At 70.3% G+C, this 87,129-nt stretch carries 77 protein-coding genes and 3 pseudogenes; 61 read left to right on the top strand and 19 right to left on the bottom strand.

Going from position 1 to position 87,129, the window contains the following annotated elements; translation table 11 throughout:
• From AB0M47_RS12180 to AB0M47_RS12155, 6 genes and pseudogenes are all read left to right on the top strand, one after another.
• Window positions 1-145: pseudogene (locus AB0M47_RS12180) on the top strand (dihydropteroate synthase); the annotation flags it as partial.
• Window positions 142-501 carry a dihydroneopterin aldolase gene (folB, locus tag AB0M47_RS12175; RefSeq protein ID WP_363412062.1) on the top strand — a complete coding sequence of 120 codons (360 nt, stop codon included), beginning with the start codon at window positions 142-144 and terminating at the stop codon, window positions 499-501. The pseudogene AB0M47_RS12180 and the gene folB, both read left to right, overlap by 4 nt.
• Entirely contained in the window at window positions 498-1,019 is a 522-nt protein-coding gene (folK, locus tag AB0M47_RS12170) for a 2-amino-4-hydroxy-6-hydroxymethyldihydropteridine diphosphokinase (protein ID WP_253759573.1), read from the top strand. The genes folB and folK overlap by 4 nt, the downstream gene beginning before the upstream one ends.
• A gap of 19 nt (window positions 1,020-1,038) precedes the next feature.
• The gene (locus AB0M47_RS12165; RefSeq protein WP_253759576.1) at window positions 1,039-1,566 is read left to right on the top strand and encodes a DUF3180 domain-containing protein; all 528 of its coding nucleotides are present in this window, start codon (window positions 1,039-1,041) and stop codon (window positions 1,564-1,566) included.
• A gap of 218 nt (window positions 1,567-1,784) precedes the next feature.
• A complete protein-coding gene (locus tag AB0M47_RS12160; protein WP_363412059.1) occupies window positions 1,785-3,029 on the top strand; it encodes an ABC transporter permease in 1,245 nt (414 codons plus the stop codon).
• A 183-nt stretch (window positions 3,030-3,212) separates the two neighbouring features.
• The gene (locus AB0M47_RS12155) at window positions 3,213-4,361 is read left to right on the top strand and encodes an NADH-quinone oxidoreductase subunit D (RefSeq protein WP_363412057.1); all 1,149 of its coding nucleotides are present in this window, start codon (window positions 3,213-3,215) and stop codon (window positions 4,359-4,361) included.
• Between the two features lie 27 nt (window positions 4,362-4,388).
• On the opposite strand, the gene AB0M47_RS12150 is transcribed toward AB0M47_RS12155, so the two are convergent.
• From AB0M47_RS12150 to AB0M47_RS12135, 4 genes are all read right to left on the bottom strand, one after another.
• The gene (locus AB0M47_RS12150) at window positions 4,389-5,687 is read right to left on the bottom strand and encodes a hypothetical protein (RefSeq protein ID WP_363412055.1); all 1,299 of its coding nucleotides are present in this window, start codon (window positions 5,685-5,687) and stop codon (window positions 4,389-4,391) included.
• Window positions 5,688-5,763: 76 nt separating this feature from the next.
• Window positions 5,764-6,048: a hypothetical protein gene (locus tag AB0M47_RS12145; protein WP_363412053.1), complete on the bottom strand. Its 285-nt coding sequence runs from the start codon at window positions 6,046-6,048 to the stop codon at window positions 5,764-5,766.
• A complete protein-coding gene (locus AB0M47_RS12140) occupies window positions 6,018-6,971 on the bottom strand; it encodes an SAM-dependent methyltransferase (protein ID WP_363412051.1) in 954 nt (317 codons plus the stop codon). The genes AB0M47_RS12145 and AB0M47_RS12140 overlap by 31 nt, the downstream gene beginning before the upstream one ends.
• Before the next feature lie 5 nt (window positions 6,972-6,976).
• On the bottom strand, window positions 6,977-7,951 hold the full coding sequence (locus AB0M47_RS12135; RefSeq protein ID WP_363412074.1) for an aldo/keto reductase: 975 nt from the start codon (window positions 7,949-7,951) through the stop codon (window positions 6,977-6,979).
• A gap of 39 nt (window positions 7,952-7,990) precedes the next feature.
• Here AB0M47_RS12135 and mqnC point away from each other — a divergent pair, with 39 nt between their 5' ends.
• The 21 genes and pseudogenes from mqnC (at window position 7,991) to AB0M47_RS12030 (ending at window position 29,970) form a co-directional block, all read left to right on the top strand.
• Complete coding sequence (mqnC, locus tag AB0M47_RS12130) at window positions 7,991-9,181, top strand: cyclic dehypoxanthinyl futalosine synthase (RefSeq protein WP_363412049.1); 1,191 nt, start codon at window positions 7,991-7,993, stop codon at window positions 9,179-9,181.
• 68 nt (window positions 9,182-9,249) lie between these two features.
• Window positions 9,250-9,867 (top strand): hypothetical protein, encoded by a 618-nt coding sequence (locus tag AB0M47_RS12125; protein ID WP_363412047.1) that lies wholly within the window; start codon window positions 9,250-9,252, stop codon window positions 9,865-9,867.
• A 28-nt stretch (window positions 9,868-9,895) separates the two neighbouring features.
• Window positions 9,896-10,060, top strand: coding sequence for a hypothetical protein (locus tag AB0M47_RS12120; protein ID WP_363412045.1), 165 nt, complete (start codon window positions 9,896-9,898; stop codon window positions 10,058-10,060).
• A 44-nt stretch (window positions 10,061-10,104) separates the two neighbouring features.
• Window positions 10,105-10,872, top strand: a complete 768-nt coding sequence (locus AB0M47_RS12115; protein ID WP_363412043.1) for a hypothetical protein — start codon at window positions 10,105-10,107, stop codon at window positions 10,870-10,872.
• Window positions 10,873-10,940: 68 nt separating this feature from the next.
• Window positions 10,941-11,633: a demethylmenaquinone methyltransferase gene (locus tag AB0M47_RS12110; protein ID WP_308197753.1), complete on the top strand. Its 693-nt coding sequence runs from the start codon at window positions 10,941-10,943 to the stop codon at window positions 11,631-11,633.
• A 380-nt stretch (window positions 11,634-12,013) separates the two neighbouring features.
• Window positions 12,014-13,270, top strand: coding sequence for a geranylgeranyl reductase family protein (locus AB0M47_RS12105; RefSeq protein WP_363412072.1), 1,257 nt, complete (start codon window positions 12,014-12,016; stop codon window positions 13,268-13,270).
• Window positions 13,271-13,287: 17 nt separating this feature from the next.
• A complete protein-coding gene (locus AB0M47_RS12100; protein WP_253759592.1) occupies window positions 13,288-13,653 on the top strand; it encodes an NADH-quinone oxidoreductase subunit A in 366 nt (121 codons plus the stop codon).
• A 15-nt stretch (window positions 13,654-13,668) separates the two neighbouring features.
• Window positions 13,669-14,328 (top strand): NADH-quinone oxidoreductase subunit B, encoded by a 660-nt coding sequence (locus AB0M47_RS12095; RefSeq protein WP_253759594.1) that lies wholly within the window; start codon window positions 13,669-13,671, stop codon window positions 14,326-14,328.
• Window positions 14,325-15,017 (top strand): NADH-quinone oxidoreductase subunit C, encoded by a 693-nt coding sequence (locus tag AB0M47_RS12090; RefSeq protein WP_253759596.1) that lies wholly within the window; start codon window positions 14,325-14,327, stop codon window positions 15,015-15,017. The genes AB0M47_RS12095 and AB0M47_RS12090 overlap by 4 nt, the downstream gene beginning before the upstream one ends.
• Complete coding sequence (locus AB0M47_RS12085; protein ID WP_363412040.1) at window positions 15,014-16,345, top strand: NADH-quinone oxidoreductase subunit D; 1,332 nt, start codon at window positions 15,014-15,016, stop codon at window positions 16,343-16,345. Before AB0M47_RS12090 ends, AB0M47_RS12085 begins: the two co-directional genes overlap by 4 nt.
• A pseudogene (nuoE, locus tag AB0M47_RS12080) lies at window positions 16,342-17,013 on the top strand (NADH-quinone oxidoreductase subunit NuoE); the annotation flags it as partial. The gene AB0M47_RS12085 and the pseudogene nuoE, both read left to right, overlap by 4 nt.
• Window positions 17,014-17,039: 26 nt before the next feature.
• Window positions 17,040-18,356, top strand: a complete 1,317-nt coding sequence (gene nuoF, locus AB0M47_RS12075) for an NADH-quinone oxidoreductase subunit NuoF (protein ID WP_363412039.1) — start codon at window positions 17,040-17,042, stop codon at window positions 18,354-18,356.
• Window positions 18,356-20,900: pseudogene (locus tag AB0M47_RS12070) on the top strand (NADH-quinone oxidoreductase subunit G); the annotation flags it as partial. The gene nuoF and the pseudogene AB0M47_RS12070, both read left to right, overlap by 1 nt.
• Window positions 20,833-22,182 (top strand): NADH-quinone oxidoreductase subunit NuoH, encoded by a 1,350-nt coding sequence (gene nuoH, locus AB0M47_RS12065; protein ID WP_363412037.1) that lies wholly within the window; start codon window positions 20,833-20,835, stop codon window positions 22,180-22,182. The pseudogene AB0M47_RS12070 and the gene nuoH, both read left to right, overlap by 68 nt.
• Before the next feature lies 1 nt (window position 22,183).
• Window positions 22,184-22,720, top strand: coding sequence for an NADH-quinone oxidoreductase subunit NuoI (nuoI, locus tag AB0M47_RS12060; protein ID WP_253759607.1), 537 nt, complete (start codon window positions 22,184-22,186; stop codon window positions 22,718-22,720).
• Entirely contained in the window at window positions 22,717-23,493 is a 777-nt protein-coding gene (locus tag AB0M47_RS12055) for an NADH-quinone oxidoreductase subunit J (protein ID WP_363412035.1), read from the top strand. Before nuoI ends, AB0M47_RS12055 begins: the two co-directional genes overlap by 4 nt.
• Window positions 23,494-23,507: 14 nt before the next feature.
• Window positions 23,508-23,798, top strand: coding sequence for an NADH-quinone oxidoreductase subunit NuoK (gene nuoK / locus AB0M47_RS12050; protein WP_253763772.1), 291 nt, complete (start codon window positions 23,508-23,510; stop codon window positions 23,796-23,798).
• 7 nt (window positions 23,799-23,805) lie between these two features.
• A complete protein-coding gene (nuoL, locus tag AB0M47_RS12045; protein ID WP_363412033.1) occupies window positions 23,806-25,686 on the top strand; it encodes an NADH-quinone oxidoreductase subunit L in 1,881 nt (626 codons plus the stop codon).
• A gap of 13 nt (window positions 25,687-25,699) precedes the next feature.
• Window positions 25,700-27,235: an NADH-quinone oxidoreductase subunit M gene (locus tag AB0M47_RS12040; RefSeq protein WP_363412031.1), complete on the top strand. Its 1,536-nt coding sequence runs from the start codon at window positions 25,700-25,702 to the stop codon at window positions 27,233-27,235.
• Entirely contained in the window at window positions 27,235-28,779 is a 1,545-nt protein-coding gene (gene nuoN / locus AB0M47_RS12035; protein WP_363412029.1) for an NADH-quinone oxidoreductase subunit NuoN, read from the top strand. Before AB0M47_RS12040 ends, nuoN begins: the two co-directional genes overlap by 1 nt.
• Window positions 28,780-29,010: 231 nt before the next feature.
• Entirely contained in the window at window positions 29,011-29,970 is a 960-nt protein-coding gene (locus AB0M47_RS12030) for a polyprenyl synthetase family protein (protein ID WP_363412070.1), read from the top strand.
• A gap of 8 nt (window positions 29,971-29,978) precedes the next feature.
• Here the strand turns inward: AB0M47_RS12030 and AB0M47_RS12025 are convergent, their stop codons facing one another.
• The 5 genes from AB0M47_RS12025 to eccE form a co-directional block, all read right to left on the bottom strand.
• Window positions 29,979-30,782, bottom strand: coding sequence for a helix-turn-helix domain-containing protein (locus AB0M47_RS12025; protein WP_363412027.1), 804 nt, complete (start codon window positions 30,780-30,782; stop codon window positions 29,979-29,981).
• Between the two features lie 129 nt (window positions 30,783-30,911).
• Entirely contained in the window at window positions 30,912-33,005 is a 2,094-nt protein-coding gene (locus tag AB0M47_RS12020) for a PhoX family phosphatase (protein WP_363412026.1), read from the bottom strand.
• The gene (gene rarD / locus AB0M47_RS12015; RefSeq protein ID WP_363412024.1) at window positions 32,977-33,936 is read right to left on the bottom strand and encodes an EamA family transporter RarD; all 960 of its coding nucleotides are present in this window, start codon (window positions 33,934-33,936) and stop codon (window positions 32,977-32,979) included. The genes AB0M47_RS12020 and rarD overlap by 29 nt, the downstream gene beginning before the upstream one ends.
• An 86-nt stretch (window positions 33,937-34,022) precedes the next feature.
• On the bottom strand, window positions 34,023-34,397 hold the full coding sequence (locus AB0M47_RS12010; RefSeq protein WP_363412022.1) for a phage holin family protein: 375 nt from the start codon (window positions 34,395-34,397) through the stop codon (window positions 34,023-34,025).
• Window positions 34,398-34,456: 59 nt separating this feature from the next.
• The gene (gene eccE / locus AB0M47_RS12005) at window positions 34,457-36,274 is read right to left on the bottom strand and encodes a type VII secretion protein EccE (protein ID WP_363412020.1); all 1,818 of its coding nucleotides are present in this window, start codon (window positions 36,272-36,274) and stop codon (window positions 34,457-34,459) included.
• Window positions 36,275-36,411: 137 nt separating this feature from the next.
• Here eccE and eccB point away from each other — a divergent pair, with 137 nt between their 5' ends.
• From eccB to AB0M47_RS11990, 3 genes are all read left to right on the top strand, one after another.
• Window positions 36,412-37,821, top strand: a complete 1,410-nt coding sequence (gene eccB, locus AB0M47_RS12000) for a type VII secretion protein EccB (protein ID WP_363412018.1) — start codon at window positions 36,412-36,414, stop codon at window positions 37,819-37,821.
• A gap of 142 nt (window positions 37,822-37,963) precedes the next feature.
• A complete protein-coding gene (locus AB0M47_RS11995; RefSeq protein WP_363412016.1) occupies window positions 37,964-38,284 on the top strand; it encodes a WXG100 family type VII secretion target in 321 nt (106 codons plus the stop codon).
• A gap of 17 nt (window positions 38,285-38,301) precedes the next feature.
• On the top strand, window positions 38,302-38,598 hold the full coding sequence (locus tag AB0M47_RS11990; RefSeq protein WP_363412014.1) for a WXG100 family type VII secretion target: 297 nt from the start codon (window positions 38,302-38,304) through the stop codon (window positions 38,596-38,598).
• Between the two features lie 272 nt (window positions 38,599-38,870).
• On the opposite strand, the gene mycP is transcribed toward AB0M47_RS11990, so the two are convergent.
• Window positions 38,871-40,082 (bottom strand): type VII secretion-associated serine protease mycosin, encoded by a 1,212-nt coding sequence (gene mycP, locus AB0M47_RS11985; protein WP_363412012.1) that lies wholly within the window; start codon window positions 40,080-40,082, stop codon window positions 38,871-38,873.
• Between the two features lie 178 nt (window positions 40,083-40,260).
• On the opposite strand from mycP, the gene AB0M47_RS11980 reads away from it, so the two are divergent.
• Both AB0M47_RS11980 and AB0M47_RS11975 read left to right on the top strand, forming a co-directional pair.
• Window positions 40,261-42,099, top strand: a complete 1,839-nt coding sequence (locus AB0M47_RS11980; protein ID WP_363412010.1) for an SseB family protein — start codon at window positions 40,261-40,263, stop codon at window positions 42,097-42,099.
• Window positions 42,096-42,464 carry a hypothetical protein gene (locus AB0M47_RS11975; protein ID WP_253759644.1) on the top strand — a complete coding sequence of 123 codons (369 nt, stop codon included), beginning with the start codon at window positions 42,096-42,098 and terminating at the stop codon, window positions 42,462-42,464. Before AB0M47_RS11980 ends, AB0M47_RS11975 begins: the two co-directional genes overlap by 4 nt.
• A gap of 4 nt (window positions 42,465-42,468) precedes the next feature.
• Here the strand turns inward: AB0M47_RS11975 and AB0M47_RS11970 are convergent, their stop codons facing one another.
• Together AB0M47_RS11970 and nhaA are read right to left on the bottom strand one after the other, a co-directional pair.
• Window positions 42,469-43,401, bottom strand: coding sequence for an alpha/beta hydrolase (locus AB0M47_RS11970; RefSeq protein ID WP_363412008.1), 933 nt, complete (start codon window positions 43,399-43,401; stop codon window positions 42,469-42,471).
• Window positions 43,402-43,411: 10 nt separating this feature from the next.
• Window positions 43,412-44,632 (bottom strand): Na+/H+ antiporter NhaA, encoded by a 1,221-nt coding sequence (gene nhaA, locus AB0M47_RS11965; RefSeq protein WP_363412007.1) that lies wholly within the window; start codon window positions 44,630-44,632, stop codon window positions 43,412-43,414.
• A 93-nt stretch (window positions 44,633-44,725) separates the two neighbouring features.
• Here nhaA and AB0M47_RS11960 point away from each other — a divergent pair, with 93 nt between their 5' ends.
• Window positions 44,726-45,829 (top strand): C45 family peptidase, encoded by a 1,104-nt coding sequence (locus tag AB0M47_RS11960; RefSeq protein WP_363412005.1) that lies wholly within the window; start codon window positions 44,726-44,728, stop codon window positions 45,827-45,829.
• 62 nt (window positions 45,830-45,891) lie between these two features.
• Here AB0M47_RS11960 and AB0M47_RS11955 read toward each other — a convergent pair whose 3' ends face one another.
• On the bottom strand, window positions 45,892-48,687 hold the full coding sequence (locus tag AB0M47_RS11955) for an immune inhibitor A domain-containing protein (protein ID WP_363412003.1): 2,796 nt from the start codon (window positions 48,685-48,687) through the stop codon (window positions 45,892-45,894).
• A gap of 248 nt (window positions 48,688-48,935) precedes the next feature.
• Window positions 48,936-50,885 (bottom strand): acetate--CoA ligase, encoded by a 1,950-nt coding sequence (gene acs / locus AB0M47_RS11950; protein ID WP_363412001.1) that lies wholly within the window; start codon window positions 50,883-50,885, stop codon window positions 48,936-48,938.
• A 145-nt stretch (window positions 50,886-51,030) separates the two neighbouring features.
• On the opposite strand from acs, the gene AB0M47_RS11945 reads away from it, so the two are divergent.
• Complete coding sequence (locus AB0M47_RS11945; protein ID WP_363411999.1) at window positions 51,031-51,771, top strand: oxidoreductase; 741 nt, start codon at window positions 51,031-51,033, stop codon at window positions 51,769-51,771.
• Between the two features lie 276 nt (window positions 51,772-52,047).
• Here the strand turns inward: AB0M47_RS11945 and AB0M47_RS11940 are convergent, their stop codons facing one another.
• A complete protein-coding gene (locus AB0M47_RS11940) occupies window positions 52,048-52,863 on the bottom strand; it encodes an HAD-IB family hydrolase (protein WP_363411997.1) in 816 nt (271 codons plus the stop codon).
• A 526-nt stretch (window positions 52,864-53,389) separates the two neighbouring features.
• Between AB0M47_RS11940 and ssd the strand changes: the two genes are divergently transcribed.
• The 6 genes from ssd (at window position 53,390) to AB0M47_RS11910 (ending at window position 57,664) form a co-directional block, all read left to right on the top strand.
• The gene (gene ssd, locus AB0M47_RS11935) at window positions 53,390-54,556 is read left to right on the top strand and encodes a septum site-determining protein Ssd (RefSeq protein WP_363411995.1); all 1,167 of its coding nucleotides are present in this window, start codon (window positions 53,390-53,392) and stop codon (window positions 54,554-54,556) included.
• An 8-nt stretch (window positions 54,557-54,564) separates the two neighbouring features.
• Window positions 54,565-55,725 carry a TadA family conjugal transfer-associated ATPase gene (locus AB0M47_RS11930; RefSeq protein WP_363412068.1) on the top strand — a complete coding sequence of 387 codons (1,161 nt, stop codon included), beginning with the start codon at window positions 54,565-54,567 and terminating at the stop codon, window positions 55,723-55,725.
• A gap of 458 nt (window positions 55,726-56,183) precedes the next feature.
• Window positions 56,184-56,804 carry a type II secretion system F family protein gene (locus AB0M47_RS11925; protein ID WP_363412066.1) on the top strand — a complete coding sequence of 207 codons (621 nt, stop codon included), beginning with the start codon at window positions 56,184-56,186 and terminating at the stop codon, window positions 56,802-56,804.
• Between the two features lie 13 nt (window positions 56,805-56,817).
• Entirely contained in the window at window positions 56,818-56,970 is a 153-nt protein-coding gene (locus AB0M47_RS11920; RefSeq protein ID WP_363411993.1) for a DUF4244 domain-containing protein, read from the top strand.
• The gene (locus tag AB0M47_RS11915; RefSeq protein ID WP_363411991.1) at window positions 56,967-57,317 is read left to right on the top strand and encodes a TadE family type IV pilus minor pilin; all 351 of its coding nucleotides are present in this window, start codon (window positions 56,967-56,969) and stop codon (window positions 57,315-57,317) included. The genes AB0M47_RS11920 and AB0M47_RS11915 overlap by 4 nt, the downstream gene beginning before the upstream one ends.
• On the top strand, window positions 57,314-57,664 hold the full coding sequence (locus AB0M47_RS11910; protein WP_363411989.1) for an Rv3654c family TadE-like protein: 351 nt from the start codon (window positions 57,314-57,316) through the stop codon (window positions 57,662-57,664). The genes AB0M47_RS11915 and AB0M47_RS11910 overlap by 4 nt, the downstream gene beginning before the upstream one ends.
• Before the next feature lie 104 nt (window positions 57,665-57,768).
• Here AB0M47_RS11910 and AB0M47_RS11905 read toward each other — a convergent pair whose 3' ends face one another.
• Complete coding sequence (locus AB0M47_RS11905) at window positions 57,769-60,054, bottom strand: DEAD/DEAH box helicase (RefSeq protein ID WP_363411987.1); 2,286 nt, start codon at window positions 60,052-60,054, stop codon at window positions 57,769-57,771.
• Between the two features lie 85 nt (window positions 60,055-60,139).
• Between AB0M47_RS11905 and AB0M47_RS11900 the strand changes: the two genes are divergently transcribed.
• The 12 genes from AB0M47_RS11900 to AB0M47_RS11845 all read left to right on the top strand — a co-directional run bounded on the left by AB0M47_RS11900 (window position 60,140) and on the right by AB0M47_RS11845 (window position 73,551).
• On the top strand, window positions 60,140-60,493 hold the full coding sequence (locus AB0M47_RS11900) for an STAS domain-containing protein (protein WP_253759669.1): 354 nt from the start codon (window positions 60,140-60,142) through the stop codon (window positions 60,491-60,493).
• Window positions 60,494-60,901 carry an ATP-binding protein gene (locus AB0M47_RS11895; RefSeq protein WP_253759671.1) on the top strand — a complete coding sequence of 136 codons (408 nt, stop codon included), beginning with the start codon at window positions 60,494-60,496 and terminating at the stop codon, window positions 60,899-60,901.
• A gap of 171 nt (window positions 60,902-61,072) precedes the next feature.
• Window positions 61,073-63,424, top strand: a complete 2,352-nt coding sequence (locus AB0M47_RS11890; protein ID WP_363411984.1) for a sodium-translocating pyrophosphatase — start codon at window positions 61,073-61,075, stop codon at window positions 63,422-63,424.
• Window positions 63,425-63,600: 176 nt separating this feature from the next.
• Window positions 63,601-64,122, top strand: a complete 522-nt coding sequence (locus tag AB0M47_RS11885) for a hypothetical protein (RefSeq protein ID WP_363411982.1) — start codon at window positions 63,601-63,603, stop codon at window positions 64,120-64,122.
• 21 nt (window positions 64,123-64,143) lie between these two features.
• On the top strand, window positions 64,144-64,725 hold the full coding sequence (locus AB0M47_RS11880) for a hypothetical protein (protein ID WP_363411980.1): 582 nt from the start codon (window positions 64,144-64,146) through the stop codon (window positions 64,723-64,725).
• 214 nt (window positions 64,726-64,939) lie between these two features.
• Entirely contained in the window at window positions 64,940-67,768 is a 2,829-nt protein-coding gene (gene topA, locus AB0M47_RS11875) for a type I DNA topoisomerase (RefSeq protein ID WP_363411978.1), read from the top strand.
• 104 nt (window positions 67,769-67,872) lie between these two features.
• The gene (locus AB0M47_RS11870) at window positions 67,873-68,505 is read left to right on the top strand and encodes a TetR/AcrR family transcriptional regulator (RefSeq protein ID WP_253759681.1); all 633 of its coding nucleotides are present in this window, start codon (window positions 67,873-67,875) and stop codon (window positions 68,503-68,505) included.
• A 260-nt stretch (window positions 68,506-68,765) separates the two neighbouring features.
• The gene (gene tmk, locus AB0M47_RS11865; protein WP_363412064.1) at window positions 68,766-70,940 is read left to right on the top strand and encodes a dTMP kinase; all 2,175 of its coding nucleotides are present in this window, start codon (window positions 68,766-68,768) and stop codon (window positions 70,938-70,940) included.
• Window positions 70,937-72,133 carry a DNA polymerase III subunit delta' gene (locus AB0M47_RS11860; protein WP_363411976.1) on the top strand — a complete coding sequence of 399 codons (1,197 nt, stop codon included), beginning with the start codon at window positions 70,937-70,939 and terminating at the stop codon, window positions 72,131-72,133. The genes tmk and AB0M47_RS11860 overlap by 4 nt, the downstream gene beginning before the upstream one ends.
• A 106-nt stretch (window positions 72,134-72,239) precedes the next feature.
• Entirely contained in the window at window positions 72,240-72,566 is a 327-nt protein-coding gene (locus AB0M47_RS11855; RefSeq protein WP_253759685.1) for a YbaB/EbfC family nucleoid-associated protein, read from the top strand.
• On the top strand, window positions 72,563-72,898 hold the full coding sequence (locus AB0M47_RS11850; protein ID WP_363411974.1) for a hypothetical protein: 336 nt from the start codon (window positions 72,563-72,565) through the stop codon (window positions 72,896-72,898). Before AB0M47_RS11855 ends, AB0M47_RS11850 begins: the two co-directional genes overlap by 4 nt.
• Window positions 72,898-73,551, top strand: a complete 654-nt coding sequence (locus tag AB0M47_RS11845) for a hypothetical protein (RefSeq protein ID WP_253759689.1) — start codon at window positions 72,898-72,900, stop codon at window positions 73,549-73,551. The genes AB0M47_RS11850 and AB0M47_RS11845 overlap by 1 nt, the downstream gene beginning before the upstream one ends.
• Window positions 73,552-73,617: 66 nt before the next feature.
• Here AB0M47_RS11845 and AB0M47_RS11840 read toward each other — a convergent pair whose 3' ends face one another.
• A complete protein-coding gene (locus tag AB0M47_RS11840; RefSeq protein WP_363411972.1) occupies window positions 73,618-74,976 on the bottom strand; it encodes a hypothetical protein in 1,359 nt (452 codons plus the stop codon).
• A 130-nt stretch (window positions 74,977-75,106) separates the two neighbouring features.
• Here AB0M47_RS11840 and ricT point away from each other — a divergent pair, with 130 nt between their 5' ends.
• The 6 genes from ricT to AB0M47_RS11810 all read left to right on the top strand — a co-directional run bounded on the left by ricT (window position 75,107) and on the right by AB0M47_RS11810 (window position 81,010).
• Window positions 75,107-75,940, top strand: a complete 834-nt coding sequence (gene ricT, locus AB0M47_RS11835; RefSeq protein WP_363411970.1) for a regulatory iron-sulfur-containing complex subunit RicT — start codon at window positions 75,107-75,109, stop codon at window positions 75,938-75,940.
• Window positions 75,941-76,089: 149 nt separating this feature from the next.
• Window positions 76,090-77,934, top strand: coding sequence for a metallophosphoesterase (locus tag AB0M47_RS11830; protein WP_363411968.1), 1,845 nt, complete (start codon window positions 76,090-76,092; stop codon window positions 77,932-77,934).
• Window positions 77,935-78,076: 142 nt separating this feature from the next.
• The gene (locus tag AB0M47_RS11825; RefSeq protein ID WP_363411966.1) at window positions 78,077-78,979 is read left to right on the top strand and encodes a hypothetical protein; all 903 of its coding nucleotides are present in this window, start codon (window positions 78,077-78,079) and stop codon (window positions 78,977-78,979) included.
• Window positions 78,980-79,061: 82 nt separating this feature from the next.
• Window positions 79,062-79,712 carry a futalosine hydrolase gene (locus AB0M47_RS11820; protein ID WP_363411964.1) on the top strand — a complete coding sequence of 217 codons (651 nt, stop codon included), beginning with the start codon at window positions 79,062-79,064 and terminating at the stop codon, window positions 79,710-79,712.
• A complete protein-coding gene (locus AB0M47_RS11815; RefSeq protein ID WP_363411963.1) occupies window positions 79,709-80,533 on the top strand; it encodes a 1,4-dihydroxy-6-naphthoate synthase in 825 nt (274 codons plus the stop codon). The genes AB0M47_RS11820 and AB0M47_RS11815 overlap by 4 nt, the downstream gene beginning before the upstream one ends.
• Before the next feature lie 78 nt (window positions 80,534-80,611).
• Window positions 80,612-81,010 (top strand): cold shock domain-containing protein, encoded by a 399-nt coding sequence (locus AB0M47_RS11810; RefSeq protein WP_253759705.1) that lies wholly within the window; start codon window positions 80,612-80,614, stop codon window positions 81,008-81,010.
• Window positions 81,011-81,100: 90 nt separating this feature from the next.
• On the opposite strand, the gene AB0M47_RS11805 is transcribed toward AB0M47_RS11810, so the two are convergent.
• A complete protein-coding gene (locus tag AB0M47_RS11805; protein WP_363411961.1) occupies window positions 81,101-83,434 on the bottom strand; it encodes a helicase-associated domain-containing protein in 2,334 nt (777 codons plus the stop codon).
• A 48-nt stretch (window positions 83,435-83,482) separates the two neighbouring features.
• The gene (locus AB0M47_RS11800; protein ID WP_363411959.1) at window positions 83,483-84,298 is read right to left on the bottom strand and encodes a L,D-transpeptidase; all 816 of its coding nucleotides are present in this window, start codon (window positions 84,296-84,298) and stop codon (window positions 83,483-83,485) included.
• 180 nt (window positions 84,299-84,478) lie between these two features.
• Here AB0M47_RS11800 and AB0M47_RS11795 point away from each other — a divergent pair, with 180 nt between their 5' ends.
• The 3 genes from AB0M47_RS11795 (at window position 84,479) to AB0M47_RS11785 (ending at window position 87,022) form a co-directional block, all read left to right on the top strand.
• Window positions 84,479-84,706 (top strand): hypothetical protein, encoded by a 228-nt coding sequence (locus AB0M47_RS11795; RefSeq protein WP_363411957.1) that lies wholly within the window; start codon window positions 84,479-84,481, stop codon window positions 84,704-84,706.
• Window positions 84,707-84,742: 36 nt separating this feature from the next.
• Complete coding sequence (locus tag AB0M47_RS11790) at window positions 84,743-85,018, top strand: hypothetical protein (protein WP_363411955.1); 276 nt, start codon at window positions 84,743-84,745, stop codon at window positions 85,016-85,018.
• A gap of 363 nt (window positions 85,019-85,381) precedes the next feature.
• Window positions 85,382-87,022 (top strand): DNA repair helicase XPB, encoded by a 1,641-nt coding sequence (locus tag AB0M47_RS11785; protein WP_253759718.1) that lies wholly within the window; start codon window positions 85,382-85,384, stop codon window positions 87,020-87,022.
• The last annotated feature ends 107 nt before the right edge of the window (window positions 87,023-87,129 follow it).

The following is an 87,129-nucleotide window of genomic DNA, read 5'->3' as shown; positions in this document are numbered from 1 at the left end:
GGAGGCGGCCACCTTGGCGTCCAGCGTGCTCGCCGTCGCCGCCGGCGTGTGGGGCGTACGCGTCCACGAGGTGCGCGCGACCGTCGACGCGCTCGCGGTCTGGCGAGCGTCCGGGGAACCCCGGCTGACCTGGAGCGCCCCGTGATCGAACTGACCGGGCTGCGAGTCTTCGGCCGTCACGGCGTCTTCGACTTCGAACGCGAACAGGGCCAGGAGTTCGTCGTCGACGTACGCCTGGAGCTGGACCTGACCAAGGCGGCGGCCAGCGACGACGTGGCCGACACCGTCCACTATGGCGAACTCGCCGACGCGCTCGTGGCGATCGTCGGCGGCGAGCCGGTGAACCTGATCGAGACGCTGGCGAGCCGGCTGGTGGACGCCTGCCTGGTGGACGAGCGGGTCACCGCCGCGACCGTCACCGTCCACAAGCCGCAGGCCCCGATCCCGCACGCGTTCGCCGATGTCAGCGTCACCCTGAGCGGACGGCGTGCCGAGCGGTGATCACGGTCGTGCTCAGCCTGGGCAGCAACCTGGGCGATCGGGAGGAACACCTGCGCCAGGCCGTACGCGCGCTCGGCGACAGTCTGCTGCTCGTCAGCGGGGTCTACGAGACGCCGCCCTGGGGCGACGCCGACCAGCCCGCGTACCTCAACGCGGTGGCGCTCGTCGGGGAGGCCGGTCGCGGCGTCGACGAATGGCTGTCGGTGGCGCAGCAGCTCGAGCGGGATGCCCATCGGGAACGTGACCCGAGCCGTCGCTTCGGCCCGCGTACCCTTGATGTCGATTTGATCACCGCGACCACCGCGGCGGGCGAGCCGGTCCTGAGTGACCGGCCCGAGCTGATTCTTCCGCATCCACGCGCCCACCTGCGGGCCTTCGTGCTGCGGCCGTGGCTGGAGATCCAGCCGTACGCGAGCCTGCCCGGCCACGGGTGGGTCTATGACCTGATCCGCGCCGAGCCGGTGGCGTCCGACGTGCTGGCGATGACGGCGAGGCCGGAGATCTCGCTAGAGTCGTAGCGGACGGAAGGGGACCGGCATGACCGAGCCGAAGCCATCGCTGCGGCCGACCAACCCGGCGACGTTGATCGTGGCCGGCCTGCTCTCGGCTGCGACGGCCTGGTTCGTGATCAGCACCTGGTACGGGGAGATGCCGGCGCTGCCCTGGATCCCTGCCGTGACGCTGGCGCTGCTGGCGTTGTTCGAGGCGGTCCTGGCGAACAACACCCGGGCCCGGATCGCCCGTAAGCCGGGCCGCCCGCCGGTCGAGCCGCTGCTGGTCGCGCGCTATGTCGTGCTGGCCAAGGCGTCCTCGCTGGCCGGATCGATCTTCGCGGGGTTCACCGGCGGACTGCTGATCTGGCTGCTCATGGAGCGGGGCCGGTTGGCGGCGGCGCAGCACGACCTGCCGCCGGCGATCGGGGCGTTCGTGGCCTCGCTGATGCTCATCGCGGCCGCGCTGTGGCTGGAGCACTCCTGCCGCGTGCCGAAGCAGCCGGACGACAAGGACGAGCACAACGGGGAGAACGGCCGAAACGGCGAGACCGGACGGCGCACTCCCGCCTGATCCACCGTTCGGCCCGCCGAGCGACCCGCTCGGGGTATGGCGACGCAGCGCTCCCAGCTCTCTTCGATCGGGAATCGGACGCGGTCGAGGGGCTTTTGCGAACGCCGCTCACCCGGTAGGTTCGCAGCCTGTGGCGGCCCGCACTCCACGGCCGCCTGCGGTCATGACGGCCGCTCGACGGCTGCCCCCGCGGCCGGACCCGATGGAGGCGGCTCCCGATGCCTTACGACGACGGCGACAACACGCGATTTCGCGGCGAGCCGGGATTCCGCGAGGAGCCCGATTTCCGCACGTCGACGTCGACCGGCTCGATCCCGCCGGTGCGGGCCTCCTCCGGACCCCTGGACGACATCTTCGAGGACCCGACGCACGGCGACCCCGGTCGTGACCGCATGGCGGTGCACTTCGCCTGGGAGGCGATCCTGCTCATCGGGGCCGGCGTCCTCGGCTTCCTGATCTACAGCCAGCACAAGTCGGCGGTGACCGGGCAGAACCTGCGGGAACTCGTCGTCTTCGCGGCCGCCCTCGGCCTGCTGGCGTTCGGCGCCGCGGCCTCCTTGCGCGCGGCCGCCCCGAACCTGGCCATCGGGCCGGTGGCGGTCGCGGCGGCGATGTCGTTCGCGGAGAAGGGCAACGCCGGCGTGAGTTCGGCCGGGCCGAAGATCGTGGGCCTCGCAGCCCTGGTCGGGTTGGTGATCGCGGTCCTCGTGGTCGGCTTCCAGGTGCCAGGCTGGGCGGCGAGCCTCGCGGGCGCGCTCGTGGTGATCGTCTGGATCCAGAAGCACGCCGCGCCGATCACGGTCGCGGGAGAGTTCGACCCGACCGACCGGTCCTGGTACTACTTCGGCGGCTTCGCGGCCGCGTCCATCCTCGGCGCCGCCCTGTGCGCGATCCGGCCGTTACGCCGCGGCGTCGGCCGCTTCCGCCCGGTCGGCGACCCCGCGGCCCGCCGCGGATTCTTCGCCGCCCTGGTCACAGGGGTCGCGGTCGTCAGCTCGACCGTGCTGGCCGCCGTCGCCGGCATCCTCATCGCCGGCCTGAACAGCAGCGTCCAGCCGGACCTCGGGATGGAATGGACCGGCCTCGCGATCGGCGTCGCGCTGGTCGGCGGGGTGAGCGCCTTCGGCCGGCGAGGCGGCGTCTTCGGCACCGTCCTCGCGACCATCGTGGTCTCGCTGATCATCCGGTTCGGTGAGGCGGCCGACTGGCGGCTCTCGCCGTACGCCGTCGGCGCGGTCACCATCGCGGCCGGGCTCGTCGTCACCCGGCTCGTCGAGACGTTCGGCAAGCCGCTGCTGACCCCGGACGAGGAGACGTGGACCTCGGAGTCCACCTCGACCTGGACCGGCGGCACCGGCTGGGGCGGCGCGGACACGGGATCCTGGTCGGCGTCACTGCCGACGCAGCCGACGGTCAACCGGCCCGACCCGTGGCAGGACGACCGCTGGGGCGCCGGTCGCTGACCCCCCCGCTGGGTGAGGTTCGCTGCGGATCACGGTTACGCATGCTTCCCGCGCCCAAGATCGCATGCATATCCCTGATCTGCCGCCAACGCCAACGCCGCCGCCAACGCCAACGCCAACGTCAACGTCGGCGCGAAGGCGGCGTGCGGACGGGGGCGGCCTGGGGGTGAGTAGGCTCAGCGCATGACGGAGTCGGGCCTGCGCGAGCTGACGGTCGGCACGGGGACCGGGATCGAGACCGAGGACATGGTCCTCAACATCGGCCCGCAGCACCCCTCGACGCACGGTGTGCTGCGGCTCAAGCTCACGGTGGACGGCGAACGCGTCGTCACCGCCGAGCCGATCATCGGCTACATGCATCGCGGGGCCGAGAAGCTCTTCGAGGTACGCGACTACCGGCAGATCATCGTGCTGGCGAACCGGCATGACTGGCTCAGCGCGTTCTCCAACGAACTCGGGGTGGTCCTCGCGGTCGAGCGGCTCATGGGCATCGAGGTGCCGGAGCGGGCGATCTGGCTGCGGATGGCGCTGGCCGAGCTGAACCGGGTGCTCAGCCACCTGATGTTCCTCGGGTCGTATCCGCTGGAGTTGGGCGCGATCAGTCCGGTCTTCTACGCCTTCCGCGAGCGGGAGGTCCTCCAGGTCGTCATGGAGGAGGTCTCCGGCGGCCGCATGCACTACATGTTCAACCGCGTCGGCGGCGTGAAGGAGGAGGTCCCGGCGGGCTGGTCCCGGCGGGCGCGGCAGGCGATCGACGACGTCCGCCGTCGCATGCCCGACCTCGACAACTTGATCCGCAAGAACGAGATCTTCATGGCGCGTACGGTCGGCGTGGGGGTGCTCAGCGCCGAGCAGGCGGCGGCGTACGGGGCGTCCGGGCCGGTCGGCCGGGCCAGTGGACTGGACTTCGACCTGCGGCGCGACGACCCCTACCTCGCGTACGACCAGCTGGACGTGCCGATCGTGACGCGTACGGCGGGGGACTGCCACGCCCGGTTCGAGGTGCTGCTGGATCAGGTCTACGTCTCGCTCGACCTGGCCGAGCAGTGCCTGGATCGGCTGGACCGCACGTCCGGTCCGGTGAACGTGCGGCTGCCCAAGGTGGTGAAGGCTCCTGAGGGCCACACTTACGCCTGGACGGAGAACCCGCTCGGCGTCAACGGCTACTACCTGGTCTCTCACGGGGAGAAGACGCCGTGGCGGTTGAAGCTGCGGACCGCCTCCTTCGCCAATGTCCAGGCGCTGTCGACGTTGTTGCCCGGCTGCCTGATCCCGGACCTGGTGGCGATCCTCGGCTCGATGTTCTTCGTCGTCGGCGACATCGACAAGTAAGGCCGCTGAGCACCGACACTTGGGAACTCAGTAGTCGTCGGCGTACCGGCGGCGCCGGGGCTCCTGCTCCCGGGGCGGCCATTGGTTCAGCCACTCCGCGACCGACGGTTCGTCGTTCTGGGCGGGCAGCGCCCGTGGCCCTCGCTGGTCGTTCCAGCGGTCGCCGTCCCAGGAGTCGGAGCGGCCCGCCCGGGGCTCGTCCCGGTGACCGGGCTCGTCACGCCGAACGGGTCCGTCACGTCGAACCGGCTCGTCGCGGCGGATGGCCGCCCACCGGTCTTCGATCCGCATCTCGGAGCCGTTCTCGTCGGAGTGCATCGAGGCCCGTCGCTCGCCCATGCGCAGTTCAGCGCCCCGGTCGTCGTTGCGGACGGCGGCCCACCGGTCGCCGGCCTGCACCCGGGACCAGTCGGCCTCGACGGGAGCCGCTTCGTGACGTCGCTGGCCCGCCCCGGGACCGGACTGGTCCTGCATCGCCTGTCGGCTCCACCGGTCGCGGGGGTTGTCCTCATGCGACAGCAGCGGCTCACGCGGCGGCGCCGGGGGCGACGCCGACTCGGCGAGCCGGTTACGCAGCTGCTGCTCGGTCCACGACTCGCCGTACTCGTCGGGGTAGGCAGGCCGAGCCGGTTGCGCCGGGTACGCACCGGCTGAGGCGTGCCCGGGCCAGCGCTCGTCGTCCTCGGCGCGACGACGGCCACCGGATCGTGCGGGCGGGGCCTGCTGGGCGTCGGCCCAGGCCGGTGCCGGCGGAGCGGCCCGCCCGGCGTGCCTCTGCTCGTCAGCGTGCGGATCGACGTGCGGATCGACGATCGTGGACCGGGTGGTGACCTGCACGGTCTCGGTATGCCGGACGACGCCGGCTGGGACCGAACCGCTCACGGTGCCCGGACGCGGAGACGCCGGATGCGGTGACGGCGACTGGGCCGAACCACGGGCCAGCTCGCCGCGCATCGCCTCGACCTGCGTACGGAGCTGGTCGACGGTCTCCTGCAGGTGCTGGAACCGCTCGGCGAAGGCCCGATGTGTCGCCCGTGCCGCAGTGGTGATGTCGTTGCGGACGTCCTCGCGCACCACGTCGATCTCGTCGTAGATGGTGTCCTCGAGTTCGACCTTCACCGAGTCCGGCGCCGGGCGCAGCACGATCGCCAGTCCGATCAGGACGACGGAGAGCAGCGCGAGGCCGATCGCGGCCCGCAGCGAACGGTCGCCACTGCCGATCAGCAGGGCCAACGCGGCGAGCGGTGCGACACCCACCCCGGCCCAGAGCAGGCCGGTGGGCAGCTTGACGTTCTGCCGTTCGGGGGACTCGGAGGAGGCCGGCATGGCAGGTCAGCCTACCGACAGGGGCGGCGAATGTCACTGCTGGCGGGTCGCGTCGCCGCCCGGAATCCGGACTTTGTCAGCTTTCGGGGGACATCAGGTAGTCGATGAAGCGCGCCCGGATGAGCGGTTCGAGATCGCCGTAGTCGTGGCCCTTCAGCTCGCGCCACATGTTGTAGTAGTCGTCGATCTGCGGGCCGATGTCGCCCAGCGAGTCGTCGCCCTGCTCCGCGTCGCCGGCCGACGGGAGGTGCTGCGCGAGGTCCACGAAGAAGCCGAGGTCGCGCCGTTCCTGGGCCAGGTCGAAGGCCTGGTCACGCAGCTCTTCGGTGGTCAGCGCGTCCAACTCTGCGAAAGTCGCCATGGTGTCCACTCTATGGTCACCGCCTGAACGGCCCACCAGTGATCTCCCAAACCGCCCTCGGCCAGGAGTTCCGCCGCCTGGCTCGCGCCGCTCAACGCCCGCAGATACCCGGCGGGGTCGGCGGTCGCCAGGTCCAGGGGTGGCCGGGTCCCGTCGACACCGAGCGCCGCGAGGGCCTCCCGCTGCCTCAGCACGGGTACGCCCAAAGCATCGACCGCCACATGCGCGGTGATGTCGGTGCTCCCGTCGAACCGGGGCTCGACCTCGCGGCCGTCCCGGAAGCCGGTGAGCGTCGGCCGCCGGTCGGCCCGGGTGTGGCCGTAGTCGATCGCGACGGCCAGTCCGGCGGTCAACCGGCTGACGGCGTCGGCCCAGGCCCGGTCCCGGGGCAGCCCGATCTCGGCGGTGTCGCCGGGGTCGTGCAGCGGCCACCATTCGTCGGTCCAATGGGCGTCGGCCGGGTCGAGGGGCGTACCGAGGCGGCCGTCGTCGAGGAGGTAGCGCGGGACGCCGTCCGGGTCGACGACGGCCACGTCGAGCGGGACGTTGTCGAGCCACTCGGTGGCGATGAGCAGTCCGGTGAACTCCTCCGGCAGCTCCGGGCGCCAGTCGATGCCGGGATCGAGACCGGCCGGGCGATCGGCCAGCTCGACGGCGACCGGGCGTACGCGGGAATCCCGCCCGAGCAGCGCGTACACCTGGGAGAGCAGCTCGCCGCGCCCGGCCCCGACGTCCACGACGGTGAGCACGTCGGGGTGCCCGAGCGCCTTGTCCACCCCGGCGACGAGGTGGGCGATCGCCGTGGCGAACACCGGTGCGGCGGTCACGCTGGTCCGGAAGTGATCGGCCGGACGCTCACGCCGGAAGAACCCGTCCGCTCCGTAGAGCGCGGCCGCCATCGCCTCCCTGAGCCGGACCGCCATGGCGGCTACCGGCCGGTGCCCAGCGTGCCCGCGGTGATCGCGTCCAATCGCTCCAGCTCCGCCGCACCGGGGATCCACGCTCCCGCCTGTGCGTTCGCGCGTACCTGCTGGGGAGAGGTCGCGCCGGCGATCACCGTGGCGACGCCCGGCTTGGCCGCGAGCCCGCCGATGGCGATCTCCAGCATCGACACGCCCGCCTCGTCCGCGTACGCCCGGAGCCCCTCGACGGTGTCCCAGTCCGCCGCCTTGAGCCAGGCCGCGTAGCGGTCGTCGGCCATGCGCGAGCCCGCCGGCGGGGTCTGGTCCCGGTGATAGACGCCGGCGAGCAGTCCGGACTGGAGCGGGAAGAACGGGATGAAGCCGACGCCGGCCCGCTCGCAGGCGGGCAGCAGCTCGGCCTCGGGCTTGCGGCTGAGCCAGTTGTACTGCTGCTGCGTGCTGATGAACGGGGTCAGCCCGGTGGTCTTCGCCGTCCACGCGGCGTCGGTGACCTGCCAGCTCGCGAACTGCGAGGAGCCGATGTACCGGACCTTGCCCTGGCGGACCAGGTCGTCGAGGGCGCGAAGGGTCTCCTCGATCGGCGTGGCCGGGTCGGGATAGTGGAACTGGTAGAGGTCGAGGTAGTCGGTCTGCAACCGGCGCAGCGAATCCTCCACCGCCTTCAGGATGTACCGCCGGGAGCCCCGTGCGCCGTCGGCCGAGCGTGGGTCGCCCGGCCCGGCGCCCATGTCCATGCCGAACTTGGTGGCCAGCACGACGCTGTCGCGGCGGCCCTTGAGCGCCTCGCCGAGGAACATCTCGCAGGTCCCGCGTGGGGTGCCGTAGACGTCGGCGGCGTCGAAGAAGGTCACCCCCGCGTCGATCGCGGCGTCGACGACCGCGTGGGTCTCCTCGGCGTTCAGTTTCCGGCCGAAGTTGTTGCATCCCAGTCCGACGACTGAGACCACCAGACCGGAGTCGCCCAAGCGGCGGTAGCGCATGGCAGCCATGATCGAAAACCTACCTGTAGTCTTCGGGATGTGACGAGCGTTCAACAGATCGACAGCATTCTGCAGCGTGCGGCCGATGGCGGTCGGATCAGTCCGGACGAGGCTCTGCTCCTCTACACCGACGCGCCGCTGCACCCGCTGGGCGAGGCCGCGGACGCCGTACGCCGCCGGAGATACCCCGATGGCATTGTGACCTACCTCATCGACCGGAACATCAATTACACGAACGTCTGCGTGACGGCGTGCAAGTTCTGTGCCTTCTTCCGTGCGCCCAAGCACGCCGAGGGCTGGTCGCACCCGATGGAGGAGATCCTGCGCCGCTGCGGCGAAGCGGTCGACCTCGGAGCGACGCAGGTCATGCTGCAGGGCGGCCACCACCCCGACTACGGGGTCGAGTACTACGAGGAGCTGTTCTCCTCGGTGAAGCAGGCGTACCCGCAGCTGGCGATTCACTCGATCGGCCCGAGCGAGATCCTGCACATGGCCAAGGTCAGCGGGGTCTCGATCGAGGACGCCGTCGTCCGGATCAAGGCCGCCGGCCTGGACTCCATCGCCGGAGCGGGCGCGGAGATGCTGCCCGACCGGCCGCGCCAGGCGATCGCGCCGCTGAAGGAGTCGGGCGCGCGCTGGCTGGAGGTCATGGAGGTGGCCCACCAGCACGGTGTGGAGTCGACCGCCACCATGATGATGGGCACCGGCGAGACCAACGCCGAGCGGATCGAGCACATGCGAATGATCCGGGACGTGCAGGACCGCACCGGCGGCTTCCGGGCCTTCATCCCGTGGACCTACCAGCCGGAGAACAACCACCTCAAGGGGCGTACGCAGGCCACGACGCTGGAGTACCTGCGGCTCATCGCGGTGGCCCGGCTGTTCTTCGACAATGTCAACCACCTGCAGGCCTCGTGGCTGACCACGGGTAAGGACGCCGGCCAGCTGGCGCTGCACATGGGTGTGGACGACCTCGGCTCGATCATGCTCGAGGAGAACGTCATCTCCTCGGCCGGCGCGCGCCACCGCTCCAACCTGCAGGAGCTGATCTGGATGATCCGCACCGCCGGTCGTATCCCGGCGCAGCGGGACACCCTCTACAACCACCTCCAGGTGCACTGGACGCCGGCCGACGACCCGACCGACGACCGCGTCACCTCGCACTTCTCCTCGATCGCCCTCCCGGGCGGCGGCGTCGGCAAGGCGCTTCCGCTGGTGGAGGCGCACTGATCGCGGCGGGGCCGCGTACCGAGCCGTCTTCGTGTTAGCGTCCCGCCGTTCGCGAGAAGGGAACGGGGATGCGGATCCGTCGTGCGTTGATCGCCGCGCTGCTGGGATGCCTGCCGATGATGGCGGCCGGAGTTCCGGCCGACGCCGCGCTGGCGAAGACGGACTTGGCGGTGAAGGTCACTTCGCAAGGACGCGCGGCGGTCGGCAAGACTGCGACGATCTTGTACGAGATCCACAACCTCGGAACCCAGCCGACGATGAGTGCCACCGTCTGGTTCGAGGTGCAGGCGCCGGGCGGAACAGTGTTCGACGCCTCGACCGAACGCGGCTGGAGCGGCTACAAGTGCACCTGGCTCACGCCTCACAAGCGCGTTCGGTGCCGCAACGACGCGATGATCTATCCCGACAACGACAACCCGTCGGGCGTCTACGGATTCAGCAAGAAACTGCTGTACTTCGAGGTGAAGGCGAAGTGCACGACGCCGGGTCGATTCACGATCTCCTACGGCAACGACACGAAGCCGTCGAACAACTCGGCGACGCTGCGGGTGACTGTGGACGGCGTGAGCGCGGCCGCCTGCGCCGCCAAGCCGTCGACCTCGCCGAAGGCGTCCCCCCAAGCCGCAGCTGAGTTCGGCTCCAGCGGTGAGCGCCTCGCCGTCGCCAGAGCTGTCATCGTCAGCTGAGGCGTCTCCCGCATCGACCGAGGCGGCCGTGACGTCGTACAGTCCCGGCGAGGTGACCCCGCTCGCCGGGGACTCGGACGACTCCGGTTCCGGGGTGGCCGTCGCGGTCGCCGTAGGCGTCGCCCTGCTGGCCGCCGGAATCGGAATTCTGTGGCGTATCCGCAGGCGGGGCACGGTCCCGACCGACCTGTGACACTCGGGTGATACTGTCCGTCATCACCTCTCAGGGAGCGGACCATGTGGATGCGCAGAGTGCTGGCCGCGGCTGCGGCGGCGCTCGTCGCCGGGCTGGCGACGGGAGCCGCGACGGCGTGGGCCGCACCGACGACAGCCGATCTCACGGTGGCCGCCTCGGCGGTCGGCGGACGGGTCGGCCAGGCGGTGGACGTCCGATATGTGCTGCGTAACAACGGTCCGCAGAGCGCCGCTCCACTCACCTACACGGTGGACTTCACCGCCCCACCCGGTACGCGCATCGTCAGCACCGGCGGTGGCATCTGCCAACCCGCGTCCGGTACGCACGCCCGCTGTGCGTACAGCGCCGCGTTGGCGGACGGCGCCCGGCGGCAGTTGACGCTGCGGCTGCGGATCGACAGCGCACCCACGGGGTGTGGCGCATTGGTGATCAGTTACGCCGACGATCCCCGGCCGGGGAACAACACCGCCGCGGTGCGGGTGGCCGTCGACGGCCGTCCCCGTAACTGCTCCGGTTCGGACACGACCGCGTCGCCGAGGCCGACGAAGTCCAAGGTGTCCCCGACGCCGTCCGACGAGCCGACGGTCGAGGCCACCGAGGAGTTCACGGACGAGACGAGCAGCCCGGACGACAGCCCGCAGCCGGCGACGATGCCGCAGGACACCGTCGGCGGGTTGGGCCTCGGCTCCGTGCTCGTGATCGGGGGCGGTGCCGTGCTCGTCTCGCTGGGCGGCCTGCTGCTGTGGTGGATGCTGCGCAAGGATCCCGACGACGACGTCGACGACGCCACCGGGCCGATCTACCGCTGATCCGCCGCCGATCCATCGCTGATCTACCGCCGATCGGTGCGGCGTACCTCCTGCGTAGAGTGGGGGACGTGACCCGCGCAGACCTGGACAAGGACCGGCACGAGATCGCCGAGATGTTCGACGGTGTGGCCGACCGCTACGACCGCACCAACACGATCCTCTCGTTCGGCCAGGATCGGTCCTGGCGGAAGGCGACGGCCGCCGCGCTCGATCTGCGGCCGGGGGAGCGGGTGCTCGACCTCGGGGCGGGCACCGGGATCTCCACCGTGGACCTCGGCCGGTCCGGGGCGTACGCAGTCGGGGCGGACATCTCGCTGGGCATGCTCGGCGTCGGCCGGCGAGTACGCCCCCACGTGCCGTTGGTCGCCGGGGACGCCTTGGCGCTGCCCTTCGCGGACGCCTCCTTCGACGCGGTGACCATTTCCTTCGCCCTGCGCAACGTCAACGACACCGCGGCGGCGCTGCGGGAGATGGCCCGCGTGACCAAGCCGGGCGGCCGGCTCGTGGTGTGTGAGTTCTCCCACCCCACCGTGCCGGTGTTCCGCACGGTGTACCTGTCCTATTTGATGCGTAGCCTGCCCGTCGTCGCCCGCAAGGTCGCGTCCAATCCAGACGCGTACGTGTATCTGGCGGAGTCGATCCGGGCCTGGCACAACCAGTCGAGCCTGGCCGAGGTGATCGCCGCGAGCGGCTGGACGAAGGTCGGCTGGCGCAACCTGACCGGCGGCATCGCTTCTCTGCATCGCGCTGTCCGCGTCTGACCTGCCGGTACGCCCGTTGGACGGGGTGTGGGAGTACTCGGAAATCTTGGTGGCGGATTCGGCGAGGAGCCGGTTCGGGTCGCGGATCTTGAAGCGGCCGCGGCGGAAGTGGCTGAACCTTCGTCGAGAGAAAGCCGAGCTGAGAAACGGTCAGTCAACTTAGTAGGTCGCCCACAGTGTGAAACACGCATTCCTCGCGAACTGGACAAGCGTTCGGGGCGTCCCGGATCTTGAGCTGCGGAAACGAGATCAAGCTCACTAGTAAGGGCAACCTAAGTCACACGCGTTCACAGAAGCGGTACTAGAGTGCGCCTGAGCCGAGCTTGTGAAGAGTTTCACGAGCGTGTTCAGCGGTGGAGGTGACCGTGACCACGACTGATATGGACGCCGACGTGATCGTCGTCGGTGCAGGTCCGGGCGGTTCAGCGACCGCCTACCACCTGGCCAAGCACGGCGTGAACGTCCTGCTGCTGGAGAAGACCGAGTTCCCCCGCGAGAAGGTCTGCGGCGACGGACTGACCCCGCGGGCGGTCAAGCAGCTGATCGACATGGGCGTGGACGTCAGCCCGGAGCAGGGCTGGCTGCACAACAAGGGACTGCGGGTCATCGGCGGTGGCATCCGCCTGGAGCTGGACTGGCCTGAGCTGGCCAGCTTCCCGAACTACGGCCTGACGCGTACCCGGATGGACTTCGACGACCTGCTGGCCCGGCAGGCGGTGGCGGCCGGCGCGAAGCTGCTCGTCAACAACAACGTGATCGCGCCGGTGCTGGACGCCGCCGACCGCGTGGTGGGCGTGACGGCCAAGACGCCGGAGGGCGAGGTCACCTACCGCGCCCCGCTCGTGATCGCGGCGGACGGCGTGAGCGGGCGATTCCCGCTGGCGCTGGGCGTAGCCAAGCGAGAGGACCGCCCCATGGGCGTGGCGGTCCGCCGCTACTACCGCAGCCCCGCCAAGCACGACGACGACTACCTGGAGTCCTGGCTGGAACTGCGCAGCCGGGAAGGCGGCGACAAGCTGCTGCCCGGCTACGGCTGGATCTTCGGGATGGGGGACGGCCGGGTCAACGTCGGCCTCGGTGTCCTGAACAGCTCCGTCGCGTACGGCAAGACCAACTACCGCCAGCTGCTGATCGACTGGATGGGCAGCACCCCCGAGGACTGGGGGATGCGGGACGAGGCCAACGCCGACGGCCCGATCATGGGCGCCGCCCTGCCGATGGGCTTCAACCGCACGCCGCACTACACGCGAGGCGTACTGCTCGTCGGGGACTCCGGCGGCATGGTGAACCCCTTCAACGGCGAAGGCATCGCGTACGCGATGGAGTCGGGTGCGCTGGCCGCCGAGATCGTGACGCAGGCGCTCGCCCGGCCCGAGGGCCCGGACCGCGAGCGTGCTCTCCAGGCGTACCCGCAGGAGCTGAAGATCCGCTACGGCGGCTACTACCGGCTCGGCGGGATGTTCGTGAAGCTCATCGGAAATCCGCAGGTCATGAAGCTGGCGACGAAGCACGGCATGCCGCATCCGACGCTGATGCGCTTCGTTCTGAAGCTTCTGGCCAACCTCACCGACCCACGCGGCGGCGACGCGATGGATCGGATCATCAACGGCCTGAGCCGGGTAGCCCCGGCGGTGTAGGGAAGGGACGTCGAGCAATGTCGCTCTCGCCATACGTACCGATAGTCGGGCTGTTCGCCCTCGCGGCGGCGTTCGCCCTCTTCTCGGTGGTGATCGCGCCGTTCGTCGGTCCCCGCCGTTACAACAAGGCCAAGCTCGACGCCTACGAGTGCGGGATCGAGCCGACGCCGCAACCGATCGGCGGTGGACGCTTCCCGGTCAAGTTCTACCTGACCGCGATGCTCTTCATCGTCTTCGACATCGAGATCATCTTCCTCTACCCGTGGGCGGTCAGCTTCGATCGGCTGGGCGTCTTCGGCTTCGTGGAGATGGTTCTCTTCATCGGCACGGTCTTCATCGCGTACGCCTATGTCTGGCGGCGCGGCGGCCTGGACTGGGACTAGGGGACAGGGCGAGCCATGGGTATCGAGGAGAAGCTGCTTCCGAACGGGGTCCTGCTGACCACCGTGGAGAAGCTGGTGAACTGGTCGCGCAAGGCGAGCTTCTGGCCGGCGACCTTCGGCCTGGCCTGCTGCGCGATCGAGATGATGGCGACCGGCGCCGCCCGTTACGACCTGGCCCGGTTCGGCATGGAGGTCTTCCGGGCCTCGCCGCGGCAGGCCGACCTGATGATCGTGGCCGGTCGGGTGAGCCAGAAGATGGCTCCCGTCCTGCGCCAGATCTACGACCAGATGCCGGAGCCGAAGTGGGTGCTCTCCATGGGCGTCTGCGCTTCGAGCGGCGGCATGTTCAACAACTACGCGATCGTGCAGGGCGTGGACCACGTCGTGCCGGTCGACATGTATCTGCCCGGCTGCCCGCCGCGGCCCGAGATGCTGATCGACGCGATCCTCAAGCTGCACGAGAAGGTCATGGCCGAGCCGCTCGGCGACCGGCGGGCCAAGTCGATCGAAGCCAAGATCGCGGAAGGCCGTGGCCCGATCGTCAAGCCCGGTTCGATGCCCTCCAGCTACCGCTTCGACAAGCAGAAGCGGGCCGCCTGGGAGAAGGCCGTCGCCGAGGGCACGGAAGAGCAGCTGCGCATCTCGAACTGGATGCAGCGGGAGGTGGCGAAATGACGGAGTCCGTCAGCGGCGGCCGCGGCCTGTTCGGGGTCAGCGGCAGCGGTGACACGTCCGGCTTCGGCGGACTGGTACGCAAGGCGGGCGTACCCGCCTCGCTCGGCCGTCCGGTCGGCGTGGAGGAGTTCGACGAGGTCCTCGACGGCCTGGCCGACGCGCTCAGCGGCGGCGAGCGGCCCGAGGGTGAGGTCGAACCCGCGTTCGCCTCGTTCGACGAGGTGATCGAGCGCATCGTGGTCGACCGCGGTGAGCTGACCCTGCACGTCAAGCCGGAGGCCATCGCGGACGTGTGCCGCACCCTCCGCGACGACGAGGGTCTGCGGTACGAGCTGTGCTCGTCGGTGTCGGGTGTGGACTATCCCGCCCAGGACCGCCGGCTGCACGCCGTCTACCACCTGACCTCGATGACCTACCGCCGGCGTATCCGGCTGGAGTGCGCGGTCACCGCCGAGGAGCCGCACCTGCCGAGCGTCACCAGCGTCTACCCGACCGCCGACTGGCAGGAGCGGGAGACCTACGACATGTTCGGGATCATCTTCGACGGCCACCCCAACCTCACCCGGATCCTCATGCCGGACGACTGGGAGGGCCACCCGCAGCGCAAGGACTACCCGCTCGGCGGTGTGCCGGTCGAGTACAAGGGCGCCGAGATTCCACCGCCGGACCAGCGGAGGTCCTACCGATGACCAGCAGTTACGACACTTACGCGCCGGAGCGCGAGACCACCCAGGGCAAGGTCTTCACCGTCACCGGTGGCGACTGGAACGACGTGGTCAGCGGCGTGGACCCGATCCATGACGAGCGGATCGTGGTCAACATGGGTCCGCAGCACCCGTCGACCCACGGCGTACTGCGGCTCGTCCTCGAGCTGGAAGGCGAGACGGTCACCGACGCCCGTACCGTCATCGGCTACCTGCACACCGGGATCGAGAAGAACCTCGAGTACCGGACGTGGACCCAGGGCACGACCTTCGTGACCCGGATGGACTATCTGGCGCCGATCTTCAACGAGACGGCGTACTGCCTCGCGGTGGAGAAGCTGCTCGGCATCACCGACGACATCCCCGAGCGGGCGACCACGATCCGTGTGCTGATGATGGAGCTGAACCGGCTCTCGTCGCACCTGGTCTGGCTGGCCACCACCGGCATGGAGCTGGGCGCGCTCTCGATGATGATCTACGGCTTCCGCGAGCGGGAGTTCGTCCTGGACATCTTCGAGCTGATCAGCGGCCTGCGGATGAACATGGCGTACGTCCGGCCCGGCGGGGTGGCCCAGGATGTTCCGCCGGAGGCGATCAAGAAGATCCGCGAGCTGCTCGACTTCATGCCGAAGCGCATCAAGGACTACGAGAACCTGCTGTCCGACCAGCCGATCTGGTTGCAGCGTACGCAGGGCGTCGCGGTCCTCGACGTCACCGGCTGTCTGGCGCTGGGCATCACCGGCCCGGTGCTCCGCAGCGCCGGCCTGGCCTGGGACCTCCGCAAGACGCAGCCCTACTGCGGGTACGAGACCTACGAGTTCGACGTGCCGACGCAGCCGGAGGCCGACGTCTACGCGCGGTACCTGGTGCGCATCAACGAGATGCGGGAATCGCTGAAGATCATCGAGCAGGCGCTGGGCCGGCTCAAGCCCGGCCCGGTCATCGTGGCGGACAAGAAGATCGCGTGGCCCGCCCAGCTGGCCGTCGGCCTGGACGGCATGGGCAACTCGCTGAACCACGTCGCGAAGATCATGGGTCAGTCGATGGAATCACTGATCCACCACTTCAAGCTGGTCACCGAAGGCTTCCGCGTCCCGGCCGGGCAGGTCTACGTCCCGGTCGAGGGTCCGCGTGGCGAGCTGGGCGCGCACGTCGTCTCCGACGGCGGCACCCGGCCCTATCGCGTGCACTACCGCGAACCCAGCTTCGTGAACCTGCAGGCCATCCCCGCGATGGCCGAGGGTGGTCTGCTGGCCGACGTGATCGCCGGCGGGGCGTCGCTCGACCCCGTCATGGGAGGGTGTGACCGGTGATGAGTTTCTCTGCCGAGACCTACGCGCGGGCGAAGGAGATCGTCGCGCGGTACCCCGAGGGCAAGCAGCGTTCGGCGCTGCTGCCCCTGCTGCACCTGGTGCAGAACGAGGACGGTCACGTCTCCCCAGAAGGTGTCACCTTCTGCGCCGAGCAGCTCGGCCTGACCAAGGCTCAGGTCGGCGCGGTCGCGACGTTCTACACGATGTACAAGCGCCGGCCCACCGGCGACTACCTCGTCAGCGTCTGCACCAACACGATGTGCGACGTCCTCGGCGGTCAGGCGATCTTCGACGCGCTCAGCGACCACCTCGGCGTGGGGCACGACGAGACCACGCCGGACGGCAAGATCACGCTGGAGCACGCCGAGTGCCTGGCGGCCTGCGACTACGGTCCGGTCGTCACGGTCAACTACGACTTCGTCGACGGGCTCGACCCGGAGTCCGCGGTGCAGCTGACCGAGGACCTGAGCGCCGGGCGTCCGGTGCAGCCCTCCCGGGGCGCGCGGCTCTGCTCGCTCAAGGAGATGGCGCTGCAGCTCGCGGGCTTCGCCGACGAGCGGGACGGCGCGGTCGCCGACGGTCCCGCAGGAGAGCCGACTCTGCGGGGCGTCAAGCTCGCCCAGCAGTACGGGATCAGCCCGGCCGGCTTCGATCTCAACACGCCGATCCCCTCTGCGGCGAACGGAGCGAAAAAGTGAGCACGCAGTTCAGTGCTGCAGTCGAGAAGCTGACGCCGGTCCTCACCAAGCGCTGGCTGTCGCCCGACGCCTGGCGCCTCGACGTCTACGAGCAGCTCGACGGGTACGCCGCGCTCCGCAAGGCGCTGAAGGTGCACCCGGACGACCTGATCGCGTTGGTGAAGGACTCCGGTCTGCGGGGACGCGGCGGCGCCGGGTTCCCCACCGGCCTGAAGTGGGGCTTCATCCCGCAGAACGACGGCAAGCCGCACTACCTGGTGATCAACGCCGACGAGGGCGAGCCGGGGACCTGCAAGGACCTGCCGCTGATGACCTACGACCCGCACGCGCTGGTCGAGGGCGCCATCATCGCCTCGTACGCCATCCGCGCCAACCGCGCCTTCATCTACATCCGCGGTGAGGCCGTCCACGCGGCGCGCCGGCTGCGGCACGCGGTGCAGGAGGCGTACAAGGCGGGGTATCTGGGCCAGAACATCCTGGGCTCGGGGTTCGACCTCGACCTCGTGGTGCACTCCGGCGCCGGGGCGTACATCTGTGGCGAGGAGACGGCCCTGCTGGACTCGCTGGAGGGGATGCGCGGCCAGCCCCGGCTGCGCCCGCCGTTCCCGGCGACGCACGGCCTGTACGCCTGCCCGACCGTGGTGAACAACGTCGGCACCATCGCCAGCGTCCCGTACATCGTGCTGGGCGGCGCGGCCTGGTGGAAGACGATGGGCACCGAGAAGTCCTCCGGCCCGATGATCTACTCGCTGTCCGGCCGCATCCAGCAGCCGGGGCAGTACGAGTGCTCGCTGGGCGTCACGCTGCGGGAGCTGATCGAACTGGCCGGCGGCATGCAGCCGGGCCACAACCTGCGGTTCTGGACCCCGGGCGGCTCGTCGACGCCGCTGCTGACCGCTGACCACCTCGACGTCCCGCTGGACTTCGACAGCGTCGCGGCGGCCGGCTCGATCCTGGGCACCACGGCGACGCAGATCTTCTCCGATCAGGACTGCCCGGTCTACGCGACCTACCGGTGGCTGGAGTTCTACCACCACGAGTCCTGTGGCAAGTGCACTCCCTGCCGCGAGGGCAACTACTGGATGGTGCGGGTCTACCGCCGCATCCTGTCCGGCCAGGGCTCGCACGAGGACCTGGACACCCTGCTCGACACCGCCGACAACATCCTGGGCCGCTCGTTCTGCGGTCTCGGCGACGGCGCCACCAGCTCGGTGACCAGCTCCTTGCAGTACTTCAAGCAGGATTACCTGGACTACATCGAGGGCCGGAAAGCGCCGAAGCTCTCGGAGAAGGCATTGGCAGGTGCTCACTGATGACGTCCGCCGAAGTAGCCAAGAGCACCGACGAGGTCACCCTCACCATCGACGGGATCGAGGTGACCGCGCCCAAGGGGACGCTGCTCATCCGGGTCGCCGAGAAGATGGGGATCGACATCCCGCGGTTCTGCGACCACCCGCTGCTGGCCCCGGCCGGCGCCTGCCGCCAGTGCCTCGTGGAGGTCGAAGGGCAGCGCAAGCCGGTCGCCTCCTGTACGCAGACCGTCGCCGACGGCATGGTCGTGCGTACGCACCGGACCAGTGAGGTCGCGCAGAAGGCGCAGTCCGGGATCATGGAGATGCTCCTGATCAACCACCCGCTCGACTGCCCGATGTGCGACAAGGGCGGCGAGTGCCCGCTGCAGAACCAGGCGATGAGCACCGGCCGGACGGATTCGCGGTTCCACGAGCACAAGCGCGAGTACCCCAAGCCGATCAACATCTCCAGCCAGGTGCTGCTGGACCGCGAGCGCTGCGTGCTCTGCCAGCGCTGCACCCGGTTCTCCGAGGAGATCGCCGGGGACAAGTTCATCGACCTGATGGATCGGTCCTCCGCCGAGCAGATCAACGTCTACCGCGACGAGTTCTACGGCGGCGAAGGCGACGGCGTCTCGATCGACGCGGGCGACGAGCCGTTCAACTCCTACTTCTCCGGCAACACCGTGCAGATCTGCCCGGTCGGCGCGCTGACCGGCGCGCAGTACCGGTTCCGCGCCCGGCCGTTCGACCTCGTGTCGTCGCCGAGCGTGTGCGAGCACTGCTCGGCCGGCTGCTCCCAGCGGACCGACCACCGGCGTGGCAAGGTGCTGCGGCGCCTGGCCGGCGAGGACGCGCAGGTCAACGAGGAGTGGAACTGCGACAAGGGCCGGTGGGGGTTCCAGTACGCCACCGCGTTCGACCGGCTGACCACTCCGCTGGTCCGCGACAAGGACACCGGCGAGCTGCGGTCGGCCAGCTGGAGCGAGGCGCTGATGGTCGCCGCCGAGGGCCTGCGGGCCGCCCGGGACGGCGAGCACGGCGTCGGCGTCCTGACCGGCGGCCGGCTGACCGTCGAGGACGCGTACGCGTACGCGAAGTTCGCGCGGGTGGCCCTGACGACCAACGACGTGGACTTCCGGGCTCGGCCGCTGTCGAAGGAGGAGGCGGACTTCCTCGCTTCCACCGTCGTCGGGGAGACCTCGGTGACCTACGCCGACCTGGAGAAGGCACGGCACGTGGTGCTCGTCGGGCTGGAGCCCGAAGAGGAGTGCCCGATCGTCTTCCTTCGCCTGCGTAAGGCGGCCACCGCGAAGCGACTGCGGGTCACCGGCGTCGCTCCGTTCGCCACGCGCGGTCTCGCGAAGCTGTCCGGCACGCTGGTCACCGCCGCCCCGGGTGAGGAGCCCGAGGCGCTCGACCGGATCGTCGGCGTCGACGCGGAGACCGTCATCCTCGTGGGCGAGCGGCTCGCCACCGTCCCGGGCGGCTTCTCGGCGGTGGCCGCGTTCGCCGCGCGTACCGGTGCGAAGCTGGCCTGGGTGCCGCGGCGCGCGGGAGACCGCGGCGCTGTCGACGCGGGCTGCCTGCCGAACCTGCTGCCGGGTGGGCGGCCGGTGGCCGACCCCGCGGCCCGCGCCGAGCTGGCGCAGCTGTGGGGCCTGGAGCCGGGCGTGATCTCGAGCCAGGCGGGCAAGGACACCGACGCGATGCTCGCGGCGGCCGCCGACGGCCGGCTGGGCGCGCTGGTCGTGGCCGGTGTGGACCCGGGCGATCTGGCCGATCCGGCGCTGGCCGAGCAGGCCCTGACGAAGGTCGGGTTCCTGGTCAGCCTGGAGATCCGGGCGACCGCGGTCACCCGGCACGCCGACGTGGTCCTGCCGGTCGCGACGACCTCCGAGAAGGCGGGGTCGTTCGTGGACTGGGAGGGCCGGCTGCGCCCGTTCGACCAGGTCTTCGAGTTCACCACCACGCAGGGCGGACGGCAGGCGGCGGCGATGATGGCCGACGCCCGGGTGCTCGACGCGATCGCCGCCGAGCTGGGCGTCACGCTCGGCACGGCCGACGTCACCGCGGTACGCCAGGAGCTGGGCAGCCTGCCCGCGACGGCGGCGGAGAAGCCGTTGGCCCCGACGTACGCCCCGGCGACCCGGCCCGCGCTCGCGGCCGGGACGGCGATCCTCAGCTCGTGGCACTACCTGCTGGACAACGGCAGCCTGCTCGACGGCGACGAGGTCCTGATGGGCACCGCCCGCCCGAGCGTGGCGCGGCTGGCCAAGGCGACCGCGACCGGCTTGGGCGTCGCCGACGGGGACCTCGTCACGGTCAGCACCGAGCACGGCTCGGTGACGCTGCCCGCGCTCATCACCGACATGCCCGCGGACGTCGTCTGGGTGCCGGCGAACTCGCCGGGCTCGACGGCCAACCGGACGCTCGGCGCCCACTCGGGCGCGGTCGTCACGGTCGCCGCGGGAACCACCGCCGCTGGAGGTGCGCAGTGATCCTCGCCCAGGATCCGACCCTGGAGGACTTCGGCCAAGACCCATGGTGGCTGGTCCTCATCAAGGTCGTCGCGATCTTCGTCTTCCTCGTCGTGATGACGCTGTTCGCCATCTGGTACGAGCGGCGGGTCGTGGCGCGGATGCAGGTTCGGCCCGGGCCGAACCGCAACGGACCCTTCGGCCTGCTCCAGTCCCTCGCCGACGGCCTCAAGCTGGCCTTCAAAGAGGACATCATGCCGAAGCTCGCCGACAAGGTGGTGTTCTTCATCGCCCCGGTGATCTCGACGGTCTGCGCGTTCACGGCCTTCGCGATCATGCCGTTCGGCCCGATGGTCTCGATCTTCGGCACGAAGACGCCGTTGCAGCTCACCGACATCCCGGTGGCGGTCCTGCTGGTGCTGGCCTGCTCGGGCATGGGCGTGTACGGCGTGGTGCTCGCCGGCTGGGCGAGCGGCTCGACCTACCCGCTCCTCGGCGGTCTGCGCTCCAGCGCCCAGATGATCTCCTACGAGGTCGCCATGGGCCTGTCGATCGTGGCGGTCTTCATGACGGCCGGGACGATGAGCACGTCGGGCATCGTGGCCGCGCAGGCGGACGGCACCACGTTCGGGTCGTTCACCGCCCCGAGCTGGTACGCGCTCCTGCTGCTGCCGAGCTTCGTGATCTACTTCGTCTCCGCGATCGGTGAGACCAACCGGGCTCCGTTCGACCTCCCCGAGGCCGAGTCGGAGCTGGTCGGCGGTTTCCACACCGAGTACTCGTCGCTGAAGTTCGCCCTGTTCTTCCTCGCCGAGTACATCAACATGGTGACCGTCTCCGCGCTGTGCACGACGCTGTTCCTGGGCGGCTGGCGCGCACCGTGGCCGATCAGCTTGTGGGACGGAGCCAACGACAACTGGTTCCCGCTGCTCTGGTTCACGATCAAGGTTCTGCTGCTGCTGTTCGTCTTCGTCTGGCTGCGGGGCACGCTGCCCCGGCTGCGGTACGACCAGTTCATGCGGTTCGGCTGGAAGGTGCTCATCCCGGCCAACCTGATCTGGATCCTGGCCCTGGCCGGCATCAAGACGCTTCAGAACAGCAACGCGTCGCGTACGCAGACGCTGCTGTGGCTGGGCGGCGCGGTCGTGGTCCTGATGGCGGTCGCGCTGCTGTGGCCGTCGAAGAAGGAACCGACTCCAGTGACTCTCACCGAACAGGTCGCGCAGCGTCCGGCGGGAAGCTTCCCGCTGCCGCCGCTGGACCTGGTCGTCCCGGTCAACCCCCGGGCGAGGCGGATCTCGGCCGACCGCGGTTCGGCCGAGTCCGACAACGACCAGCCGGTGGGTTCCGGCGCGAAGGAGGCGTGAGATGGGTGCCTTCACCGGAATGGCCAAGGGCTTCGGGGTCACCTTCTCGCACATGTTCAAGAAGGTCGTGACCACGGAGTACCCGGAGAAGCCGGACGCGACCGCGCCCCGCTTCCACGGCCGGCACGTCCTCAACCGGCATCCGGACGGCCTGGAGAAGTGCATCGGGTGCGAGCTGTGCGCCTGGGCCTGCCCGGCCGACGCGATCTACGTGGAGGGTGGCGACAACACCGAGGAGGCCCGGTTCTCCCCGGGCGAGCGGTACGCCAGCATCTACCAGATCAACTACGCCCGGTGCATCTTCTGCGGCCTGTGCATCGAGGCCTGCCCGACTCGTTCGCTGACCATGAGCAACGAGTACGAGCTGGCCCGCGACGATCGCCAGGCGCTGATCTTCACGAAGGAGCAGCTGCTCGCGCCGCTGCTGCCGGGGATGGAGCAGCCGCCGCACCCGATGTACCTGGGTGAGACGGAGAAGGACTACTACCTGAGCGGGCCGACCAACCCGGGTGTCTCGGTGGGAGCTGAGGGGCGATGACTAGCGCACTTCAACTAGCGGCCGCGGCCGGTGGGGTGGCGACTTCCGAGAAGGTCGTCTTCTTCATCCTGGCCCCGATCGCGCTCATCGGCGCGATCGGCATGGTCGCCAGCCGCAACGCGGTGCACTCCGCGCTCTGGCTGGTGCTGACCATGCTGTGTCTCGGCGTCTTCTACATCGTGCAGGCCGGGCCGTTCATCGGCATGACGCAGATCATCGTCTACACCGGCGCGATCATGATGCTGTTCCTCTTCGTGCTGATGCTCGTCGGCAGGGACGCCTCGGACGCCGTGATCGAGACGTTGCGGGGTCAGCAGACCGCCGCGATCATCCTCGGCGTCGGCTTCGCCGGCCTGCTCGGCACGGGCCTGCTGCGCGTGGTCGAGAAGATGACGGTCACCGGGCTCGACGAGGCGAACGCCAAGGGCAACGTCCAGGGCCTCGCCTCGCTGCTGTTCACCAAGTACGTCTTCGCCTTCGAGATCTCCAGCGCGCTGCTCATCACCGCCGCCGTCGGCGCGATGCTGCTGGCGCACGTGGAGAAGCGCAAGGAAGACAAGATCAGCCAACCGGAGATGATGCGGGCGCGGTTCGCGCCGGGCAACTACCCCGGCCCCAAGCCGGGTCCGGGCGTGTTCGCCTTGTCAGACTCGGTGGCCACCCCGGCGAAGCTCCCGGACGGCACGCCCGCCCAGCGCAGCATCTCGCCGATCCTGCCGACTCGGGAGCTCACGGCCGCCGAGGTCGCCAACAAGCAGACGGAAGGGCGGTGATCGAAGTGACTCCGATGTGGTACATCGTGCTCTCGGCGGCGCTGTTCACCATCGGCGCGGTGGGCGTGCTCATCCGCCGGAACGCGATCGTCCTGTTCATGTGCATCGAGCTGATGCTGAACGCGGCCAACCTCTCGCTGGTCACCTTCAGCCGGATCAACGGCTCGCTGGACGGCCAGATCATGGCGTTCTTCTCCATGGTCATCGCCGCGGCGGAGGTCGTCGTCGGCCTCGCCATCATCATGGCCATCTTCCGTACGCGACGCTCCGCCAGCGTCGATGACGCGAACCTGCTGAAGTACTGAGGTCGCAATGCAGACATTGATCACCCTGGTGGTGGCGATCCCGGCGGTCAGCGCGGCGTTCCTGCTGCTGTCGGGCAAGCTGACCAACAAGTGGGGACACTGGCTCGGCGTACTCGCGACGGCGACGTCGTTCGTGCTCGGCCTGATCGCCTTCATCCGCCTCGCCGACCTGCCGTCCGACAACCGCGCGGTTCAGGTCCACCTATGGGACTTCATCCAGTCCGGCAAGCTCGACGTCGGGTTCGGCCTGCTCTTCGACCCGCTGTCGGCGGTCTTCGTGCTGCTGATCACCGGCGTGGGCTCGCTCATCCACCTGTACGCCGTGGGCTACATGGCGCACGACGAGGGACGCCGCCGCTTCTTCGGGTACTTCAACCTGTTCGTCGCGGCCATGCTCCTGCTGGTGCTGGGCAACAACTACGTGATGCTCTACCTCGGCTGGGAGGGCGTCGGTCTGGCGTCCTACCTGCTGATCTCGTTCTGGTACAACCGGAACTCGGCGGCGACCGCCGGCAAGAAGGCCTTCCTGATGAACCGGGTCGGTGACGCGGGCTTCGCCCTCGGCATCTTCCTGATGTTCTACACGCTCGGCACGACCGACTACGACAAGGTCTTCGACGGCGTGGGCAGCCTGGCCGCCGGCACGGTCCTGATGATGGGCCTGCTGCTCCTGCTGGGCGCGACCGGCAAGTCCGGCCAGTTCCCGCTGCAGTCCTGGCTCCCGGACGCGATGGAGGGCCCGACCCCGGTCTCGGCCCTCATCCACGCCGCGACGATGGTGACCGCCGGTGTGTACCTGATCGCACGGTCGAACCCGATCTTCTCGGCCAACCACACGCTCCAGACCGTGGTCGTGAGCGTCGGCGCGCTGACCCTGCTGATCGGCTGCATCATCGGCTGCGCCAAGGACGACATCAAGCGTGTCCTGGCCTGGTCGACCGTCAGCCAGATCGGCTACATGTTCCTGGGCGTCGGACTCGGCGGGGCGGCGTACGCCCTGGCGATCATCCACCTGCTCGCGCACGGCTTCTTCAAGGCCAACATGTTCCTCGGCGCGGGTTCGGTCATGCACGGGATGAACGACCAGACCGACATCCGCCGCTTCGGCGGGCTGGCCAAGTACATGCGGATCACCTGGCTGACCTTCATGATGGGCTGGCTGGCGATCATCGGCATCCCGCCGCTGTCGGGCTTCTACACCAAGGACCCGATCATCGAGGCGGCGTTCAACCGTCCCGGATGGACGGGCTGGCTCTTCGGCGGCGCGGCTCTGCTGGGTGCGGCGCTCACCGCGTTCTACATGACGCGGCTGTTCGTGCTCACCTTCCACGGACCGAAGCGCTGGACCGACGACATCGAGCACCCGCACGAGTCCCCGGCGATCATGACGATCCCGCTGATCTTCCTGGCCATCGGCTCCATCGTGGCCGGTTTCCTGATGAAGACCAGTGTCCTCGACTGGCTCACCCCGGTCGTCGACCCCGAGGGCGTCGTGGACGAGGTCCACCGGATCACGGCGGTCGAGGGCGCACTCCTGTCCGTCGCGGTCACCGTCATCGGCGCCGGGTTCGCGTACCTCCTGTTCCGCCGGGGGACCGCGTTGGTCGAGCAGCCGGCCGGCCCGTTCGTCACGGCGGCCCGGCGCAATCTGTACGCGGACGCCTTCAACGAGGCGGTCTTCGAGAAGCCCGGCCGCTGGCTCACCCGCGGCCTGGTGTTCCTCGACAACCGTGGGGTCGACGGGCTGGTGAACGGCCTGGCCGCGCTGACCGGCGGCGGGTCGAGCCGGCTCCGGCGGCTCCAGAACGGTTTCGTGCGCTCCTACGCGCTGTCCATGCTCACCGGCGCGCTTGTGGTCGTGGGCGCGTTCCTGATGGTCACGCTCTGATGGCGAGGTTGTGATGTACCTATCGATCATGACGGCGGCGCCGCTGGCCGGTGCGATCGCGGTGGCCTGTCTGCCGCGTAGTCGTGGCGCCCTGGCGAAGCTGATCGCGCTGGTCGTGTCGGTGGCAGTCCTCGTCGTCGCGGTTGTCGCCTGGTTCAAGTTCCAGCCCGGCGGCGACCGGTTGCAGCTCACCGAGAGCTACACCTGGATCCCGGCCTGGGGCGCGCGGTTCAGCTTCGGCGCGGACGGCATCGCCCTGGTGATGCTCGGCCTGATCGCTCTGCTGGTGCCACTGGTGATCATCGCCAGCTGGAACCACGCGGAGCAGGACAGCCGCCGCTCCGTACCGGCGTTCTTCGCGCTGCTGCTGTTCCTCGAGGGCTCGATGATCGGCGTCTTCGCCACCACCGACGTCCTGCTCTTCTACGTGTTCTTCGAGATCATGCTGGTCCCGATGTACTTCCTGATCGGCTCCTACGGCGCGGACGTGCCGCAGAAGCAGCGGCAGTACGCGGCGGTGAAGTTCTTCCTATACTCCCTGGTCGGCGGCCTGTTCATGCTGGCCGCCGTGATCGGCCTGTGGGTGCTGGGCGGGCACACCTTCGACTGGCAGACGCTCACCAGCGTCGAGTTCTCGCGCGGCGCCGGACGCTGGATGTTCCTCGGGTTCTTCCTCGCCTTCGCGATCAAGGCCCCGTTCTTCCCGTTCCACACCTGGCTGCCGGACGCCGGTGGCGCCGCCCCGGCCGGGGTGGCCGCGCTGCTCGTCGGCGTCATGGACAAGGTCGGAACGTTCGGCATCCTGCGGTACTGCCTGACGCTGTTCCCGGAGGCGTCGAAGTACTTCGCCCCGTTGGCGATCACGCTGTCGGTCGTCGGCATCCTGTACGCCGCACTGCTGGCGGTCGGCCAGAACGACCTGAAGCGGCTGGTGGCGTACACGTCGATCGCGCACTTCGGGTTCATCGGGGTCGGCATCTTCGCCTTCACCACCCAGGCGGCCACCGGAGCCGTGCTCTACATGCTGAACCACGGGCTCGCGACCGGCCTGCTCTTCCTCGTCGTCGGCATGCTGGTCTCCCGGCGCGGCAGCGCCGCGATCAGCGACTTCGGCGGCGCGGGCAAGCTGGTTCCGGCGCTCGCCGGGGTCTTCTTCTTCGCGGGGATGGCCTCGTTGGCCCTTCCCGGGCTGGCGCCCTTCGTCTCCGAGTTCCTGGTGCTGATCGGCACGTTCACGGTCAACAAGACCGCCGCCGTGATCGCCACCGTCGGGATCATCCTCGCGGCGGCGTACGTGTTGTGGATGTTCCAGCGGACGATGCAGGGCACGCTCAACCCGACGCTGAAGGAGGTCAGCGGGCTGCGCCAGGACATCTCCAAGCGGGAGATCCTGGTCGTCGCGCCGCTGATCGCGCTGCTGCTGGTCCTCGGCTTCTACCCGAAGCCGGTCCTCGACGTGATCAACCCGGCGGTGTCGGTCACGTTGCAGCAGGACCTGGGCGTGCAGGACCCCGCACCAACCCACTCCACGACTGAGGCGGGCAAGTAATGGACAACCTCACTCTGCCGCACCTGAACTACGCGGCACTGGCGCCGATGCTGATCCTGTTCGGCGCGGCGTGCGTCGGGATCCTCGTCGACGCCTTCGTGCCCCGGAAGGGCCGGTACGGCGTACAGCTGGTCGTGGCACTGGCCGGACTGGTCGGCGCGTTCATCGCGATCATCGCCCGGATCGGCAAGGTGACCGCCGACAACGCGGTCACCGCCGGCGGCGCGGTCGCGGTGGACAAGGCGGCGCTGTTCCTCCAGGGCGCGATCGTGGTGCTGGGCGCGGTGGCGCTGCTGCTCATCGGTGAGCGCGCGCTGGAGCGGGGCGGCCCGTTCGTCGCCCAGGCGGCGATCACCGTCGGCTCCGAGGCCGACCAACAGCAGGCCAAGACGGGGAGTGGGGCGACCGAGACGTTCCCGCTGGCGCTGTTCTCGCTGTCCGGGATGATGCTCTTCGTCGCCTCGAACGACCTGCTGACGATGTTCATCGCGCTCGAGGTCTTCTCGCTGCCGCTCTACCTGCTCTGCGCGCTGGCCCGTCGCCGGCGGCTGATCTCGCAGGAAGCCGCGCTGAAGTACTTCCTGCTCGGGGCGTACGCGTCGGCGTTCTTCCTGTTCGGCCTGGCGCTCCTCTACGGGTTCTCGGGTGGGGTGGGCTTCGCCCAGATCCACACGGCCGCCCAGGACAGCAAGAACCCCGTCGTCCTCCTGTACGCCGGCCTGGCGCTGCTCTCCATCGGTCTGCTCTTCAAGGCCGCCGCCGCGCCGTTCCACGTCTGGACGCCGGACGTCTACCAGGGCGCGCCGACGCCGATCACCGCCCTGATGGCGGCCTGCACCAAGGTGGCCGCCTTCGGCGGTCTGCTGCGGGTGCTCTACGTCGGCTTCGACCGCGTCGAGTGGCAGTACGCCCCGATCATCTCGGCGGTGGCGGCGCTCACCATGATCGTCGGCGCCATCCTGGCGGTCACCCAGACCGACATCAAGCGGCTGCTGGCGTACTCGGCGATCGCCAACGCCGGGTATCTGCTGGTCGGCGTCATGGGCAGCAGCAAGGACGGGCTGTCGAGCGTCATGTTCTACCTGGTCGCGTACGGGTTCACGGTGATCGCGGCGTTCGCCGTGGTGACCCTGGTCCGCGACGCCGACGGTGAGGCGACGCACCTGTCCCGCTGGGCCGGGCTCGGCCGCCGCTCGCCGTTCTACGCCACGGTGTTCACCGTGATTCTGCTGTCCTTCGCCGGTATCCCGTTGACCAGCGGTTTCACCGCGAAGTTCGCGGTCTTCTCGGCGGCCGGCGGCGGCGACCAGTCCTGGTTGATCATCGTCGGTGTGGTGAGCAGCATGATCCTGGCCTTCCCGTACCTGCGGGTGGTGGTCATGATGTGGCTCTCCGAGCCGGGCGAGTCCACTCCGTCGGTGTCGATCCCGGGCGCCCTCACCGCGGCCGCGCTCGTCATCGGCGTCGTGATCACGATCGCGGCGGGCGTGGTGCCGCAGCCGCTCATCGAACTGACGACAAATGCGGCGAGCTTCGTCCGCTGAGCGATTCAGCGGCGAGCTTCGTCCGCTGAGCGACTCGGCGGCGAGCTTCGTCCGTTAAACGTCCACTGAGTTACGCCTGCGCCCCGCCCCCTGGGATGATCTGTTGATCAGCCCCGGGGGCGGACGCGTACCGGCGGGGGCATGCTGGACGGGGGACGGCGATATGACAGGGTGGGGGACGTGGTGAACACGGCTGGTGGACGAACGGGGCTCGGTCTCCCCGACTCCGAACTGGAGTCGGAGGTCACCGCCGCGCTGGTGCGGGTGGAGGATCGGATCGTCGAGTCGGTGGACAGCGCCGACCCGTTCGTGGCGGAGGCGGCGCGGCATCTGCTCGACGCCGGGGGCAAGCGGTTCCGGCCGCTGCTGGTGATCCTGACCGGATACTTCGGCAAGCCCGATCCGGATCGGATCGCCGACGCCGGGGCGGTCATGGAGCTGACGCACCTGGCGACGCTCTATCACGACGACGTGATGGACGAGGCGAAGCTGCGGCGCAGCGCGCCGAGCGCGAACGCCCGCTGGGGCAACTCGCTGGCCATCCTGGTCGGCGACTACCTTTTCGCGCAGGCCGCCGAACTCGCGGCCAACCTGGGCACCGAGGCGGTCAAGCTGCAGGCCCAGACCTTCGCCAGGCTCGTGCACGGCCAGATCGCGGAGACCATCGGCCCGCGTGACGCCGACCCGATCGGCCACCACCTGCGCGTACTGGCGGAGAAGACGGGCTCGTTGATCGCGACGTCGAGCCGGCTCGGCGCGATGGTGTCCGGGGTGGAGGAGCCGCTGCTGCGCGCGCTGAGCGAGTACGGCGAGACCATCGGGATCGCCTTCCAGCTCTCCGACGACCTGCTGGACATCGCCAGCGAGTCCACCCAGTCGGGCAAGACGCCGGGCACGGACCTGCGCGAGGGCGTGCCCACCCTGCCCGTCCTCTACGCGCTCGCGGACGACGACTCCTCGCCCGACGCTCAGCGTCTCCGCGAGATCCTCGCCCTGGGCCCGCTCACCGACGACGCGCTCCACGCGGAGGCGCTCGGCCTGCTGCGCGACTCGGCCGCGCTCAAGCGCGCCCGCCAGACAGTCCACGGGTACGCCGACAGAGCGCGCGACGCCTTGATGGCGCTTCCGGACCTGCCCGCGCGAACCGCGCTGGCCGGGTTGTGCGACGTGGTGGCGGACCGCAGCAGCTGATCCTGGGGTCAGAAGGTCATCGGGGCAGGCGCTCCCGTCTGGGCGAGCGCCTCCCGTAAGTGCAGCGCGGTCTGCTGCAGCCGGGTGCGTACCAGGGTGGCCTTCTTCTGGAGGTCGCCGGCCGGCGTGGCGCACGCGATCACGAATCGCTGGTTCTCGTCGCGGTGCGTCCGGATGAGGACCGACCCGCACGCCAAGTCGGGGCGGTACTGCGCGATCTCGACCTGCATGCCGAGTCGTTCGCCGCGCGCGAGGTCGGCTTCCAGCGTCTGCACCGAGACCAGGGTGTTCCGGGTGAATCTGCGGAGTCCGGACAACTCCAGGTAACGGCGACGCTGCACCGGGTTGAGCGTGTTGAGCAACGATTTGCCCAACGCGGTCGCGTGCGCTCCATCGTCGAAGCCGGGCACCAGGTCTTCGACGTACGGCGAGCTGCGGCCCTCGGCCACCGCCGTGATGACGATGCGCTTGTCGACGAAACTGCCCAGGAAGTGGCTGTATCCCGACTCCCAGGCGGCCCGCCGGAGCACGTCGCCGACGGCGCTCGGGCCGCGGAAGGCGTGCACCAGCTCGCGGAACCGGTCGGCGACTTCCAAGCCCGTCGTGTACGCCCCGTCGGCGAGCCGCGTCAGATACCCCTCGTAGTGCAGCGTCCGGACCAGGTGGTACGCACTGGTGGCGCTCATGTCGCAGCGGCTGGCGATCTGCTTGACCGACAGGCCGGTCGGTTCACGCCCGACTGCTTCGAGGATTCGTAGCGCCCGGGAGACGCTCTGCACGAGATTGGGTGGCTCCGCCCGGGGCTCACGCATGGCCGCTCCTCAATCACAGTGGGTGACATCGGCTTCCGGTCTTCAAGAATAGGCGGAAACACGTGTGGCAGTCGACGCCCTCGACGAGATGAGCGCCGACTGCCACAGTGGTATGTCGGGAAAGGACGGTTAGCGGCCGATCGACCGGCCGTCCGGGTGCCACACGACCGCGATGCCGGGCTTGGCGTGGTCGCCGTCGGGCCACACCGAAGCGGGGCTGTCCCAACTCGCGCCACTGATCTCACCCGGGTGCTGGACGGCGACGAACAGTGACTCACCGTCACCAGTCAACGCCGGACCGCACGTTTCCGCGCCCTTGGGAACGGTGAGGAACTGCTTGAGATGTCCGGCCTCCGGGCCCGACAGCGGCACCGCGAAGAGGCCGTCGTTGGTGCCGAACGCGTTGCCGTCGGTGGAGATCCACAGGTTGCCCGAGCGGTCGAACATGACGTTGTCGGGGCAGGAGATCCGGGAGACCTTGGTCTTGTCGTACCCGGCGAAGTAGGTCGCCGGGTCCGCCGGGTCGCCGCAGACGATCGGGATCGACCAGGTGAAGGACGTCCCGGCGTGGTTGCCCCGGTCCTCGACCAACTCCAGGATGTGCCCGTGCTTGTTGGCGTTGCGCGGGTTCACCTCGTCCGCGGCAGCCTTGCCGGCGGTGCCGCGCTGGGTGTTGTTGGTCAGCGCGACGTAGATGTGGCCGGTGACCGGGTTGGCCTCGACGTCCTCGGGGCGGTCCATCTTCGTCGGGCCGATCTTGTCGGCCGCCAGCCGGGTGTGCACCAGGACCTGCTCGACGGTCATCCCCTCGACCATCGACCGGTTGTCCTTGACCAGCGGCAGCCAGACACCCGAGCCGTCGAACGCGCCGTCGCCGGGCAGCTTGCCGGAGCCGTCGATCTCGGCGGCGCTGGTGTAGGAGAACTTCGCGACGTACAGGTCGCCCGACTCCAGCAGGGTCAGGTTGTGCCGCTTGTCGCCCGGCCGGTATCGCTTGTGCGTGACGAACTTGTAGAGGTAGTCGAAGCGCTCGTCGTCACCCATGTAGACCGCCACCCGGCCGTCCGGGGCGATCACGATGTTCGCCGCCTCGTGCTTGAACCGGCCCAGCGCGGTGTGCTTGCGCGGGGTCGAGTCCGGGTCGAACGGGTCAACCTCGACGATCCAGCCGAACCGGTTGGCCTCGTTGGGCGTCACCGTGAGGTCGAAGCGCGGGTCGGCCTTGTCCCACTGCCGGGACCCGGACGGGTAGCGGGCCGCCGTGCTGATGCCGTACCGGTCCAGGCTGGCCTTGGCCTCCTGGGGCGCGCCGTCGGCGCCGACGAAGTACTGGTTGAAGTTCTCCTCGCCGGACAGCACCGTGCCCCACGGGGTCACGCCGCCGGAGCAGTTGTTGAGCGTGCCGATGACGGTCCGGCCCGCCGGGTCCGCCGCCGTACGCACCGAAGCCGTGCCCGCGACCGGGCCGGTCAGCCGGAACTTCGTCGACAGGGCGCTGATTCGCCGGTTGTACGCACGCCGGCCGTGCGCCACGGGACGCCACTGGCCGGTGCCGCGTACGCGCTCGATCTCCACCACGGACATGCCGTGCGCGGCGATCGCCGTCTTCTGCTGCTCGACCGTGAGGTTCGCCAGCCCGGTGAACCCGGGGAACATCAGCTCCTCGTTGGTGTACTCGTGGTTGCACACGAGCAGCGCGTGGCGGTCGGAGTGGTCCAGCGGCAGGATCGCCACGAAGTCGTTGTTGTAGCCGAACTGCTTCTCCTGCGCGGCCGGCGACTGGTCGTACGCGTCGAAGGCGGGCGCGCCGGGCACGACCGCGTCGCCCCAGCGGATCACGACGCTCTGGGCGTACCCGGCGGCGACGGTCAGCGCGTCGGCCGTGTTCGGCTCGACGGCCCCGAAGGTCAGCGGCTGCGGGCCCCGGCCCGGCCGCCAGCCGTTCGCCGCGTCCTCGGCCGTACCAGGAGCCGCCTCAGCGGCCTCGGACGATCCGGCGACGCCGGCGCCGGCCAGACCCAGCACGATCGCTCCGGCCCCCGCCGCCTGCAGTACGCCCCGGCGCGAGACCTCGGACCGAGCCATGTCCCCGAAGTACTCGTTGCCGGACTCGTTCGGCGCCGGATGGTCGCAGGCGTTGCCGCAGCGATAGAGGCACGTCATGGCCGAGCGGCTGCCGCCACTGTGGCCGCTGCTAAGCAGTGGGAGTGGTTTCCGTTTCATGAGGCCGGACGGTAAGTGCGGCAGATGATCCAGCGTCTTCCACGACGTGAACGGCGATTGAACGCTGCCTGGTCAGGTGGACGAAGCCGTCCGCGCTGAAGATGCCCAGAGCCAGCCAGACCAGTGCGAAACCGATCCATCGGGCGGTCGGCATCGGCTCGTGGAAATAGAAGACGCCGAGTCCGAATTGGATGATCGGCCCGATGTACTGGAGCATGCCGATGCCGTACAGCGGGATCCGGTTGGCCGCGCCCGCGAACATCATGAGCGGCACCACGGTCGCGATCCCCGAGAAGACCAGCAGGAAGGTGTGCGTCGCCCCGGCGGACCCGAACGAGCTGTGGCGCAGCGTCATCAGGTAGATCATGGCGGGCAGCGCCAGCACCGCCGACTCCACCAGCAGGCCGTCCGCCGGAGGCAGCCCGACCCGCTTCTTGACCAGCCCGTACAGGCCGAACGAACAGGCCAGGGTCAAGGCGATCCAGGGCAGCCGCCCGTAGTCGACGGCGAGGACGACCACGGAGACGACGCCGACCGCGACCGCGATCCACTGACCCCGGCGCAGGCGCTCATGAAGCACCGCGACGCCGAGCATGATGACCACCAACGGGGTGATGAAGTACCCCAGCGCGGTCTCCACGACTCGGGAGCTGTTCACGCCGTAGATGTAGGTGCCCCAGTTGACGGCGATGAGCACGGCGGCCAGCGCCATCGCGGCCAGTCGCTTCGGCTGCCTCCGCAGCCCGGCCACCGCACGCCAACGACGAAGTGCCGTGACGATGATCGTCACGGTCGCCAACGACCACACCACCCGGTGCGCGAGGATCTCCGCCGCCCCGGCCGCCTGTAGGTGCTTGAAATAGAGGGGGAAGAACCCCCACATCACGTACGCCCCGATGCCCAGGAGATAGCCGCGCCGGACTTCGTTCACCGGCCAACCCTATGCCCGGCGGGGCGTACGTGATGATCACCGTGGCCTCCGTCACCGGGGACCACGGTGGGCGTACACGTTGATTGTCAGTCTTTGTCGGGGATCGCGAGGTTGATCACCCAGCTGATGACCCCGACGATCAGGGCGCCGAGAATCGCGGACAGCACGCCCTCGACCTTGAACGGCAGCCCGAGCTGGTCGGCGATCCAGCCGGTCAGCAGGAACAGCAGACCGTTGACCACGAGCGCGATCAGGCCGAGGGTGAAGACGTAGAACGCGCAGCCGACGGTCTTGATGATCGGCCGCAGGATCGCGTTGACGACGCCGAAGATCGCGGCGACCGCGACCAGCGTGCCGATCTGGCCGATCACGGAGTCGGTGTCGAGGTAGATGCCGCTGATGAGGAGCGTCGCGATCCATAACGCGACCGCGTTCACCGCCAACCGGAGGAGGATGCCCATCCGCGCATCGTGCCATAAGCCCGCACAACCGGCGATACCCGAGTTCACCGCGAATCCCGTTACGCCAGAAGCTGTTGCTCCATCGGCGCGGTGCCGAGCGACGCCCAGCGGACCGAACGGCGATGCACCACACCGATCAGGCCCGGCACCGGGCGGCTGAGCGCCTCCCGCTGGTTGTCGCTGAGACCGAGGACGGAGACCGCCAGCGCGGCGGCCTCAGCCGTGGTGGGCTGGAGCAGCGCGATGTCGGCGTGCCCGAGAGCATCGATGTCCACAGGGGACAGATCCTCCCGGACCACCAGCGTCGTCTGCCACGGGTGACCGGCGGACCGGTCCGCCCCGACCGGGCCGACGTCGACCACCATCATCAGCGGCCGCAACTGAGTCGCCGGCGGGACCGCGAGCGGCTGCCCGGGCGCCACGATGGCCAAGGAGTCGTTGGGGCCGCCCAGGTTGCGGAAGAACCGCTCCCAAGCCGGCGGACGGGCCGTCTGGACGACCACGCGGGCGCCGAGGGCCAGCGCCCGCAGCGTCAGCAGCTGAGCCGACTGGGTGCCGCCCACGAGCATCGCCCGCGTCGCCTGCGGCCGGAAGATCCGGATCGACACCGGTTCGCGACGGCGGTTCGGGCCGATCATCAGACCGGCGGAGCCGATGGGCGTACGCATCATCGTCAGTGGCGCGGCCGGCCGGGAGATGCCGTGCTCCACCTCGGTCGGCATGTCGGCCGGGGCCGAGCCGCCCAGCGGCAGCGAGTCGCAGAAGCCTTCGAGGTGCTCGCCGTCGAGGCGGTGAGCGGCGGCGCGGTCCGCGCCGAGGACGCGATGCAGTGCCGTGTCGGCCTGCGTCAGGCTCGTCTGGTCCGCGGCCGTCAGCCGGACCACCAGGTCGGTACGCATCTCGGCGGCCTCGCCGGTCGTCCACGGGCCGGCGGTGAGGCTGACCGTCACCGCTCGGGCCGGGATCGCCATCAGCCGCGTCACGAGGTCGCGGGCGGCCTCGGTCCGCAGATCGGGCCAGCGGCGTACGCGATAGGAGGCGTGCAGCAGACCGCCCGCGGTGACGCCCGACCACGCCTCGCGAACCGGGTTGGCCCCGTCGTGCGCGGCCAGTTCCAACACCGTCCGCAGCGCCGCGTCGTCGTCGAGCACCCGGCTCGGGATCGTGTCCAGCTTGCGGCGGACCTTCCGGATCACGCCGCTCAGCGCGCGGCGCAGGTCGGTCTCCTCCCAGCCTTCAGCGGCCGGCACGTGCACCGCGATGAGCATGCGCTCCGAGGCGGGCAACCGTCCCTCGGTGAGCTGCCGGTACGCCTGAGCCGGGGCGCCCGGCCCGCCGACGGGGACGGAGGCGTAGACCAGCTGGACCCGGAACCGGGGCGTGTTCGGCGCGGGCGGCGGCAGGAGGCCGGCCGGCGAGGGCACCGAGAGCAGCCCGCTCGGCAGCAGGCTGTCGTCGCCGATCTCCAGGACCGCGGTCAGCCCTTCCTCGTGGGCGATCACCGCGCCCGGCTCGCCGTCGAGCTCCATCCTGTCGACGGAGACGCCGGGCCGGACGAACTGGAGCAGGGCGGCGCCGTCGGAGCCGGGCGCCAGGCTCCGGCGGTGCGTCCGGTAGCTCAGCCAGATCCGCATCCACTGGAACAGCCAGCGGCCCCGCAGCCGCGCCCAGGCCAGCACGATGAGGGCGGCGGCGACCACGGCCAAGCCGATGGTGGGCACCACCCCCCAGAGCAGGCCGACGAGCAGCAGCGCCACCGCCAGCTCGGTGGCCACGATTTGGCCACTGTGGACACGGTTGGGGTTGCTGCGCCGTCGCGCGCCCCCGGTAACCGTCGGCTGAAGGGACGTTGGTGAATGCACAACGCCGACCGTCATCCGGTTCGCCTCCCCCTGGTCCGCCCGCCCCGGCACACCGGTGAGCGGGTGATCCCGCCGACGCATCGAGGTGGGTCGGCGGCAAGTTCCTCCGGCCGCCTATCCTAGGCGGGTCTTGCGTCACTTGGGGAGGGACGATGCCGTCGAGGCAGGATCAGCTGCATTCCTACCAGTTCTCCGTTCAGCGCGTCGTGTCGGCGTTGGTGATGCGGGAGACCGACCCGGCCCAGTTCCCGTTCCGCCGGGTGACGGTCGCCGGATTCGCCAGCTTGATGATCGGCATCGTGCTGATCGCCGGATTCGGGGTGTACGCCCTGTTCACCGGCGGGGCGTCCGAAACGTGGAAGCAGAAGACGAACGCCGTGCTGCAGGAGAAGGGGACCGGCGCGCACTACGTCCTCAAGGACGGTGTGTTGCACCCCACCCTGAATCTCGCCTCCGCCCTCCTGTACGCCGGCGGCAACGAGCGGGCGGTCATCGAGGTGAGCGCCAAGTCGCTCGCGACGGTGCCTCGGGGTGCGATGGTCGGCATCCCGGACGCCCCCGACTCGGTGCCGACGGCGGACCGTCTCATCAACAGCACCTGGACGGTGTGCACGCTGCCCGTGACGGACGGGGCGTCGGACGAGGGCGGGCAGCGGTCGCTGCTGGCCGTCGGGAACCTGCTCGGCGTGGCCGACGGCGGGACGGCGCTGACCGACGAGACCGGGATGGCGGTGAGCGTACCGGGGGACGACGGCGCCTGGCTGATCTGGCACCAGCGGCGCTATCTCATCAAGAACGTCAGCACGGAGGTCCTGGGCGCGCTCGGCATCAGCCAGGATCCGAAGCAGCTGCCCGAGGTGGACCGGGCGTTCCTCAACGGATTCGCCCAGGGCGACCCGATCCAGGCGCCGGCGGTGTCCGGCACGATGGACGAGAAGTCCGGCGTACGCGACTACAACGTCGGCGACGTCATGCGCTTCCGCGGCCCGGCCGGCGACCGGTACTTCGTGGCCGCCAAGGGCAGCCTCCAGGAGATCACGCAGGTACAGGCGGCGCTGCTGAAGCCGCGGGTGTCGCCGCCGTCCATTCAGGAGCTTCCAGGCGACCTCGGCAAGAGCCTGATCCCGCAGGGCGACGGCGCGCCGCCGAGCACGCCCATCAAGGCCGTCGACCGGGGCGACTCCGCGGTGTGCGCCACCGCCGCCGACGACTCCGGCTTCACCTCGGTCCGGTACGGCGTCGCGGTCCCGCCGGTGGCGGCCCTGATGCGGACGGCGGGCAAGAGCGCCAAGACGGGCGCGCCGCTGGCCGATTACGTGTCGGTGCAGGGCGGCCGTGGCGTACTGGTCGAGGGTTACACCGTGGCGAAGACGTCCAGCGGCGTGGTGAGCCTGGTGACCGACGCGGGGCAGCAGTTCCCGATCGGCGACGCGGCCGCGTTGGCAGCATTGGGATTCAGCGCCGCCAAACCGTCCAAGATGCCCGTGAACCTCGTGGCCTTGTTGCCGCAGGGCGCGGAGTTGAGTCAGACGGCCGCCGCGACGACCGTGACCCTGGGCTGACGTGCCGCTCAGCTCAGTTGATGGAGTTATCCACAGGGGGTGGCGTCGCTTGTTTTGGGCGGCTACCGTTCTGCGCAGTGCGTCGATCGGACAGAGGTCGACGGTGGGGACCCGTATTTTTAGACAGGGAGCGGGGTGACACATGTCCCAGACGGCAGCACAAACCGCGTTCATGGAGACGACTGCCAGCAAGTTCGAGACCACCAATGGTGAGCTCCAGAGCATGCTGCGGACTCTGATGGGCAATCTGGAGATCCTGAAGTCCGGCTGGAAGGGCGCCGGTGGCCGGTCGTTCGACCAGGTCAAGGAGCAGTGGAACCAGGACCAGGCCAAGCTGCAGCAGGCGTTGCTGGAGACGGCGAACGCGATTCGTACGTCGGGTCGGGATTACGCGAACACCGACTCGGAGTCGTCGAGCCGGATGAACAACGTCAACCGCGGCGGCATCAACCTGTCGCTCTGACCTGGGGAGGTTAGGAAATGTCCGACGACAGCCTTGTCGTAAATTTCGCCTCGATGCAGCAGGCGGCCGGTGACATCCAGTCCGCGCTGACCAAGCTCAACGGCTCGCTCGACACGCTCGAGTCCGACGCCGCCAAGCTGGTCGCGACCTGGGAAGGTGACGCCCAGGAGGCGTACTCGCGCCGTCAGGCGCAGTGGCGTGCGGCTTCGCGCGACCTCTCGCAGATGCTCCAGGACATCAAGGGAGCGCTCGAGGAGTCGGCTTCGCACTACCACTCGACTGAGAAGAAGAACACCGGCCTGTTCGCCGGCTGATCTTCCAGCGAAGGCGGCGGCAAGGACCACGACGGTCCTTGCCGCCGTTGCTTTTTGTCCCCGTTGTATGTCCCACTTGGACAGTCGGCACGAAGTGTGCCGAGTTCCCGAAGTGTGCCGAGTTCCCCGGCGTCACGATCGCCTTATCCACGGTGAACGTGTCCAGTGAACGAAACGGCCGCGCTGCCAGGCAGCGCGGCCGTTCGGGTCGTCAGGGACTGTCTCGCAGCAGCCAAGCTCATTCGGCAGCCAAGCTCATTCGGCAGGCAAGCTCACTCGGCCGGACGCCACCGCCGCCGAGCGCCGTTGAACAGAATCGACGAGCTGAGCAGCACGATGACGGTGAGGGCCACGCCACCGAGGGCCAGCCACAGCGCCATCGCCTTGCGATCGGCGGCCCGCTGCTTCGCCGCCACGATCTGCGGGTCCTCTTCCGGCATCGGCGCGGGCGGGTTCTTGAACGCGGCCCCGAAGGCCGGCACCTCGTTGACCGCGCGGACCGGGTCGACCACTCCGGCGCCGTAGGTCTTCGAGTTCTTGCCACCCGGTGACGGATCGGCGGTCGCCATGATCTGGCTGACGTACTGCGCGGCGGTCCAGTTCCGGTGGGCCTGCTTGAGCAAGGCCACCGTGCCGGCCACCACCGGCGCGGCGAAACTGGTTCCCTGGGCCTCGGTGTAGATGCCCGGCGTCCAGCCCGTCAGGATGCCGCCACCCGGAGCCGTCACATCGACGTAGGTGCCGGTCGTGGAGTTGCCCCAGAGCGATCCGTTGCTGGTGATCGCGCCGACTCCGAGGACACCCGGCACGTTGGCCGGGAAGCTGTTCTTCGCCTTCGGGTCGTTGCCGACCGCCGCCACGACGACCACGTTCTTGTCGAGCGCCCGCTGTACGGCGTCGGCGAAGACCTTGTGCTTGTCCGGGTCCGCCTCGCCGTCCAGGTATGCGAACGAGATGTTGATGACGTCGGCGCCCTGGGCGACCGCGTAGTCGATGGCGGCCGCGATCTTGCCGTCGTCGGTCTTGCGGCCGTCGTCGTCGCTGCCGCCGACGGTCTCGTTGACCCGAATGGGGAGGATGGACGCGCCCGGAGCGACTCCGCGGAAACCCGACCGTGCGTTGCCGGCGATCAGCGACGACACCGCCGTCCCGTGGCCGCGGCAGTCTTCCCGGCCCTTGGTGGCGTTGCCGGCCTCCAGGAAGTCCTTCCCGGTGCTGAGCACCCGGCCTTTGAGCGCCGGATGGGTCGCCTGCACACCGGAGTCCAGCACTGCCACGACGACGCCCCGGCCGTCCAGGTTGGCCGGCAGCCGCCCCAGGGCGAACCGCGCGAGCATCCAGTTGCCGCTGTCATCCTTTGGCGGATCTGCGACAGGTGCCTGGGTCGAGTTCACGCCCTCACAGTTGGCCAGGGCGGGTGCCGCCGGTACCACGACCAAGGCGGCACCCAGCAGGGACACCGTCGCGAAAGCGCGCAGCCTCATAGATCGCCTCCCCCAAATCCGGGGCCGATGCTATCGCAAGCCGGGCATCCGCCGCGGCTCGGCAGAAGGGATGCCGTTCCGAGCACCGGTGGATATCCCGCAGCGAGGTCGCCTCTTGTTAGGTTGTATAGGCGCGGGGTAGCTACGTGATAGCGCACCGGAACCATGGGAGGACACCTTGGCCGAGTGGCAGCCAAGCACGCAGGCCGAAGCCGCCTTGCGTGACGCGCTGCGTGCCGGGGATCAGGATCGGTATTTTCACATCCTCTCCCAGCTGGAACTGCTCCTGCCGGTGCCGCCGGAGGGCACTGCTCAGGGCACCGGCGGCTGGGGCACCTGGACCGCCGACCGGCGTACGCACGTGCTCGCGTTCACTTCCTACGAGGCGATGTACGCCTGCCTGGCGCAGAACGCCGGCTCAGCGCGTACGGTGCCCTATCTGCGGCTGGCCGAGCAGTGGCCGAACCACGAGTGGTGGCTGGCGGTGAACCCGGGGCTCCCGATCGAGGGATATCTCCCGGCGTGGTTCATCGCGCAACTCGCCCAGCAGATTCGGGCCGAACTCAGCCGTCCCGAGCCGCCTCGGCTGTCACCACCTGGTCCGATGCGAGAGGCCCGGCCGGACGCTCGGCCCACGCCGCCCGGGGCGGATCAGGGCGGGCGCAACGGCTCGCCACCACGGTCGCGAGCGGAACGCCTGGAGGCGCTCACCCGCGCGCAGGCCGGCGCGACGGGGTACGCCCCGACGACGCCGCCCGCGGTGAACGCGCCGCCACCGGTGAACCCGGCGCTGAACCCGCCCGTGAACCCGGCCTCGACGAACCCGGCCCCGATGAACCCGCCGCCGCCGGAACCGCCGGCGCCAGCGGTCCCGCCGATGAGCCCGCCGCCCACGTCGCCGCCGCCCAAGCCGGAGCAACGGCAGTCCAACGGCACGCCGCTGCTGGAACTGGAGTCGGCCGGCCGCCCGGCCGGAGGCCGCCACGCCGACGCCTTCGTCCCGGCGAACGAGGTCGAACGGCAGCTCTTCGACGCCGCCGAGGTGGACAACACCGACCTCTTCCTCTCCACGCTGCTGCTGGCTCAGGTGCTCGTCCCGGTGGCGGCGAGCGCGCGTGGGGTGCTCCGGCCGGGCGATCCGGGCTTCGGCTGGCAGACCCAGCAGATCGACGGGCAGCCCTACGTCGTGGTGTTCACCTCGACGGAGCGCGCCGGCGCCCAGGCTGGACAGTGCGTACGGGTGCGGTTCATCCAGCTCATCAGTGCCTGGCCGGACGAGACGTGGTCGTTCGCCGTCAACCCCGGTACGCCTGTCGGCGCGACGCTGCCCGGCGATCAGGTGGTGACCCTGGCGAGCTGGGCCGGCCGGATGGGGTTGTCGAGCGAGGAGACCTCCGAGATCCGCTCGTCGGTCCCGGCGGTGTCGCCGAAGGCCGCTCCGCCGACGGTGATGCAGAAGCCCATCTCGCCCAGCCAGATCGGCTTCTACCTCGAACGCGGCTACGACCGGGTGTCCGGCTTCGTCCATCGGGCCCACGAGGTCGGCCAGCTCAAGACGCCGGACCAGATGCGGCAGGCGCTCGGGTTGACCTGGCAGGGGTCGCCGTTCGAGGAGGAGGCCGACGAGATCTTCATCCTGCGCTGGTCGGCGTACCGGCCGAGCCTCTATCGGATCCCGTACGGCGGGCAGACCGAGGCCGCGATGAAGGCGATGGAAGGCTGGGTCATCGAGCGGTCGCCGTTCCGCGGCAACGGGTTCGCCCCGGGCGAGTCCAGTACGGTCATCGCCGAGTTCAAGGTGGACAGCGCGCGGCTGCCCCACGGCGCCCGGTTGCTGCGCCTCGGCGCGGACGGCGTCGAGGAGATCATCGCGGTGCTCGACGCCGACGGGCCGCGCTGGCTGCGGGTAGGGGAGTACCCCCGCAAGCCCGCACCGGCGCCCGACCACGGTGGCGGCGAGGGCCGACCGGCCGTCGAGGGCACCATCGAGGGCGAACTCGTCGGGGAGGAAGAATGACCGTGCGCGACGGCTACATCGCCCGGTGGCGGGGCCTGGAATACGAGGCCAGCCCGGACGGCGACGACGTGCGGATCTACCTGCCCGAGCCGGCCGACGGCTTCGAGGAGGTACGCCCCGGGCGCTACGTCCGGGTGCTTCCGATCGCCCAGGTCGACGACTTCTGCTACGTACGCACGGCGTGCACCTGGCGGGGCGAGCCGTTCATCGTGCTCGGCCGCCACGAGAAGTGGTTCCGGGTGGAGTACACGGGCGGGAAGGCTCCGGTGGCCCGCGACCTCGGCCTGGAGGAGTTCGACTACGGCGTCTACCAGGGCTGGGCCCCGGTCGCGGACGTCAACGACCTCCGCGAAGTACGCGTCTGACCGGTCAGGCCTTGATCCAGCGGAGGATCTCGCCGGTCACCGTCTCGGCCGCCTCCAGGTGCGGGAAGTGGCCGATGCTGTCCAGCAGCCGCCACTCGTACTCGGCCAGCACGTAGCGCCCTGAGCCTTGGGCGGTCGATGGGAGGGCCGCCGTGTCCAACGCGCCATGCAGTTGGAGGGTCGGTGTGACGATCGGTTCCCGGAGCTGCCGGGTGAACCGGTAGCCGTGCCAGCGCAGGACCGAGCGGAACGCCCACCGGTACGCCTCCAGCGCGCAGAACATCGCCTGCGGAATGCGCATCGCCTGGCAATACCGGTCGCGGACTTCGGCGTACGAGTTGGTGGAGCGGAACGACGGGCCGGTCCAGGCGTCGAGGAGTGCGCCGATCGCGGCGGCGTCGTCCCGGGTGAGCTGGTGCTCGTAGCGGGGCAGCTGGAAGCGCAGCAGCTGCGCGGAAGCCGCGGTCTGCCCGCGCAGGTCGGTGAGGATGGCCGAGCGCAGCCGCAGTGGGTGCGCGGCGCCGAGCACGACGAGCCGCCGCACCATGCGGGGGTGGAACGCGGCGGTGGTCCACGCGATCATGCCGCCCGCGCCTGCGCCGACCAGGGCGGCGTCGCGTTCGCCGAGCGCGCGGATCAGGCCCATCACGTCGGCGGCGAGGGTGAACCCGTCGTAGCCGCGCGGCGGTTTGTCGGTCGCGCCGTAGCCGCGCAGGTCGACCGCGACCGCCCGGTAGCCCGCGTCGGCGAGCGCGACCATCTGCGCGTGCCAGCCCCACCAGAACTCCGGGAAGCCGTGCAGCAGCAGGACGAGCGGGCCGGTGCCGGCCTCGACGACGTGGAAGCGCGAGCCGTTGGCGTGGACGAAGCGATGCGTCCAGGGGCCTTCGACGAGTACGCAGGCCTCGTCGATGATGTGCCGCCGCTCGCTGTCCACGGCGGCAAGCTTAACCTTCGGTTTGGGACCGTATGCGTCTGCGCAGGCCGGCCGCGCCGAGCAGGGCCGCCACCAGCGACCCGGCCAGGACCGCCATCTTGATCCGGTTCTGCTGGTCGCCGGCGGGGAAGGCCAGTTCGGCGATCAGGAGGCTGACCGTGAAGCCGCAGCCGGTCAGGGCGGCCACTGCGGCGAGGTCGCGCCAGCGCAGCCCGGTCGGCAGTTCGGCCAGCCGCAGCCGGGTGGACAGCGCCGCGCCGCCCAGTACGCCGACGAACTTGCCGACCAGCAGCCCGAGGAAGACGCCGAGCGCGACCCGGTCGGTGAAGATCCCGCTCAGCGTTCCACCCTTGATCGGGATGCCGGCGGCGAAGAACGCGAACACCGGTACGCAGATCCCGGCCGAGATGGGCTGCAGCGTGTGTTCGAGCCAGGTCGCCGGAGCCTCCCGTTCGCCGGGATCGCGTTTGACCCGGGTGGCGAGCCCGAGGGCGACCCCGGCCAGGGTCGCGTGGACGCCGGACGCGTGCAGCAACGCCCACGCGGTGACGCCCAACGGGAGGTAGAGCCACCAACCCCGGAAGCGCATCTGCTGCAGGGCCGCGTACCCCGCGATCGCGCCGACCGCGCCGATCAGCGCCAGCACGTTGAGCGTCGCGGTGAAGACCGCCGCGATGAGCAGGATCGCGCCCAAGTCGTCCACGATGGCCAGCGACAGCAGGAAGACGCGCAGCGACGACGGCAGTCCCGATCCGGCGATCGCGAGGACGGCGAGCGCGAACGCGATGTCGGTCGCGGTCGGCACGGCCCAGCCGTCGGTCCCGCCCGGCGCGCCGATCGCGACCAGCAGCGCGACCCCGGCCGGCACGATCATGCCGCCGAGCGCCGCGAAGATCGGCAACATCGCCCGGCGTACGTCGCGCAGCTCGCCGACGACCAACTCGCGTTTCAACTCCAGCCCGGCGACGATGAAGAAGATCGTCAGCAGCCCATCCTTGGCCCAGGTCGCCAGGCTGAGGTTCAAATGGAGGCTCGCCGGCCCGACCACGGTCTCCGAGAGCTGCTCGTACGCGTCGGCGGCCGGGGAGTTGGCGACGATCAAGGCGATCGTGGCGGCGCCGAGCAGGATGAGCCCGCCGATCTGCTCGGTCCGCAAGAACCGGGCGACCTCGGCGAACGCGGCCTGACCACGCCGGGCGGTACGCCGTCGCAGTCGCCGCTGGCTCGTCACGATCATGAGCTTATCCGCCCTGCTGCGCGCTTCCGGCCCTTCCCACCAGGAAACCGGTCGGACATCAGGTAAGGCGCGGGATAGGGTCGGGCCATGACACCCCCGTTCGTCGTGGACGTCAGCGGCACCCCCGCCGACATGGGCCGGGCGTACGGCGCCCAGGCCGCCGACCTCATCCGCGCCAACGTCGACGAGTACCTGATCCGCTTCGAGGCGTCCGTCCGGCTCGACCGGGCCGCCGTCGTCGCCGAAGGCCGCAAGTACATCGCCCCCACCGAGCAGCACTTCCCGCGGCTCGCTCAACTGCTGGAGGGCGTCGCGGTCGGGGCCGGCGTCGAACCGGCCCTCATCTACGCCATCAACGCCCGGTCCGAACTCCTCTACGGCACCCCCTCCTGCGGCTCGCCCGGCGGTGCCGACATGGGCGAGTGCACGGTGGCCGGCGTACTGGGCGAGCGCAGCGACGACGGGCACACCCGCATCGCCCAGAACTGGGACTGGCACCCCGAGCAGCGCCCCTACACGCTGCTGCTGATCACCCGCGACGAACTCGGCCACGAGGTCGCCACCCTGACCGAAGCGGGCATGCTCGCGAAGTCCGGCCTGAACAACAAGGGCCTCGGGGTCTGCGTCAACCTCATCGGCTCCGACCGCGACGGCCGGCCCGGCGGCGTCCCGTACCACGTGCTGCTCCGCTCGGTCCTGGAAGCCGACTCGCTCTCGTGGGCGTTGCGCAACGCCGTTCGCGCGCCCCGGAGCGCCTCGATCAACCTGCTCATCGGCCAGGCCCACCCCGACGGCGGCGAGATCATCGATCTCGAACTCGTCCCGGGCGACTCGGGCTGGCTCCACCCGCAGGACGGCCTGCTCGTCCACGCCAACCACTTCGAGACCACGCTGCCGGTCTACGACACCATCAAGGACTGGGGCGGCTCGTCGCTCTTCCGGTCCGCGCGGGTCCGGCGCCTGCTCCAGGCCCACCCCCAGGTCGGCGAGAAGGAGCTGCTCTCCGCGCTGACCGACCACCACAGCTTCCCGGTCTCGGTCTGCCGCCACCTCGACGACCGCGACGCGCCGCTCGATCGCTCGGAGACCATCTGGACCACGATGATGGACCTCGACGCCAAGACCCTCCGGCTGATCGCGGGTCCGCCCTGCGAGGGCGGCGCCGGTTCGCTGTTCTCACCCTTCTCCTGACGAGTACGCACAACGCAGCGGGGCCGGTCCGTCAGGACCGGCCCCGCCTTTCGCGTCGAGCGTCAGCTCAGCGCGGGCACCACGTAGATGGTGGCGTAGGAGTTGTCCTTCGCCACGCGCTTGATGGTGATCGTGACGCCGTACGAGACACCGGCGTCACCCGGCCTGCCGGTGCCGAGAACGGTGTTCCCGGCGACGGTCAGGCCGTAGTACTGCGGCAACAGGTTGCCGTTCGCGTCGACGACGCGGGTCGAGTACAGCTGGTTGTCCACCGACGGGATGACCACCGAGGCGTCGGCGTCGCGGTAGAACAGCGAACTGCCCCGGATCTCGATGCCCGGGTACCAGGCCTGGCTGTCGCTGAACGTCGACACCGCCGGGAGCGAGCCGAAGTCGGTGCAGTACTCGCTGTACGGCGCCTTGACGTCCTCGATGCACTCCTTGAAGGCGTACGTCGGCTGGAGCGTGAACGCCGCGTTGGACGACTGCGGACGGCTGGGCAGGTTCTTCAGCGTCGTCGTGTCCTTCGACGCCCCCACACCCGTACGCCGCAGCGGGTCGAAGTGCGAGTCCACGACCAGCAGACCACCCTTCGAGCCACCGCTCGGCAGCGCCGTGATGTTGGCCGTCGGCCAGTTGTCGGTGCCGTACGTGGTGTCCCGGTACCAGAGGAGCATGCCGGGCGCGTTGTACGCGACCTTCTCGACCTTCCACGCGTCGCGCGAGTAGGTCGTGTCGTAGGTGTACTTCAGGCCCTCGTCGAAGCCGTCGAAGTTACGCCACTCGGCCAGGTAGTACTGGTTGCGCCACTGCGAACCCGGGTCGAGGATCCAGCCCGCGCCCGTGGTGTCCACGAAGGTGCCGCCGGTCTGGGCCCAGCCGTTGTTCGCCTCGGCGTCGTCCGACCACGTGGTCGCGCCGCCGCCGGTCACCGACAGGTCGTCGACGAACCAGCCCTTCTCCAGCGACGCCTCGTCGGTGGCGTAGCGGAGCCGGACCTGGACCGTCTGCCCGGCGTACGCCGAGAGGTCGACGTAGTCGTGCCGCCAGCCGGTGGTGTGCCCGGTCAGGCCGTACTTCTTGCCGCCGTAGTCACGCATGCGGCCGTTCGGGTCGCCGTAGTTGTCCGGGGTCGTGACCAGTGCCCCGCCCTCGGTGTAGACCTTCTGCTCCGACCAGGTCGAACCGTCCGTGGACAGCTCGATGAAGCCGTAGTCCCAGTCCTGCTCGATGCTGTAGTCGCTGTAGAGCCAGAACTTGGCGTCCGCCGCGGCGGGCACCTGGACGGTCCGGGTCAGCTTGACGTCGGCCCAGTTCTGGTCGGCGTTCGAGTACCACATCTGGCTGCCGCTGTGCGGGGTCGCCAGCGAGATCCGCTTCTGCGGCAGATCGATCTTGATGCCGTCCTTGGTGCCGACCGGCGTACGCGACGTCTGGCCGAGCTGCACCGCGCGCGCGTCCGAGCCGGGCGTGATGACCAGCGGGTCGGCCCAGCCGAGCACCCACTTGTCCCAGATGCCCATGTGCGTCGGGGTGCCCTGGAAGATCGCGCCCGAGTGCGAGCCGGACGACATCAGGTCCCAGAAGTCCACGTCCGAGTCGGCCGCGCCGCTCGTGTCGTAGAGGTCCGGCAGGCCGAGGTCGTGGCCGTACTCGTGGGCGAAGACGCCGACACCGGAGTCCTCCGGCTGCACGATGTAGTTCGACACCTTGAGGTCGGTGCCCGGGATGGTCGCGCCACCGGCGACCGACGAGGAGTGCGCCCAGATCGAGTAGATGCCCTGCGCGCCACCGCCGCCGGACTTGTCCTTGCCGGCGTGCACCAGCACGAGGTGGTCGATCACGCCGTCCGGCTCGAAGAAGTTGCCGTCACCGTCGCGGTCGGCCTGGTCCTCGATGTCGTAGTCGGCCCAGGGGAAGCTCGGGTCGGCCGCGGCGAGCGAGGCGACCGCGTCGATCGCGAGCTGGCCCTGGCCCCGGGCGTTGGTCGGGTGGCCGTTGCCGGCCTGCGACCGCGGCAGCACCCAGTTCCCGTTGGCGTCCTTGGTGCAGCGCGAGGCGGCGTACCAGCCCTCGGAGTGCGGCATCGTGATCCACGGCGAGGCCTGGCCGTTCACCGTGTACGCGCCCTTGGACATCTCCAGGTACATGTTGTGCATCGTCTTGCCGGCCAGGTCGACGCCGGCCTTGCCGTCCGGGCCGGTCAGGTCGGTGCGTACGCGGTCGGTGATGCCCGTCGTGGTGTAGAGCATCTTGTTGTAGTGCTCCGACGAGAAGTCGGGGACCCACATCGAGTTGTTGTCGGTGTGGCCCAACGTTCCCGGGTTCTGGATCGTGTTGTGCAGCGGCCCGTTCTGGACCGTGCCGAGGACGCACTTGCGGTCGTCGGCGGTGGTCGACGCGTCCGGGTCGAACACGTTGTCCGGCACCATGACGTTGGAGAAGTCGTCGTTGGCGTTCGGGTTGAACTCCATCAGGATCGTCAGCAGCTTGGCGACCTGCGTGCCCTTGGCGTTCTTGATCTGCCGCGGGTTCTTGCCGGTCTTGGCGGCCTGCGCTTCGAGCTTGGCCAGCTGCTTGGCGGTGACGGGGTTGCCACCGGCGTACTTGCGGTCGAGTTCGACGGCCGAGGAGCCGCTGCCGCCGAAGACGCCGTTCTTGCCCTTGGTCTCCGGACGGTCGTCCGGCTGGACCGAGGGCTCGGCGTAGTTGAGGTAGTACTCGTCGGCGCCGATGCTGCCGACCGGGGTCAGGGTGCTCGATCCGGGCAGGGCCGATAGGCCGAGCGCGGCGAGCGCCAGTGCGGGAACAACTGCGAGTACGCGCAGTCGCCGCCGCCGGCGGACGGGGTGAGTCATGACACTCCAAACTCCACAAAGGATGGACGGCCTGGTAGGGGCCGAAAGGGCCGCAGAAGGCGGCCGCATGAAGTGATCTCACGATCGCAGAGGGCGATGCGGTGAGGCGCTCGGTGGAAGGAATGCATGATCGTCGCGGGGCGTGTCACGGATGACGTGACAGCGGACGGCCGATTGACGGACGAAGAAATCCGGGCGAAGCCAGCACGGCTTCGCCCGGATTCTGGTGCTGTTACCTCAGTCTGCGCTCAGTCTTCGCTGGAAGAAGTGGTCATGCCTTGCTGGATGAGCTGCATGACGCCGGCGTCCTGCAGGGTGGTGACGTCGCCGAGCGCACGCTTCTCCGCGATGTCCTTCAGCAGCCGCCGCATGATCTTGCCCGAGCGGGTCTTCGGCAGCTCGGAGACGAACTGGATCTGGCGCGGCTTGCAGATCGGGCCGAGCGTCTTGGCGACGTGGTCCTTCAGCTCCGCCTCGGAGGCCTCGGCGCCGCCCTTGAGGATGACGAACGCGACGACCGCCTGGCCGGTGGTCGGGTCGGTCGCGCCGACGACCGCCGACTCGGCGACCGCCGGGTGCGACACCAGGGCCGACTCGACCTCGGTGGTGGAGATGTTGTGGCCGGACACCAGCATGACGTCGTCGACCCGGCCCAGCAGCCAGAGCGCGCCGTCGTCGTCCTTCTTCGCGCCGTCGCCGGCGAAGTAGTAGCCGTGCTCGGCGAAGCGGGACCAGTAGGTGTCGATGAACCGCTGGTCGTCGCCCCAGATCGTGCGCAGCATCGACGGCCACGGCTCGTTGAGGACGAGGTAACCGCCACCGCCGTTGCCGACGATCTGCCCCGCGTCGTTCACGACGTTGGCCGCGATGCCGGGCAGCGGGCCCATCGCCGAACCGGGCTTGCAGGCGGTGACGCCGGGCAGCGGCGAGATCATGATCGCGCCGGTCTCGGTCTGCCACCAGGTGTCCACGACCGGCGTACGCCCGCCGCCGATGTGCTCGCGGTACCACATCCAGGCCTCGGGGTTGATCGGCTCGCCGACGCTGCCGAGCAGTCGCAGCGACGACAGGTCGAACTGGGCCGGGATGTCGTCGCCCCACTTGGCGAAGGTGCGGATCGCGGTCGGCGCGGTGTAGAGGATCGTCACGCCGTACTTCTGGACGATCTCCCAGAACCGGCCCCGGTGCGGGGTGTCCGGGGTGCCCTCGTACATCACCTGGGTGGCGCCGTTCGAGAGCGGGCCGTAGACGATGTAGGAGTGGCCGGTCACCCAGCCGATGTCGGCGGTGCACCAGTAGACGTCGGTCTCCGGCTTGAGGTCGAAGACGGCGTGGTGGGTGTAGGACGCCTGGGTCAGGTAGCCGCCGGTGGTGTGCAGGATGCCCTTCGGCTTGGCGGTGGTGCCCGAGGTGTAGAGGATGAACAGCGGGTGCTCGGCGTCGAACGGCTGCGCCTCGTGCTTGTCGGAGGCGGTGGCCACGGTCTCGTGCCACCACAGGTCCCGGCCCTCGGTCCAGTCCACGTCCTGACCCGTACGCCGGACGACGAGGACCTTCTCGATCGTCGGGCACTCGGCGACGGCCTCGTCCACGGTCGGCTTGAGGGCGCTCGGGCTGCCCCGGCGGAAGCCGCCGTCGGCGGTGATCACGACCTTCGCGCTGGCGTCCTTGATCCGGCCGGACAGCGCGTCCTTGCTGAAGCCGCCGAAGACGACCGAGTGGGTCGCCCCGATCCGGGCGCAGGCGAGCATCGCCACGGCCGCCTCGGGAATCATCGGCAGGTAGATGGCGACGCGGTCGCCGGCGGTCACGCCCAGGTCGGTCAGCGTGTTCGCCGCCCGGCAGACCTCGGCGTGCAGGTCGGCGTAGGTGATGGCCCGGCTGTCGCCCGGCTCGCCTTCCCAGTGGATCGCGACCTTGTCCCCGTTGCCGGCAGCGAGGTGCCGGTCGAGGCAGTTGTACGCGACGTTGAGCGTGCCGCCCACGAACCACTTCGCGAACGGGGGGTTGGACCAGTCGAGGACCTGGTCCCACTCCTGGAACCAGTCCAGGCGCTGAGCCTGCTTCGCCCAGAACGCCAGGCGGTCGGCGGCGGCCTCGTCATAGGCGGCGGCGGTGACGTTCGCGTTCGCCGCGAAGTCTGCGGGCGGCGGGAACTGCCGATCCTCGGAAAGCAGGTTCTCCAGTGTTTCACTCATTCCCGGGTGCCTCCTCGGGGTGGTTGTGATCCAGATCTGTGACTCAGGCCGCAAGCTGATGTTGATGTTACGTGCCGATGTCGGCACCGAGCAGTTAGGGTTCCTTCCAATTACCGCCTACTGGCTGGTAGCTACGCTGGTGAGCGTGGAAGACGCCTTGGCACCTTTGCTGGACCTCCCCGACGTAGCACCGGCGATCGCCGATGCCCGGAACGCCGTCGACGCGGCGCTGCGGCACCGGGCGCTCCGGCGCTCCGGCGGCATCGTGGCCGCCGAGGTCAGCCTCCGATCCGCCGTCGCGAGCGCGGCGCTCTCCGGGCACGCGTACGCCGTCGAGGACGTCCGGGCCGGAACGGTGCTCGACCCGGTGGTGCAGGGCGCGCTCCGGATCGCCCAGCAGATGCCGGGGTTGGCGGAGACCTTCGCCAAGGCGCCCCGCCAGGTACTCGCTCGCCTGCATACGGTCGCTGCTTCCGGCGTACTAGCTGATGCTGAATTGGGCCGGCCGGTCTCGGATCCGCTGGTGAGCGCGCGCCTGAACGCCCTATGTGACCTGGTGGTGGCCGCGGCAGGCGACCCGATCGTGCGGGCCGCGGTCGTGCACGGCGAGTTGCTGGCGCTGAACGCGTTCGCCGAGGGCAACGGCGTGGTCGCGCGGGCGGCAGCGCGCGCCACCCTCATCGGCAGCGGATTCGACCTGCGGGGATTGATCGCCGTGGACCTCGGCCACCGAGAGCGCGAGCCGGAGTACGTGGGCAGCGCGCACGCCTTCGCGACCGGCACGGTGGACGGTGTGCGGTCGTGGCTCAAGCACTACGCCGCGGCGGTCACGATCGGGGCTGCTGAGTTCACGAAGATCGCCGACGAGGTCCTCGCCACGGCTTAACTCAATTGTCCCACCTGTCACACAATCGGGGCCATCGCTGGCTTACCGGCGGGTACGGGCGTAGAAAAGGGGATACGGAAAGAGCAATCTTTCCGGGCACAGCCGCCGGGCACCCACGCGCGATGACTGCCGTCGTGAAGGCACGACACGTCGGAACCGTAAGGGCTGACGCGTTCGAGCAAACGGACACGCCTGGTAACCCGAGCGGGAGTGCGAGATGGCGCCGCAGGATGTGCGGCGCCATCCTATGTATACGGAGTGCTTCGCTCAGGCGAGCTATTCGCCGGCTGCTGCGGCGCGCGTCCTGCGGCGGTGGCCGTACCAGGCGATGCCGATGGCGACTCCGACGCCGACCGCTGCGGCGGCCGCGACCGGAACGGCCGGGCGCTCCATGATCTGCTTGCGCATCCGCGCGCCCAACGGGACCGGCCGGCGGAACTCGAGGATCGGCCACTCCCGTTCGACGGCGAGTTTGCGCAGCCCGCGATCGGGATTGACGGCTGTCGGATTTCCGACGATCTCCAGCAGCGGCGCGTCCGAGATCGAATCCGAGTACGCGTAGCACTCGCTCAGGTCGTATCCGCGTTCGGCGGCCAGCTCCTTGACGGCGCTGACCTTGCCGGTGCCGGCGGCGTAGAAGTCGATCTCGCCGGTGTAGACGTCGTCGACGATCCGCATCCGCGTCGCGACCACGTCGTGTACGCCCAGCTGCGCGCCGATCGGGCGGACGAACTCCTCGCCCGAGGCGGAGACGAGGACGACGTCCCGGCCGGTGGCCTGATGCTCGGCGATCAGCGCCGCGGCCTCGGCGTACACATAAGGCTTGATGAGTTCGTGGAGCGTCTCGTCCACGATCTGCCGGACTTGCTCGGCGCTCCAGCCCTTGCACAGCTCGGCCAGGTAGTCCCGGGTCCTCGCCATCGAGGCGTCGTCCGCGCCGCCGATCTTGAAGGAGAGCTGTGCATAGGCGGCCTTCACCGCGTCGCGGCGCGTGATCAGGCCGTCCCGATAGAACGGACGCCCGAAAGCCAACGCGCTGGACTTCGCGATGACCGTCTTGTCCAGGTCGAAGAAAGCGGCGCTTCTGCCCACGGCGAGCCAGTCTAGTCGGGCCGAGCGGTCCGGCGGGGCCGCCCGGCGGCGCGCCATACCACCCAGACAGGGATGAATACCTGCAACCGGTTACTGTGCGATGCACCAGCAGTGCGGAGAGTTGCGAACGCACCGCAAGTTTCGATGATCTCGGCGTGTCGCCGCGAGTTGTGCTCGACCCCCCTCGACTTAGCGGCCCTGCCTCAGGCATGCTTGTGCGCAAGCACTCGGCGGTTGCACCCCCCGCTACCGCTGGGTGGGTTACGACTCAACCCCCCCGGAGTCGGACCCCTGACGACCCCCGTCTATTGACGGGGGTCGTCTTCGTTTACGGCGAACCTTTCCCCGTGAGTCCCCCGTGGAATCCCCCTGAGTGGCTCCCCCCGGAACCTTCCCCCTCGGTCAGTTCTCCACACTCGTTCGCCGTCCACAGAATTCCATCGCATCTATGTGGGCCTCGGCTGTCCGCTACGGGACCGTGTGCAGGTCACGAACCCGACTCCCTTGGTGTGATGAGGATCCCGCGATGCCGAGCCGACCACTCCTGCTGTCCGCCGACGCCCACCTGACCGACGAGATCCTCCGGCTGGCCGCCGTCGCGGGGGTCGAACTGGAACTCGCCCTCGACCCCGACGCCGGCATCGCCTTCAGCCGGGCGCCGCTCGTCCTGCTCGGCGCGGAGGTCGCCGACCGCGCCCGGCGGCTGCCTCGGCGTACGGGGGTGATCGTGGTCGGGTTGGGCGATCGGCCACAGGATCTGCTGCCGATCGCGGAGGCGCTGTCGGCCGAGTTCGTCGCCTGTCTGCCCGCCGCCCAGGAGTGGCTGCTCAGCCGGCTCGCCGAGACCGCTGTCGCGACCGGGCGCCAGGGTCGAGTCGTCGGCGTGATCGGCGGCCGGGGCGGCGCGGGCGCGTCCACTATGGCCGCCGCGCTCGCGGTGACCGGCGTACGCGCCGGACTGGCCACCTTGCTCGTCGACGCCGATCCACTGGGTGGCGGCATCGACCTCACGCTGGGCTGGGAGGACGTCGCCGGCCTGCGCTGGCCCGCGCTGGCCGGAGCCGGTGGCCGAATCGATCCCGGGTTGCTGCGCCGGGCGCTGCCCGGCCGGGGCGCGCTCGCGGTGCTGTCGTGGACCCGTGCGGAAGGCTGGGTCGGCGAGCTGACCGCCGACCTCGGTGGCGAGCGGACCGGGCCGGAAGGTTGGGGGAGCGACGTCCTCGCCACTCGCGAATGGACACTCGCGGACGCCTGGACCTCCGGGACTGCGCCCGTTCCCGTGGACCGCGCCGCGGAGGCCATGCGAGCCGCGCTCGACGCCGGTCGGCGGCAAGCCGATCTCGTCGTGCTCGACCTGCCCCGGTACGCCGACTCCGCGGCCGAAGCGGGCATGGCGGCGGCGTACCGGATCTTCGTCGTCGTCCCGGCGGAGCTCAGGGCGACCGCGGCCGCCCTGACGGTGGTCCGCCGCCTGCGGGAGTTCTGCGACGACCTCCAGCTCGTCGTACGCGGTCCCGCCCCGGGCGGCCTCCGGGCGGCCGAGATCGCCGGCGCCCTCGGCCTCCCGCTGGCCGAGGTGCTGGCTCCGGAGACTGAGGTGGCCAGGGACCTGGAGAAGGGCGCTGCACCGGCCGGGACCGGCCGAGGCGAGTTGGCCTCGGTCTGCCGGAAGCTGCTCGGAGGCCTGTCGTGACCGGGTCGTTGCTGGATCAGCTGGCGGGCCGGTTGCGTGATCAGTTCGCGGTCGACGGGGCGACCGCGTCGCCGGTGGCGATCGCGACGGCGTTGCGGGCCGAACCGGAGGCGGCGGTGCTGGGCGACGCCGGGCTGTTGCGCATGGCCGACCGGGTGCACGGCGACCTCGCCGGGGCAGGCCCGCTCGCGCCGCTGCTCGCCGACGCGGACGTCACCGACGTGCTGGTCAACGGCGTCGAAGTGTGGGTCGACCGAGGCCGGGGTCTCCAGCGAGGTCCAGCGGTGTTCGGCCACCCCGACGACGTACGCCGCCTGGCTCAGCGCATGGCGGCGGGTGCGGGGCGGCGGCTGGACGACGGTTCGCCGTTCGTGGACGCCCGCCTGCCCGACGGCACCCGCTTGCACGCGGTCCTGCCACCGGTGGCGGTGGGCGGCCCGTGTCTGTCGCTGCGTACCTTCCGGCATCGCCCGTATGTGCTGGGCGAGCTGGTCAGCGCGCCGGTCGCCGAGTTGCTGGCGGCGATCGTGGCGGCCCGCGTCAGCTTCCTCATCGGCGGCGGGACGGGGTCGGGGAAGACGACGCTGTTGGCGGCGATGCTCGGATTGGTGCCGGTATCCGAGCGGATCGTGGTCGTCGAGGACTCGGCCGAGCTGCGGCCCCGGCATCCCCACGTGGTCGCGCTGCAAAGCCGTACCTCCAACGTGGAGGGTGCGGGCACGGTCGGGCTGGCGGATCTCGTCCGTCAAGCGCTCCGGATGCGGCCCGATCGGCTCATCGTCGGCGAGTGCCGAGGTCCGGAGGTCGTCGACCTGCTCGCCGCGTTGAACACCGGCCACGAGGGCGGCGCGGGAACGCTGCACGCCAACACCGCCACCGACGTCCCGGCTCGGCTGGAAGCGCTCGGCTTGACCGGCGGACTTCCGCGCGCGGCACTGCACGCGCAACTCGCCTCTGCCCTCCAGGTCGTGCTCCATCTGCGCCGGGACACCCACGGCCGCCGCCTCGACGAGGTCTGCGTCCTGCTACCGGACCGGTCCGGGCTGGTCACCGCCGTCGTCGCGTGGCGGCGTACGGGTGGACCCGGCCCGGCCGCCGGGCATCTCGGCGCGCTGCTGTCCGCGCGCGGCGTCGCGGTTCCCGCCCTGCTCCGCTCGGGTCCGGCGTGACCCGCGCGGTCCGCCGCCGGTTCGCTCGCGTTCTGGCGGTACGCCCACCGCAGCGTCCGGCCCGGCGACGGGTGCCGGTGGCGTCCCCGGCGCTGGTGGGCGTCACGGCGGCGGCTGCGGTCGTCGGCGGCGTGGTCGCCGGGCTGCTGACGCTGCTCTACGGCGGCGTGCTCGCGTACGCGGTCCGGGCGCGCCGGGCAACGCGGGTGACTGCAGCGCGACGAGCGGCCGCACTGGACGCGATCGCCGACGCGGCGGCGGCGCTCCGGGCGGGATCGTCGTCGGCAGCGCTGCCGCTGATCGCTGATCCGGTGCTGTCGGCCCAGGTCAACGCCGCTGTCGAGGTCGCCGGGGAAACCGGGGCGCCCTTGGCGGATCTGCTCGACCGGATCGAGGAGGAGCACCGGGGCGCCACCCGGGCGGCCGCGCGGGCTGCGGCGGAGGCGGCCGGGGCCTGGATGACAGCCGTGCTGCTCCTGGTCCTTCCTGCCGGCGGAGTCGCCCTCGGGCACTTCATCGGGGTGGACTCCGTCGCCGTCCTACTGCGTACGCCGATCGGCGGAGCATGTGCGCTCGCTGCCGCTTCGCTCCAGCTCGCCGGCCTGCTCTGGGTACGCCGAATCGCCGTCGCCCGGCCACCCCGCGATCGTCACCAACGCGATCTGCCGCTCGCGGCCGAGCTGCTCGGCGCGGTTCTGCGGGTCGGCGTACCGGTGGATCACGGGGTGCTGGCGGTGGCCCGAGCACTGCCGCTGGGGGAGCGGTTGACCCGAGTCGGCCGGGCCTTGCGGCTCGGGGCCGCCCCCGCCGAGGCCTGGCGGCATCTGGCCGACCTCGACGGCGCCCAGCGGCTGATCACGGCGGCGATCCGGAGCGCGGGCAGCGGCGCGGCGCTGGCCGCCACCTTGCGACGCATAGCGGGTGACCTGCGCGCCGCCGAAGCGGATCGGGCCGAGGCCCGGGCCCGTCGCGCGGCGGTGCTGCTGGTGCTGCCGCTCGGACTGTGCTTCCTGCCGGCGTTCGTGCTGGCCGGGCTGGCCCCCGTGGTGATCGCGGTGGTCGGGCAGCTCTCACAGTGAGGAGTCCATCCACATGAAACAACCACCCGATTCCGGGATGAACACTGCGGAGTACGCCGTCGGCACCTTGGCGGCAGTCGCCTTCGCGGGGCTGCTCTACAAGGTCCTGACCAGCAACATCATCCAGTCCGCGCTGACGGCGATCATCCAGCGAGCGCTGAAGTGATCGGTGTTCTCCGGTGTGGCCGGGCGCGTCCCGGCCGCACCACCTCAGCCGGATCGGCGACCGTGGAGTTGGCGGCCAGCCTGCCGGCCGTGGTCCTGCTGCTCCTCGTGGGCCTGACCGCGGTGGACGCAGTCGCGACCCGGTTGCGATGTGTCGACGCCGCACGGGACGCGGCGCTGGCGGTCGCCCGCGGTGAGCCGGCGAGCACCGCTCACCTGCCCAGCGGAGGTCACCTCACGGTCAGCGCGTCGGGCGACCAGATCACCGCAGTGGTGAGTGCGCCCGTGTACGCGGGCTGGCGCAGCCTGCGCGTGTCGGCCACAGCGGTCGCGGCGGTCGAGTCGTGACCGCGCTCGGCCGGTCGCGGCAGCGGGACCGGGGTTCGGCGACGATCTGGGCGTTGACCGTCGGGCTGGTCGTCGTCCTGTTCGCCGTCGCGATGGCCCAGGTCGGCGTGGCGATCACCGCCCGGCGCAGTGCTCAGGTGGCGGCCGATCTGGGCGCGCTGGCCGGGGCGGCCCGGGCGATCGAGGGCGCGGCCGGCGCGTGCGGGCGGGCGTCGGCGTACGTCGTCGCCAACGGCGCTGAACTGCGGGACTGCCACCTCGACGGGCTCGATCTGATCGTCACCGCTGCCGTCCCCACCCGCTTCGGCACCGCGACGGCGGCCGCCCGCGCCGGTCCCGTCGCCTGACGCGTCAGCGCTGGATCACGGATCCGGGTCGAATCTTCGCCCAAGATTCGACCGAGAACCCTGATCCAGCCCGGTGGGAGGGGCGGAACGGATCGCGAATCGGGTCAGGCGAGGGCGGCGAGGAGGAGGTCGAGGACGACGATCGCGCCTTCCTTGTCGAGCGGGTCGTTGCCGTTGCCGCACTTGGGCGACTGCACGCACGACGGGCAGCCGCGCAGGCATCCGCAGGCCGCGATGGCGTCCCGGGTGGCGCGCAGCCAGTGCCCGGCGATCCCGTACGCCCGCTCGGCGAAGCCGGCGCCGCCGGGATGCCCGTCGTAGACGAAGATCGTCGGCGCGCCGGTGTCGTAGTGCAGGGCGGTCGACAGTCCGCCGATGTCCCACCGGTCGCAGGTCGCCACCAGCGGCAGCAGTCCGATCGCGGCGTGCTCGGCGGCGTGCAGCGACCCCGGCAGGTCGTCGATCCCGGCGACCACCTCGGGGGACAGCGTCGTCCAGACGGCGACCGTACGCAGTTCCCGGGGCGGCAGGTCGAGCGGGAAGGTGCCGAGCACCTCGCCGCTGCCGACCGCCCGGCGCTGATAGGAGACGACCTGGTGGGAGACGTCGACGTCGCCGAGGAACAACCCGATCGGTCCAGCGTCCACATAAGACCGGACGGCGACGATGTCGAGGTTGGTGACGTCGCGGGCGTGCGTCGTGTAGTCAGGCTCCTCGGTGCGTACGAGGGCGGTGGCGTCGTCTAGGTCCAGCCGATCCACCACGTAAGACGTGCCCTGGTGCAGGTAGACGGCGCCGTCGTGCAGCGCGTGGTGCGCCGAGCCGGCGTCGAGCGTGCCGACCAAGCGGCCGGAGTCGGCCTCGACGATCGCTATCGGCGCACCGCCGGTGCCGCGCAGGTCGACCTCGGGCCGCTGCGGATGCGTCCAGTAGAGGCCGGTCGGCCGTCGTCGCAGGGCGCCCGCCTCGACCAGTTCGTCGACCAGCTCGGCGGGCGCGTCGAACAGGGCGAGGTCGGCCGGGGTGAGCGGCGCTTCCATCGCCGCTGCGCACAGATGCGGGCCTAGGACGTACGGGTTGCCCGGGTCGAGCACGGTGGCCTCGACCGGCCGGTCGAACAACGCGGCCGGGTTGTGGACGAGATAGGTGTCGAGCGGGTCGTCCCGCGCCACCATCACGCAGAGCCCGTCGCGCCCGGCCCGCCCCGCGCGCCCGGCCTGCTGCCAGAGCGAGGCCAACCGGCCGGGATAACCCGCGAGCAGCACCGCGTCGAGTCCGGTGAGGTCGACGCCCAGCTCCAGGGCGTTCGTCGTGGCCAGTCCGGTCAGCTCCCCGGTGAGCAGCGCTCGCTCCAGGGCGCGCCGATCCTCGCGCAGATAACCGCCCCGGTACGCGGCGACCTGTGTGGACAGCTGGGCGTCCACCTCACGCAGGGCGCGCCGGGTCATGGCGGAGACGACCTCCGCGCCCCGCCGGGACGGGACGAAGGCGAGCGTACGCATCCCGGCCACGACGGCGTCGGTGAGCAGATCGGCCGTCTCGGCCAAGGCCGACCGCCGGTGCTCCTCGCCGGACGCGTCCTTCTGCAACGGAGGTTCCCACAACGCGAAGGTCATCGCGCCCCGGGGAGCCGTGTCCTCGCTGACCGCCACCGCCTCCGCGCCGATCAACCGGCCGACCGAGGCGGCCGGATCGCCGGAGGTCGCGGAGGCGGCGAGGAAGACGACGTCGCGCGGGGTCAACCGGCGCAGGCGGCGCAGCACGTGGGCGACGTGGGAGCCGAACACCCCCCGGTACGCGTGGCACTCGTCCACGATCACGTAGCGCAGCCCGCGCAGAAACCGCCGCCAGCGGCCGTGCCCGGGGAGGATGCCGTGGTGCAGCATGTCCGGGTTGGTCAGCACCAGGTTCGCGTGCTGGCGTACCCAGTCCCGCTCGTCGCGTGGCGTGTCGCCGTCGAACACCGCTGCGCGTACCCCTGGGAGATCCAGAGCCGCGACGGTCCGCAGCTGATCCGCGGCGAGCGCCTTCGTCGGGGCGAGGTAGAGGATCCGGGCGGTGGGTTCAGTGATCAGCTCGCTGAGCGCGGGCAGCAGGTAGGCCAGCGACTTGCCGGAGCCGGTGCCGGTGGCGACCACCGTGTGGTGACCCGCGCGGGCATGCTCGCCGACGGCGACCTGATGTGGCCACGGCGCCGCGATGCCCGCCTTGATCAACGCTGTGACAAGTGGCTCCGGCGCCCAGTCCGGCCAGGGCGCGGAGGTGCCCGCCCGAGGCGGCCGGAACTCGATGTGCGTGATCGCCTCGCCAGCGGCGTCCGGGCGCAGACGAGCCAGGCCGGACGCGGCGAGCAGAGCCCTGAGGTCGGAGGTGGGGTCGGCGGCAGTCACTTCCACGAAAGCCTATCCGGATGCTGTGACACTCCGGCCATGCCGAGGAGGTGCGTCCGTCGGGGACGATGGCAAGATGCCAGTCATGGAACTCTCGCTGGCGACGCGGACGGTCGCTGCCCACACGGTGCTGGAAGTCACCGGGGAAGTCGACGTCTACACCGCTCCCAAGCTGCGGGATCGGCTCACCGAGCTGCTCGAGGCGGGCACGCGGGCCCTGGTCGTCGACCTCGGCCGGGTGGAGTTCCTCGACTCGACGGGGCTGGGCGTGCTCGTCGGCGGGCTGCGCAAGGCGCGCAACCTGGGCGGCAGCTTCGGCTTGGTAGTGGGGCAGGAATCGCTGCTCAAGGTCTTCCGCATCACCGCTCTCGACCAGGTCCTCCCGCTGTATCCCACGATCGAGGCGGCCACCGGGCAGTCGGGCGACGGTGGTCGATAGGTGGCGACAGTACGCCTGGAGTTCACCCCCGAACCCGTTTACGTCCGTACCGCCCGGCTCGTCGGTGTCGCCGTGGCGCGTCGCGCCGGGCTGCCCGAGGATCGGCTGGACGAGGTACGCCAAGCGATCGGTGAGGCCTGTGGCCGCGCGGTCACCCGGCATCTCCGGCACAACCTGCGGGCGCCGGTGCTGGTCGAGATGCGCGACGAGAACCCCTACACCGTCCTGGTGACCGACCGGGCGCCGGACGACGCCGCCTCCGACATGGAGGAGGAGATCACGGTGGAAGCGAGTCTCGCCCTGCTCAGCGGGGTGGCCGAGGAGCTCGAGGTGCATCAGGCGCCCGACGGAGCCGGCTCGGTCGTGCGGATGTCCTGGACGGCGCGGCCCGTCCGCACCCGGCGCTGAGCACGAACTGGTGACCCTAACCCATGACCCCGGCGTAACACAGCGGCAAAGATCACCGCGACACGGCCGGACCTTGGTGTGACCAGGAACACGGTTCACCGCTAGAGTGCTCGGGTTATCTGCAACCGCCGCTACTCACTGTGAATGGCGGCGATCAACAGGAGGACATCGATGTCCGGGACCACAATTGTCGCCGAAGGCGACAAGGTGGCCCTTACCGGTAACAACGTCACGTACATAGTGGTGGCCGCCGTGATCGCTCTTGTGGCGCTCGGCTTTGCCTTCACCCTCGTGCGAGCCGTGCTCGGCACCGGCAAGGGCACCGTCAAGATGCAGGAGATCGCGGGCGCCGTCCAAGAGGGCGCCACGGCATACCTGTTCCGCCAGTTCAAGACCCTGGCAATCTTCGTCGTGATCGCAGTCGTCGTACTCTTCGTGCTTCCCGTGCACGGCGTGTCCGACAACGTAACCGCGGTGAAGATCGGCCGCTCGGCCTTCTTCGTGGTGGGTGCGGTCTTCTCCGCGTTCATCGGCGGTGCCGGCATGGCGCTGGCGACTCGGGCGAACCTGCGGGTCGCCGCGGCCGCCCGTGAGGACGGCGGCCGGGAGAAGGCCATGTCGATCGCGTTCCGCTCCGGCGGCGTGGTCGGCTTCCTCACCGTCGGTCTGGGCCTGCTCGGCGCGGCGATCGTCGTGCTGGTCTACAAGAGCGACGCCCCGACCGTGCTGGAGGGCTTCGGCTTCGGCGCCGCGCTGCTCGCGATGTTCATGCGGGTCGGCGGCGGCATCTTCACCAAGGCCGCCGACGTCGGCGCGGACCTGGTCGGCAAGGTCGAGCAGGGCATCCCCGAGGACGACCCGCGCAACGCGGCCACCATCGCGGACAACGTCGGCGACAACGTCGGCGACTGCGCCGGCATGGCGGCCGACCTGTTCGAGTCGTACGCGGTCATGCTGGTCGCGTCGCTGATCCTGGGCAAGACCGCATTCGGCACCCAGGGCCTGGTGTTCCCGCTGATCGTGGCCACCATCGGCGCGCTCGTCGCGATCGTCGGCGTGTTCATCACCCGGCTGCGTACCTCCAACCGCAGCGGCCTGACCGCGATCAACCGGGCGTTCTACATCTCGGCCGTGATCTCGGCCGTGCTGGTCGGCGTCGCGACCTGGCTGTACCTGCCGGCGTCGTTCAAGGAGTTCGACGGCGGTCTGCAGGACGTGGACGCCAACCCGCGGGTGGTCGCGCTCGCCGCGGTCGTCATCGGCATCGTGCTGGCCGCTGCCATCCAGGCGCTGACCGGCTACTTCACCGAGACGAGCCGCCGTCCCGTCCGGGACATCGGCCGGTCCTCCGAGACCGGCCCGGCCACCGTCATCCTCGCCGGCATCAGCGTCGGCCTGGAGTCGGCGGTTTACAGCGCGCTGCTCATCGGTGCGGCCGTCTTCGGCGCGTTCCTGCTGGGCACGGGCTCGATCACGCTGTCGCTGTTCGCCGTCGCGCTGGCCGGCTGCGGCCTGCTCACCACGGTCGGCGTCATCGTCGCGATGGACACCTTCGGCCCGATCAGCGACAACGCCCAGGGCATCGCCGAGATGTCCGGCGACATCGACGAGCGGGGTGCGCGTACGCTCACCGACCTCGACGCGGTCGGCAACACCACCAAGGCGATCACCAAGGGCATCGCGATCGCGACGGCAGTGCTCGCCGCGACCGCCCTGTTCGGGTCGTACACCGACACCCTGGTGTCCACCCTGGGCGGTGGCGAGGCCGCGGCGGCGAAGCTCGCCGAGTGGCTGAATATCTCCAACCCGGCCAACCTCGTCGGCCTCATCTGCGGCGCGGCGGTGGTCTTCCTGTTCTCCGGCCTGGCCATCAACGCCGTGTCCCGGTCCGCGGGCGCGGTCGTGATGGAGGTGCGCCGCCAGTTCCGGGAGTTCCCGGGCATCATGGACGGTTCGCAGCGTCCGGAGTACGGCAAGGTCGTGGACATCTGCACCCGGGACGCGCAGCGCGAGCTGATGACCCCCGGTCTGCTGGCCGTGCTCGCCCCGATCGCGGTCGGCTTCGGCCTCGGCCCGGGCGCGCTCGTGTCCTACCTGGCCGGCGCGATCGGCACCGGCACCCTGATGGCCGTCTTCCTGGCCAACTCGGGTGGCGCGTGGGACAACGCGAAGAAGATGGTCGAGGACGGCGAGTTCGGCGGCAAGGGTTCGCCGCAGCACGCCGCGACGGTCATCGGCGACACCGTCGGCGACCCGTTCAAGGACACCGCCGGTCCGGCCATCAACCCGCTGATCAAGGTCATGAACCTGGTGGCCCTGCTCATCGCCCCGGCCGTCGTCACGCTGAGCTTCGGCGCCGACGCCAACACCGGCGTACGCGTGGCGATCGCGGTCGTCGCGTTCGCGATCATCGCGGGCGCGGTGGTGTTCAGCAAGCGCAAGCCGATCGGTGTGGGTGGAGACGGCGACTCGGGAAAAGCTGACGCCGCCTCGGCGGCGGATCGCGAGTCCGTCACTGCGTAGCTCGTCAGTCGGAAAATAGACAAGGCCCGGGCCATGCGCCCGGGCCCTGTCGCGTCAGCGACAAGGCCCGGGCGCCCGGCCGGCCACACGTAGGTGCGCCGGCCGAGCAGTAACCTGCTTCTGAAGGACCCACCACGGCCGTAGCACGCCTGTGCTACGCGTCGTAGGCTGCTTCCATGCGAAGGCTCGCGCCACTCGCCGCCCTCGCGGCCGCTCTCCTCGTCGCCGCGTGTTCCAGCGGCCCGCCGCCCCGGGTCTGGGCGGCCAGCGTCTGCAGTGCACTCACGCCCTGGCGGGCCGAACTGCAGAGCTTGACGACCAAGGCCCAGGAGCAGGCCAACGCCGCGCCCAACTCGGCACAGGCCAAGGAGAACCTGGTCCGGCTCTTCGACGGGGCGCAGAAGTCCACTGAGGCCGCTCGGGCGAAGGTGGAGGCGGCGGGCGTACCGGACGTCGACGACGGCGCGAAGATCGCGCACAACTTCATCGCCACGCTGACGGCGGTGCGGGACGCGTACGGGCATGCCAAGGACGGCGTCACGGCGCTGGCCCCCGGCGACGCGCACACCTTCTCCGACGGGGTGGCGACCGTGCTGACCACCCTCAACACCGAGTACTCCAAGAGTGCGATCGACGTCGACCAGCTGGATTCCGTCGAGCTCCGCAAGGCGTTCGACGAGGTCCCCGAGTGCAAGTAGCGCGGGACCGGGATGCTGGCCGTGCGACCGTCCAGAGGGCAGCTGCCGATCTTCGCCGCCGCCTCGGCCGACCCTGGCCCGGGTGATCTCGCCGGGCTGCTGATCGGGCCGGGTCAGGTCGTCCGCATGGGCGGGACCGCCCGGGTGTCGGTCGTCGTGGACGCCCCGTGGCGGGTGCACGCCCTCGACGCCGAGCTGCGCCGCCGGGATCTAGCGATGCAGTGGGAGCCGTCCACCGTCGAGGGACACTACGGCGTACGCACCTCCTATTCGGGGGTGCTCGCCGAGTTGTCGGCGCGCTGGCTGCGCGGCGCCGTGAAGGCCCCGCCGTCGGCGTTCCTGCTCGACGGCGTACGCCTGAGGCTGTGGTTCACCGCCGCGGGCACGGTCACGCCCGACTCGCCGGAGTTGCTGCTTCGGCTCGGCCAAAACGACGAGCAATGCTGGACGCCCGCTGCGCGGGCGCTGGCGGTGCTCGGCTTCCCCGTCGAGGCGGCCAGGGGCCCGGCGCTGCGGATTTCCGGGCGTCGGCGGATCCGGCGGTTCGCGGAGTTGATCGGCGAGCCGCTGCCCGTGGTCCCGCTCACAGCATGGCCAGCGTGAATTCGCCTTCTTGATCTTGCTGGAAACGGCAAAATGCATGATCAACGACGTTGTGCCCGCGGGAAAGGTATCGTCTACGCGTCGATGGGGTGCGATGGGGTGCGCAACCGGAGCATTCAGCCGAGCGTTACCTTGGACATCCGCGGGCGAGAACGCCCCGACCCCGTAGGCGGAGTGACGCCGCCTGCGGACCAAGCCACTGCGGAGAGGTGCCGTGCCGACAGCCGCCAAGAACCGACTGGTCATCGTCGAGTCGCCGGCGAAGGCGAAGACGATCTCGGGCTACCTGGGCCCGGGATACGTCGTGGAAGCGAGCCTGGGCCACATCCGGGATCTCCCGGCCGGGTCCAAGCAGCTGCCTGACCGGTACAAGAAGGAGCCCTGGGCATACCTGGGCGTCGACGTGGACCACGGCTTCACCCCTATATATATCGTCAACCCGGACCGGGCCAAGCACGTCACGAAGCTGAAGGCCCTGCTCAAGGATGCCGACGAGCTCTACCTCGCGACAGACGAGGACCGTGAGGGCGAGGCCATCGCCTGGCACCTCGCGGAGACCCTGAAGCCGAAGGTCCCCGTCAAGCGGATGGTCTTCCACGAGATCACCCGGCCGGCGATCCAGGCGGCGGTGGCCAACCCCCGCGAGATCGACAAGGACCTGGTCGACGCGCAGGAGACCCGGCGCATCGTCGACCGGCTCTACGGCTACGACGTCTCCCAGGTGCTCTGGAAGAAGGTCGCCCGGGGGACCAGCGCGGGCCGCGTCCAGTCGGTCGCCACCCGGATCGTGGTCGAGCGGGAGCGCCAGCGGATGGCGTTCCGTTCCGCGACGTACTGGGACATCGTGGCTGAGCTTGCTGCTTCCGGAGGAAGCACCAGCGGCTCGGCGAACGGGCACGCCAGCTTCAACGCCACGCTCATCGCGCTGGACGGCGACCGGGTCGCGACCGGCAAGGACTTCGACCCGGCCACCGGCCGGGTCCGCGGCGGCGTCGTCCACCTCGACGAGCCGGCCGCCCGTGGGCTGGCCGCCCGGCTGGACGACCGGCCGTTCACGGTCACCCGGGTCGAGGAGAAGCCCTACCGGCGTAAGCCGTCCCCGCCGTTCATCACCTCGACGCTGCAGCAGGAGGCCGCCCGCAAGCTGCGGTTCTCCTCGGCGCAGACGATGCGTACGGCCCAGCGCCTGTATGAGAACGGCTTCATCACCTACATGCGTACCGACTCGGTGAACCTCTCGGAGTCGGCGCTGACCGCGGCCCGCAGCCAGATCGCGGAGCTGTACGGTCCGGCCAGCGTGCCGCCGCAGGCGCGGCGCTACACGGGCAAGGTCAAGAACGCGCAGGAGGCGCACGAGGCGATCCGGCCCGCCGGCGAGCACTTCCGTACGCCCGGCGACGTGGCCCGCGAGCTGTCGGTCGAGGAGTTCAAGCTCTACGAGCTGATCTGGAAGCGGACCCTGGCCTCGCAGATGACCGACGCGATCGGCAACTCGGTGAGCGCCCGCATCCGGGCGATCTCGACCTCCGGCGAGGAGGCCGACTTCGCCGCCTCCGGGACGACCATCACCGAGCCCGGCTTCCTGCGGGTCTACGTCGAGTCCAGCGATGACGAGACCGAGGACACCGACGGGGAGAGCAAGCTTCCGCCGCTGGTCAAGGACCAGAAGCTGACCGAGAAGTCGCTGACCCCGATCGGGCACACCACGCAGCCGCCGGCCCGCTACACGGAGGCGTCGCTGGTCAAGGCGCTGGAGGAGCTGGGCATCGGCCGCCCCTCCACGTACGCCTCGATCATGCAGACGATCCAGGACCGCGGCTACGTCAACAAGCGTGGTCAGGCGCTGATCCCGAGCTTCCTGGCGTTCGCCGTGGTGGGCCTGCTGGAGGGGCACTACCCGCGCCTGGTGGACTACGGCTTCACCGCCGCCATGGAGGACGAGCTGGACCAGATCGCCGACGGCGACGCCTCCAGTCTCGAATTCCTGACCTCGTTCTACTTCGGCGCGCCGAGCGCGGCCGAAGGCTCGGTGGCCCAGGCGGGCGGCCTGAAGAAGCTGGTCACCGAGAAGCTCGGCGAGATCGACGCCCGCGAGGTCAACTCGATCCCGCTGTTCACCGACGACCAGGGCCGGGATCTCGTGGTCCGGGTCGGTCGCTACGGCCCGTACATCCAGCGGGGCGGTGGCGGCGGCACGACGGACGTCGACCCGGACGCCGAGTCGGCGGCCGACGGCGACCGCGTCTCCATCCCGGAGGGGCTGGCCCCGGACGAGCTGACCCCGGAGAAGGTCGAGGAGCTGTTCCTCGGCGGGGGCGGCGAGCGCAAGCTCGGCGAGCACCCGCAGACCGGCGAACCGGTGGTCATCAAGTCCGGCCGGTTCGGGCCGTACGTCTCCTCCGGCGAGATCAACTCGTCGCTGCTCAAGACGCAGACGCCCGACTCGCTGACCCTCGACCAGGCGGTGCAGCTGCTCAGCCTGCCGCGGCTGGTCGGCAACGACGACAGCGGTGTGCCGATCTTCGCCCGCAACGGCCGCTACGGGCCGTACATCGAGCGGGAGAAGGACTCGCGGTCGCTGGAGAATGAGGATCAGCTCTTCACGGTGACCCTGGACCAGGCGCTCGCGCTGCTGGCCGCGCCGAAGACGCGGGGCCGCCGGGCCGCCGCGCCACCGTTGCGCGAGATGGGCAACGACCCGCTGACCGAGAAGCCGCTGGTCATCAAGGACGGCCGGTTCGGGCCCTACGTCACCGACGGCGAGTTCAACGCCTCGTTGCGGCGGGGCCAGAGCCCGGAGAGCCTGACCCTGGAGCAGGCCTCGGAGATGCTCTCCGAGAAGCGGGCGAAGGGTCCGGCCCCGAAGAAGGCGGCTCCGGCGAAGAAGGCGGCGGCGAAGAAGGCGGCTCCGGCGAAGGCGACGGCGGCGAAGAAGGCCACCGCGAGCAAGGAGACCGGGGCGGCGAAGAAGGCCACCAAGAAGACTGCGGCGAAGAAGACCCCCGCAAAGAAGGCAACGTCGGCGAAGAAGACGGCTGAGTAGCAGAGACGTCACGCCGGGCGGCTCGTTGATCCGAGTGGCGTTACAGTTTCGGTCTCAGCGTCGCGGTCGTGAAGGTCGCCGACGCCGTTGCGAAGGAGCGGCGAGTGACAACACCAGCCGTGACGACTCGTCCACTGCGGCGGGTACCGGTCCAGGGCCGCAGTGTGGCCCGGGTTCAGCGGATGCTCGACGCCTGCGCGGAGCTCGTCGACGAGGTCGGCTACGAAGGCCTGACCACCACCCTGCTCGCCGAGCGGGCCGGGGTGGCGATCGGGTCGGTGTACCAGTTCTTCCCCGACAAGCGCGCCATCGTGCAGGCTCTCACGCTGCGTAACGTCGAGGCGTACCTGGCCCGGCTGGCCGAGCGGATCCCCGCCGGTGAGCTGGACGACTGGTGGGACGGCGTCGACGCGGCGATCGAGGAGTACATCACGCTGCACCGGACCGTCCCCGGCTTCCGTACGCTGCACTTCGGCGACGTGGTGGACGTCCACCTCATCGACGCCGAGCGCGACAACAACGAGGTCATCGCCGACCACCTCGCTGAGCTGCTGGTCCTCTATCACTCGGTGCCCGACCGGCCGCGGCTGCGGTTCGCCCTGGTCATCGCGGTCGAGGCCGCCGACGCATTGATCAAGCTCGCGTTCCGCCGTCAGCCCGACGGTGACGACGCCGTGCTCGTCGAGGCGAAGGCGCTGGTCCGGGAGTACCTCCACCGCCACGTCGGCCAGGTCTGACCGAGATCCTCCGCCCCTGGTGGGCCTCCCTGCGGACGGGTGACTCGAGGGGTACGCACATCGATCCCGAGATCCGGGTAACTTCAGGGTGCTCATTCTCGCGGGCGCTCGGCGCCGCACGGCTAGAGTGATCTCAGGGCGCCCAGCGATGGGCAGGCGAGGTGGAGGCTGCCATCGGGAACCGGTCGCGTGGGCGGGCTGACGCAGGCGGTCCAGGGGGCCGCGGCGCGGCCCCGGCTGCCCTGTCCGGCGACGTCTCCATTCTGAAGATCCGGCCGTTCCGGCGGCTGTGGATCGTCCTCGGGGTCGCCTCGCTCGGCGACTGGCTCGGCCTGCTGGCCACGGCCACCTTCGCTTCGGCCCAGGTGAGCGGCTCGGCCGCCAAGGGTCTGGCGTTCGGCTCCGTCATCGCGGTCCGGCTGCTGCCGGCGCTCGTCTTCGGGCCGGTGGCGGGCGTCCTCGCGGACCGGTTCGACCGGCGCTACATGATGGCGATCTGCGACGTCCTGCGGTTCTTCCTGTTCGCCTCGATCCCGCTGGTGGCGCTGCAGAGCACGAACTCGACGGTCACCATCGGCTGGGCGGCGGTCGCCACCTTCCTCATCGAGACGATCACCCTGATCTGGATCCCGGCCAAGGAAGCCTCGGTCCCGAATCTCATTCCGCGGGGCAAGCTCGAGGACGCCAACCAGCTCACGCTGATCACGACCTACGGGATCACGCCGGTGCTGGCCGCGCTCGGGCTGGCCGGGCTGAACCAGCTCTACTACTCGGTCAGCGCGGGCGGCGTCGACCTGCCCGAGACGACGGCGTCCACCGTCGCGCTGTACTTCAACGCGCTGTCCCGGCTGGCCACGGCGGTCGTGGTCTTCTTCGGCATCCGCGAGATCAGCGGCCGGGACGGCCGGCACGAGGTCCCGCAGGAGAGCGCGCTGCGCCAGTTCGTCGACGGCTGGCGCTACATCGCGCGGTCGCCCCTGGTCCGGGGCCTGGTCCTCGGCATCCTGGGCGCGTTCGCCTGCGGCGGTCTGGTGATCGGCACCGCGCAGTTCTACGCCCGGTCGCTCAGTGGTGGCGACTCGACGTTCTACCTGCTGTTCGGCCTGATCTTCATCGGCCTCGGGGTCGGCATCGCGCTCGGCCCGCGCCTGATCGGCCAGCTGTCCCGGCGTCGTTGGTTCGGCCTGTCGATCATGCTGGCCGCCCTGTCGGTCGCCGCGCTGGCGCTCGCGCCGCACCTCAGCATCGCCGCCGTCGGCACCCTGCTCGTCGGGGCCGGGGCGGGCATGGCCTTCCTCTCCGGGACGACGCTGCTCGGCGGCGAGGTCGAGGACGAGGTCCGCGGCCGCGTCTTCGCCTTCGTCCAGACCTCGGTCCGGGTCGTGCTCATGCTCGCGATCGCGTTGTCCGGCGTACTGGTGGGGGCGGGCGGCTCGCCTGAGCTCTCGATCGGCGGCACGACCGTCCCGATCTCCTCTACGCGCGTACTGCTCTTCATCGCGGGCATCTGCGGCACCCTGGCCGGCTACTGGGCCCTGCGCCAGATGGACGACAAGCCCGGCGTACCGCTGCTCCGCGACATCTGGGCCTCGATGCGCGGACGACCGCTCGGCCTGCTCGGCGACAGCGCGGCCAGCGGGATGTTCATCGTCTTCGAGGGCGGCGAGGGTGCGGGCAAGAGCACCCAGATCGAGCTGCTCGCGAGTCACCTGCGGGAACAGGGGCGCGAGGTGCTCGTCACGCGCGAGCCCGGCGCCACGCCCGAGGGTGCGCGCATCCGGGAACTGCTGCTGGAGACCCACTCGCCGGAAGGCTCGCTGTCCGCGCTCGGCCCTCGGGCCGAGGCTCTGCTCTACGCGGCGGACCGCGCGCATCACGTCGATTCAGTGGTACGCCCAGCGCTCGACCGAGGTGTGGTGGTCATCAGCGACCGCTACGTGGACAGTTCGCTCGCCTATCAGGGCGCGGGGCGGACGCTGGACGCCGACCAGGTCGCCTGGCTGTCGTCGTGGGCGACCGAGGGACTCACCCCGGAGCTGACCGTGCTGCTCGACATCGACCCGCGGATCGGGCTCGACCGGGTCGCCGAGCGAGGCGACGGCCACGACCGGCTGGAGAGCGAGGCGATCTCGTTCCACGACCGGGTCCGGCACGCCTTCCTCAGCCTGGCCGACGCTGAACCGCGCCGATACCTGGTCGTCGACGCCACGCTGCCGGTCGACCGGGTCGGCGAAGCCGTCGCGGAGAAGGTCGACCGCATGCTGCCGCCGTTCCACGAGGCCGACAAGAGCCGTTCGGCTGGGCAGGGGGACGCGGAGCCGCCCACCTTTCGGTCGACCGGATCGCTCGACCGGGCCGAGGTGACCGCCGAACTCGCGACTCGCCGGGGAAGCGCTCGCGCTGAGCCGCCAGAAGTGCAGTCAGCGCACCGATGACGGGCGACGTCTTCGATGACCTGGTCGGCCAGCCGGAGGCGGTCGAGACGCTGCGGGCTGCGTCGGCGGCGGCCGACCTGATTCTGCGCGGTCAGCCGTCCCCGCCCGGGGTGATGACGCATTCGTGGCTGTTCACCGGCCCGGCCGGCTCCGGCCGGTCGACGGCGGCCCGGGCCTTCGCGGCGGCGCTGCAATGCGTACGCGGTGGGGTGGGCTGCGGCGAGTGCTCGGGCTGCCACACCGTCCTCGCCGGTACGCATTCCGACGTGCGATTCGTCGTCCCGGACGGGTTGAGCATCCCGGTCGCGCAGATGCGGGAACTGGTCCTGCGGGCGGCGAGCGCCCCCACGGCGGGCCGGTGGCAGGTGCTGGTGGTGGCGGACGCCGACCGGCTCACCGAGGCGGCGGGCAACGCCCTGCTCAAGGCGGTCGAGGAGCCACCGGATCGGACGGTGTTCCTGCTCTGCGCGCCGTCGACGCATCCGGACGACATCTCCGTGACGATCCGGTCGCGGTGCCGTCTCGTCCCGCTGCGTCAGCCGGGAGCCGACGCGGTGGCTTCGTTGCTCACCCGGCGGGACGGCGTACCAGCTGATGTCGCGGCCTGGGCTGCCGCGGCCGCGCAGGGACATGTCGGCCGGGCGCGCCGGTTGGCCGCGGACTCGCACGCGCGGACCCGGCGGGACGCGGTACTGGCGGTGCCCCGGCAGCTGACCACGGTCGGCGCGTGTTTCGACGCGGCGGCCTCGCTGATCGAGGCGGCCGAGGCCGAAGCGGTGGACGCGGTGGCGGCGGTGGACGCGGCCGAGCGCAGCGCGCTGGAGATGGCGCTGGGCGCGGGCGGAACGGGCAAGGGCGCGGCGGGCGCGGCCCGGGGCAGCGCCGGGCAGCTCAAGGAGCTGGAGAAGCGGCAGAAGTCGCGGGCGACGAGGGCGCAGCGCGACGCGTTGGACCGGGCTCTGATGGACCTCGCGGGGTTCTACCGGGACGTGCTGAACGCGCAGTTCGGCGCGGCGGTCGCGCCGATACACACCGACGTCGACCAGGTCACCCGGGCGGCGGCGGCGAAGTGGCGGCCGGAGTCGACGCTGCGCCGGCTGGAGGCCGTGCTGGCCTGCCGCGAGGCGATCGACACCAACGTCAAGCCCAAGATCGCCGTCGAGGCGATGATGCTCGCGCTCTGGCGCGGCTGACGCCCGATACATTTCCCGGCGAGTTATCCACAGAGTTGTCCACAGGGATTGCCTCGTTATCCACAGGGACTACCGGGGCTGTGGAAGCGCCGGTAGCCTCGGCGACGTGCGGGAGATCGACGAGGCGTGGATCGAGGAGGCGGTCACCGCTTACCGGCGTATCGAGGATCGGCAGGCCGAGTTCCAGCGGTCGCTCTCCGCGATAGAGGTGAGCGTCCGCTCGCCCGACGGTCTCATCGAAGTGGTCGTGGCGGGTGAGGGAGGGGTGCGGAACGTGGCCATCGTAGGTGCCCTTCGCAGTCAGACCTCGGCCGAGATCAACCGGTCGATCCAAGCCGCGCTCCACGCCGCCAAGGACGCGGCCGACTGGGCGCGTCGCCGCCTCCACCAAGAGGTCTTCGGGGACTACCCGCGCCTGGGAGGCCCGTCATGAGCGGACTCGCCAAGCTCGCCGACGCGCTGGAGCGCGCCGCCGAGCAGATCGCTGACATCCCGGCGGAACTGGCCCGGCATGAGGTGACCCCGTTCAACGACCTGGCCGCGGCGCCCGGCCGGCTCGGCGACATCGGCCGTGACCTGCGCCGTCAGTGCGCCGACGCGTTCCAGAACCGCTATGACGAGACGACCGGTGCCGCCCGGCGGCTCGACCGGCTCGCCGAGGGCGTACGCGAAGCCGGGGCGAACTATGCCACCGCCGAGGACACCGTCCGCGACGACGCCCGCCGGGAGCAGACCTTCGGGGATCATCCGGACTGGGGCCTCTGATGGACGCTCTGGACAAGATCGCCGGCCCCGCCGCAGACCTGCTCCAGCGGGTCGACGCCGCGTTGGGCCGCCACGGCGCGCCGCCCGGTCACCAGGTGTGGCCGCTGCTGCGCTGGGTCGGCAGCCTGCCCGGTCCGGCGGTGCAAGCGGTGGTCGGCCTGCGCCCCATGCAACTGCCCGGCGACGACGTCCGCGCGCTGACCGACCGCCTCGTCGAAGCGGTCTCCACCGTGGATCGTGTGGGCGTCAACTGGGAGGGCGACGCCGGGGCGGCGTACTTCTCGCAATGGTCGGCACACCGGCGGCACATCGCCGATCCCGACACGTCGCTCGGCGCCCGGCTCGACGACTTCGGGGCGTACCTGGACGACGTGGAGGGGTGGATCGCGGAGAGCCGCGTCTCCCTGGCGATGCGGCTGGCGCTGGTCATGAAGTCGGCCGAGGCGATCAGCGTCGTCACCGGGCTGGACCCGATCGAGGTCGGGCTGGCCGCCGCCACGATCGGCGCGCTCGTCCTGGAAGAGGTCGAGGAGATCTGCAAGGCGGGCGAGGAACTGCGGGAGACCTGGGAGACGCGGCTGGCCGCGCTGCCGTTCCGGCCCGGCCCGGACTTCGGTCCGTCGACCGGCGGCATCACCCGCGTCGACCTGTAGCAACCGTTCTCGAACGCACGGACGCCGCCGCTCCCGCGAGAGCGGCGGCGTCCGGTGCGGTACGCGTCAGACGGAGCGCCGTCGGGCCAGCAGGATCATCAGCCGCCCGAGCAGGGCCAGCAGCACACCCGCCCCGACCACGTACGCGACCGGGCCCATCCCGGTCTGGGGGAGCGTCCCGGGTCCGCCGCAGCCGGGTCCGCCGCAGCCGGCCGGGCTCGTGCTGGGCGCCGGGCTGACGCTGGTCGCCGCCGAGGGCGACGTCGACGGGGTCGGCGAGGAGACCACCGGGACGTTCGGGGCCGTGGCCGAGGTCCGCAGCAGCCCGACCGCCAGGTCGAGCACGGTCACCTGAGCCTGGTCCGGGCCGCAGAGGATCAGCTGGATCCGCAGGGAGGCGGCTTCCGCCTCGACCGCGGCGTCGGTGATCGACTTGTCGAGCGCGCCGAGCGAGATGCGGAGCAGGGCGTACGTCTCGGGGCCGGGCACCTGAAGATTTTCGGTAAGGCCTTCGACGTGGACGTTGCCGACGAGTGAGTTCAGCAGCGGCACGTCGAGCCCCCGCAGCAGGGTGCCGAGCGGGTCGCCGCCGGTGGCGGGGAGCACCACGTCGACGTGCTTCGCCGGAGTGCTCAGCCGCTGCGTGGGTACGCCGGAGCCGGAGATCTCCAGCAGCGGGTTCGAATACTCCACACTCGACGTACGCGCGGAGCCGGTCGCGGTGGCGGTCAGTGTCGGCGGCTTGAGGACCTTCACGGCCACCGCCCCGTTGAGCAGCCGCAGATCGGTCAGCTCGACCTCGGCCGCCGCGACCGACGCCGTCCGCCCGCCGGCCGTCCGCAGCCCGGTCACCGCCTGGCTGGACAGGTTGCGCGGTACGCGTACCAAAGCGGAGGAGGAACTCGGGAGCACGCTGAGGTCGGCGACGGCCGCCGAGCTGACCCCTGCCGGACCCGTCTGCCGGCCGCAGGCCATCCGGTCCGCCCAGGTGGCGTGGGCCGACAGGTCGCCGGTGCCCACCTTCGCGACGCCCGCGTCCTGGCTGAGCGCGTTGTAGCCGGCCGGACCGGCGTGCGTGGGCGGAGCCTGCTGGCTGACCGCGCTGCCGAGGAAGAGCGGTGAGAGTTTGAGCCCGACGACGCCGACCTCGACGTAGCGCGCGGCGGCCCGGGCGGCGACGGGCTTGCGGGCGTCCATCGTGGAGCGACTGGACGCGAGGGCGAGTTCGGCGACCGGCCCGACCGGTACGCCCAGCGGCCGCAGGTCGAGAGCGGTGAGCCGGACCAGGTCGGCGGACGACTCGGCGGCGTACGCCATCGGCGCGCAGCTCGCGGCGGCAGCGGATCCCGGCAGGACGACCGGCACGGCGGCGAAGAGCGCCAGCAGACCGGACGAGAGCAAGCGGAAGCGTCGGGGAGGCAGCATGCCGGGCCCAACGAACGCGTCCGCCGAACGGTGACGCGTTTGTCGGGCACTACCCGCATTTGGCTAACGACGAATGGTACGAATAGGTACGGGTGGTGCGCCGTTCCGCCGATGGTCCTAGAGTGGCGGGATGGGCATGCTCTGCGCGGTCACGTTCAACCAGTACGGTCGGCTCTTCTACCTCGACCCCGGCGAGTTCCAGCCGCAGGTCGGGCAGAAAGTCCTGGTCCCGACGGATGACGGCCCCGAGGTCGCCGAGTGTGTGTGGGCCGCGCAGTGGGTCTCCGACGACACCTCCGGCTTCCCCAAGATGCTCGGGCTCGCCGGCGACGACGATCTCGACCGCGACAAGCAGCTCCGGGCGCGCAAGGCGGAGGCGCAGGTCGCCGCCCGCAAGCTCATCCGGGAGCACCAGCTGCCGATGAAGGTCGTCGCGGTCGACCACGTCGACGGCTCCTCCCCGCAGACCACGATCTACTTCACCGCGCCGCACCGGGTCGACTTCCGCTCGCTCGTACGCGATCTCGGGGCGACCCTCAAATGCCGGGTGGAGCTGCGGCAGCTCTCCGCGCGCGATTCGGCTCGCGTACAGGGAGGGATCGGATCGTGCGGGCGCGACCTGTGCTGCGCCACCTTCCTCACCGACTTCGAACCGGTCACCATCCGGATGGCCAAGGATCAGGACCTGCCGCTCAACCCGCTGCGGATCTCCGGCGCCTGCGGGCGGCTGATGTGCTGCCTCAAGTACGAGCACCCGCTCTACCAGGACTTCCAGGCGAGCGCCCCGGCGGTCGGCGAGCGGGTCACCACCGACGAGGGCGACGGCAAGGTGGTCGCCCATTCCGTGCCGCGCGACTCCGTCGTCGTACGCCTCGACGCGGACGGATCACGCCGGGTGTGCCCGAAGGCGTCCGTCTGCGGATCGCGCAAGCTCTTCGAGGACCGCTACCAAGCCTCCTCCTGACGGCTCGCCCGGCAGATCACGGATACGCAGCCTGAAACCCGCCCGGGCGGCATGCAGATCCGCGATCTGCTCGGTGAAGAGCACGCTGGGCGGCAAAGGCCCGAAGGGCCGACAGCGAAACTGTGCGATGGACGCTAGGCTGCACGGCTGTGACGAACCCCCAGCAGCAAACGGGACAAGGCATTCCGGAGCAGTCCCCGGCGTCGGCGTTCGAGGGTCCGCCGGTCGGCGGTCCGGGCACCCCGGCTCCGGAGTCCGGTGTGGACCCGGGCAGCGAGCCGACGGTCCAGTTCGCGATGCTTCCGCAGCACCGTCCGACCTCGATGGAGCCGACCGAGCTGGGGTTCACGCCCAAGGAGCCGGTGCCGTGGCTCGGCCCGGTGCTGCTCGCCGTCACCGGCGTACGCGTCGCCTTCGCCGAGCAGTTCGGGGCGTACCTCGACAAGCGCGAGCTGCAGGGCGCCTTCCCGACGAAGATCTACGACGACCACGCCGAGGACGAGGAGCTGTGGCTCGACTACATCTCCGACCTCGGCGACGGGTTCAACGCCACCTACTCGATGGCCTGGCTGCTGTCGCAGAAGTCGTTGCGGGTCAACACCACCGACGACCACCAGGACGACCTGGTGCTGACCGAGCTGCCCCGGGGCCAGGTGCTCGTCATGGGCGGCGACCAGGTCTACCCGACTGCCAGCGGTCAGGAGTACGAGGACCGGATGGTCGGGCCGTACCTGGCCGCGTACTCGACGCCCGAGCCGGGTGAGACGCCGCCGTCGGCGTTCGCGCTGCCCGGCAACCACGACTGGTACGACGGCCTGACCGCCTTCCTGCGGCTGTTCGCCCGCCGCGAAGGGGGCCACGTCGGTGCCTGGCAGACCAAGCAGACGCGGAGCTACTTCGCGTTGAAGCTGCCGCACAACTGGTGGCTGCTCGCGGTCGACGTGCAGGGTGAGGCGTACCTGGACGATCCGCAGCTCGACTACTTCCGGAGCGTCGCCAACCTGCTCGGCCCGGACGACAAGGTGATCATCGCGTTCCCGCAGCCGTCCTGGGTGCAGACGCTCGAGCACCCCCGGGGCTATGACACTCTCGGCTACTTCCGGCGGAAGCTGATCGAGCCGACGGGGGCCAAGGTCAAGCTCATGGTCTCGGGCGACCTGCACCACTACGCCCGGTACGCCGAGGCGGAGTCGAGCGAGGAACAGCTCATCACCTGCGGCAGCGGTGGGGCGTACCTGTATGCGACGCATGGGCTGCCGTCGAAGATCACGGTCCCGCCGCGGCGCCCTTTCGCCATCGACACCCAGCAGCAGTCGTTCACGCTGCGCAAGACCTATCCGAGCAAGTCGAGGTCGCGGGCGCTGTCGGTCGGCATCTTCCCGCGGCTGCCCTGGCGCAACCCGGGCTTCGCGACCTTCCTCGGCATCATCCACACGCTGTTCCTGCTCTCGCTCAAGGGCAAGGCGCATCAGCTGTTGAGCTTCCCGGCGTTCCTGATGATCGGCCTGATGCTGGCCGGATCGCTGTTCTTCGCGGTCGGCCTCTCGCACGGCATGCTCCGCCGGATACCCGTCCTCCTCGGCCTCGCCCACGGCATAGCGCACATCCTGCTCGGGTACGCCGGCTACTTCGCCTGGCGCGAACTGCCCTTCGACGACCAGCCGTGGCCGTGGCCGGGCGTGCTCGCGTTCGCCATCTACGGCCCGGTCGCCGGGCTCATCGCCACCGAACTCGTCGCGCTCTACCTGTTCCTCGCCGGCGGTTTCCGGGTGAACCTCAACGAGCTGTTCGCCGGGCAGGGGATCGAGGACTACAAGGGCTTCCTGCGGATGCGGTTCGCGCCGGACGGCTCGCTCACGATCTTCCCGATCGGGGTGGACCGGGTGGGCCGCAAGTGGGAGCCCAAACCGCAGCGGGACGCCAGCACGCCCTGGTTCGACCCGGCCAAACCGCTCCGGCCCAAGCTCATCGAGGAACCCATCGTCATCCGCTGACCATCACCTCCGGCTTCCGACAGCTTCCTGCAGCGCCGGATCAGGGTTCCGCGTCGAATCATGATGCAAGATTCGACCTAGAACCCTGATCCAGCGCCACAGCGGGAGGCGGGGGGCGGAGAAGCGGGAGAGGGGAGGCGAAGTGCTGAATGAGATCGCGCGCATCATCGCGGTCGGACTGGCGCTGCTGGGCCGGCTGATCCGGCGGGCGTTCCGGGGGCTGCGGTTCCTGGTGCTCCTGGCGGCCTCCATCCGGACCACCACGGCGTCGGCCGTGCCTGGCAGCGGGCGGCTGCTCAACATCGCCCTCTATTCGACCGCGGCCGATCTCCTCCTGCTCGCCGAATGGTGGCGGCGCTCCACTCCCACGCCTGGCGTACCGGCGTTGATCGGGCTCATCCTCGGTCTCGCCGCGTGCGGCGCGGTCGGCTGGCTGCTGCACGACCGGACGTGGGCGCGATTCGTGCTGGCTGCGGTCGAGTTGGGCCGCCTGCTGGCCGTCCTCCTCGTCGCCCTGAACCTGGCCCCCGAGACGGCCGCCGCCGCGCTCATCGCGCTCGGCCTCGTCGAGCGGGCACTGTGGACGGTCTCGGGCACGCCGGGCCACCGGGCCGCGACCGCCTCGGCCGCCGCGCGCTACGTGGGCGCGCTGCTCGTACCGGTCGCCTTGGTCGTCCTGGTGGCGCTCGTGGTGGGCGGCCTGTTCGCGCCGCTGCTGGCTCAGGTCGCCCTGCTGGTCGCGCTGATCGCGGCCCTCCTGCTTCCGCCGGCTGGTACGCCGACAGCAAGGCCGCCGAAGCAACGCCCGGCGCCAGAGGCCGGACGCCAGTCGCGCCCCACCCCGAAGTCGCAGTCGAAGTCGAAGTCCCAGCCGAAGCCGCAACCCGAGTCGCCGCCGAAGCCGGCGGAGCCGGACTCGCCCGACGGCTCCTACCACGTCTACCGACCATCCTCAATGACCCCCCACCCCCCCACCCATCCCACCCACCCCCCACCCATCCCCCCCACCAACCCACCCCCCGACCCACCCAGTCCGTCCCGTTGATCATGGAGTTAACTGTGGTCTCGGCGGTGTGTCGAGGGTGCGAAGTCCATGATCAACGTGGCTGGGCAGAGGGGAGCGCGCGATGCGGGTGCTGATCGCGACGGCGGTCGAGGTCGAGGCCGACGCCGTACGCCGAGGGCTGGGCGAACGCGATGACCTCGTGGTCGCCCCGATCGGAGTCGGCCCGGCGAACGCGGCGGCGGCCACCGCCCGGCTGCTGACCCTCGCGGAGGCGGCCGGCGACCCCTACAGCGGCGTCCTCAGCATGGGCATCGCCGGTGGCTTCGCCGACGTCGTGGACCTGGGCGGGCTCGTCGTCGCGACGCGGAGCATCGCCGCCGATCTGGGCGCGCAGTCCCCGGAGGGCTACCTCACCATCGACGAGCTGGGCTTCGGCCGGGCCGTCTCCGAAGTGGATCCAGCGCTGCACGCGCTGCTGCGCGGGCGACTGCGCGACGCCGTCTCCGGCGACGTGCTCACCGTGTCGACCGTCACCGGGTTGGCCGGACGAGCCCAGGAGCTGCGGCTCCGCTATCCGCACGCGGCAGCCGAGGCGATGGAGGGCGCCGGTGTGGCGGCGGCCGCCGCGACCTGCGGCGTCGCGTACGCCGAGATCAGGGCCATCTCCAACGCGATCGGCCCCCGGGATCGGGCGGCATGGCAGATCGGCGCCGCTCTCCAGGCGCTGACGGGTGCCGCCGCCACGATCGGGGATAGCCTGGAAGCACTATGAAGATCGCGTACTCGCCCTGCCCGAACGACACCTTCGTCTTCCACGCGCTGACGCACGGTCTGGTGCCGGGCGCGCCCGAGTTCGACGTGACGTTCGCCGACGTCGACGTGACGAATACGGCCGCCCTCGACGGCCGGTTCGACCTGGTCAAAGTCTCCTACGCCGCGCTGCCCTGGCTGCTGGACCAGTACGAGTTGCTGCCCTGCGGCGGCGCGCTCGGCCGGGGCTGTGGCCCACTTCTGCTCACCCTCGAAGAAGCAGGGATCGACGGCAAGACGGTCGCCGTGCCCGGGGAACGGACTACTGCGTACCTGTTGATGCGACTGTGGGCCGAGCAGAGCGGGCAGCGGCCCGCGGAGATCGTGGTGGTCCCGTTCCACGAGATCATGCCGGGCGTCGCGGCCGGACGGTTCGACGCGGGTCTGGTCATCCACGAGGCCCGGTTCACCTATCCGCGCTATGGACTGTCGCAATTGGTGGATCTTGGCGAATGGTGGGAATCCGACACCGGGTCGCCGATTCCGCTCGGGGCCATCTTGGCCAAGCGCGGTGTCGTCGACCCGCGAGCGGCCACGGAGTGGATCCGGGCGTCGGTCCGGCACGCCTGGGCGCGTCCCGCGGACAGCCGGGACTACGTCCTCGCCCACGCGCAGGAAATGGAGCAGGCCGTCGTCGATCAACACATCTCGTTGTATGTCAACGAGTTCACCGAGGATCTCGGCCCGGCGGGCTACGCGGCCGTCCGCGAACTCCTGAACCGTTCGGAGAAAGCCGGACTCACCCCCGGTATTGCTGTTGGGCTGGACGATCTCGCTCGATAGCCTTAACCGGGCCGCATTGCCGCGGCGCGACGACGGGTCACGACGTGGCCGCACAGGGATGGGAAGCAGGGATCAACGGTGCCTACCGGTCGGGTCAAGTGGTACGACGCCCAGAAGGGCTACGGCTTCGTCACCAGCGACGAGGGCGGCGACGTCTTCCTGCCCAAGACCGCTCTCCCTGGTGGGGTCGCCGAACTCAAGGGCGGCCAGAAGATCGAGTTCGGGATCATCGAGGGCCGCAAGGGCGCGCAGGCGATGGGCGTGAAGCTGCTGGAGGCTCCGCCGTCGCTGGTGCAGGCGCAGGCTGAGGCGAAGCGGCGTACGCCGGACGAGCTGAACACGCTCATCGAGGACATGATCAAGGTGCTCGAGGCGAAGATCCTGCCCGACTTGAAGCGCGGCCGGCACCCGGACCGCAAGACGGCGCAGAAGATCGGTGAGGCGCTGCACGCGGTCGCCCGCGAACTCGAACTCTGACGCTCTCTCCACGCGCTTTCTCCGCGTGCAGATCACGGTCACGCAGGCTTCCTCACCGAAGTGAGCCTGCGTAACCGTGATCTGCACGTATCACGTTTCGGGGACGGCCGCCGTCACCCGCGACAACGCGAACGTGTGGATCGTCTGCGTACGCTCGTCTTCCGCGCGCAGGTAACCGGCGCCGATGGAGACCGGCCGGACCAGCCGTGAGTTGGTCGTGCCGTGGGCGTCGACGTAGCCGACCCACACCCGCGCCTTGTCCCGGACCGCCTGCTGCAGAACGGCTAGCGCGTCGCTGTGCGCCTGAACGGCGGTGATGCCGTCGACTGTGCCACCGGTGGCCGCGCGTACGGCTAACGGGGCGCGCTTGGCCGCGCGCGCAGCGGCGTCGCCGTGCCGCAGATGTTCGACGATGCCGAGCAACCGCGGCCGGGTCAGCCCGCTCGCGGGGTCGATCGGCGGCGCTACGACGGCTCGGGCCGGCGCACGGCGTACCTTGGGCTTGCTCAGCACGACAGCGCCCGTCGGGTCCTCCGGCACCGGGGTGTAGCCGGCTTCGCGCAGGGCGGCCAGCAGCCGACCCGGGGGCGACAGCGTGATCAGGACCGTCGGGGCGAGCCGGCGCAACGACAGCCCCGACAGCCTTCGGTCGGCCAGTGCGGAGGCGATCAGCGCCTCGTCGTCGCTGCGCAGATAGGACCCGGCCGCCCCGGTACGCAGCCCGCCGTGCGTACGCGAGATGTCGTCGATGAGATAGGTGAGCGCCTGCGGCACCGGCGTACGCGATCGTTTGCCGAACAACGTGTGCAGGTCGGCTGCGGCGTACCCGGCGTCGAGCGCCCGCCGGACGGAGTCCCGGGTGACCCGGTAGACGACCGCGCCACCGCCCGACTCGTGGTCGGCGACCATGTCGAGTTCGGCGGCGAGCTGCGGTTCGGGCGGGCCGGGCACCACCACGGTGAGGTCGGCCTGAACCATCAGATGGTCGACCGGCGGGGGCAGCAACGCCCCGAGCGCGAGCGAGGCCGGGCTCTCCTCCCGAGGCCGGTCGGCCCCCGGGCGGCGGCCCAACGGGTCGTCCTCCGGGTTCTCGCCGTCGTCGATGAGCAGCGCGCCGAAGGCGGTCAACCCGCCGAACCCGGTCACGCCCAGGCTCGCCGCCTCCGCCAGCACGGCCGAATAGACCGCCTCACGACCACGCACGCGGATCGGCGTACGCCACCCGAGCAGATCCAGCACATCCTGTTCGGACGGTGCCGTGCCGAGCGGCAGCGAGCCGAGCAGTTCGCGGCGCAGTCCCGGCATCCCCGCCCGTTCGGCTTCCGGGGCGAGCGCCGTGATCGGCCGGTCGCGTTCGTCGCGCAGCCCGATCAGCGACGGCTGCCGAGGCATGTTCAGCCACGCCTGGGCGAGCTGGGTCCACCGCTGCGCCAGCGGCTTGTCCCGCCAGCCGTCATAGCCGGCGGCGGGCAGGTATTCCGTCTCGGTCTCGCCGATCAGCCCGGCCGCGGCGACCACTTCGACCAGCAGCGCGGCCGTCGGCTCCGGCAGCTCGGCGGCCTTCGCCAGACGCCGCAACGGCAGCACCCCGAGCCCACCGCCGCGCAGGATGCTGATCGGCTCGGCGGCCAGCGCCTCCAGGACCGCTTCGGCCTCGCGCACGACCGTCATCGCCTGCCCGGCCCCGGCCCGGTCGATCGTCGCCTGCGGTCGCGTCCCGGCCGGCAACTCCGGCGGCTGCGGATGCAGGCGACCCAGCGGACCCTGGTCCCGCCGCAGCAACAGGCCCAACTCGCGGGGCAGCTCGACCGTCTGGTCGTCCAGGCGTACCAGGAGGTGTTGCTCGAGAAGTTCGAGCACGGCCGTGGGCGGCTCGCTGAACGTGCCCACCGGCGGCCCCTCGGCCAGCCGGTCCAGGACCGCGCGGGCCGAGGGCGGGGCGGCGAGGAGCGTGCGGCGCAGACGGGCCGGATCCGCGGCGAGCGCGTCCGCGGCCGGGTCGAGTTCCGCCGCTGGTCTCCCTAGTCCCGCCGGGTACGCCGAAAGCACTTCATCGATCGCACCGGTGAGTCGCAGTTCCTCCTCGGGCCCGTAGAGCAGGAGGAGTTTCTGGAGGGCGTGCACGGCTTCCCGAACCCGGGCCGGCTCCGGCCCGCCGGAGGGCACCGCGGCCAGCGCCACGATGGCGTCCATGGAGGTGTAGCCGTCGTCGCTGCGGGTCAGCCGGGCGGCGTCGAGGATTTCCAGGGTGAACCGGTCGAGCCGCTCGACCACTCGGGCCAGCGACAGCCGGGTCTGCGCGCGAGCCGCCAGCGCGGCGAGATCCGGCGGCACCGGTGTGATCAGATCCGGGCGGGCACGCAGCAGCTCACCGAGCGCCTCGTCGGAGAGGGCCCGCAGCCGGTCGGTGAATGAGGTGGTCATCGTCGCTCAACCGTACCCATTCGATCGCCAGCTGCGGGCCGCGCGCGCTCAGGTTCCCGGCCGGCGGCCGTACAGGTGAACCTTGGAGCCGTAGCCGAGCGTCGCGTAGTACTTCTGCGCGTCCACCTTCAGCAGGTTGACGCAGCCGTGCGAGCCGATCCCCGTGTTGTGGATGTAGGTGGTCGTCTCGTGGAAGCCGTCGCCGTTGTAGAACTGCTGCCAGGACGGCAGCCAGACCTTGTACGGGTTGGACCAGTGCTTCGGCGAGCGGTCGAAGATCTTGAACCAGCCCGACGGCGTCGCATATCCGGCCATCCCCGTACGCGTGACGGTCGGCCCCCAGATGACCTTGCCACCCTTCATGATGTAGGTCGTCTGGTGGGTGAGGTCGACGCAGGCCACCAGCCCGGTGCCGGCCTGGCACTTGGCGGGGTCGGTGGCGGCCAGCCGCTTGGCGACGCTGGCCGTGGTGTCCCCGGCCCGTCCGTTGGCGGGCGAGATGCCGAACCGCTTCTGGAACTTCTTGATGGTCGCGCAGTCGGCGTCGGTCTGGTGCCCGTCGACGACGATCGGACCCCACGTCCCGAGCTTGGCCAGGGCGGTCTCGACCTCTTTCTGGCGCGGACCCTGCTGGCAGCTCGACGTCGTGGTGGTCTTGGTCGGCGTCGTCGTCTTGGTCGGTGTCGGACTCGGGCTCGCGGTGACGCTCGGGCTCGCACTCGGCGACGCGACGGCGCTGGTCTCCGCGACCGGCGCCAGGGTCGGCGAACCGCCGCCGGCCTGCGAATCAGGCTGGCATGCGGTCAGTGCGAACAACGCTGCGGCCGCCCCCGCGATGACGGCGACCGCGCGGTTTCTTCTCATGAAGCCCTCCCCAGTGCTCCGGAACCACGTCTTGACCGATCAGACGTATGCGGGGGCGCGTCCGGTTGCAGGCTGAGAGTAGACAAGAGCGTCCAGAAGGGAAAGAGAGCCGAATGTGAGTTTCCTGGCAAACCATTCGGAGGATGGTTGATCGAGACTTCGACGGTCCACCCTCAGGAAATGGAGAAGCGCGCGCGGCTTTCCCTGGCGGTCACCGCCGCCGTCGCCGTGGTCTGCGCGGCGGGCTGGCTCGTGCTTGCCTGGCTCGTCCGGGGGGAGCCGTTCGGGGACGCCGTGAACGAGGCGTTCGGCGTGCTCTTCGGGGTTTTGATCTTGCTTTCCGTCATCGGCGCGCTCCGAGCGAGGTCGCGCGCCAATTCGGGCGAAGATCCAGAAAAACCCTCATAATTCCCAGGGGGATGGCACCCTGGAACAGTGACACAGGTGAGCGCGGGAGGGACCGAGATGACCGCCGAGCCGGGCCCGGAGGGCGAGTCAGTGGAGGCGGAGACGCCGGCCGGTTCGCGTACCGGTCTGTCACGTGGGGCCCAGGTCGCGGTGGCCCTCACCGCGTTCGGCCTCACCGCCTGGTTCTTCTTCGCCTGGCTGGTGCTCGACCGGATGATGCTCGACGCGGCCGGTGAGGCGATCGGCAGCGGACTGCTCCTGCTGCTCCTCGTCTCCATCGTGAGCGCGCTCGCCCGCAGCCGCTCCGACTAGCGAGGTGACCCCGGCCACTTCCGGCTCCGGGTCAGACAGTTTCCGGCCACGGGTCAGGCAGTTCCGGCCACGGGTCAGGCAGTGGAGAAACGGCTGCCGGCGGCACTGCGTTCGCCCCCGTTGGACTCCCCCGAACGCTCATGCCGCCGGCCTGCCGGCCGTCTGGCCGACGGCTTCTTCCACACGAGGGACGCACAGGGTCGAGGGGGAGGTTGCGAGTCAGCCGCCAATTCGACCGTTCGGCGGGGGCACCGTAACCGAGCGGAGGAGCGTCACGTCACGCCTCACCCGGCCGGGACTGCCGGTGAGCAGGCGACCCGTGTCAGACTGGAGGGTCGCCCCTTACTGCATCGAGGTGAGTTCATGTCGAGCGGCCCGCTGATCGTCCAGTCCGACAAGACGCTGCTGCTGGAGGTCGATCATCCGGACGCGGCGGCCTGCCGGGCCGTCATCGCGCCCTTCGCCGAGCTGGAACGCTCACCTGAGCACGTGCACACCTACCGCCTGACCCCGCTGGGCCTGTGGAACGCCCGCGCCGCCGGCCACGACGCCGAGCAGGTCGTCGACGCGCTCCTGAAGTACTCGCGGTACCCCGTTCCGCACGCGCTGCTGGTCGACGTCGCCGAGACGATGGACCGGTACGGTCGCCTGCAGCTGGCCAACGACCCGGCGCACGGACTGGTCCTGCGGGGTCTGGACCGGGCCGTGCTCGTCGAGGTGGCGAAGTCGAAGAAGCTCGCCGGCATGCTCGGTACGCAGCTCGACGCCGACACCATCGCGGTGCATCCGTCCGAACGAGGCCGCCTCAAGCAGGCCCTGCTCAAGCTGGGCTGGCCGGCCGAGGACCTGGCCGGCTACGTCGACGGCGAGGCGCACGACATCGACCTCGCGCTGGACGGCTGGAGTCTGCGCTCGTACCAGAAGGAGGCGGTCGAGCACTTCGAGGCGGGCGGCTCCGGCGTCGTCGTCCTCCCGTGTGGCGCAGGTAAGACGCTGGTCGGCGCGGCGGCGATGGCTTCGGCCAAGGCGACCACCCTGATCCTGGTGACGAACACGGTCGCGGCCCGGCAGTGGAAGCGTGAGCTGCTCGCCCGGACCTCGCTCACCGAGGAGGAGATCGGCGAGTACTCCGGCGAACGCAAGGAGATCCGGCCGGTCACCATCGCCACGTACCAGGTGCTCACGATGCGTCGGGGCGGCACCTTCCCGCACCTCAACGTGTTCGACGCCCGGGACTGGGGACTCATCGTCTACGACGAGGTCCACCTGCTGCCCGCGCCGATCTTCCGATTCACCGCCGACCTCCAGGCCCGGCGCCGCCTCGGGCTGACCGCCACCCTCGTCCGGGAGGACGGCAAGGAGGGCGACGTCTTCAGCCTCATCGGCCCCAAGCGCTACGACGCGCCCTGGAAGGACATCGAGGCGCAAGGCTGGATCGCCCCTGCCGAGTGCATCGAGGTACGCGTCACGCTCACCGACGAGGAGCGGATGGCGTACGCGATGGGGGAGGCGGAAGAGCGCTATCGCATGGCGTCGACCGCCCGGACGAAGCTGCCCGTGGTGCAGGCGCTCGTCGAGCGCCACCCCGACGAGCAGGTGCTCGTGATCGGGGCCTACCTCGACCAGCTCCACCAGCTCGGGGAGTACCTCGACGCGCCCATCCTCGAGGGGAGCACCACGAACAAGGAACGGGAGCGGCTGCTGGACGAGTTCCGCTCAGGCAGCCTGCGTACGCTCGTGCTGTCCAAAGTGGGCAACTTCTCCATCGACCTGCCCGAGGCGGCCGTGGCGATCCAGGTCTCCGGCACTTTCGGGTCCAGGCAGGAGGAGGCCCAGCGGCTCGGCCGGGTGCTGCGCCCGAAGGCCGACGGGCGTCAGGCGCACTTCTACACGGTCGTCTCCCGCGACACCATCGACACCGAGTACGCCGCCCACCGGCAGCGCTTCCTCGCCGAGCAGGGGTACGCCTACACCATCGTGGACGCCGACGACGTCCTGGCCTGACGCTCCGGTGGCAGGCGTGGGCGCTGCGCGGGAAGGCGGCTCGCACGCCGCGCCGGTGGTCGGTCCGCGCGGCGCGGGCACCGCTGACCGCCGGCTGGTGAACGGCC

This window comes from Hamadaea sp. NPDC051192, assembly GCF_040682475.1.
In the GTDB taxonomy this organism is placed as follows: domain Bacteria; phylum Actinomycetota; class Actinomycetes; order Mycobacteriales; family Micromonosporaceae; genus Hamadaea; species Hamadaea flava.
The sequence above is the reverse complement of the archived record's forward strand: the minus strand, read 5'-3'. Positions and strand labels throughout refer to the sequence as shown.

Excerpts from the sequence above, each read along its gene's own strand:
- AB0M47_RS12165 (WP_253759576.1), top strand. The coding sequence starts at position 1,039 with ATGACCGAGCCGAAGCCATCGCTGCGGCCGACCAACCCGGCGACGTTG.
- AB0M47_RS12160 (WP_363412059.1), top strand. The coding sequence starts at position 1,785 with ATGCCTTACGACGACGGCGACAACACGCGATTTCGCGGCGAGCCGGGA.
- AB0M47_RS12155 (WP_363412057.1), top strand. The coding sequence starts at position 3,213 with ATGACGGAGTCGGGCCTGCGCGAGCTGACGGTCGGCACGGGGACCGGG.
- AB0M47_RS12150 (WP_363412055.1), bottom strand. The coding sequence starts at position 5,687 with ATGCCGGCCTCCTCCGAGTCCCCCGAACGGCAGAACGTCAAGCTGCCC.
- AB0M47_RS12145 (WP_363412053.1), bottom strand. The coding sequence starts at position 6,048 with ATGGCGACTTTCGCAGAGTTGGACGCGCTGACCACCGAAGAGCTGCGT.
- AB0M47_RS12140 (WP_363412051.1), bottom strand. The coding sequence starts at position 6,971 with ATGGCGGTCCGGCTCAGGGAGGCGATGGCGGCCGCGCTCTACGGAGCG.
- AB0M47_RS12135 (WP_363412074.1), bottom strand. The coding sequence starts at position 7,951 with ATGCGCTACCGCCGCTTGGGCGACTCCGGTCTGGTGGTCTCAGTCGTC.
- AB0M47_RS12125 (WP_363412047.1), top strand. The coding sequence starts at position 9,250 with ATGCGGATCCGTCGTGCGTTGATCGCCGCGCTGCTGGGATGCCTGCCG.
- AB0M47_RS12115 (WP_363412043.1), top strand. The coding sequence starts at position 10,105 with ATGTGGATGCGCAGAGTGCTGGCCGCGGCTGCGGCGGCGCTCGTCGCC.
- AB0M47_RS12105 (WP_363412072.1), top strand. The coding sequence starts at position 12,014 with ATGGACGCCGACGTGATCGTCGTCGGTGCAGGTCCGGGCGGTTCAGCG.
- AB0M47_RS12100 (WP_253759592.1), top strand. The coding sequence starts at position 13,288 with ATGTCGCTCTCGCCATACGTACCGATAGTCGGGCTGTTCGCCCTCGCG.
- AB0M47_RS12095 (WP_253759594.1), top strand. The coding sequence starts at position 13,669 with ATGGGTATCGAGGAGAAGCTGCTTCCGAACGGGGTCCTGCTGACCACC.
- AB0M47_RS12090 (WP_253759596.1), top strand. The coding sequence starts at position 14,325 with ATGACGGAGTCCGTCAGCGGCGGCCGCGGCCTGTTCGGGGTCAGCGGC.
- AB0M47_RS12085 (WP_363412040.1), top strand. The coding sequence starts at position 15,014 with ATGACCAGCAGTTACGACACTTACGCGCCGGAGCGCGAGACCACCCAG.
- nuoI (WP_253759607.1), top strand. The coding sequence starts at position 22,184 with ATGGGTGCCTTCACCGGAATGGCCAAGGGCTTCGGGGTCACCTTCTCG.
- AB0M47_RS12055 (WP_363412035.1), top strand. The coding sequence starts at position 22,717 with ATGACTAGCGCACTTCAACTAGCGGCCGCGGCCGGTGGGGTGGCGACT.
- nuoK (WP_253763772.1), top strand. The coding sequence starts at position 23,508 with ATGTGGTACATCGTGCTCTCGGCGGCGCTGTTCACCATCGGCGCGGTG.
- nuoL (WP_363412033.1), top strand. The coding sequence starts at position 23,806 with ATGCAGACATTGATCACCCTGGTGGTGGCGATCCCGGCGGTCAGCGCG.
- AB0M47_RS12040 (WP_363412031.1), top strand. The coding sequence starts at position 25,700 with ATGTACCTATCGATCATGACGGCGGCGCCGCTGGCCGGTGCGATCGCG.
- nuoN (WP_363412029.1), top strand. The coding sequence starts at position 27,235 with ATGGACAACCTCACTCTGCCGCACCTGAACTACGCGGCACTGGCGCCG.
- AB0M47_RS12025 (WP_363412027.1), bottom strand. The coding sequence starts at position 30,782 with ATGCGTGAGCCCCGGGCGGAGCCACCCAATCTCGTGCAGAGCGTCTCC.
- AB0M47_RS12020 (WP_363412026.1), bottom strand. The coding sequence starts at position 33,005 with ATGAAACGGAAACCACTCCCACTGCTTAGCAGCGGCCACAGTGGCGGC.
- AB0M47_RS12010 (WP_363412022.1), bottom strand. The coding sequence starts at position 34,397 with ATGGGCATCCTCCTCCGGTTGGCGGTGAACGCGGTCGCGTTATGGATC.
- eccE (WP_363412020.1), bottom strand. The coding sequence starts at position 36,274 with ATGACGGTCGGCGTTGTGCATTCACCAACGTCCCTTCAGCCGACGGTT.
- eccB (WP_363412018.1), top strand. The coding sequence starts at position 36,412 with ATGCCGTCGAGGCAGGATCAGCTGCATTCCTACCAGTTCTCCGTTCAG.
- AB0M47_RS11995 (WP_363412016.1), top strand. The coding sequence starts at position 37,964 with ATGTCCCAGACGGCAGCACAAACCGCGTTCATGGAGACGACTGCCAGC.
- AB0M47_RS11990 (WP_363412014.1), top strand. The coding sequence starts at position 38,302 with ATGTCCGACGACAGCCTTGTCGTAAATTTCGCCTCGATGCAGCAGGCG.
- mycP (WP_363412012.1), bottom strand. The coding sequence starts at position 40,082 with ATGAGGCTGCGCGCTTTCGCGACGGTGTCCCTGCTGGGTGCCGCCTTG.
- AB0M47_RS11975 (WP_253759644.1), top strand. The coding sequence starts at position 42,096 with ATGACCGTGCGCGACGGCTACATCGCCCGGTGGCGGGGCCTGGAATAC.
- AB0M47_RS11960 (WP_363412005.1), top strand. The coding sequence starts at position 44,726 with ATGACACCCCCGTTCGTCGTGGACGTCAGCGGCACCCCCGCCGACATG.
- AB0M47_RS11955 (WP_363412003.1), bottom strand. The coding sequence starts at position 48,687 with ATGACTCACCCCGTCCGCCGGCGGCGGCGACTGCGCGTACTCGCAGTT.
- acs (WP_363412001.1), bottom strand. The coding sequence starts at position 50,885 with ATGAGTGAAACACTGGAGAACCTGCTTTCCGAGGATCGGCAGTTCCCG.
- ssd (WP_363411995.1), top strand. The coding sequence starts at position 53,390 with ATGCCGAGCCGACCACTCCTGCTGTCCGCCGACGCCCACCTGACCGAC.
- AB0M47_RS11925 (WP_363412066.1), top strand. The coding sequence starts at position 56,184 with ATGACAGCCGTGCTGCTCCTGGTCCTTCCTGCCGGCGGAGTCGCCCTC.
- AB0M47_RS11920 (WP_363411993.1), top strand. The coding sequence starts at position 56,818 with ATGAAACAACCACCCGATTCCGGGATGAACACTGCGGAGTACGCCGTC.
- AB0M47_RS11900 (WP_253759669.1), top strand. The coding sequence starts at position 60,140 with ATGGAACTCTCGCTGGCGACGCGGACGGTCGCTGCCCACACGGTGCTG.
- AB0M47_RS11890 (WP_363411984.1), top strand. The coding sequence starts at position 61,073 with ATGTCCGGGACCACAATTGTCGCCGAAGGCGACAAGGTGGCCCTTACC.
- AB0M47_RS11885 (WP_363411982.1), top strand. The coding sequence starts at position 63,601 with ATGCGAAGGCTCGCGCCACTCGCCGCCCTCGCGGCCGCTCTCCTCGTC.
- AB0M47_RS11860 (WP_363411976.1), top strand. The coding sequence starts at position 70,937 with ATGACGGGCGACGTCTTCGATGACCTGGTCGGCCAGCCGGAGGCGGTC.
- AB0M47_RS11850 (WP_363411974.1), top strand. The coding sequence starts at position 72,563 with ATGAGCGGACTCGCCAAGCTCGCCGACGCGCTGGAGCGCGCCGCCGAG.
- AB0M47_RS11845 (WP_253759689.1), top strand. The coding sequence starts at position 72,898 with ATGGACGCTCTGGACAAGATCGCCGGCCCCGCCGCAGACCTGCTCCAG.
- AB0M47_RS11840 (WP_363411972.1), bottom strand. The coding sequence starts at position 74,976 with ATGCTGCCTCCCCGACGCTTCCGCTTGCTCTCGTCCGGTCTGCTGGCG.
- ricT (WP_363411970.1), top strand. The coding sequence starts at position 75,107 with ATGGGCATGCTCTGCGCGGTCACGTTCAACCAGTACGGTCGGCTCTTC.
- AB0M47_RS11820 (WP_363411964.1), top strand. The coding sequence starts at position 79,062 with ATGCGGGTGCTGATCGCGACGGCGGTCGAGGTCGAGGCCGACGCCGTA.
- AB0M47_RS11815 (WP_363411963.1), top strand. The coding sequence starts at position 79,709 with ATGAAGATCGCGTACTCGCCCTGCCCGAACGACACCTTCGTCTTCCAC.
- AB0M47_RS11805 (WP_363411961.1), bottom strand. The coding sequence starts at position 83,434 with ATGACCACCTCATTCACCGACCGGCTGCGGGCCCTCTCCGACGAGGCG.
- AB0M47_RS11800 (WP_363411959.1), bottom strand. The coding sequence starts at position 84,298 with ATGAGAAGAAACCGCGCGGTCGCCGTCATCGCGGGGGCGGCCGCAGCG.
- AB0M47_RS11795 (WP_363411957.1), top strand. The coding sequence starts at position 84,479 with ATGGAGAAGCGCGCGCGGCTTTCCCTGGCGGTCACCGCCGCCGTCGCC.
- AB0M47_RS11785 (WP_253759718.1), top strand. The coding sequence starts at position 85,382 with ATGTCGAGCGGCCCGCTGATCGTCCAGTCCGACAAGACGCTGCTGCTG.